This window comes from Shewanella benthica KT99 (assembly GCF_000172075.1).
In the GTDB taxonomy this organism is placed as follows: Bacteria; Pseudomonadota; Gammaproteobacteria; order Enterobacterales; family Shewanellaceae; genus Shewanella; species Shewanella benthica_A.
Genome location: NZ_ABIC01000010.1, coordinates 1 through 115343, shown reverse-complemented (window position 1 = coordinate 115343; position 115343 = coordinate 1). Strand labels below are relative to the sequence as shown.

At 46.6% G+C, this 115343-nt stretch carries 93 protein-coding genes, 1 tRNA gene, 3 rRNA genes, 10 pseudogenes and 2 riboswitches (1 of these 109 running past the window's edge); of the genes and pseudogenes, 37 read left to right on the top strand and 70 right to left on the bottom strand.

The features are described 5' to 3' along the window. Nucleotides 1-194: the 3' portion of a phosphoenolpyruvate carboxykinase gene (locus tag KT99_RS06930; RefSeq protein WP_005498352.1), read on the top strand. Its footprint begins 1348 nt before the window's first position; 194 of the gene's 1542 nt are visible here — the last part of the coding sequence; the start codon falls outside the window, past its left edge; the stop codon is at nucleotides 192-194. Nucleotides 195-599: 405 nt separating this feature from the next. On the opposite strand, the gene KT99_RS06925 is transcribed toward KT99_RS06930, so the two are convergent. The 3 genes and pseudogenes from KT99_RS06925 to KT99_RS20620 form a co-directional block, all read right to left on the bottom strand. Beyond that, the gene (locus tag KT99_RS06925; RefSeq protein WP_005498351.1) at nucleotides 600-1256 is read right to left on the bottom strand and encodes a DUF4937 domain-containing protein; all 657 of its coding nucleotides are present in this window, start codon (nucleotides 1254-1256) and stop codon (nucleotides 600-602) included. A gap of 46 nt (nucleotides 1257-1302) precedes the next feature. Continuing rightward, on the bottom strand, nucleotides 1303-1641 hold the full coding sequence (locus KT99_RS06920) for a hypothetical protein (RefSeq protein ID WP_005498349.1): 339 nt from the start codon (nucleotides 1639-1641) through the stop codon (nucleotides 1303-1305). A 460-nt stretch (nucleotides 1642-2101) separates the two neighbouring features. Beyond that, nucleotides 2102-3222 (bottom strand): annotated as a pseudogene (locus tag KT99_RS20620) (ISAs1 family transposase). A gap of 804 nt (nucleotides 3223-4026) precedes the next feature. Here KT99_RS20620 and KT99_RS06900 point away from each other — a divergent pair. Beyond that, on the top strand, nucleotides 4027-5874 hold the full coding sequence (locus KT99_RS06900; protein WP_005498343.1) for a M14 family metallopeptidase: 1848 nt from the start codon (nucleotides 4027-4029) through the stop codon (nucleotides 5872-5874). A gap of 110 nt (nucleotides 5875-5984) precedes the next feature. On the opposite strand, the gene KT99_RS06895 is transcribed toward KT99_RS06900, so the two are convergent. Continuing rightward, nucleotides 5985-7295: a TonB-dependent receptor domain-containing protein gene (locus tag KT99_RS06895; protein ID WP_269764044.1), complete on the bottom strand. Its 1311-nt coding sequence runs from the start codon at nucleotides 7293-7295 to the stop codon at nucleotides 5985-5987. Nucleotides 7296-7367: 72 nt separating this feature from the next. Beyond that, nucleotides 7368-7874 (bottom strand): annotated as a pseudogene (locus KT99_RS20615) (IS1595-like element ISSbe1 family transposase); the annotation flags it as partial. Nucleotides 7875-7951: 77 nt separating this feature from the next. Between KT99_RS20615 and KT99_RS23530 the strand changes: the two are divergent. Together KT99_RS23530 and KT99_RS06880 are read left to right on the top strand one after the other, a co-directional pair. Next, a pseudogene (locus KT99_RS23530) lies at nucleotides 7952-8721 on the top strand (ISAs1 family transposase). Nucleotides 8722-8766: 45 nt separating this feature from the next. Further along, nucleotides 8767-8949, top strand: a complete 183-nt coding sequence (locus tag KT99_RS06880; protein ID WP_005498335.1) for a hypothetical protein — start codon at nucleotides 8767-8769, stop codon at nucleotides 8947-8949. On the opposite strand, the gene KT99_RS06875 is transcribed toward KT99_RS06880, so the two are convergent. From KT99_RS06875 to KT99_RS21940, 4 genes are all read right to left on the bottom strand, one after another. Then, nucleotides 8933-9745, bottom strand: coding sequence for a phosphatase PAP2 family protein (locus KT99_RS06875; RefSeq protein ID WP_050774322.1), 813 nt, complete (start codon nucleotides 9743-9745; stop codon nucleotides 8933-8935). The two genes, KT99_RS06880 and KT99_RS06875, sit on opposite strands and share 17 nt — an antisense overlap. Before the next feature lie 233 nt (nucleotides 9746-9978). Then, complete coding sequence (locus KT99_RS06870) at nucleotides 9979-10245, bottom strand: GIY-YIG nuclease family protein (RefSeq protein WP_232504261.1); 267 nt, start codon at nucleotides 10243-10245, stop codon at nucleotides 9979-9981. An 80-nt stretch (nucleotides 10246-10325) separates the two neighbouring features. Further along, complete coding sequence (locus KT99_RS06865; RefSeq protein WP_005498330.1) at nucleotides 10326-12458, bottom strand: S9 family peptidase; 2133 nt, start codon at nucleotides 12456-12458, stop codon at nucleotides 10326-10328. Between the two features lie 313 nt (nucleotides 12459-12771). Further along, nucleotides 12772-13022: riboswitch (FMN riboswitch) on the top strand. Beyond that, on the bottom strand, nucleotides 12984-13124 hold the full coding sequence (locus KT99_RS21940) for a hypothetical protein (protein WP_157752186.1): 141 nt from the start codon (nucleotides 13122-13124) through the stop codon (nucleotides 12984-12986). Its footprint overlaps the riboswitch before it by 39 nt. Nucleotides 13125-13179: 55 nt before the next feature. Between KT99_RS21940 and ribB the strand changes: the two genes are divergently transcribed. Beyond that, nucleotides 13180-13833, top strand: a complete 654-nt coding sequence (gene ribB, locus KT99_RS06860) for a 3,4-dihydroxy-2-butanone-4-phosphate synthase (protein ID WP_005498329.1) — start codon at nucleotides 13180-13182, stop codon at nucleotides 13831-13833. A gap of 392 nt (nucleotides 13834-14225) precedes the next feature. Continuing rightward, nucleotides 14226-17426, top strand: coding sequence for an EAL domain-containing protein (locus tag KT99_RS06855; protein WP_005498327.1), 3201 nt, complete (start codon nucleotides 14226-14228; stop codon nucleotides 17424-17426). Nucleotides 17427-17473: 47 nt separating this feature from the next. Here KT99_RS06855 and ftnA read toward each other — a convergent pair whose 3' ends face one another. After that, nucleotides 17474-17992, bottom strand: coding sequence for a non-heme ferritin (gene ftnA / locus KT99_RS06850; protein ID WP_005498325.1), 519 nt, complete (start codon nucleotides 17990-17992; stop codon nucleotides 17474-17476). 376 nt (nucleotides 17993-18368) lie between these two features. Between ftnA and moeA the strand changes: the two genes are divergently transcribed. After that, nucleotides 18369-19613 (top strand): molybdopterin molybdotransferase MoeA, encoded by a 1245-nt coding sequence (moeA, locus tag KT99_RS06845; protein ID WP_005498323.1) that lies wholly within the window; start codon nucleotides 18369-18371, stop codon nucleotides 19611-19613. Nucleotides 19614-19716: 103 nt separating this feature from the next. Further along, entirely contained in the window at nucleotides 19717-20484 is a 768-nt protein-coding gene (gene moeB, locus KT99_RS06840) for a molybdopterin-synthase adenylyltransferase MoeB (protein ID WP_005498321.1), read from the top strand. Between the two features lie 275 nt (nucleotides 20485-20759). Here the strand turns inward: moeB and tnpA are convergent, their stop codons facing one another. Beyond that, nucleotides 20760-21203 carry an IS200/IS605 family transposase gene (gene tnpA, locus KT99_RS06835; protein ID WP_157752185.1) on the bottom strand — a complete coding sequence of 148 codons (444 nt, stop codon included), beginning with the start codon at nucleotides 21201-21203 and terminating at the stop codon, nucleotides 20760-20762. A gap of 504 nt (nucleotides 21204-21707) precedes the next feature. Between tnpA and KT99_RS22745 the strand changes: the two genes are divergently transcribed. Together KT99_RS22745 and KT99_RS20605 are read left to right on the top strand one after the other, a co-directional pair. Then, a complete protein-coding gene (locus tag KT99_RS22745; RefSeq protein ID WP_005498317.1) occupies nucleotides 21708-21905 on the top strand; it encodes a hypothetical protein in 198 nt (65 codons plus the stop codon). A 149-nt stretch (nucleotides 21906-22054) separates the two neighbouring features. Beyond that, entirely contained in the window at nucleotides 22055-22702 is a 648-nt protein-coding gene (locus KT99_RS20605; protein ID WP_005498315.1) for a phosphotransferase family protein, read from the top strand. Nucleotides 22703-22910: 208 nt separating this feature from the next. Here the strand turns inward: KT99_RS20605 and gltS are convergent, their stop codons facing one another. Together gltS and KT99_RS20600 are read right to left on the bottom strand one after the other, a co-directional pair. Continuing rightward, entirely contained in the window at nucleotides 22911-24134 is a 1224-nt protein-coding gene (gene gltS / locus KT99_RS06820; RefSeq protein ID WP_005498312.1) for a sodium/glutamate symporter, read from the bottom strand. A 331-nt stretch (nucleotides 24135-24465) separates the two neighbouring features. Further along, nucleotides 24466-24627 carry a DUF2986 domain-containing protein gene (locus KT99_RS20600; RefSeq protein ID WP_005498310.1) on the bottom strand — a complete coding sequence of 54 codons (162 nt, stop codon included), beginning with the start codon at nucleotides 24625-24627 and terminating at the stop codon, nucleotides 24466-24468. A 195-nt stretch (nucleotides 24628-24822) separates the two neighbouring features. Between KT99_RS20600 and KT99_RS06815 the strand changes: the two are divergent. Next, nucleotides 24823-25026 (top strand): annotated as a pseudogene (locus KT99_RS06815) (hypothetical protein); the annotation flags it as partial. 62 nt (nucleotides 25027-25088) lie between these two features. Here the strand turns inward: KT99_RS06815 and KT99_RS06810 are convergent. From KT99_RS06810 to moaA, 11 genes are all read right to left on the bottom strand, one after another. After that, nucleotides 25089-25763, bottom strand: a complete 675-nt coding sequence (locus tag KT99_RS06810; protein WP_005498306.1) for a TIGR01621 family pseudouridine synthase — start codon at nucleotides 25761-25763, stop codon at nucleotides 25089-25091. 95 nt (nucleotides 25764-25858) lie between these two features. Further along, the gene (locus KT99_RS06805; protein WP_198402000.1) at nucleotides 25859-27115 is read right to left on the bottom strand and encodes a sensor histidine kinase; all 1257 of its coding nucleotides are present in this window, start codon (nucleotides 27113-27115) and stop codon (nucleotides 25859-25861) included. 49 nt (nucleotides 27116-27164) lie between these two features. Beyond that, nucleotides 27165-27842: a response regulator transcription factor gene (locus KT99_RS06800; protein ID WP_005498302.1), complete on the bottom strand. Its 678-nt coding sequence runs from the start codon at nucleotides 27840-27842 to the stop codon at nucleotides 27165-27167. 9 nt (nucleotides 27843-27851) lie between these two features. Then, nucleotides 27852-28388 carry a PepSY domain-containing protein gene (locus KT99_RS06795; protein WP_005498300.1) on the bottom strand — a complete coding sequence of 179 codons (537 nt, stop codon included), beginning with the start codon at nucleotides 28386-28388 and terminating at the stop codon, nucleotides 27852-27854. 201 nt (nucleotides 28389-28589) lie between these two features. Further along, on the bottom strand, nucleotides 28590-29699 hold the full coding sequence (locus KT99_RS06790) for an ABC transporter ATP-binding protein (protein ID WP_040571700.1): 1110 nt from the start codon (nucleotides 29697-29699) through the stop codon (nucleotides 28590-28592). 69 nt (nucleotides 29700-29768) lie between these two features. Further along, a complete protein-coding gene (gene modB / locus KT99_RS06785) occupies nucleotides 29769-30449 on the bottom strand; it encodes a molybdate ABC transporter permease subunit (RefSeq protein WP_005498296.1) in 681 nt (226 codons plus the stop codon). A gap of 3 nt (nucleotides 30450-30452) precedes the next feature. Beyond that, nucleotides 30453-31316 carry a molybdate ABC transporter substrate-binding protein gene (gene modA, locus KT99_RS06780; protein ID WP_005498295.1) on the bottom strand — a complete coding sequence of 288 codons (864 nt, stop codon included), beginning with the start codon at nucleotides 31314-31316 and terminating at the stop codon, nucleotides 30453-30455. A 59-nt stretch (nucleotides 31317-31375) separates the two neighbouring features. After that, nucleotides 31376-31843 (bottom strand): molybdopterin synthase catalytic subunit MoaE, encoded by a 468-nt coding sequence (gene moaE, locus KT99_RS06775; RefSeq protein ID WP_005498293.1) that lies wholly within the window; start codon nucleotides 31841-31843, stop codon nucleotides 31376-31378. A gap of 1 nt (nucleotide 31844) precedes the next feature. Further along, complete coding sequence (gene moaD, locus KT99_RS06770) at nucleotides 31845-32096, bottom strand: molybdopterin synthase sulfur carrier subunit (protein WP_005498291.1); 252 nt, start codon at nucleotides 32094-32096, stop codon at nucleotides 31845-31847. A gap of 29 nt (nucleotides 32097-32125) precedes the next feature. Then, the gene (moaC, locus tag KT99_RS06765) at nucleotides 32126-32602 is read right to left on the bottom strand and encodes a cyclic pyranopterin monophosphate synthase MoaC (RefSeq protein ID WP_005498290.1); all 477 of its coding nucleotides are present in this window, start codon (nucleotides 32600-32602) and stop codon (nucleotides 32126-32128) included. Between the two features lie 209 nt (nucleotides 32603-32811). Continuing rightward, nucleotides 32812-33792 carry a GTP 3',8-cyclase MoaA gene (moaA, locus tag KT99_RS06760; RefSeq protein ID WP_040571684.1) on the bottom strand — a complete coding sequence of 327 codons (981 nt, stop codon included), beginning with the start codon at nucleotides 33790-33792 and terminating at the stop codon, nucleotides 32812-32814. After that, a riboswitch (molybdenum cofactor riboswitch) is annotated at nucleotides 33780-33913 on the bottom strand. (Overlaps the previous gene by 13 nt.) A 133-nt stretch (nucleotides 33914-34046) precedes the next feature. Between moaA and KT99_RS23525 the strand changes: the two are divergent. From KT99_RS23525 to KT99_RS06740, 4 genes and pseudogenes are all read left to right on the top strand, one after another. Beyond that, nucleotides 34047-34283 (top strand): annotated as a pseudogene (locus tag KT99_RS23525) (transposase family protein); the annotation flags it as partial. Nucleotides 34284-34408: 125 nt separating this feature from the next. Continuing rightward, nucleotides 34409-34603, top strand: coding sequence for a hypothetical protein (locus tag KT99_RS23520; protein WP_040571683.1), 195 nt, complete (start codon nucleotides 34409-34411; stop codon nucleotides 34601-34603). Nucleotides 34604-34721: 118 nt separating this feature from the next. Then, a complete protein-coding gene (locus tag KT99_RS06745; RefSeq protein ID WP_005498283.1) occupies nucleotides 34722-36371 on the top strand; it encodes an electron transfer flavoprotein-ubiquinone oxidoreductase in 1650 nt (549 codons plus the stop codon). A gap of 306 nt (nucleotides 36372-36677) precedes the next feature. Further along, nucleotides 36678-38576, top strand: coding sequence for a methyl-accepting chemotaxis protein (locus KT99_RS06740; RefSeq protein WP_005498282.1), 1899 nt, complete (start codon nucleotides 36678-36680; stop codon nucleotides 38574-38576). Nucleotides 38577-38636: 60 nt separating this feature from the next. Here the strand turns inward: KT99_RS06740 and KT99_RS20590 are convergent, their stop codons facing one another. From KT99_RS20590 to KT99_RS06715, 5 genes and pseudogenes are all read right to left on the bottom strand, one after another. Beyond that, nucleotides 38637-38780 carry a DUF4870 domain-containing protein gene (locus tag KT99_RS20590; RefSeq protein ID WP_005498280.1) on the bottom strand — a complete coding sequence of 48 codons (144 nt, stop codon included), beginning with the start codon at nucleotides 38778-38780 and terminating at the stop codon, nucleotides 38637-38639. A gap of 62 nt (nucleotides 38781-38842) precedes the next feature. Next, nucleotides 38843-39332, bottom strand: a pseudogene (locus KT99_RS06730) (3-alpha domain-containing protein). A 332-nt stretch (nucleotides 39333-39664) separates the two neighbouring features. Next, nucleotides 39665-40510 (bottom strand): PfkB family carbohydrate kinase, encoded by an 846-nt coding sequence (locus tag KT99_RS06725; RefSeq protein WP_040571682.1) that lies wholly within the window; start codon nucleotides 40508-40510, stop codon nucleotides 39665-39667. 111 nt (nucleotides 40511-40621) lie between these two features. Further along, nucleotides 40622-40813: a hypothetical protein gene (locus KT99_RS06720; protein WP_232504260.1), complete on the bottom strand. Its 192-nt coding sequence runs from the start codon at nucleotides 40811-40813 to the stop codon at nucleotides 40622-40624. 5 nt (nucleotides 40814-40818) lie between these two features. Continuing rightward, nucleotides 40819-41379 carry a GNAT family N-acetyltransferase gene (locus tag KT99_RS06715; RefSeq protein ID WP_005498272.1) on the bottom strand — a complete coding sequence of 187 codons (561 nt, stop codon included), beginning with the start codon at nucleotides 41377-41379 and terminating at the stop codon, nucleotides 40819-40821. An 895-nt stretch (nucleotides 41380-42274) separates the two neighbouring features. On the opposite strand from KT99_RS06715, the gene KT99_RS06710 reads away from it, so the two are divergent. Next, a complete protein-coding gene (locus KT99_RS06710) occupies nucleotides 42275-42460 on the top strand; it encodes a hypothetical protein (protein ID WP_005498270.1) in 186 nt (61 codons plus the stop codon). Between the two features lie 78 nt (nucleotides 42461-42538). Here KT99_RS06710 and KT99_RS06705 read toward each other — a convergent pair whose 3' ends face one another. The 13 genes from KT99_RS06705 to KT99_RS06645 form a co-directional block, all read right to left on the bottom strand. Then, the gene (locus KT99_RS06705) at nucleotides 42539-43876 is read right to left on the bottom strand and encodes a coproporphyrinogen III oxidase family protein (protein ID WP_005498269.1); all 1338 of its coding nucleotides are present in this window, start codon (nucleotides 43874-43876) and stop codon (nucleotides 42539-42541) included. Between the two features lie 427 nt (nucleotides 43877-44303). After that, nucleotides 44304-45290, bottom strand: coding sequence for a formate dehydrogenase subunit gamma (locus KT99_RS06700; protein ID WP_005498267.1), 987 nt, complete (start codon nucleotides 45288-45290; stop codon nucleotides 44304-44306). A 202-nt stretch (nucleotides 45291-45492) separates the two neighbouring features. Beyond that, nucleotides 45493-46062 carry a formate dehydrogenase FDH3 subunit beta gene (fdh3B, locus tag KT99_RS06695; RefSeq protein WP_040571680.1) on the bottom strand — a complete coding sequence of 190 codons (570 nt, stop codon included), beginning with the start codon at nucleotides 46060-46062 and terminating at the stop codon, nucleotides 45493-45495. 18 nt (nucleotides 46063-46080) lie between these two features. Then, on the bottom strand, nucleotides 46081-48936 hold the full coding sequence (locus KT99_RS06690) for a molybdopterin-dependent oxidoreductase (RefSeq protein WP_005498259.1): 2856 nt from the start codon (nucleotides 48934-48936) through the stop codon (nucleotides 46081-46083). Between the two features lie 17 nt (nucleotides 48937-48953). Then, nucleotides 48954-49151 carry a hypothetical protein gene (locus KT99_RS06685; RefSeq protein WP_005498258.1) on the bottom strand — a complete coding sequence of 66 codons (198 nt, stop codon included), beginning with the start codon at nucleotides 49149-49151 and terminating at the stop codon, nucleotides 48954-48956. Nucleotides 49152-49948: 797 nt separating this feature from the next. Then, nucleotides 49949-50974, bottom strand: a complete 1026-nt coding sequence (locus KT99_RS06680; protein WP_005498257.1) for a formate dehydrogenase subunit gamma — start codon at nucleotides 50972-50974, stop codon at nucleotides 49949-49951. A 60-nt stretch (nucleotides 50975-51034) separates the two neighbouring features. Then, a complete protein-coding gene (fdh3B, locus tag KT99_RS06675) occupies nucleotides 51035-51625 on the bottom strand; it encodes a formate dehydrogenase FDH3 subunit beta (RefSeq protein WP_005498256.1) in 591 nt (196 codons plus the stop codon). A gap of 26 nt (nucleotides 51626-51651) precedes the next feature. Further along, entirely contained in the window at nucleotides 51652-54501 is a 2850-nt protein-coding gene (locus tag KT99_RS06670; RefSeq protein WP_005498255.1) for a formate dehydrogenase subunit alpha, read from the bottom strand. A 62-nt stretch (nucleotides 54502-54563) separates the two neighbouring features. After that, complete coding sequence (locus tag KT99_RS06665; protein ID WP_005498254.1) at nucleotides 54564-54764, bottom strand: twin-arginine translocation signal domain-containing protein; 201 nt, start codon at nucleotides 54762-54764, stop codon at nucleotides 54564-54566. A gap of 420 nt (nucleotides 54765-55184) precedes the next feature. Beyond that, on the bottom strand, nucleotides 55185-55868 hold the full coding sequence (locus KT99_RS06660; RefSeq protein WP_005498251.1) for a TorD/DmsD family molecular chaperone: 684 nt from the start codon (nucleotides 55866-55868) through the stop codon (nucleotides 55185-55187). 10 nt (nucleotides 55869-55878) lie between these two features. Then, on the bottom strand, nucleotides 55879-57552 hold the full coding sequence (locus tag KT99_RS06655) for a 4Fe-4S binding protein (protein WP_040571697.1): 1674 nt from the start codon (nucleotides 57550-57552) through the stop codon (nucleotides 55879-55881). 218 nt (nucleotides 57553-57770) lie between these two features. Beyond that, entirely contained in the window at nucleotides 57771-58406 is a 636-nt protein-coding gene (locus KT99_RS06650; protein WP_005498247.1) for a DUF3306 domain-containing protein, read from the bottom strand. Further along, nucleotides 58403-58876, bottom strand: a complete 474-nt coding sequence (locus KT99_RS06645) for a DUF3305 domain-containing protein (RefSeq protein WP_005498245.1) — start codon at nucleotides 58874-58876, stop codon at nucleotides 58403-58405. The genes KT99_RS06650 and KT99_RS06645 overlap by 4 nt, the downstream gene beginning before the upstream one ends. Nucleotides 58877-59189: 313 nt before the next feature. Between KT99_RS06645 and KT99_RS06640 the strand changes: the two genes are divergently transcribed. The 3 genes from KT99_RS06640 (at nucleotide 59190) to KT99_RS06630 (ending at nucleotide 64110) form a co-directional block, all read left to right on the top strand. After that, nucleotides 59190-60035 (top strand): formate dehydrogenase accessory sulfurtransferase FdhD, encoded by an 846-nt coding sequence (locus KT99_RS06640; protein ID WP_005498243.1) that lies wholly within the window; start codon nucleotides 59190-59192, stop codon nucleotides 60033-60035. A gap of 34 nt (nucleotides 60036-60069) precedes the next feature. Next, nucleotides 60070-60975, top strand: coding sequence for a helix-turn-helix transcriptional regulator (locus KT99_RS06635; RefSeq protein ID WP_005498241.1), 906 nt, complete (start codon nucleotides 60070-60072; stop codon nucleotides 60973-60975). 1602 nt (nucleotides 60976-62577) lie between these two features. Continuing rightward, the gene (locus KT99_RS06630) at nucleotides 62578-64110 is read left to right on the top strand and encodes a phospholipase D family protein (RefSeq protein WP_005498239.1); all 1533 of its coding nucleotides are present in this window, start codon (nucleotides 62578-62580) and stop codon (nucleotides 64108-64110) included. Between the two features lie 99 nt (nucleotides 64111-64209). Here the strand turns inward: KT99_RS06630 and KT99_RS06625 are convergent, their stop codons facing one another. From KT99_RS06625 to KT99_RS06615, 3 genes are all read right to left on the bottom strand, one after another. Beyond that, nucleotides 64210-64578 (bottom strand): hypothetical protein, encoded by a 369-nt coding sequence (locus tag KT99_RS06625; protein ID WP_005498238.1) that lies wholly within the window; start codon nucleotides 64576-64578, stop codon nucleotides 64210-64212. 157 nt (nucleotides 64579-64735) lie between these two features. Beyond that, nucleotides 64736-65983 carry a 23S rRNA (adenine(1618)-N(6))-methyltransferase RlmF gene (rlmF, locus tag KT99_RS06620; RefSeq protein ID WP_005498236.1) on the bottom strand — a complete coding sequence of 416 codons (1248 nt, stop codon included), beginning with the start codon at nucleotides 65981-65983 and terminating at the stop codon, nucleotides 64736-64738. A 66-nt stretch (nucleotides 65984-66049) separates the two neighbouring features. Beyond that, nucleotides 66050-66469 carry a flagellar basal body-associated protein FliL gene (locus KT99_RS06615; RefSeq protein ID WP_040571696.1) on the bottom strand — a complete coding sequence of 140 codons (420 nt, stop codon included), beginning with the start codon at nucleotides 66467-66469 and terminating at the stop codon, nucleotides 66050-66052. Nucleotides 66470-66580: 111 nt separating this feature from the next. Between KT99_RS06615 and KT99_RS06610 the strand changes: the two genes are divergently transcribed. Next, nucleotides 66581-67144, top strand: a complete 564-nt coding sequence (locus tag KT99_RS06610) for a chorismate--pyruvate lyase family protein (protein WP_005498233.1) — start codon at nucleotides 66581-66583, stop codon at nucleotides 67142-67144. Between the two features lie 83 nt (nucleotides 67145-67227). On the opposite strand, the gene KT99_RS06605 is transcribed toward KT99_RS06610, so the two are convergent. Then, complete coding sequence (locus KT99_RS06605) at nucleotides 67228-70146, bottom strand: immune inhibitor A domain-containing protein (protein ID WP_040571679.1); 2919 nt, start codon at nucleotides 70144-70146, stop codon at nucleotides 67228-67230. A 613-nt stretch (nucleotides 70147-70759) separates the two neighbouring features. On the opposite strand from KT99_RS06605, the gene KT99_RS06600 reads away from it, so the two are divergent. Together KT99_RS06600 and KT99_RS06595 are read left to right on the top strand one after the other, a co-directional pair. Further along, a complete protein-coding gene (locus KT99_RS06600; protein WP_005498229.1) occupies nucleotides 70760-72307 on the top strand; it encodes a hypothetical protein in 1548 nt (515 codons plus the stop codon). A 197-nt stretch (nucleotides 72308-72504) separates the two neighbouring features. Next, nucleotides 72505-73267 (top strand): annotated as a pseudogene (locus KT99_RS06595) (NRDE family protein). Between the two features lie 30 nt (nucleotides 73268-73297). Here KT99_RS06595 and KT99_RS06590 read toward each other — a convergent pair. Then, nucleotides 73298-73720 carry a YybH family protein gene (locus tag KT99_RS06590; protein ID WP_040571678.1) on the bottom strand — a complete coding sequence of 141 codons (423 nt, stop codon included), beginning with the start codon at nucleotides 73718-73720 and terminating at the stop codon, nucleotides 73298-73300. 121 nt (nucleotides 73721-73841) lie between these two features. Between KT99_RS06590 and KT99_RS06585 the strand changes: the two genes are divergently transcribed. Both KT99_RS06585 and KT99_RS06580 read left to right on the top strand, forming a co-directional pair. Further along, entirely contained in the window at nucleotides 73842-74393 is a 552-nt protein-coding gene (locus tag KT99_RS06585; protein WP_005498222.1) for a lysophospholipid acyltransferase family protein, read from the top strand. Nucleotides 74394-74480: 87 nt separating this feature from the next. Then, nucleotides 74481-75107 (top strand): LysE family translocator, encoded by a 627-nt coding sequence (locus tag KT99_RS06580; RefSeq protein WP_005498221.1) that lies wholly within the window; start codon nucleotides 74481-74483, stop codon nucleotides 75105-75107. 275 nt (nucleotides 75108-75382) lie between these two features. Here the strand turns inward: KT99_RS06580 and KT99_RS06575 are convergent, their stop codons facing one another. Beyond that, nucleotides 75383-76642, bottom strand: coding sequence for a mechanosensitive ion channel family protein (locus tag KT99_RS06575; RefSeq protein WP_005498220.1), 1260 nt, complete (start codon nucleotides 76640-76642; stop codon nucleotides 75383-75385). Between the two features lie 354 nt (nucleotides 76643-76996). Here KT99_RS06575 and KT99_RS06570 point away from each other — a divergent pair, with 354 nt between their 5' ends. Continuing rightward, entirely contained in the window at nucleotides 76997-77662 is a 666-nt protein-coding gene (locus tag KT99_RS06570; RefSeq protein WP_005498219.1) for a DUF3157 family protein, read from the top strand. Between the two features lie 141 nt (nucleotides 77663-77803). Here the strand turns inward: KT99_RS06570 and hutH are convergent, their stop codons facing one another. From hutH to hutC, 3 genes are all read right to left on the bottom strand, one after another. Beyond that, on the bottom strand, nucleotides 77804-79336 hold the full coding sequence (gene hutH, locus KT99_RS06565) for a histidine ammonia-lyase (RefSeq protein WP_005498218.1): 1533 nt from the start codon (nucleotides 79334-79336) through the stop codon (nucleotides 77804-77806). A 2-nt stretch (nucleotides 79337-79338) separates the two neighbouring features. After that, entirely contained in the window at nucleotides 79339-81039 is a 1701-nt protein-coding gene (gene hutU, locus KT99_RS06560; RefSeq protein WP_005498217.1) for a urocanate hydratase, read from the bottom strand. 327 nt (nucleotides 81040-81366) lie between these two features. After that, complete coding sequence (hutC, locus tag KT99_RS06555; RefSeq protein WP_005498216.1) at nucleotides 81367-82068, bottom strand: histidine utilization repressor; 702 nt, start codon at nucleotides 82066-82068, stop codon at nucleotides 81367-81369. Nucleotides 82069-82262: 194 nt separating this feature from the next. Between hutC and hutI the strand changes: the two genes are divergently transcribed. The 3 genes and pseudogenes from hutI to KT99_RS22740 all read left to right on the top strand — a co-directional run. Then, a complete protein-coding gene (gene hutI / locus KT99_RS06550; protein ID WP_005498215.1) occupies nucleotides 82263-83489 on the top strand; it encodes an imidazolonepropionase in 1227 nt (408 codons plus the stop codon). A 713-nt stretch (nucleotides 83490-84202) separates the two neighbouring features. Beyond that, on the top strand, nucleotides 84203-84514 hold the full coding sequence (locus tag KT99_RS06545) for a DUF134 domain-containing protein (protein ID WP_040571677.1): 312 nt from the start codon (nucleotides 84203-84205) through the stop codon (nucleotides 84512-84514). A gap of 27 nt (nucleotides 84515-84541) precedes the next feature. After that, a pseudogene (locus KT99_RS22740) lies at nucleotides 84542-84976 on the top strand (NifB/NifX family molybdenum-iron cluster-binding protein); the annotation flags it as partial. Between the two features lie 480 nt (nucleotides 84977-85456). Here KT99_RS22740 and KT99_RS06535 read toward each other — a convergent pair. After that, nucleotides 85457-86008, bottom strand: coding sequence for a porin family protein (locus KT99_RS06535; RefSeq protein ID WP_005498212.1), 552 nt, complete (start codon nucleotides 86006-86008; stop codon nucleotides 85457-85459). 99 nt (nucleotides 86009-86107) lie between these two features. After that, nucleotides 86108-86356: pseudogene (locus KT99_RS06530) on the bottom strand (alpha/beta hydrolase-fold protein); the annotation flags it as partial. A gap of 258 nt (nucleotides 86357-86614) precedes the next feature. On the opposite strand from KT99_RS06530, the gene mtnC reads away from it, so the two are divergent. Both mtnC and KT99_RS06520 read left to right on the top strand, forming a co-directional pair. Then, the gene (gene mtnC / locus KT99_RS06525) at nucleotides 86615-87292 is read left to right on the top strand and encodes an acireductone synthase (protein WP_005498209.1); all 678 of its coding nucleotides are present in this window, start codon (nucleotides 86615-86617) and stop codon (nucleotides 87290-87292) included. 119 nt (nucleotides 87293-87411) lie between these two features. Further along, nucleotides 87412-87744: an acyl-CoA thioesterase gene (locus tag KT99_RS06520; protein ID WP_005498208.1), complete on the top strand. Its 333-nt coding sequence runs from the start codon at nucleotides 87412-87414 to the stop codon at nucleotides 87742-87744. Nucleotides 87745-87843: 99 nt separating this feature from the next. Here the strand turns inward: KT99_RS06520 and KT99_RS06515 are convergent, their stop codons facing one another. The 3 genes from KT99_RS06515 to KT99_RS06505 all read right to left on the bottom strand — a co-directional run bounded on the left by KT99_RS06515 (nucleotide 87844) and on the right by KT99_RS06505 (nucleotide 90820). Further along, nucleotides 87844-88248, bottom strand: a complete 405-nt coding sequence (locus tag KT99_RS06515; RefSeq protein ID WP_005498207.1) for an acyl-CoA thioesterase — start codon at nucleotides 88246-88248, stop codon at nucleotides 87844-87846. Between the two features lie 71 nt (nucleotides 88249-88319). Beyond that, a complete protein-coding gene (locus tag KT99_RS06510) occupies nucleotides 88320-90116 on the bottom strand; it encodes an AMP-dependent synthetase/ligase (RefSeq protein WP_005498206.1) in 1797 nt (598 codons plus the stop codon). Between the two features lie 335 nt (nucleotides 90117-90451). Continuing rightward, on the bottom strand, nucleotides 90452-90820 hold the full coding sequence (locus tag KT99_RS06505) for a GntR family transcriptional regulator (RefSeq protein ID WP_005498204.1): 369 nt from the start codon (nucleotides 90818-90820) through the stop codon (nucleotides 90452-90454). Between the two features lie 87 nt (nucleotides 90821-90907). Here KT99_RS06505 and KT99_RS06500 point away from each other — a divergent pair, with 87 nt between their 5' ends. The 3 genes from KT99_RS06500 to KT99_RS06490 all read left to right on the top strand — a co-directional run bounded on the left by KT99_RS06500 (nucleotide 90908) and on the right by KT99_RS06490 (nucleotide 94494). After that, on the top strand, nucleotides 90908-92527 hold the full coding sequence (locus tag KT99_RS06500) for an alpha/beta hydrolase (RefSeq protein WP_040571676.1): 1620 nt from the start codon (nucleotides 90908-90910) through the stop codon (nucleotides 92525-92527). Continuing rightward, nucleotides 92520-93254, top strand: coding sequence for an ABC transporter ATP-binding protein (locus KT99_RS06495; RefSeq protein WP_005498202.1), 735 nt, complete (start codon nucleotides 92520-92522; stop codon nucleotides 93252-93254). Before KT99_RS06500 ends, KT99_RS06495 begins: the two co-directional genes overlap by 8 nt. A gap of 79 nt (nucleotides 93255-93333) precedes the next feature. Further along, nucleotides 93334-94494, top strand: coding sequence for an ABC transporter permease (locus tag KT99_RS06490; protein ID WP_040571694.1), 1161 nt, complete (start codon nucleotides 93334-93336; stop codon nucleotides 94492-94494). Between the two features lie 113 nt (nucleotides 94495-94607). On the opposite strand, the gene KT99_RS06485 is transcribed toward KT99_RS06490, so the two are convergent. The 7 genes and pseudogenes from KT99_RS06485 to KT99_RS06460 form a co-directional block, all read right to left on the bottom strand. Further along, a complete protein-coding gene (locus KT99_RS06485; RefSeq protein ID WP_005498197.1) occupies nucleotides 94608-96176 on the bottom strand; it encodes a hypothetical protein in 1569 nt (522 codons plus the stop codon). Nucleotides 96177-96287: 111 nt separating this feature from the next. After that, nucleotides 96288-96821, bottom strand: coding sequence for a molybdopterin adenylyltransferase (gene mog / locus KT99_RS06480; protein WP_005498195.1), 534 nt, complete (start codon nucleotides 96819-96821; stop codon nucleotides 96288-96290). A gap of 234 nt (nucleotides 96822-97055) precedes the next feature. Next, nucleotides 97056-97184 (bottom strand): annotated as a pseudogene (locus KT99_RS20580) (NlpC/P60 family protein); the annotation flags it as partial. A gap of 149 nt (nucleotides 97185-97333) precedes the next feature. Next, nucleotides 97334-98518: an NAD(P)/FAD-dependent oxidoreductase gene (locus tag KT99_RS06475; RefSeq protein ID WP_005498193.1), complete on the bottom strand. Its 1185-nt coding sequence runs from the start codon at nucleotides 98516-98518 to the stop codon at nucleotides 97334-97336. Between the two features lie 176 nt (nucleotides 98519-98694). Then, entirely contained in the window at nucleotides 98695-99714 is a 1020-nt protein-coding gene (gpsA, locus tag KT99_RS06470) for an NAD(P)H-dependent glycerol-3-phosphate dehydrogenase (protein WP_005498192.1), read from the bottom strand. Nucleotides 99715-99820: 106 nt separating this feature from the next. Further along, on the bottom strand, nucleotides 99821-100336 hold the full coding sequence (secB, locus tag KT99_RS06465) for a protein-export chaperone SecB (protein ID WP_005498190.1): 516 nt from the start codon (nucleotides 100334-100336) through the stop codon (nucleotides 99821-99823). A 104-nt stretch (nucleotides 100337-100440) separates the two neighbouring features. After that, nucleotides 100441-100875, bottom strand: a complete 435-nt coding sequence (locus tag KT99_RS06460) for a rhodanese-like domain-containing protein (protein WP_005498188.1) — start codon at nucleotides 100873-100875, stop codon at nucleotides 100441-100443. Between the two features lie 241 nt (nucleotides 100876-101116). Here KT99_RS06460 and gpmM point away from each other — a divergent pair, with 241 nt between their 5' ends. From gpmM to KT99_RS06440, 4 genes are read left to right on the top strand one after another with little or no spacing between them, the layout of a single operon-like run. After that, nucleotides 101117-102661 (top strand): 2,3-bisphosphoglycerate-independent phosphoglycerate mutase, encoded by a 1545-nt coding sequence (gene gpmM / locus KT99_RS06455; RefSeq protein ID WP_005498186.1) that lies wholly within the window; start codon nucleotides 101117-101119, stop codon nucleotides 102659-102661. A gap of 58 nt (nucleotides 102662-102719) precedes the next feature. Next, the gene (locus KT99_RS06450) at nucleotides 102720-103805 is read left to right on the top strand and encodes a murein hydrolase activator EnvC family protein (protein ID WP_100067628.1); all 1086 of its coding nucleotides are present in this window, start codon (nucleotides 102720-102722) and stop codon (nucleotides 103803-103805) included. Between the two features lie 32 nt (nucleotides 103806-103837). Further along, complete coding sequence (locus tag KT99_RS06445) at nucleotides 103838-105058, top strand: S41 family peptidase (protein ID WP_005498184.1); 1221 nt, start codon at nucleotides 103838-103840, stop codon at nucleotides 105056-105058. A gap of 45 nt (nucleotides 105059-105103) precedes the next feature. Continuing rightward, on the top strand, nucleotides 105104-105874 hold the full coding sequence (locus KT99_RS06440; protein ID WP_005498183.1) for a divergent polysaccharide deacetylase family protein: 771 nt from the start codon (nucleotides 105104-105106) through the stop codon (nucleotides 105872-105874). 27 nt (nucleotides 105875-105901) lie between these two features. Here the strand turns inward: KT99_RS06440 and KT99_RS06435 are convergent, their stop codons facing one another. The 7 genes from KT99_RS06435 to KT99_RS06405 form a co-directional block, all read right to left on the bottom strand. Beyond that, nucleotides 105902-106360, bottom strand: coding sequence for an Rrf2 family transcriptional regulator (locus KT99_RS06435; protein WP_005498182.1), 459 nt, complete (start codon nucleotides 106358-106360; stop codon nucleotides 105902-105904). A 21-nt stretch (nucleotides 106361-106381) separates the two neighbouring features. Next, nucleotides 106382-106633, bottom strand: a complete 252-nt coding sequence (locus tag KT99_RS20575; protein WP_005498181.1) for a YkgJ family cysteine cluster protein — start codon at nucleotides 106631-106633, stop codon at nucleotides 106382-106384. Nucleotides 106634-107141: 508 nt separating this feature from the next. Further along, entirely contained in the window at nucleotides 107142-108842 is a 1701-nt protein-coding gene (istB, locus tag KT99_RS23255) for an IS21-like element helper ATPase IstB (protein ID WP_005498180.1), read from the bottom strand. Between the two features lie 700 nt (nucleotides 108843-109542). Next, nucleotides 109543-109619: transfer RNA gene (locus tag KT99_RS06420), tRNA-Asp, on the bottom strand. A 105-nt stretch (nucleotides 109620-109724) separates the two neighbouring features. Next, nucleotides 109725-109840: ribosomal RNA gene (gene rrf / locus KT99_RS06415) — 5S ribosomal RNA — on the bottom strand. A gap of 207 nt (nucleotides 109841-110047) precedes the next feature. After that, nucleotides 110048-112978 (bottom strand): 23S ribosomal RNA (locus KT99_RS06410). 525 nt (nucleotides 112979-113503) lie between these two features. Continuing rightward, nucleotides 113504-115058 (bottom strand): 16S ribosomal RNA (locus KT99_RS06405). Together the 16S, 23S and 5S rRNA genes with 1 tRNA gene alongside form the textbook arrangement of a ribosomal RNA operon. Nucleotides 115059-115343: the final 285 nt, after the last annotated feature.

The following is a 115343-nucleotide window of genomic DNA, read 5'->3' as shown; positions in this document are numbered from 1 at the left end:
ACTTAGAAAAGCTAAACCTGAAAATTCCTGTCGCCATTCCAGGCGTCGAGACTAAGCTACTCAACCCAGTAAATACCTGGGAAGATAAGGCGCTATATGCCGAATATGCACAGAAACTAGCAGAGAGCTTCACGGCTAACTTCGAGAAGTATCAAGTATCGGATTCGATTAAGCATGCCGGACCTAATGCTTAATACGGTCTTTCTATTAGGTTATTTGTGATCTGATAGCTTTGCCGATTAATCCCAGTTTAGCTTTGGCTGGACTGGGATTTTTTATGTTTGTTGTTTGATATTTAACATTTAGTATTGAGTGTTATTTGATAGGTGGTTTATGGACCATAACTTCACTGTTATCTATCGCTTGCAGACACTTCGGTGAGACGCTGTAAACCCTTCCCTGGGCGCTCTGCGGTTTCCAATAACCTCCCGGTTAAACGGCCAATTCGGCATCCCTGCCTTTCGTTCGAAGAGTATCACTTCGCGATACCTCACCATGTAATCTAAGCTCACAGCCGCGCCTACACTGGATTTAAAAAACAGAGATGCTCTCTTCGAATTGAAGGGATATATATGACAGGCTAAAAACAAATGGAGAAGTTAAGGCGTTATTTGCCAGCTTGGTTCTGTTTGGATGTGGTAGCCTGAGATGGATTGGATTATGTCGGTGGCAGCTTGTTGCTTTAGGGCTGGGAAGTAATGGCTGGCGTAGTGACGATGAGCCGCTTCATTTTCCCAATAGGTAGTCACCAGATAACGCTGGGGTTTATCATTAAACAGCCATACCTGTCCGCCTAACATTCCCTCGACTCGCTGCATGCCCGGATTCCACAGCCTTGCCTGCTCTTTAATAAACTCATTGGCTTTTTCTGGGTCGATATAGCAATCGGCAATGCGAATAAAACCACAACCGACTTGACTATTACAGTGATGATTCTGATGTTGATTTAAAGCTGGAATACTCATCACCAGCCGTAAATAGGAGACAGAGATAGTGCTATAAGTTCCATCCTGATTAGTTTCCTCTGCGATAGGATCATGAGTCACCCTCATAAAATTTTTCACACTCTCCATATCACTCCAGCGAGCCAGAATCATCGCCTTACCGCTTGTCGACTTACCGCTAGATAAGTCCCAGCCACCTAGTTGAGAGATAAACCCCTGGCAGTGCGCCGTTGCTTGCCAGAGACTCTGGCCCTTGGAAAAATCGTCCCTGTTAGCAGCAGGGACTTCACATCGAATATATTTGGCAATCATCTTCGTTCCTTGAAATTGAAATTGAAATGACCATTTAAATGAGAGTTTAAAACAAGAAATCGATTCTTCTATGAACCAGCGAATCGGTAAAGCCTTCTATTTCAACATCATAATCCTGTCCAACTTCGATTCGATTATAGATAGCTTCCGTGGTGATAAAGCTCTCCTCTGGGGTAATAATATAGAAGGTTGGCACGCCCGAGCAGTTACCAGCAGAACAACCTTGGCTCCACTCTAGGTTTTTATTCTCAACTGTAATGTTGAGCACCTGATTACTGAGTTCAAACCAGCTGAATACAATGACCCCGAGCAAGATAAATGTAGGCACCAGAAACTTGGCAATGCGTGTCAGTCGCTTAAAATTTTCATCTTGATCTTGTTGCATATGTTTCCTTTTATTCTCGGCTAAAGCAGATCAACACCTAATAATCCAAATTGAAAATAAAGCTCAAAATGAAGATTCAACTAGCACATAGTTGAACCTACACCGGCAAGTAATGCAAAAGAGTTATCCTTTCGATGTAGCTTGTATCTTGACTGCCTTGCTACTTGATAGCGCCCTTAAAATGGTCAAAAAAACTATCTACTAAATGTTGAGGGACAAGAACTATAAACTATTTCCTGTTCTTATTTATTCGCTTATGAAGCTTCATTACTATCTGTGTTTTCAGAAAAAACCACCTTAAATGAACCAATGACAGCCCTAAAAACGGGATAAGCTAAAATCATCATTCCGAAGGCCACTGCAGGGTAGATTCCAAACATATCAATAGGGTCAGAGAAGCAACCACCTAAAAGGGTATTTAGGCACTCCCCGTAATACCCCAGGGCGACCGCATGAGTGTTTACTTTTTACTCATCTGAGCCAACCCTGCTCGTAACACCTTTTCTAAAAAGGATGTTTTCATCCACGCCCTTTTTTGTTTCGTTGGTATACTCACTTTTGTGGGCTCTGCTCTCAACATGTTTAGTGATGTTTGCCTAAGTATGGCCCAGTTTTCTGCGCCATTATCTTTATAAATCTGACAGTTATCCTCTTTTAAAGAAGCATCTAGTACCCAATGCAAGTTATTCTCAACCGCCCAGTGACTCCTAACGGCTTCACCAAAAGACTTCTCGTCTAACTTGGCAGAGATGATGTAATAGCGATATTCAAGGCTCGGTTCCTTGCCTTTCACCTGCCTATAACTCATTGCCATTCCTAATGTTTTAAGATTTGGCCACTCAGGAAAATTGGCTGAAATTTCTTTAGCACTCAAGACATGGTAGCTACGAGCCTCTAGTCGACCATGTTGCTTATTAAGCAATAGTTTTTTTGTGTCGATTGTCTGCATTTTGAAAAACTTGATTTTATGGCCTCATGCAATAAACCTTGATTCCCTTTAACCGCTAGTACATAGTCTGCTTTTTGCTCAATTATACTCTTCGCAATGCTCTTCTGGCAGCCCATGGCATCAATTGAAACCAGCGCACCTTTTAGTTCCAGTATTTTGATTAACTCAGGGATCGCCGTTATTTCATTCGATTTAGCATCGGTACGCACTTGGCCAATGACCATATTATTCGAGCAAGCAAATGCATTGACCATGTGAATAGTCGATTTACGATCATCACGGTCGTAAGAAGCTCTGAGGGTCTTACCATCAATAGCTATCAATTCACCATTACTTAATTTATTGACTGATTTCATCCAGTTAATAAAACACTGACTGAATTCCTGAGGTTTTATTCGAGCAATGATACGTGAGATAGTGTCATCAACTGGCACTCCTGATAACAGAAATCCATGTTTTTGAAACCAATCAAGGTGACCATCTGCGTACTCTTTAATGTCTTTCCAACCTTCAGCGCCAGCAATAACGGCGCATAGAGTCGCAAACAGAATATCAAACAATGGGTAAGTTATTTTAGCCGACTGGCGAGTATCATCTAACTGGCCAAAGTGCTGTTCAAAAGTGCTGTTCAAAAGTGCTGTTCAAAAGTGTCAATATTCATCATTTACTCTCACAAAAGAGAGTATAAGATCATAAAGTTAAATCAACGTCAAATCAGAGTTGAATTGGTCGAAATTTGTTCGCGATCTCGCCCTGCGTAATACCCCTCTTTCAAAGTACCAAAAAAGTAATCAAAACCAGCGGCGATTAGCCCTAACAATAGGGGAAAAACTAAAGAAACTATCCAATATGCGAAGAATTTTTTCACTGCACTCTCCAAGATCTTTGACATTTATATAATGCGCACTCGCACTTTCCTGTCTTTATTAATCAGTAATTTATCATTGTAAATATTATCTATCTACTTAATTTATAATATAAAATCATCTTTGATATTGAGTTAAAGTGCATTTTGAATTTTAATATATTTAGTTTCAATTACTTATGTAGCCTCTTATGAATACCCTAGTGTAGATGCGGCTGCGAGCTTCCAAAACAGGGTGAGGTATCACGCAGTTATACTCTCCGAACGTGAGGCTGGGATGCCGAACTGGCCGTTAAACATGGACGTTGTTTGAAATCGCATAGCCTACAGGGAGCCTACTCTTATGAAATCAAGAGCCGACGTCTCGCAGAACCTTCTCAAAATAAAGAGCGCACAACCCCCACCGGGCAGGTGATAAATAACCATGAAGGTACGACCTTCAATACACCACCCAATAACAGAAAGAGTGTCCCAACATAAAGTGGCCAAACTTTAAGATCCCCCCTTGTACTCATTACAATTTTAATGAAATATATCAGACTAAGAATAAGATCAATATTGAGTACCTAACATGCGTTTCAAACACTTATCAGCCACCATCTTGGTTAGCCTTGCGAGTTATTCCGCTATAGCTAACGATGAAGCAGCTTCTCAGCTAGCCGAGCCAAAAATCGCTAACACCTATATTAATGATAAAATACTGCCACCAGCTATCGAATGGCATGGCAAGAGTGAAGCCCTGCTTCTCGGTGCCGATGATGAATGGGCTACGCCCTTCGAGAAAAATGGCCTCAAGACTAGCCCAAATTATGCTGAAACTTTTGCCTGGTTGGATAAACTCGTAGCCCAAACAGACAAATTAAACAAGGTTAGCCTAGGTAAGAGCCCACAAGGACGGGATATCTGGATGATCATAGCCTCGAGCGAAGGTGCCGATACTCCAGCAGTATTAGCCGAGAACGGTAAGCCTAGCGTGCTGGTTCAGGCGGGGATTCACTCGGGCGAGATCGACGGTAAAGACGCGGGTATGATGTTACTGCGTGATATCGTTCTGGGTAATAAAGGTGCACTACTCGATAATGCCAACTTGTTGTTTGTACCTATTTTCAGTGTCGATGGCCACGAGCGCTCAAGCCAATACAATCGGGTAAACCAACGCGGCCCGGTAAATATGGGCTGGCGTACAACAGCTAATAACCTCAATTTAAACCGCGATTATGCCAAGGCCGATACATTAGAGATGCAACATATGCTACAAGCCATCAACGAATGGCAACCCGATCTCTATATCGATATACACGTCACCGATGGCATCGACTATCAGTATGATGTGACCTTCGGCTATAACCTACCACAGGGACTCAGCCCTGCTAGCTATGCCTGGTTAGAGAAGAGTTACCGTCCCGCCATCGAGTCGGCTCTCACTCGCCAAGGCCATATTCCCGGCCCCTTAGTCTTTGCCATAGATAACACAGATATCACTAAAGGCATGTCGCTGTGGAATCCCAGCCCTCGTTATTCCAATGGCTATGGTGATGCCAGACACCTGCCGACTATCTTGATAGAGAACCACAGCCTCAAACCCTACAAGCAGCGAGTGCTAGGGACCTATGTGATGCTCGAAGCGACACTGAAAATAGTGGGCCAGCAGGCCACTAAACTAAAATCAGCCATCAAGCAGGATAAATTCCGCTATCCGCCCAGAGTGACACTCACCTGGAAACAGGTGCAACAGAAGCAAAGCTGGGACTTTAAGGGCATGGAATACCGCATGGAAGCAAGCCCGATCAGCGGCAACGAGATCGTCAGATGGACCGGAGTTCCCAAGCTTTACCCTAACCTGCCCGTGATAGCTAATACAGTTCCGGACATCAGCGTGACTCGGCCAAGTGCTTACTATATTCCGCCACAGTGGACCGAAGTGATTGAGCGTTTGCAAATTCACGGCATCCGCATGACCAGGTTACACCAGCCGACAAAGATGAAACTGCAGCAATATGAACTGAGCTCCCCTAAGTTCAGCAGCAAGGATTATGAAGGCAGACAGACGGTGAAAGCCGAGGCAAGACTCGAGTCAATTGAGACCAAGCTGCCTAGCGGCACGGTAAGAATCGATACCCAGCAACCCTTGGGCGATCTGGCTATCTTACTACTCGAGCCGCAGTCGCCGGATTCACTGCTGCAGTGGGGATTTTTTAATCCGATATTCACCCGCACCGAATATATCGAAAATTATGCCGTAGAGCCTCTGGCGGCTCAGATGCTCAAGGATGACCCTAAGCTAAAGTTGGCATTCGACATAGCCCTGAAAGATGAAGAGTTTGCGGCAGACCCTAAGGCACGCCTGCGCTGGTTCTATGAGAGAAGCCCTTACTATGATAACCAGTACCAGAAGTACCCGGTATTAAGAGAAAAGTAACTCAGATCAAAGTAACTCAGAGCCTTATGCTACTCGGTATTACAGACAAAGAAAGACTCGCAATCAATGCGAGTCTTTTTTCCGGGATTTATCGGTTCGGATGTGAGGTATTAGTAATCCACACTGTATTCGAGCGCTAAACGTCGACCATAACCAGAAAACTGATTACGATATTTTTCCCAAACAACTTCTTTATTCATCTGCGACACCAGAGGCTGATAGTCTGCATTGAGCAAGTTATCTATGCCTAAGGTGATACGTCCATAGCCACCCGTATCGAAGGTAGAGATGAGATCCACTAAGGTATAGCCATCATAGGGCGACTCATAGTAGCTATAACCAGCCTCGCTTTCTGGGGCGTTCTTATCTCGATCACCTACATAGTTAACTTGCATGCGTACCGAAGCCATATCGTTAAATCGATAATCGGCATAGGCCGAGGCCTTGATTGGGGTGATTTTAGTGCCGTTCATCCAATAATCTACACCTGTCTCACTGTTGGTGCGTTTACCTTCAGATTGAGATACTGAAGTACCAATCTTTATCGCCTCGTTGATGCGATAATCCAGAGTAGCCTCGAAGCCCCAGACTTTCTCATCGGCAACCACCACGGCGGCAACACGTTTCGAAATTTGAGCATCGACATTGTAGTCATAGGCATAACCGTCTGTGATGTCGGAATAGAAGAAAGAGAGGCTCCCTTGCAGATCCTGATTATTGAAGCGTAGACCAGTTTCATAGTAGTTTGTTTGTGTAGCCGGGATGTCAGCAGAAAACTCGGCAACACTGTCTACCGGCATGTCTCTCAACATACGCATATCCGCATGAGAATAGCCTTGGGAGAAACTGGCAAAAACATCAGTAGAGTCATTCAAGCTATATACCAGACCTAAATTAACCAGAGGCTTATGGTACTTTAAGGTATCGCCTTGCTTCTCGCTGAGGATCCCCCTGCTGTATCTTTGATAATCAGGAACTTCTATCTCAAAGTTCTCATGGCGCAGACCAATTTGCAGAGTCAGATCATCGGTGATCTGATTCCAGTATTGAGCGAATGGACTCAACTTAGTCTCGGTAAGATCGCACACAGAGCAGATATATTGAGATTCAGTTATGGGAACCCCATTTGCGTCTAAGCTGAGAATGACATCACGATCTCTGCCTTGCTCGGTATTATCCTTACCGTATTCGAATCCATAGACTAAACGGCTACGGTTATCTATGGTCCACTGCATGGCAGCCTTAAAACCACTCCTGTCGGAGACAATCTCGGAGCCCGACTCATAGCCAACGTTTACCTTGCTCATATAAACCGAAAGACTTAATTGCTGGCCAAATATATCGTCATGATCATAGGTGACTTGTACTGTGCTTAGTTCTGTCGTCGGATTCGGTCCACTGTAGGGCTTAGTCTTATCGATTTCGACCAGGCCGTTTTCATCGTTGACACTACGTTTATAATGCAGCTTGTTCTCTATCTTGTAGTGACCTGATTACCCATGAGGCTCAGCCATCTTTAACAGTCTATATGGCATAGGTGGCGTTCTAACTGCCACACTCATAAATCGTGGCAATAATTCAGTTAGATTAAAACGCCGATTGAACCGATAACAAAACTCGCCAAGATATCGCGGTAGATACTCGGCGCTAATCGAGTGGTAAGCACCGTGCAAGGATATTTTAACATTACCTATCATTGTATTGACCCAACGAAAAGCTTCAATCTCTACACAACTCGCCCCTCCTCCAGTAACAAGACTAACGTGAGCACAGTGGGACTGTGTCACTGCTCGAAAACACGCCAATCCGTCCGATACTACAGTGCACCCATCTGATAGATGCATATCTGCCCAGTTCTTTATTTCTTGGGTCTTAAAACCATTCACAACATTCATATTCATGTGTAATGGCTGGCCATCATCGGTCAACGATATGGCTACTACGAAAGGTGTTTTGTTGCTGGAACCTCTTCCCGGTTTACCTCCATGCTGTTCGCCACCACGGCAAGATCATTATAAATTGAACTTTATGCTCAAGTAGCGATCAGATCACCAAATACTCTTTTTTGGTGATGTTAATGACTGCTACTTTTTTAAAACTTTTTGATTCGATTGCGGATCCCCGTATTGAGCGTTGTAAAAAACATAACTTATTAGATATTGTTTTACTCGCTATAAGTGCGGTTATGTCAGGCTCTGAAGGATGGGAAGACATTGAAAACTTTGGACATCTAAAGCTTGATTGGCTTCGTCAGTATCGTCCTTTTAAAGCAGGTATTCCTCGGCATGACACTATTGCCCGTGTTATCTGCCGATTAAAAGCGGATGAAAAAGAGATAGCAAAGCTAATCGTTAAGCAAAAGGCTGATTATATTCTAGCGCTTAAAGGTCATCATTCTGGTCTACAGGGTGAATTAAAACAAGACGTTGTCAGCAAGTGCTGGTTAATAAAAGTTGGTTAAATAATAAATATCAGTGGGTTGGCTTAAAAAGCATTATCAAAGTGACATCAGACGTACATGAAAAAACGACAGGTAAAGAAACCACTGAAACACGTTGGTACATTAGCTCATTAGATTTAAATGCAGAGCAGGCGTTATCTTCTGTGCGAAATCACTGGCAAGTAGAAAGTATGCATTGGGTGTTAGAGATGACATTCAGAGAAGATGAATCACGGATCCGTAAAGGCCGAGGTCCGCTTGCTTTTAATGTGATGAGAAAAATAGCAATGACCTTGTTCAAGCAAGACCAGACAAAACGCGCGAGTATAGTGGCCAAAAAGAAGATGGCAGGGTTGGACGACGAGTATCGCTCAACCCTGTTAGAGTCAGGGGTTAAAATGCGCTAGCCGTGCGCCCTATCCGGATGCATTATTAACGTTAATGGCGCCAGCATGGAGCCTCTGGAACACTGTCTACAGGTGATGCAACTCGATGCTAACGGGCTCAACGCTATGGTCGCCAATACGGGAGCAGGCTCACTGGAGATAATTGGGGTCGGTGGGCTTACAAATATCATACTCGATTCCAAGTCAGTTCAAAATTTTCACTTAGCTCAGATTATCCCTCTAGCTTAGCGGCTCTATGAGTTCGCTTCCAAAACTGCCAAATCAATCCTGCGCATACACTAAACCAGATCCACCTCAGCATGATCACTTGCCAAAATGCATCGGCATCATAACCTTTATCCAGTTCACAGAGCAGGATAACCACCAAGAGCACCAGGTAACTTCGCAACCTCAGTGTATCTGTGAGCTTCACTAGAGGAGCAAGTAATAGCGCACCATAAGCACACAAAGCACCGACGATAGCTCCCATGACAACATCCGCAGGCCAATGAGCCCCGACCATGATGCGTGAAGCACCCACAATTGCAGCGACGGCGATCAAACCCAACTTAACTTTATTGCACTTACTCACCAGGAAAATAGTTACCGCAAACAGAAAATCCGTCGCGGTATGGCCCGAGGGAAAGCTATTCGTATGCCGGGTCTCGCCTATAATATTTAAATATTCCAAGATCGCTGCGGGCCTGGGGGCCGCGAAATAATCTTTAATCAGAGGCACCATCAACAAAGAAAGTATGGCTGCAACCACCACTCTCAACGTGAGTTCGGGACGCTTGACCAGATAGCAGAGCACAATTACGCCTAGAGTAGTCCCATTACCTAGATCGGTAATAGCGCTGACCAACCAAGCGGGTAATCTAGCCCCCATAGCATTAATGCTCTGAAATAGAGATAAATTGGTCGCATCATTTAATGTAAGTACATGCACCACAAACAGTGCCAGTAGCAGAAATTGAAATCCATACCCTGTCATTTCACGAGATTGTAAGCTCCAAGTGCCTCGTGAAGAAATTCTGTTGTTCATAACGGACTCCGAATTTTTCATCGATGCCATTATATGAATCGAACGTGAAAATTCCGTGAATATGCTTGTAAAGCTTCAATTTATTACATACGCACATCTATGCTCTGCTACCCAGATCACATTTTGCACTATGTAAATATCAGAAAAGTCGTAGCCAGTATGCAACTCACTCGATACCAGAACCAGGACTAAGAGCAGATGGGCCATTAGGCGCTTTCTAAATGAGAGTCGAGTCAGGCATTAGCCTCAACAATCATGAGTAGTTTCTTCTGTCTGGACAATTTCTTAACGCTAATCTCTCGCTTTAATGCCTCTGAACGGTTGCCGACATTTTCACAATACGCCAAAGCGAGCGGCCCCTTGCCTCGAAGGAATTTAGCCGCCTTAATCCCCCCCGCCTGATGTTCCTTTAAGCGGCGCTCTATATCTGTAGTCACACCAGTATAGAGGTGGCCATTGCCGCAGCGGATCATGTATAACTTCCAATTAGACTCGACCACAATAACTCCATAACAATTAAATCAAGATGTGAGACCCAGTGTCCACTTTACCTGGATCATATCAAGCTAGGTGCTAGCACCTAATTTAGGCCTAATAAACCAAGAAAGAAGGCATATTCCTGTGCCGTATCTTGATAACGACGATAACGACCACTCTTGCCCCCATGTCCCGCTTCCATGTCGATATGAAACAGCAACTTATTATCATCTGTCTTATAATCCCTCAACTTAGCCACCCATTTCGCAGGCTCAAAATATTGCACCTGAGAATCATGTAATCCCGTGGTCACCAATAGGTGGGGATAGGCCTGCCTGGTCATTTGATCATAGGGTGAATAACTCAGCATATAATCGAAATAGACCTTGTCATTGGGGTTGCCCCACTCATCATATTCATTGGTGGTTAGTGGGATAGTCTCATCGAGCATAGTCGTGACAATATCCACGAAAGGCACATGGGCAGCCACGGCAAAATACAGTTCGGGCGCCTGATTTATCACGCCCCCCATCAATAAACCACCGGCACTACCACCAGCGGCGAGCACCTTGTTGCTATCGCCATATCCCTGAGCGACTAACGCCTTAGTCACATCGACAAAATCATCGAAGCTGTGTTGCTTATTTAGCATGCGACCCGAGTCATACCATGGGCGACCCAGCATCTCTCCCCCTCTGACATGGGCGATGGCATATACCACGCCACGATCCAACAAGCTTATCGCCGAGCTATCGAAGTCGGGTTCTACCGTATGACCATAAGCGCCATAGCCATATTGATACAGAGGGTTTGACCCATCCTTAGTGAACTTATCTTTGCGATATACCAGAGTCACCGGCACTTTAGCTCCGTCTCGAGCCGTAATGAACAGTCTCTCTGCTTGATAACGTTCGCTATCGAAATCTCCCAGCACTTTCTCCTGCTTCAACAGGCGTCTATTCATCGGCTGACTCAAGTCGTATTCATAGACAGACTCAGGCGTAGTCGGGCTAGAATAATAGATACGCAACTTGTCACTTGGCTGACTGGCGTTCACATCCAAGCCTACGACATAGGCAGGATCATTAAACGTCAACTGATAGGATGCTTGCTCATTGAAGGGACGCACTTCTATCTGACTTACACCTTGGGTGCGGGTTTGCACGATCAGATAGTCTTTTAATAGCAAAATATCTTCGATACGCGTATCTGCGGCAGCGGCTATGACCTCTTGCCACTGACTCTTATCTGAAATCTGGCTTTCACTGGCTTTCATCAGCCTGAAATTTTCGGCCTGCCAATTAGTTAAGATGTAATACTCATCACCTAACTTAGATACTGAGTATTCATGACCCTCTTCTCTGGGCAATAATGGCTCGAACTGAGTTAACGGCTGGTCAGCATCAAGCACAGACACCTGACTGGTGATGGTACTCTCATGAAACAGTACAATACGAGTTTCATCTAAGCTTTTCCCCAGTGATATATAATAGGTATCGTCTTGCTCTTCGTACACCAGCACATCCTGAGACTGCTCGGTACCCAGCCGATGACGAAACACTTGATTCCCTAGTAAAGTTTGCGGATCTTTCTTGATATAGAACACATGTTGATTGTCATTCGCCCACACAGAACCACCATCTGTGCCATCCAAGACATCATCGAGCAAGGCTCCGCTGTCAATGTCTTTGAAATATATCTTGTACATGCGCCTGCTGAGGGTATCTTCGCCAAACGCCAGCTTAGACTCGTCATGACTGATGGACACACCACCTAAACCATAGAAATCGTGGCCACTGGCCCGCACATTCACATCGAGTAATACCTGTTCATTATTATGTTTTTGAGACGCTAGCTGAGCGTCTTCTGACAATATCGCCGCCGATGCCTGACTCACTCGCATATCACTATCACTACGGATCATCACTGGATACTCGAACCCAAGCTGATAACGCCGCGAATACCAATGGCTATGCCACTTATAAGGCACACTCGACTCGTCTTTATCCAGCCGGCCAATCAATTCGTCGAAGAGGGTCTGCTGTAGTGCCTCATAGGGAGCAAACTGAGCCGTTTTGTAGCGATTCTCGGCCTCTAAATGTGCCAGTATCTGAGAATCTTTTCTCTCATCATCCCTGAGCCAATAATAGTCATCGATCCGCTTCACTCCATGGAGATTTAGCTCAAATGGCACTTTCTTGGCGACCGGAGGAAGAAGATTATCGGCTTGTTTCATAGGTATTTCTCTCAAGGTATCTGTACACCCAAGCGATAGGCTTAGTATCAAGGGCACAAATAGTAAATTTAATCTGCAATCCGCAAAGGATCGACGGTATCTAGGCATCTTACACATCCTTGGTAATTGATGACTCATTTGGCACTTTCGAAATAAGATTCTAAAGAGGATGCCGTCTCAGGTAAAGGGCAAGCCCCCTATTCCTTACTCTTGTCATTTGTTTAAAACAAGTGCACCATACTGGCGCTCGACAGCTAAATCTTACTGGTATAGGACTAGATAACTCAGGCCTGACACCTAAGATGATGTACGAGTAAATTCTCAGGGCGGGGTGTAACTCCCCACCGGCGGTGATAGTACTCGATTCGATTTAATCATCTCACTCGAGTCTTAAGCCCGCGAGCGCCCAAGCAAGCTCATATTGATAAATATAAGCAGCCTGGGGTCAGCAGATCTGGTGCCTTTTACCCTAAGTAAAACATTCCAGAGTCGACGGTAATGAACTTTCTACTCACAGCCTTAAGCTTAAGTAGCGAGTCTGAGTCCGGATGAGAGAGAATGTAAAGATGCAACGAGAAGCCCCACAGACATACCTTCATCGGTATCTGTCACTGTGCTTACTCGCTTCAGCTTAAGCACCCCATTGCTTGTCAATGTCGGTGTCATTTTCTGCACGCCCTGATTCTGGAAAAAACAATGTTGTTTATTAAGGATTTAACCCATGAATCAGTCACTACTCTCCCCTTTCGGCACCGCAATTGAGCGCGTCGAAGTCGCACTAGAAGCACTTAAACAAGGCCTAGGCGTTCTCGTCGTCGATGATGAAGACAGAGAAAACGAAGGCGACCTGATCTATTCGGCAGAAATGCTAACCAATGAACAGATGGCACTGCTTATTCGTGAAGGTAGCGGCATAGTCTGCCTATGTTTAACCGACGAGCGGGTCAAGCATCTGGACTTGCCACCTATGGTCGAAGACAACTCCAGCCAATACGGTACCGCATTCACCATCAGTATCGAGGCTAAGGTAGGCGTTACCACAGGTGTTTCAGCCGCGGATCGCGTCACCACCATCAAGGCAGCCACAGCCGATAACGCAGTCGCAGGTGATTTAGCACGCCCTGGACATGTATATCCGCTACGCGCTCAGCCAGGGGGGGTAATGACCCGTCGCGGCCATACCGAAGGCACCATAGATCTCATGCAATTGGCAGGATTGAAGCCCGCCGGTGTACTGTGTGAAATAACCAACCCGGATGGCACCATGGCGAGACTGCCTGAGATCATTCAATTTGGCGCGAAGCACGATCTGCCAGTACTCACCATCGAAGATATTATTGAATTCCGTCATGCGCTGATGGCGAAGGCAAGCTAGATTCAACTCAGTATCATTTGCTTATCAGGCTAAACAAAAATCTATTATTCTTATTTTTGTTTAGCTATTGAGGACATTAACTAAACTCCCTTTAGTGAACACGTTAACCTTATGATTTATAAGGTTAAGTTACTTCCTCCACATTTTCACCAGACAAAACTCCTCATTAAAAACTTTGGCCAATTCAGCAAAAACATAACCCCAACAAAAATAGTACGTTAGTCGACTTTTTGACGCTATTATTTTATTTAGTGACCTAGATTAGACTTTGATGAAATATGTGTGACAGTCCTACTTGGCTATGATACTTATTCTCACCTCTTTTCGAATCAACAGCTTTCAGCGGCGCTCATATAGAGATCAATGCTGAGAATTTTGCATGGAGCAGACACATGCCATCGGTATTAAACAGGCTGAGCCTGAAACAAAAACTCATCTTGTTTGCCACTATGCCTATGCTGCTACTCGCCCTATTGGGTTCGATAGGCATGTTGCACCTGTTTGACCAATATCAGCAGGCTCAAAGAAATACACTCTCCATCGAGGTCAGTCGTGAAGTCAGTCAACTCATCTTCGAATTACAGAAAGAAAGAGGCCTTTCTGCCGGTTATGTCAGTAGCCATGGAGGTAAGTATCTAACTGATTTAAATCGGCAAAGGAAGCGGACCGACGCTCAGCGGCATAAATTATTCCAGAGTCCGGCTCTGGAAGCCTTCGTACAAACTCTGAAAACCGACCACAGCCAAATATTAAGAGCAAATCTGCAAGTCATCGAGACTAGTGGTCATAAGATGGCCACAATACGTTTGGGCGTCGATCGACAACAAAAGAATGAGGCCTTTCGATTTTACTCAGAATACAACCACCAACTATTAGTACTACTTTCTCAGCTAGAGATACAAACAGAGGATGCCCAGCAGACAAAGGCATACGAGGATCTGCTCAACGTGCTTACCATTCAGGAAACAGCTGCAAAAGAGCGTGGCTTGATGAACGGCATGCTATCGGCTCAATATCTGGACACTAAAGCCTTTATCATGATCAAGAGTATCCAGCATCTGCAGGCTCAAGCCATCACAAAAACCCTGTTAACTGCCGACACCCCAAACAGACGACAGATCAGAGAAATTCTCGACAGCAGTTCCAGCCAACAAGTCCTGCGAGTCAGAACTCCGTTAGAGTCTCAGATCCATATTATCGAACAGGCCTATAAGATCAGTAGACTATTGGGTTATGGCGGTTTGATACATGATTTTAAGAATTACCTGTTAAGGGGAGAGCAGAGATACTTAGCCAGTTTTAATCGCAATATTAATCAGCTAAAATTTAAACTCAACGAGTTAAAAAAATCAGATGGTCTGTCTCCGGTAAAGCTAGCAGCCATCATGCACATAGATGAAACCATAGATAACTATCATCAGCAGATAAATAAGCTGCAGCGACTCAAGCTGCAAGGCTTGAGCATCGAGGAACAAGACAGCTTAGTTCACGTAGATGATAAACTTATGCTCGAATCACTGGCGAGTCTCCAATATCAAGCCCCCGAAATCGACAGCAAATTTTGGTGGGAAATGACCAGCTCCCCAATAGAGAAGCTCCACAGTCTCACTAATAAGCTGACAGATAAGATAGCCAGACTCGGTTATCGACAGCAAACGGCATCCCTCAGCTATTTAGCACTAGGAATCGTAGCGGCGCTGATAAACTTGATCTTACTCTGTATCATAGGGCGAAGCATGATCAGCAACCTCGTCGATAGCATATCCTTAATTGCTAAGGATATGCAGAAGATGACCCTGGACCCTAGCCTCGAACTTAAAGTTCCCGTGAGAGGTAAGGATGAGATAGCCCAACTGTCTCACTCGCTTAATTTGATGCTGGAAGAGAGATCCAAGGCCAATCGACAACTCAAATTGGCCGCCGCCGTATTCGAGAGTTCCTCCGAGGGAATCTTAGTCACAGATGCAGACAACCATATCGAGCTGGTTAATCCTGCCTTTACTCAAATCACCGGTTATAGCTTAGAAGATGTCAAAGGCAGGAGTCCATCCGTATTAAATTCGCAGCAGCAAACCAGGCATTTCTATGACGAGATGTGGCAGTCGCTACAGACTGAAGGGAAATGGCAAGGTGAGATTTGGAACAAACGCAAGAATGGACAAGTCTATCCGGAATATTTAGCCATTACAGTGGTTAAGGATGATGCGGGACAGATCATTCAACATATCGGACTCTTCCTCGATATCAGTAATCGTAAACAGTATGAACAAAATATCTGGTATAAAACCCATTACGACCTGCTCACCAAGCTGCCTAATCGCTCTCTTTACACGATCAAAGTACAGCAAGAGATGACAATGGCCCAAGAGAATAATCGCCAAGTGGCGATCCTGTTTATCAATCTCGACCGTTTCAAATATACCAATGATATTTACGGTCATGAGGTCGGTAACAAACTATTGAGACAAGTGGCTTCCAGACTCAAATCCCTGGTGAATAAACATGATTTTGTTGCACGCCTCGGTGGCGATGAGTTCATCATCATCTTGCCGCGGATCCGACGTCAGCATCAGGTTCAGGCAATCGCCGACAAGGTGAACGCTCGCCTCGCATCTCCGTTTGGAGTCGATGGAGATGACTTAATGATCTCCGCCAGTATCGGCATCAGCCTGTTTCCGGAAAATGGTAGCAGTGAAGAGTTACTGACACGGAATGCCGAAACAGCCATGTATCAGGCAAAAAATGATGGCCGCAATAACTATCGATATTACTCGTCTGAGATGAATGAGCATATACTCGAACGCATCCAACTCGAACAACGTCTCAGACAAGCCGTCATTCGACAAGAGTTCTGCTTGCATTATCAACCCATAGTGAATCTGGACGATCGTACTATCACCGGGGTCGAAGCGCTCATTCGTTGGCAAGACCCCAAATTCGGCATGATTGCTCCTGATATGTTTATCCCAATCGCCGAAGAAACCGGATTGATAGAACCTATAGGAGAGTGGGTATTACAGCAGGCATTAACCGATCTTGCCCATTGGCACAGATTAGGATTCAAGATAAGTATGGCGATAAATGTGTCTGGCAGACAACTGCTCGGCCAGAATAAAACCAGTTTTAAATGTCTCCTCAAAGCCCTGCTAAAGAAAAATGATATCGAGCCCCAATATCTCCACATAGAGATAACCGAGTCAATGTTGATGGATGATACCGAACAGTGCATGACAGTGTTGGAGTCGATCCGCTCCCTAGGCCTGGATATCTATATCGATGACTTCGGCACTGGCTACTCCTCCCTCAGCTACCTGAAACGATTCCCCATTGCCGTCATTAAGATAGACAAAAGTTTTATCGACAACATGTTGGAGAGTGAGTCTGATGCCAAGCTGATTAAGGCCATTGTTATGATGGGCCAGAGTCTGGAGCTCAAGCTAGTCGCCGAGGGGATAGAAACTCATGCTCAGTGGCAGATGTTACAAGCTCTGGGTTGTGATTTCGGCCAAGGTTATCTATTTTCCCATCCTTTACCGGCGCAAGAACTAGCATCATTTCTCCACCAGCAGGCCCAAGCTATAGTCGCTCCATAATCCTGCAACAATAAAGGAGCCACCAAGGCTCCTTGTTTTTTACTGGCTTACCCCGCCATCACGCTAGTCGACTCTTGGGCAGCCATTTGGGCGAGATCTTTATCGACAAAGAACAGCGCCTTGCCATCCTCCCCCACTAGACGGATCTTATCGACGATAGATTTAAATAACTTCTCCTCTTCATGCTGCTCAGAGACATACCACTGCAGAAAGTTGAACGTCGAATAATCTTGATTAGTAAATGCGGCATGAGCCAATGCATTGATTTTAGATGTGATCATCTGCTCATGCTCGTAGGTGTATTCGAATAAGGCCAACAGCGAAGTAAAATCAGACTGAGGCGCCTCTATCGATCCAAGCAGAGGTAAACCACCGGTTTCACTCACATAAGTAAATAGACGATGCATATGCTGCATCTCCTCATTGGCATGAGCACGCATAAACTTAGCCGCCCCTTCGAAGCCTTTATCATCACACCATGCACTCATTTGCAGGTATAAATTAGAAGAGAAAAACTCGACATTTATCTGAGCGTTCAGTTGATCAATCATTGTTTTTTCCAGCATTTTATTCCTCTCGACGCATATCTGCTTAGCTATCTTATATAGCTAAGCATTATCGTGAAAAAAATAAAAAACTGCAATTAAATTTACTTAAGCCATTGTTTGCCAAATGCAAATGGTTATTGTTAAGCTACTCATACAACTATTGCCGGATATTCAATGCCTTGTTTACCCTGATACTCATACCTAGCATCTTGAGGTTCAGCCCCCCCCTACACAGCAAGCTCAAGCCACGGACTCATTTTCACTCGTTACAGAAACTAACGTGGAGATCATAGTCTTCTGATATCAGCGTGGCATAATGTCCGCTCACTTTCGCTTTTACTAATGTCACGTATATTCACGTGAGATTATAAATTCCTTATTAAAAGGTAGCCAGATGCCCACTAAAGCCGATCCATGCTCTCAACCTAGCCTCATGCATCCAGATGAAGCGATTGCACTACTACTCAAACAAGTGAATCCGCTAGAAGACTCAGAAGTCGTGCCGCTTTCCCAAGGGCTAGGACGAGTATTGGCCGAAGACTTAGCATCCAGCATAGACCTGCCCCCATTCAATAACTCGTCCATGGACGGTTACGCCTTTCGCTTCGAAGATCTTGCCCACAATGAGAGCCTACAGTTAATTGGCCAATCCTTCGCAGGCCATCCGTTCGAGGGCGAAGCGAAACCTGATACCTGCATTCGCATCATGACAGGTGCACCTCTGCCCGATGGCTACGATACCGTGCAGATGCATGAGAGGGTCGAAGCGAAGGAAGCGGCTATTTTTATCCAATCCCCTAAAGCCATAGGAGCCAACGTGCGCTATCGTGGCGAAGAGGTTAAAACAGGTGGCAAGGTATTAGTCAGCGGCACTCAGATTGGCGCCGCCGAACTCGGCGTGCTAGCCACCATAGGCACCAGCCAAATACGTGTGACACGTCAGGTAAAAGTCGCCTTCTTCTCTACCGGAGATGAACTTAGACCCGTAGGAACAGAGTTAGCATCTGGCCAGATCTATGACTCTAACCGATACAGCATTCGCGGCCTACTCAGCCGAGCCAATGTCGAGTGGATCGATATGGGCGTGGTTGAAGATGATCCTGAGGCGATACGTGAAGCATTCAAAAATGCCGCAGCCAATGCAGATATGGTGCTCACCTCGGGCGGAGTCTCCGTAGGAGATGCCGATTACACTAAACAAGTACTCGATGAAGTGGGTGAAATCACGTTTTGGAAGCTGGCCATTAAACCTGGTAAGCCCTTCGCCTTCGGTAAGCTAGGTAAAGCCATCTTCTGTGGCCTGCCAGGTAATCCTGTGTCCTCCATGGTGACCTTCTACAAGCTAGTATTGCCTCTGATCATTAAGATGCAGGGGCTTCCCCAGGTCAAGCCACTACAGCTAAAGGCCACATTGAAGGGAGATCTGCGTAAATATCCGGGACGTGTAGAATATCAGCGCGGCATCTTAAGCCAAGATGATAAGGGTGAATTCGAAGTCACTTTAACCGGGGGCCAAGGCTCTGGCATGCTCACCTCGATGAGCTTAGCGAACTGCTTCGTCATACTTAGCCAAGAGCAAGGCGATACCTCAGACGGTACGCTCGTTACGGTTGAGCCTTTCAACTCAGTCCTTTGCTAAATTAAGTATTTGCTAGCAGTTAGCTTAAGCGATGGCATCGCGAGCTGATTGCTAGCCAATTTATAGCCAATTACTAGCCAAGACAAGCATCAGGAAAACAGATATGAGTTCGACACCCAATAACGATGAGATCTTGTCTGACAGCGAGATGCTCAGATACAGTCGCCAGATCTCTATCAAGGCGATGGATTTCGAAGGCCAGGAGAAGCTCAAACTCGCTAAGGTGCTGATTATCGGTGCCGGAGGCCTGGGCTGCGCCGCCAGCCAATATCTTGCGGTAGCGGGTGTGGGTCACATGACTTTAGTCGATTTCGATACCGTCGAGTTATCCAACCTGCAGAGGCAAGTGCTACATCAAGACAAGAATATCGGTCAAGCTAAGGTCGAGTCAGCCAGAGAAACCCTGAGTGGACTCAACCCTCATATTCAGATAGATGTCATCGATGCTGTGCTGGACGATGCCGAGATAGATAAACTAGTTGCTCAACATGGCTTGGTATTGGACTGCACAGATAACGTGGCGGTACGTGAGCAGCTCAATAGCAGCTGCTTCAGGCATAAGGTGCCTCTCGTTTCCGCCGCCGCTATTCGCATGGAAGGCACAGTGACTGTATTCGATTATCAGGATGAGCATCCCTGCTATCACTGCTATAGCAAGCTCTTCGGTGAGCAGCATCTCACCTGTGTCGAATCTGGCATACTCGCGCCTGTCGTCGGCATGATAGGTTGCCTACAGGCAGTCGAGGCCATCAAGGTGATCACTAAGATGGGTAAGCCTCTGCTGGGACGCATCTTGATGATAGATGCCATGACCATGGAGTTCCGCGAGATGAAACTGGCTAAACAGGTAAACTGTGAAGTCTGCGGCTAGAGCTTGGATGGTTTTAGCAGGCATTAAAAATTTAATTTTAAAAAAGTGAAAAACTCTTTAACCCTCCCCTAGTGGGAGACATTATTCTGCTTTCAACGGGTTAACAACCCAATATCTACTCACTGAAAGCTGACGAATAATACCTGGAGTTAACGATGAACTTACTGACTAAAACTCAGATATATCGAAGACTTCGCCTTCAACGCCGACGACTCGGGTGCACTCATCAAATCTCAGCCATTATTTATTAAAGAATCGGCCGCAAGCGACCGAGTTTAGAAGAGCCCTAGCTGCTCTGAATTTTTCTCTTTCCTATCTAATTCAATCAACTGGTTTTGAACATACTCACGAATAGCCTCTTCATTTGCGTTACCAATAGTTTCAACAAAGTAGCTTTGAGTCCAAAGCTTACCACCCCAGAAATACCGCCTTTTGATATCTGGGTAGCATTTGAAAAATTCTCGGGCTGAAATGCTTTTTATCACATACATAATATGACTTGGTGATATCTTCGGCTCACTTCTCACAACCATATGAATGTGATCTTCAGGGATTTCTAATTCAACGATATCAATATCGTAATCGAAGCCCGCTTTATGAATAATGGCTTTCATCGTTTCACGATAAGGGTCTGAGAACACTTTTCTGCGATACTTAGGTATCCACACAAAGTGATACATTAACCTGAAAATATGATGTGAATTTCGCTGATGTTCCATGTATTGAATAATATAGACTGAGACAAGCCCAGTCTATATTATCCAGCACGGGGGCAAGCCCCCGAGATTTTCGCTCCGCGCGTTAAATATATCGGCACAGGAAGGAGTAAGGTACACAGTGACACTACCCGAACTGATGACACAGAATAAAGCGCGAGATTTTATTAAAAACCCTGCGATTCAGCTGAGCTGATGATAATGGACTGACCCGTACTGACAGCCTATCTAGCCAGTATCAATTGCTGGCTATTTTCCGTATTAGATGAATTAATCTCCAAAAACACACAGAAAATTAACCCTTTTATGGACATGACTCGTTACTAATGGCATAAATTAGATCTTCCTACCTAGGTCTGTACCTTGCCAAGCGGCGAAGCTCTGGATCAGTGGGAGCTGTTCAAGCGTGATCATAAGAGTGTAGAATCAAGCTCTGACGTGACAAAACCGACGAGTTAATACTACTCGGTATAATACTCACTCGAATAAAAAGGACCATCAGAGCAGATGTCGAGATTACCCACAGATCCCTCCTATGAGCTGGCTTGTGATATCAGCGATAACTGGGTTTTAGATGATTGGCGCCCCATCCTCGACACTATCTGTATCAGGCATGGTATAAATGCTATCCATATGAGCCAGAACTTCGAAGGCACTAACCCTGTCTTCGAGTTGACTCAAGCTTCGAGTGCCAGAGGCTTATAAATCCTTTATCGTTAAACTTTTAGCGCCTAACTTTCATGTACAGTATCAGAGCGAATACCTGAGCCTCAAGTTACTCAACCACCACAGATTGGGGGTCAAGGGTACCTAAGCTGTTTTACTGCGGGGATGTCGACAACTGGCCCTACCTGGTGATAGAGAAGCTAGATGGCGTCATGCTCTCTTCTGTACTCACAGAGCTTACTGTCGAAGAAAGATGCGATATCACACTGGAACTGGGTCAGTTCAGTAAACAGTTACATCGGCTCCCCGAGCAAAACATCGAAGGCTTAAGACTGGATTGGCCAGACTTTATCCGATTACAAACCGATAAATGCCATGAGAAGCGTAAGAGACAAGGCCTGCCAGAGCCTCTACTTGAAGAGTTAAATGCCTATCTTGCCCAGCATACCGATAAATTACTTCCTTACCTTAATCAATCAAATGCACACCTGATACATACAGATCTGCATCTGGGTAACTTATTGGTTAAAAAACACGAGGGGCGGTATCGATTCACCGGGATCATAGATTTTGGCGATGCCCTGGCCTGCCCCGATCCTGTATTTGAATTTACCTCACCGGCATTACTGCTCGCCCTGGGTGAGCCCAGCATATTCCACGCCTATCTCGATGGTTATGGTTATCAAGGCAAACGAGATACCGGCTTACAGCAACACATGATGATGCTCAGCCTGTTGAGACACACGGGTGACATGAACTACATGCTGCAACATGTTCCAGGCTGTAGCGAAGAGAACAGCTGGCAGGCACTGGAAGCTAAGTTTTTCCCGCTTTAATCCAGGCTGCTGACTTCGGCCATCAGCAAGCCTTTCTCGACCCGAAGTGAGACTCTACCCTTATGGATCTGCACCGCCGTAACCCCTTGAATCGAGCCGTAGCGCCCACCTAACATGGTGTGACTTTGCTTAGTAAACAGAAAGTGCAAAGAGAGACAGATTTGAAAAGATAAACTCCCTCAAGCGAGAGAGTTTGGTATTGATAGGCTTAAACGATGAAGCTTAGGTAGCCCTGCAAGATGATCGCATTAACGATGTCGATAAAGAAGGCACCAACAATTGGCACCACCATAAAGGCTTGAGGTGATGGACCCGTTCTGGTCACTAAGGCTCCCATATTCATCACGGCAGTAGGCGTCGCGCCCATGCCGAAGCCACAATGACCACCCGCCATCACAGCGGCGTCGTAATTGCTGCCCATCACGCGGAAAGTCACGAAATAGGCAAACAGAGCTAAGATCACAGTCTGTGTCACTAGGATGACCAACAGGGGAATAGCAAGATCGAATATCTCCCATAGCTTAAGATTCATCAGCGCCATAGCCAAAAACAGTGACAGAGAGACCGTACCTAAAATATCGATGCACTCACTGTTAATCTTATAGCCACGCGAGACCTCGGTGATGTTAGTGATCACCACACCGATAAACAGGGCGTAGACAAAATCAGGCATTTTTAGCCAGCTGATGCCCATTGTCGCCACCAGAGTGCCAATCCATTTAGCGCCGGCCACACAAAACAGCAGGATAAACAGCACCTCAAGAATACTCTTAGCGGTAACCCTATCCTCTTCTAGCTGATCGTAAGTCACCAGATCAGGATGATCTTTATGGTGATTGCCACCGACACCATAGGAGGACACCAGATTATTTTTATTAATCAGCCTCTGGGCCACAGGACCGCCTATGATCCCGCCCATGACCAAACCAAAAGTCGCAGCAGCCATAGCAAACTCTAGCGTATTAATGCCATAGTCTTCAGAGAATGTTTGCGCCCAGGCAGCACCGGTACCATGGCCACCCGAAAGTGTAATAGAACCGGCAATCAAGCCCATCAAGGGCTCTAAGCCCAAGGCCGTAGCCATACTCACCCCGACGGCATTCTGAATAACAATATAGAGAGAGGCGATCCCTAAGAAGATAAACACCTTGCTGCCGCCTTTGAGCAGCAATTTATAACTCGCTGCCAGTCCAACGGTACTGAAAAACATCAGCATCAAGGTGTTTTGCATCGACAGGGTAAACTCTAACGAGATATTGTTGAAATGTAACACTGTGATGATCGCCGCGACAATAAGACCGCCGACAATAGGCTCAGGAATATTGTACTTTCTAAAAAAAGCGACATGGCGGTTAACTGAGTGCCCGATAAAAAGCACTAAAATCGCCACTAAAAACGACTCTAGTTCGCCTATTGAATAAACTGTATTCATGAAACTCCTTTTTGAATGAACAAAGCTTTCATTACGACCTCAATGCAAAACTGGGCAGTGATGCAAATTAGGAGTATAGGTAATGAAAACTATGCCCACTATTCTGTCTGCGATGAATAATCAGCTGAATTCCCGCAGATGAGATTAGAAGCGGCACATTGTGCCACAGTTCACCTTATATGGAACATTATTGAAAGGTAAAAAAGAGAAGTATATTGAGGGGAAATGTAAAAATCATACAGTTTTAGTATGATTTCCCTTCAAATGTTAATGGTAGTGAGGGAATGTTATGCCTAATTTGAACATTTTAAACACCATTGAACAAAAAGTCTTAAGGTTTCTGAGCGGGCATTGAGCTCAAAAGAGCAATCTCAGCTAAACGCTCACGCTCGGCTTTGGATATATATTTCGGCTTATTGCTTGAGTGCGATTTAGCATTGGCCTTTTTCGCTTTTTTCTTGAAATTCAGGGTTATCTTTTTTGTCCGGTTCATCTTTTTACAGCCTAGCCATTATCAATGACATGATTATACCAATAAACCAATTCAAACCAACAACTCCGCCCGCGAAGAAAGCGCTCACAAAACCGCTACAACTAGCCACTTAAATCAACATCATCAGAGAGGTAAATCACAACTCTCACCTTTTTAGATTAATAATCCGCACACGGATAGACAGCAGAAGAGTCCGATATAAAAGTCATTACAGTGACTTCCAGCCGTATGGGCAAGCCAGTCAGTGCCATTCCCAATACGGTCACCATTATCGACAGAGAGCAGCTGTTCAGAACCACTAAATATCTATCGACAATTATCGGTAACTTGGCACCTAGCTTCTCTCCCAGTCGTCAGAAAATGAGTAATACAGGTGAAACACTGAGGGGGCGCCCACCATAATGCATGCAGCAAACCTAGAATGAAGAAGAGTATCCATGAAAAAATCTCCCTTAATAACATCATTTTCGTTTAGGCCAGCCTAACTTCTCAGGCTCAGACCATATTTGCAACTGCTTTATGGTATCCGCAGCGGTAAATTCCTCTCCTTGGGATGGATAATTCAAGTATCGATAGTCCTTAGCGCGAAAACTAAAACTTAAACTAAAAGCATGCAGATAACCTCTATCTGATTCTGCGCCGCCATAGAGTTTATCTCCTAAGATAGGGACTCCTATGCTGGCCAAGGCGACTCTAAGCTGGTGAGTTTTACCGCTTAGAGGCTTTAGCAGATACAAGCGTAGGCCTTCGGCCACAGACTGAGAGAAAAATTGCGTTAATGCCGGATTTTTTGTGGTGCGCAGCAGCTTGTACATGCTACGTCTGGATTTGGCCATATCGCCAACCACCCAGCCCTGTTTCTTCTTCGGTTTGCCTTTAGCTAAGGCAACATAGTATTTTTGTACCTTATGCTGGGTAAATAACTCGGTGAACTCGGCCGCAGCGCGACTGCTCTTAGCAAACAGGAGTAATCCCGAAGTCAGACTATCTAGCCTATGCACAGAGTAGAGCTTGATTGTCAGATCTTGCTCCAATCTTGCCATCACCCCGGCAGAGCCATCTTGGCTATGAAAATGAACATTGGCAGACTTAGTGATCACTAAGAAATCATCTTCATCGGCGACTATTTGATACATTGACTCGCACCCATTATTCTTTTCCATTACCTATCATTACCTTACTTCTAAACCAACCAGACTTAAGAGGCTTGTAGCTGTCACACGACTGGCACTTAAAAATTAATCCGCACCACTAGACCAGGCTGGTTATCGCTGAGCGTCACTTTCGCATTATGTCTGACGAGTATCGCTTTCACCAACGACAGACCTAGACCCGTGCCCTTATTATGTCGACTCGGATCGAGCCGCACCAAGCGTTCGAATACTTTGTCTTTTGCCTCGTCAGGAATTCCAGGACCATTATCACGGATCTGGATCTCTCTACCCGCTTGCACTATCTCTATGGTCGCACCATCGCCGGCATACTTGATCGCGTTATCCACCAGATTAAATAGTGCCTGAAACAGCAGATACTTATCCCCCGTCACCTTAATATCTTCACCCGTGGAGAGTAATAGCTTCTGTTGATTCAATTCGGCCATCGCCTCCGCCATCTCGAATAGGTCTTCACACATATCCTTGATACTCAGATCCTGTAGTTCCAAGGTCTGCTGGCCCTCTTCTATCCGTGTCAGAGATAACATTGCATCAAACGTCGCCAGACAGTGATCTAGCTCTTCGGTCAAGATGGCGCAGGCTTCGGGTAACTCCTGTGAGGTCTTGTCCGGAAGTTGTTCCAAACCTATCCTAAGATGAGAAAGTGGCGTCCTGAGATCGTGAGCTATGTTGTCAGTCGCGCCTCGAACTGCAGTGAGATTATTCTCCAGCGTATCGAGTACACCGTTAAATTTTCGTGCCAGCATATCGAACTCATCCTGGCGCCAACTCACAGGTAGACGTGTAGAGTACTCGCCTTTCTCAATCAAGCGACTCAGTCGGTTGTATTGCACTAACCTACGTAAAATAGCCTTAGAAAACAGATAACCTAGCGCTAAAGTAAGCACTATTGTCAACGTCAAGGCCGTGATAGCTGCATTGACGAAGCGCTCAATAAGAGTACCTAATTGGTCTGTTCGAGTCGCAATCAATACCGGTCCATAGCGAGTGATCACCAGGCCACCGGTCAAAATATGTAACTTATCCGGGCCACCGGTCAGTATGGGAAATTCACGGGTCTGAGGCAACAGCGGCATATCGTCGGGAATTAAGCTTAATGCACCCACGAGATCGAATGAGTTACGCCATACCACTAAGGCGGTATCGGGATCGGCAGTTTTAACTTGAATGCCGAAACTTCGGCGGTCTAGCGTCAGCGCCATCTGCTGATAACGCGCCTTTTCAGAGGCTAGATGTTGATCTGTTTGCAACTCCTGCTCATTCATTAATTGACGGTACATGCCAAATAGCAAGGTACCGATAATCAGAGTCACCAGAGCCGAAAAAATAATGGTAATGCGCCATGCACTACTCTGGTATGGCTTAATGCCCTTCACGGAGGCGATAACCGGCACCTCTGACGGTCTCGATCAATTCACCGAAACCCAGTTCTTCAAACTTACGTCTGAGCTTAGCGATGTGTACATCGATAACATTGGTGCGAGGATCGAAATGATAATCCCATACTGCTTCAAACAGTAAAGTACGGCTGACCACCTGGTTTGGGTGCTCCATCAAGTATTTGAGTAGCTGAAACTCCTTGGGTTGTAACATCAGCTCGCTACCATCTAGCGTCACCTTACGAGTTAGCAATTCCATCACCAGATTACCTACCGATAATTCGGTCTCGGCAGGCTGAGATAAGCCTCGCTGCATTAACTTCTCGGCTCGTACCAATAGCTCTGAGAAGGCAAACGGCTTAGTCATATAATCATCGCCACCGGCACGTAAACCTTTGACTCTCTCATCCACATGGCTGAGTGCAGACAGGATTAACACCGGAGTCTGGCTCCCAGTCGCCCTTAAGGCGGCCAGTAACTTGAGTCCATCGAGCTGGGGCAACATGCGATCCAAGATCACCAGATCATAATTCATGCTAGTGGCGAGCAGCAGACCTTGATGGCCATCACTGGCCGTTTCTATGTTGTGCCCCTGCTCAATAAATCCTTTAACCACATATTCGATTGTGGTCGTATCATCTTCAACGAGTAAAATTTTCATGGTAGTAACTTAGTTCCATTTAAGCAGAGGTAGGGGGCGTAGGGTCTTAATATCGAAGGCTAATTTACTCTTGCCATCGACATTGATAAGTTTCAACTCCAGATAACTGATGCCGAGATCATGATCCAGTTGTGCTTCGAGTATAAATGCTTGCTTGTCTTTCATGGCCTTAACCACCAAGGTGTAGAAAGTCAGTGATTTATCTTCCATCAAGTTAACGGCGATGAGTTCGTCACGATCGTCGGCCTCTAACCTTGCGACTTCCTGTGTCACCAGCCGTCCGTCCTTAGCCCTGAATTCAAATTCGGTGATGGTCTCGGCACTGGTCTCTATCATACTCAGCTCATAGATCAGCTCACCATTTACCACATCTATCTCAAACTCTGAGATGATGCCGGGATAATCTTGCTCAACTTGTAATAAAAATGCCTGCGGAGTGAGGTTCCCTTCATCGGAAAGTAGTTCAATAATCGACGCTTCTGCCCAAGCTGCTGCCGAAAAACCTGATGATGAAATGAGCACTAAACCAACTAACCAACGAGCCATGGCTCCTCCAGTAAAATCTACGATATTACTATCTTATCGTATTAAATCAAAAACAGTTAATTTCTTATACATGACTCGATCCCCTTTGAGTTAATGCCAATTTTAGGCGCATGACTATAAAGCCCAGATGGAATCAAGATTAATGTTTGATCATAAAGATAGGCGCTGGAACCTGTTTAGCTGTTATGAAAGATAACGAGCCTAAGCTGGCGCTAAGATATGAATGAGTTCTGACCTGAGTGCCACTGTGGTTTCTACGCCTTTAGCCAACTTAAGTTTCTGCGCAAGATAGAGAGGTACCTCGGCGTTGATCTGGTGGCGAACTCCTCTCACACTGGCGATGATCCTGACACTCTCCCCCATGGTCAACATAGACTCTATGGTGATATCCAGCTTATTGAAACTTTTGCACAGTCGGCCTTGCTTGATCGAATTGAATCTGACCCCCTGATTGGGAATGACCCAGCGCACCTTAGTGCCGATATCCAGATGTTCGAAATAGGTGCTGGCAATCAGATGCTCACCAAATTTAAGCCAAGTGATCTGTCGCTGCTCCTCTTGAGCAATAACACGGGCATCGAAGATATTACGTAGCCCCATCTGCTTGGCCACGGCTTCGTTGTGAGGGCGCACCAATACATCATGGGGCCGACCTTGTTGCAGCATCTTTCCCTGACTGATGAGGATCATCTTATCAGCCAACAACAGAGCCTCGTTAAGATCGTGAGTCACCATGATCACAGGAATAGCCAACTGCTCTTTTAATCTGGCCAGCTCTAAATAGAGGCGTTCACGGGTTTCCCTATCGACTGCAGAGAAAGGCTCATCGAGTAATAATACCGAAGGTTCACGGGCTAAAGCCCTCGCCAGAGCGACCCTCTGACGCTGACCACCCGATAGATTTGCTGGTAAACGATCCGGCAAACCATGCAAATTCACTCGTTCGAGCCATTTTTTAGCCCTGGGCTTACGTTCCGACTTGGGAATATGGTCCAGTGCGGCCACCACATTTTCCATAGCCGTTAAATTAGGAAACAGACCAAAATGCTGGGGCACATAGCCTAAATGACGCTGCTGTGGGGATAGACTTAGCTTTTTATCACTGTCATACCAGACTCGGTTTCCATAAAGTATCTCACCCGATTCAGGCTGATTGAGACCGGCAATCATACGTAGCAAGGTAGACTTGCCGCCGCCGGAAGGGCCGACAACCGCCAACATTTCACCCGCCTTACAGGTAAATTCAGCATCTAGCTTGATATGTTTTTCTTGCTTGATACGACAATAAAGGTCGGCAATATCTTGCACTATACCCGCTCCCTTATCTGCTCGAGCACACATAAGATCAATTCAGTATCTAGGATGATATGACGATATAGATCAACTATGTCTTGAGCCATGTGCTCTCCCCAACCTTCTCGACATGCTTGTCGTCAGCGCAAGCACTGTGATGGCAAATAGCAGCAGCACTAAGGACATCTGCCCGGCGCTGGCAAAGTCGAATGCCTGCACACTGTCGTAAATAGAGATAGCCACGGTCTTCGTCTCACCAGCAATATTACCGCCCATCATCAAGACCACACCAAATTCACCCAAGACATGGGAGAAACACAGCACCAGTGCAGTCAATACTCCTGGCCACACCAGAGGCAGTTCTATTTTGAAGAGTATTTTTAAGGGACTCATGCCACAACAGGCCGCGGCATCGCGAACCTCTTGGGGGACTGATTCGAAGGCGCGTTGGATCGGCTGAATGGCGAAGGGGATATTGACGATAATCGAGGCAACCACCAGACCAGAAAAGTGGAATACCAGTTGTTGACCTAAAACCTGCTCCAGGAAACGCCCAAGCCAGGACTGGCTGCCCAAGCCCACCAGCAGGTAATAACCTATCACAGTCGGTGGCAACACCAGGGGCACCATGATCAAGGCTTCGACCCAAGATTTACCAATAAAGTGATGATAGGCCAGAAAACGACTCGCCAAGATAGCAAAGGGGATCAAGATAATAACGGTAACGCAGCTTAGTTTTATCGATAACCAGAGGGCTTGCCAATCCATAGACTAGTTACCTGTCTCTGGTTGAAACGGTTCTGCTTCAACTGGCTTAGATTCAACTGGCTTAGATTCAGCAGACTCAGATGCATCCAGAACTGGCAAACCGAATCCAAAGTCACTGAATATCTGCCGGGCACTGTCAGACTGAAGGTACAGATAAAATGCTTTAGCGGTGTCTCCCGCTTTCTTGGTCAATATCATGCGCTGAGTAAGGGGAGTGTGTAACTCTTCGGGGATAACTCTATAGTGTCCCATGGCCTGAAACTGCGGGGCGATAGCCAGAGACAAGGCGATAAGTCCCCCTTGAGTTGAGCCACTCACGGTAAACAGTGCAGCCTGGGAGGCATTCTCCCCGTAGATAAGCTTAGACTTAAGGCTATCCCATAGCCCTAGTCTCTGGAGAACTTCTCGGGCACGCTCGCCGTAGGGAGCATGATCCGGATTTGCGATGACAAATCTCTGCAACTTACCGGCTTTTAGCAGGGATTTTAATCCCTCTAATTCAGGGTCGAGTTCCAGTGGGGAGTATTTAGGTGCGGCGATAGCGAGTCGGCCCACCGCATAGAGGGTGCCTTCACCTAAACTGGCATCGTACTTCTGTAGCTGATGAATATACTTCTCATCGGCAGAGAGGAATAATTGGAAAGGGGCACCGTGCCTGATCTGGGCGACGAAATTTCCCGAAGAACCGTAGGAAACATTGACCTTACGACCCGTATCTTGGGTAAACTGGTTAGCTATCTCATCGAGGGCAAACTTGATATTCGATGCCGCGGCGATCGGCGGGACATCGTCACTCCTGGCCGGTACAGATACCAAACTAGACGCTAACACCACACATACAGATACTAGCTTAAACCAGTGCTTCATTGCCTTTCCTTACTTTGGTTGACTACAAGTGAGGGTCAAATTATTCTTTATCCCTTAAGTTACTGTTTTTCCCACATATTGGCAGCTTGATCGTCGGCATCTTTAGCCTCGACCCAGTTTGCGCCCTTGTCGCCCGCCTCAAGCTTCCAGAAAGGCGCCTTAGTCTTAAGGAAATCGATCAGAAATTCGCAGGCGGCAAACGCCGCTTTTCGGTGCGCACTGGTGACACCAATAAAGACTATCTGCTCACCCAAGGCCATAGTGCCGACGCGGTGAATGATGGTGACATTATTCAGCGGCCAACGCTCACGAGCCTCTAGAGCTATTTGATTAAGCACCGCTTCGGTCATGCCAGGATAGTGTTCTAAGGTCAGGTCGCTCACCGTGCTGCCATCGTTAAAGTCACGCACCTTACCGACGAAAGTCACTACGGCGCCATCACTATTATCACCTGCGATCAGCGCATATTCATCGGACACACTAAAATCTTCGGTCTGAACTCTGACTGCGTTTAACTCAGTTGCCACATTAACCTCCGGTCACAGGAGGAAAGAAGGCAACCTCATCGCCGTCTTCAACTGGCGTATCCCAGCTACTGATAGTCTGATTGACCGCGACCAATAACTTATCTGCGGCTAATACTTTAGCCCATTTATCGTCTTTTTCGGCAAGCTGTGCACGCAGGCCTGCGGCAGTCACAGTCGACTCACTGGCTTCGACGGCAAGTTTACTCTGACCTAATAGCTCACGAACCTGAGCAAAAAAAAGTACGTTTATCATCTTTAATATACCTTCAAAAACTGAGCGACTTAAACCTTAAAATGACCCGACTTACCGCCACGCTTTTCTAGCAAACGTGTCTGGGATATCACCATATCTTTCTGTACTGCTTTGCACATATCATAGATGGTCAGAGCCGCCACAGATACCGCCGTTAAGGCCTCCATCTCGACACCGGTTTTACCCGATAACTTACAAAGACTGGTAATACGTACCCGGCTAAATTCTGGCTGAGCCTCGAGTTCTACTTCCACTTTGGTCAACATCAGCGGATGACAAAGAGGAATAAGATCCGCTGTCTTCTTCGCCGCCTGAATGCCTGCAATACGTGCGGTGGCGAACACATCACCCTTGTGATGACTGCCGCTTATGATCATCTCCAGCGTCTCGGGCGCCATCTCTATATAGGCCTCGGCTCTCGCTTCTCTTTCAGTGACCGCTTTATCTGTCACATCAACCATATGGGCATTGCCATCGGCATTGATATGGGTAAATTCACTGCTCATTAGATTTAACCTTAATTTATTCGGCAATTACTTTTCATATGCATCACAGAATTAATACCATTCCATGCCTTGCCTTGCCTTGCCTTGCATATGACTATTATTTGATAATCACTTAAAAAATGAATGTGGAAATTATATTTGAGGCCTGACACTCAGTATTACCGGACATGATACGTCAGCTAATACCCCAGCCAGGCTGCAACAGAGGATTAGCCACCTATGGAGGCTAAGTGTTGAGTCACACCGGTAATGCCATCGTGAAGGGAATGAGTCTCCTTCTTAGCGGCTAGCTGGCCATGGAGTCGCTCGACCAGCTCAGCCCTTTGATCTTGATGCTGTAACAGGTCTCTAAGATCGACACCGTTTTCGGTAAACAGACATAAGTGCAGCTTACCTTTTGCCGATACTCTCAAACGATTACAGCTGGCGCAGAAGTGATTATCGTAGGGCATGATCAAGCCGATGCGTCCCTTATGGTCGTCACGACTGAAGTTTTGCGCGGGGCCATCATCTACCGCCGGTGTATCTAAGCTCCAGCCATCTTCAACCAAAGAGGCTCTGATATCGGCTCCGGCAAGATGGTGTGCCTTGAAATAATCACGACCTAAACCTGTCTCCATCAATTCGATGAAACGCAGATCTATGGGCGTGTTTTTAATCCAATGCAGAAACCTCGGCAGATCTTTATCGTTTAATCCCTTGAGTAATACCGCATTGATTTTTACCCGTTCGAAACCGGCTTCGAGAGCCGCATCGACACCTCGCATCACCTCATCAAACTTATTTTGACCCGTGATCTGATAAAACATACGGGGATCTAGGCTGTCTATCGACACATTGATGCGTCTTAAACCGGCGTCATACCACTCTTTGGCATTCTTTTCCAAACGATAGCCATTGGTTGTGGTTGCGATTGTCTTTATCTTGTCGTTATCGGCAACCACGCGAATGATATCGGTGAAGTCTTTACGCATAGTGGGCTCACCACCTGTGATGCGGATCTTTTGCGTGCCGACTTCAGAGAATGCGCCGACCAGATTTTCTATTTCATTGAGTCCAAGAAACTGAGCACGACCGTCGGGACGGTAGCCATCGGGGAGGCAATATGTGCATTTGAAATTGCAAACGTCGGTCACCGACAGCCGCAAATAGTGAAACCTTCGACCAAATTTGTCTTGTAGTTGAGACATGATCACCTTTCCTAGTTGGGGAGGTGTGATCATTTCTTTTCACACCCCGGTGGCGTTATTGCCACGGCTTAGCGTCCGTATCTGATGACGTAGGACAAGAAGCTCGGAGAACCGTCAGTGCATAATTATAGGCTTGTTTGTCTTCATTCCCTAGTTTTTAAAGTGCATTTCTTGCTCAGGATCACGGCAAGATCATTATAAATTGAACTTTATGCTCAAGTAGCGATCAGATCACCAAATACTCTTTTTTGGTGATGTTAATGACTGCTACTTTTTTAAAACATTTTGATTCGATTGCGGATCCCCGTATTGAGCGTTGTAAAAAACATAACTTATTAGAGATTATTTTACTCGCTATAAGTGCGGTTATGTCAGGCTCTGAAGGATGGGAAGACATTGAAAACTTTGGACATCTAAAGCTTGATTGGCTTCGTCAGTATCGTCCTTTTAAAGCAGGTATTCCTCGGCATGACACTATTGCCCGTGTTATCTGCCGATTAAAAGCGGATGAAATAGAGATAGCAAAGCTAATCGTTAAGCAAAAGGCTGATTATATTCTAGCGCTTAAAGGTCATCATTCTGGTCTACAGGGTGAATTAGAAGCTTGGTGGCACAAGTGCTGGTTAATAAAAGTTGGTTAAATAATAAATATCAGTGGGTTGGCTTAAAAAGCATTATCAAAGTGACATCAGACGTACATGAAAAAACGACAGGTAAAGCGACCACTGAAACACGTTGGTACATTAGCTCATTAGATTTAAATGCAGAGCAGGCGCTAACAATCTGTGACAGTGCTCACGCCTCTCATTGAATCCGAGTAGACTTAAATCACTGTTTATTCCCTGTGCCATTAGGTGAATTTAATGTAAGGTGGAGTTAACGATTAAAACACCCGTTTAACGGGGAAAAGTGACCTATGAGGTGAAGTGATGGAACGCGAATCGATGGAATTCGATGTCGTCATTGTTGGAGCCGGCCCGGCCGGTTTAGCTACGGCATGTCGACTGATGCAGATATCCCATGACAGTGGCAACGAGCTTACTGTTTGTGTTGTAGAGAAAGGCTCCGAAGTCGGTGCTCATATTCTTTCGGGAGCGGTATTCGAACCCAAGGTTCTTGGGGAACTATTCAGTGACTGGAAGGAAAAAGACGCGCCACTCCATACCCAGGTCACTGACGACGAAATCTACCTGTTGAGTTCAGATCAGCACGCTCGTCTGGTGCCTAACTCCCTCGTACCTAAAACCATGCACAACGATGGCAACTACATCATTAGTGTCGGCAACCTCTCCCGCTGGCTAGCCGAACGCGCCGAAGAGTTAGGCGTCGAGATATTTCCAGGCTTCCCCGCCAGTGAACTCCTGTTCAATGAAGACAGCAGTGTCAAAGGCATCATAATCGGCGACATGGGCGTCGGCGCCGATGGTAAACCCAAAGACAGTTATGAGCCTGGCATGGAGTTACATGCTAAATACACCATATTCAGCGAAGGTTGCCATGGTCACTTAGGTAAGCAATTGATCGAAAAGTATCATCTGGATAATGGTAAGACACCACAGCACTACGGACTGGGCTTCAAGGAGATCTGGAAGGTACCCAGTGAACAACATGAGCTAGGAAAAGTGGTTCATACCGGTGGCTGGCCTCTCACCGAAGGCGCATCCGGCGGTGGCTTCCTCTACCATTTAGAGGATAACCAAGTTGCCGTGGGCCTGATCGTTGACCTCAACTATAAAAATCCGCACCTGAGTCCTTTCGATGAGTTTCAGCGTTATAAGAAACATCCTGTGATAGCCAAGTATCTTCAAGGCGGTGAGCGCATATCTTATGGCGCTCGAGCCATCACTAAGGGCGGGTTAAACTCACTGCCTAAGATGACCTTCCCCGGTGGCCTCATCATAGGCTGTAACGCTGGAACCCTGAACTTCGCCAAGATTAAGGGCACCCACACGGCGATGAAGAGCGGCATGCTAGCGGCCGAAACTATAGCCCATGCCTTACAAGCTGGCGTCGAAGGCGGTAAAGATCTCGATTGTTATAACGAACGTTTCAACAAGAGCTGGCTGCAGGCCGAACTATACAGCTCCCGCAATTTCGGCCCAGCTATGCACAAGTTCGGTACTTATCTAGGGGGGGCGTTTAACTTTATCGACCAAAACTGGTTTGGCGGTAAGTTCCCTATCACTTTAAGAGATGAGCAACCCGACTACGCACAGATGGCGGAAGTTGGTGCCTATAAGAAGATAGATTATCCTAAGCCAGATGGAAAACTCAGCTTCGATAAGCTGTCATCGGTTTACCTGTCTAATACCTTCCATGAGGAAGATCAGCTGTGTCATCTTCGTCTCAAAGATGAACGAATTCCTGTAGACATCAACCTGGTGAAATACGACGAACCAGCCCAGCGCTACTGCCCCGCTGGCGTCTATGAGATCGTCGAGGAGGAAGGTGAGAGCAAGTTCGTCATCAACGGACAAAACTGCATTCATTGCAAGACCTGTGATATCAAGGATCCAAGCCAGAATATCACTTGGGTTACCCCTGAGGGCGGTGGTGGTCCGAACTACCCTAATATGTAGTCCCGCTTAAACAAGCGACTCAAAAACGCGCCCATTAATGGCGCGTTTTTGGTAAAGATTGTAAAAAACAGGTTGCATAGAAGCTAAAAATAACCATAATATCAATTCCTAATAAAAGCGTTATCTAAATAGTCAAACGCTAAGTTTCTATCTTAAACTCATATCCTACAAAACAAATCTAATCTAATCTAATCTAATCGAGCAAGCTTATGCTCAGTTTTAGGTCCTCGGGTCACAAACCTAATGGGATTGATGCGATAGCTTTCGCTTCAATCTCAGACTAGTTGCGAAAAAAAGAAACTAAATATGCTTACTATCAAACAGAAGATATTACTGACGGTCACGTTAGCCGTGCTGTTATCCACCATACTCGTTGGTGTGCTGAGTCAACGCAGCGCTAAACAAGTCATAGAACAACGCATGTTGACCTCCGAACTGCCAAACATGATGCTGCAGATCCGCAATAAGGTTGAGCTGGATATCTCCACCTTGATGAATGCCGCCGAGCAGCTAGCCAACAGCCCTATGCTGATTCAATGGCTGGAAAATGATAGACCCGAGGCAGAAGAGGCTCTAGTAGTCAATCAGCTGAAGCAGATCACCCGCCAGTATGATCTCGCACAGGCCTCCTTCGCCGACAGGGATACAGGCGCCTACTACACCCAAGACGGTTTCCTGAGAGAGCTAACTCCAGGTCAAGACGCCTGGTTCTTCGATTATAAGAACAGCGGTCAAGAGCGTATGCTCAACGTGTTCACCGAAGCCAATGGCGAGGTAAAGCTATTTATTAATTACCAGCAGCCTTACGGACGTAGTTTAGTCGGACTGGCCAAATCACTGGACGATATGGTTAGCCTGCTCAGTTCATTCAAGATTGAAAAGAGCGGCTTCGTCTATCTGGTCGACGCTAAGGGCGAGGTGAAACTGCATCCGAATACTCGCCATATCGGTAAAAAAATGAGTGGCATATACAATAATCAAGCGAACAAGCTACTCAACCGCGATGAATTTAGTCTGACTAAAATTGAGCAAGATGGTCAAACCATCTTGGTCGCCAGCAGCTATATCCCCTCAATGGACTGGTATTTGATTGCCCAGGTGCCACAAGACGAAGTCTTCGCCATGCTCGAAGAGTCAGCCTACCAGATCCTGATCTGGAGCCTGCTCATCTCTATCATACTCATCTCTCTGGCAGCCTTAGTCGCTAGCTCAATAAGCCAGCCAATAGCTAAAGTCGCTAGCATGCTACAGGATATCGGTGAAGGTGAAGGCGATCTGCGCCAGCGCCTCCCCGTTAAGGGTAATGATGAACTGGCTCAATTAGCCATAGGCTTCAACAGCTTCATCAGCAAAATTCAAGCATCGATTATCGAAGTCGGGGAAACCAGCGAGCAGCTGAGTCAATCGGCAAAAGATGTCGCCAATCAGGCACAGCAAACTCTGACCGATAGCCAGCTGCAAAAAGATCAGACCATGATGGTGGTTACCGCCATCAACGAGATGGGTGCCACAGTCAATGAGATCGCCGGCAATGCGGCCCTGGCCGCCGATACTGCCAGGAATGCCGACGCTCAGTCTAATACAGGCCAAGAAGTGGTGACCCGCGCTCGTGATACCATCAATCTTCTTTCAGATGACGTTGAACAAGTTGGTGAAGTCATCGAGTCCCTGGCCACACACACTAAGTCTATCGAAAGTATTCTAGATGTTATCCGTGCTGTTTCCGAGCAAACCAACTTGTTGGCACTCAATGCAGCCATCGAGGCCGCAAGGGCCGGTGAAGCGGGTCGAGGTTTTGCCGTTGTAGCCGATGAGGTAAGAAATCTCGCTTCCCGCACGGCAACTTCGACGAATGAGGTGCAGATCATGATTGATACATTACAGACAGAAGCGACTCGTGCTGTTGATGCCATGACCCAGAGCCGAGCTCGCTCCATAGAAGGTGTCGCCGCCGTCGACGAGGCCAGCCAGTCACTGACAGGCATAAGCGAGCAGATAGGGCATATTACCGATATGAATATTCAAGTGGCGGCGGCAACGGAAGAGCAATCTACGGTAGTGGAAGATATCAATCGTAATGTCACCGAGATCAACGAGATCACTCAGAGAACATCCGATACCGCCCATGCGGCGGCACAAGCGAGCCAATCTTTGAATCAGTTGGCGAGCCGATTAGATACGTTAGTGGCTGGATTTAAGGTTTAGGAAGACTTGAGTTCCTAGGTTCTAGAACCTAGGAACTTGGCTTTTAATAGTTGAACTCACTTATATTCGTGGTTTTATGAAGGTGATCGACAAGGGATACTTATAACTGATCCCTTCACTGGCCTTCATGGCCGCAATAATCGTTAGCACGATATCCACTATCGCCAGCAGTCCAATCAGAATGAAACCAATACCGACAAACATCACATTAATAACACGTTTCTGACTGACATAATGAGTCTAACTACTTACACTAGTCTCATAGACTACACAGGGCCGAAGAGACGCATCTGCCAATTTTCAATTTTTTGCTTGTCTAATCGTCTATGTAAGCTATTAACCCAAGTAGCGGCAAGACCTTCACAGCTGGCCAGACGATCATAGCTTTGGGCATCGAATTCACTAGCAAAATAGATTTTCATCGCATCTCGCACACTGATATCGGTGCGGCGCTCTTGCAAATAGACACTGGCATCTTGGGTGATCTCGCCGGCGTTAACGACACGATAAAACCAGCCATCATGTCCCAGCGACGATACTGACCATAATGCCCCGGGGAAAATGATGCAGTACCCTGTCTAAGCCGCCATGATGCTTAGGATCGGCCTGAGCATCACCTATGATGCGATCGATTTCGACCCATAGCGAGGCTGAAGACTTTTTATGGGATATGCCACTGAAGACCCCCGTGGCATCACTCACCTCTTCACCCAGATAGAGACCAGACAAACGTTTAACCAGCAATTTTGCCGACATCCAAGTGATCCTTTATATCGAATAGTAAATTCAGTAGGCTAATACAAATCTGAACCAGAGGCTATCGACATCTTGCCCAGCTACCGAGATAACACCACGCGATCCCTGCCACACCCTTTGGCCTGATAGAGGGCCAAGCAGATGGAAGATAAAAAAATGCCCTGCTGGGGAGCAGGGCAAAGCACATAATAAAAACGAATAACAAGTGGAAGAGTCACTCTATGGGCTTAGGATATAACGACAAGGTTACAGGCAGATGGCGAAGAGATGAGAGATTTATGACAAGCTCCTAGGACCTAGATGCTAGTTCCTAGGAAAAATATAGGTCACATTCAAGCATTCAATTCAAGATATGCCTTTAATGTTTCCCCAGGGATTGAACTTTGCGTCGCCACGGCAAATGCCGCCCACTGAGCTCCCTCTTTCATGGCATCTATGATGGTGAGTCCAGTTGTCATGCCATGAATCAGACCCGATGCATAGGCATCACCTGCTCCTGTAGTATCGACAACGTTAGAGGTCATCGCTGCTACATGCGTGCTGTCATTTCCTGAGTAAAGTATTGCCCCATCCCCACCGTCGGTAACGATAAAATATTTTAGGGAGTCTCCAGCTATGCTCAAGCCATATTTCCAGGGAGTGAGGTCACTTCGCTCTGCCATATCTGTCTTAGAGGCGATCAAGATATGACAAGGCCTGAGCCGGTCATCTTTCGCCAGCTGGGCAAAGACTAAACTATGGTTCAAGGCAGTTTTAGCCCAACTCACCACGCCTTCGGCAGATGAGTTAAAATACACAGCATCCCACTGTGACCATACAGGTGGTGCGGGTAATTCGAAAATGGGTCTCTGTGGTCTGATGATGGTGCGCTCGCCATCCGGCGTCATCACCAATAACATCTCATTGCTGGCTTCATCGTGTCTTTGGATAAGATGACAGTCGATGCCTTGAGTACTCGCCTCCGCCAGTAACCAATCGCCAATTTTATCTCGTCCCACCTGACTAACCAGGGCGACTCTATGGTGCGCCCAGACTAAGCCTAAGCCAGTATTGGCACCTCCTCCTCCCAGTCTTTGCCCCCCATCCTGATAATGAAAACGCCCACCAGTCTGTAGAGGCTTATCCAGCTGTAGGATACGGTCACAGTTCAAATTCGCAATTAGAAGAATATTGGCCATTAACAGGCTCGCAATAGAGATGTCATAAAATGATGGTAAGGGATTTTTCCGATCTAGCCAACTCTGATTCAATTAACTTATACCGATTGGTATTAGGTTATAGATCAAAATCTATTTAATAATATACATGCCTTCACTCTCACCACTCAGGTAAATATGAACGCCATACAGGCTGCGAGGCAGACCTTTCACCACGGCCTCTTTCGGCCTGGGTGTCAGCCCTGAGATGAGCCTTAACCTGATAAAATCATCTACGGGTGCGACTTCTTCAATAGTGGATAAATTAGCAACTAGCTCAGGCATAGGCATTAACCAACAAGGGATCTCCATTCTGAAGCTAGCATGGCATATTGAAATTCACTGCCCCAAGCCCCCTTAAAAAACACATTCTCGATAAAATGGGCTTCTCGTCTAAAGCCCACTATCTCTAACAGCAACCAGGATGGGACATTTTCGACATCGGTAGTCGCTATAACTCTATGGAACTTCAGCTGAGTAAACAGATATGTTAGCAGACCAAGTACAGCTTCAGATGCAAACCCTTGTCCCTGAAAATCAGGCGCAAAGGTAAAGCCTATCTCTATCTGATTATCATCGATAAAATGGACCGCTAGATCGCCCAACAACTGGTTTTCATCAAGGTTTTGGGGCATTTTTGTAGTGATAGCCAACTGAAACCAGTGGCCTACCTCACCAAATGGCACCCTTTGCATTTTTTCGAACAGAGACAGAGCATCCTGGTAGCTATATTCACTCCAACTCTGATACTTAGCCACATCGGGCAAGGCTCTGTAGCCGGCGAAAGATTGCAGATCATTTAGCTCAAACTCACGGCAGATAATACGCTCAGTCTGAAATAGAATTTTCATATTTATCATCTCCAAAGATTTACCGGAAAGAGATTAATCATGACTGGCAATCACTCCCTTTAGGAGCCTCGCCAAAGAGTGGCATCATTAGTACATGCCAAACTACCTGAAACTAAGATATTTTCAACAGTTCCCAGAGCTTTTCACCGACTAATACCATTCCATATAAGTATCTGGTCAGTTCAGAGGCTCTCAGTTTTTTTAATTCAAGGCACATTGATGAGGAAATGGTTATTCCCTTTTAAGTCAATGTAACGCAGAAGTGGAAACACTGAGAGCCTCACGCAGTGCGGCTGATGTTTAAAGTAAAGGGCAAAGCCCTTTATGCTACGTTGAATGTTTTCGATATACGACTGCATGGTCTATTTTGTTCCATACAAAATAAGACATTTCCCTGACCCATAGGGATATGGGAAATGTCTTGAAAGCGTATGGAACGCTTAAGACCATGGAGGTCAGATGCAGGAGGTACGAGCCCATGGACGGGTGAAGGTAGAATAATGCAGGAGCAATTATCGAGAGCAACGCAGGAGCTTGTTGCCGAGAATAACTATTAGCTTCAAAGATTCGCCTTGCCTACAGTGCTTTGAACTCCCGCTGAATGATCAGATACTTACTCGGAATGGTATAATACCAATCGATATAAAACCATCATATATATTAGCAATGACTTTAATTAGCTTGTCTCGATGTAAGAGATCTCTCAAACCCATGTCAGAGATAGCTAATAAATCAGGGCAGCAAAAACCAGAAACCTAACTAACACATTGTTTTATCTAATTAAAAACAATATTTCATCTGTGTTAAATGAAAATAGTTATCTCATCCCGCATTTACCAAAGAAGTAATTTCGTAAAATAGATTCAGACCATGGATAGAATTTTAGGATTATTGAATGGAATCAATAATTAATTTTGAAGAGATCTTAGATCTTGTCGGTAGCCCCGAAAATAGGCTTAAACGTTATCGAGCCTGCCTCTATGAGTTCGACCAGCTCCAATATGATGACCCCTTCATCAAACAGATCCGCTTAGAGCTAGCTCATCTTGAAGAGCAGGTCAAAACACTTGCCAAAATATAAAGGCACTGGGCAGTGCTCAAAACAAAAAAAGGCTGAAGTAAAACTTCAACCTTTGAATGCATCTTCATGTGGCACAAATTACATATCACATGCCTTGAGCGGCTTACGTAGTTGAGCGCGCACATTGTCCATACCCGAATAAAACTCTTTCATCATCAACAGGCCCATCATCTTGCCGTTATCCGTAATAATTAGGTTATCCGGATCATTGGGATCATTCTTGATTGCGCCGATCATTTTCATCGAGGTCATCTCTTTAAACAGCGCGGTATCAAGATTTACCCCAAAAGTCTCACGGAAATATTTACGCGATAAACGACCAGAGAACATGCCTAATAAGAAGCGATATTGCATCACGTCTTTCTTGCTGTAGTTCTTTTGCTGCTCGACGCTCATGCGCCCAGCGGCAATATTTTCATGATATTTACGCAATGAGAAGTTATTCACATACAAGGTATCATCTAAGAAACTAAACGATCCTGAGCCAACACCTAAGTACTCATCATAATCTATGACATATTCATCGAAACCTTCGTCGTTAGCCTTACCGAAGGCCCATGAAGAGAGCTGAGTATATTGTCCATTTAGACTATTTAAGATCTGACGATATTGACGTGCCATATCTCCCTGAGATGCAGCCAGTTTACCTTTGACACTCTTGCGGGTCTGGTGCGTGATCATCAAGGGGTAAGTGGTGATCTGACGGGGATCCAATTTAGCGGCCATATCCAGATCATACTGGATAATTTCATCGGTCTGGCCTCTAAAACCAAAAATAAGGTCGACGTTAATAATGGGGAACAGCTCTTTAGCCGCCATGATCTTATCGAACGTCTGCTGACCTGAGCCAAACTTCTCGATGCGGTCAGTCATAGTAAGAATATCATCGTTAAAACTCTGCACCCCGATGGACATACGATCCACCAGCCCCTCTAATTGCTTAAAGCCAGGGCTATCTAGATGCTGAGGATCGGACTCACAAGAGACCTCCTTGATACTCGGAAACAGCTTCTTAGCATGTTCGATAGTACGGGCAAGCTCGTCTTCAAGCACAGTTGTCGTGCCGCCACCGATATACATGGACTCGAAATCATAGCCAAGCGCCTTAACCATATCCATCTCTTTACGCAGGGAGATAAAGTAAGCGCGAGCCTTATCTTCCTTAAACAGGAAACGATGGAAGGTGCAAAATGAGCAGAGCGTATGACAGAAAGGAATATGGGCATAGAGCATGTATTTCTTGCCCTCTATCGGAGCAGGCATCATGTCGGCAGAATGAGTATCGAGTCTCAGATTTTTATCCACATAGAACTGCATCACTCGCTCCATAGCACCGAGCATCCAATTGGGGACGGTAATATCGGCCTGGTAAGGCTTAATAATTTCACTGTGACTTGGCTGAATAATTGAAGACATAAAATTCCTAACTGCTAGATCTCAAAGAACAAGGTCCGTGATGAATCGAGGCGAAAAAGAGGCACGCATGCTATTTACTCGCACAAAAGTACCACTTAAGTTATAGGGAAAACGTGAACTGGTTATAAGTTATGGCAGCAAAGGATACAATCAGTTGGCTTTTGTTAAGCCAGTCATGTTTTAGCCCTTACTCAATAAAGCACTAGTAGTTAATAGGGAAGTTAATCAGCTCTAATAGCATCGGGGTCAAAACACTGCAATTTAGCTTCAAGTCATGAGCCAGTTATACTCGTAGCTCGCAGCTTACCAGCACACATAAAAAAACACCCCACCAGCTACCTGACGGGGTGTTTTTAATAAGTTCCTAAGACCTAGAGCCTAGGAACTCGTAGCTCGTAGCTCGACACTCGCGTCTCTTAGCTAAAGCTTAATCCTTATACTTCAGCGTGCCATTTTCTTTAATCTCATCGAACCAAAGATTATGGTGCTGTGTCGCCCAAGTCTCGTCACAATAGCCGGACTTCATACACTCCATACCACCTTCAGACATAACGGTAGCCATAAAGATATGCACGATAGAGAAAGCCGTGATAATAATGGCGCTGACCGAGTGCAGTACCAATGCAATCAGACTCAGGTTACGGCTAGGCTCGAACAAGTTCGGGAATAGCATTAACATGCCAGAAGCCGAGATCAGCAGTCCAAATAAAGCAAAAGCCCAGAACCACAGCTTCTCACCGGCATTAGCAAAGCCAGCATCCGGGTGCTTGCCCTTGAATGGACCGAAGTTGATATATCCACCCACCACCAGCATCCACTTGATGTCATACATCTTAGGCAGCTGATTCTTAGCCCATAATGTGATCATCAACGCCCAGCCTAGCATGAAAGGAATCGCCATAAAGTCATGTATTTGCTTGGCAGCATAAACAAAACCAGACCACATACTCTCAGGCATATAAGGTTGGAAGAAGAAACGACCCGCCAGTAACGACAGACCCGTCAAAATCAGTAGCAGACATGGAATAGCGCCAAGCCAATGAATGGATACATCCAATTTAGACCAGCGGTAAACCAACTTACCAGAGAATCCACCGTGAAGCTTAGAGATGCCGTTCACCTTGATAAACAAGATAAAAACGATGATCATGCCAAATAGCGCCGCCATCAAAGCTGGCGCAAGAAGATCACTACGTAGCTCTAACACGCGTAGATCATAGGTATTGATAGCTTGATTGTGAAACTGACCCTGTGAGGTTGTCTCACCAGTTGCCCCAGCCTTCAATTGAGACCAAATCTGGCCCTCTGTCGCAACAGGCTGCTGAGCGGCCTGTGAAGAACCAGCTTGAGCTAAACCGATAGCACTAAACATAAGTACCAAGCTTAAGCCTATCTGTTTGAACAATTTGTTCATATTACATCCTTATCTTCCACACCAAAGCCAAAAAACGGCTTTGATTTGAAGTGGTGCTACAAGCAATATTCTTATCTATCCTCCCCACTATGAAGCAGCTAGACAGATAAACTTGAAAGTTAATGACTAGCCACCAAAAACTGTGGATAGTCATTAAATCGCACCACGCAGTGGCACCTAATATATCGGCGTAGCCGAGATATTAGCCCCAGATTGCATTTTTAGAGCCACGGTATGCAACACGCTCACGGAAGATAGATGAGATAATCTCAGCATCACCCGCCAGTAACGACTTAGTCGCACATAGCTCGGCACACATAGGTAGTTTGCCTTCAGCAATACGGTTTGAGCCGTACTTCTGACGCTCTGCATCTGAATGGTTCTCTTCAGGACCACCGGCACAGAAAGTACACTTATCCATCTTGCCACGAGTACCAAAGGCGCCCTTCTTAGGGAACTGAGGTGCACCGAATGGACAAGCATAGAGGCAGTAACCACAACCGATACAAGTATCCTTGTTGTGCAGCGTTAAACCATCTTCAGTCTGGTAGAAGCAGTTTGCCGGGCAAACAGCCATACAAGGCGCATCTGTACAATGCATACATGCTACCGAGATAGAGGCTTCACCAGGCATACCATCATTGATGGTAATAACACGACGACGTTGAATACCCCATTCTAGAGCCGAGTCGTTTTCGTTCTTACAAGCTGTGACACAACCGTTACACTCGATGCAGCGCTTGGTATCACACAAAAATTTCATTGTAGCCATAATGGCAATTCTCCTAGCTTACGCTTTCACAATCTGGCAAAGCGATGCCTTGGTTTCCTGCATCTGAGTCACAGGGTCATAACCATAAGTCAGTGCAGTGTTCGCAGACTCACCAATAACATAAGGAACCGTTCCTTCCGGGTAGTTAGCTGCCAGGCTTTCACCGTGCATCACACCCGCGAAGTGGTAAGGCATCCAAGTCACACCCGGCATAATACGAGGCGTTACCATAGCTTGGATCTTAATGCGACCCCCCTCGGCACCCTCTAACCAGACGGTATCACCGTTACGGATACCACGATCGGCAGCGTCGGCAGGACTTATCTCAACAAACATCTCCTGCTGAAGCTCGGCAAGCCATGGATTACAACGAGACTCTTCACCACCGCCTTCATACTCAACCAGACGACCCGAGGTCAATGCTAGTGGGTACTTAGCCGCAGAATCTTTCTCTTGGATAGACTTATACAGAGTCGGCAGACGATGAACCTGCATATCATCATAAGTAGGATATTTAGACACAAGATCACGACGCGGCGTATAAAGCGGCTCACGGTGAACCGGCGCCTGATCAGGGAAGGTCCAGACGATACAACGCGCCTTCGCATTACCGTAAGGAATACAACCATGCTTCATTGCCACACGTTGAATACCACCGGAAATATCAGTCTTCCAGTTCTTGCCATCGGCTTCGGCTTTCTCGGTCGCCGTTAGATCATTCCACCAGCCCAACTGCTTAAGCATCTGGGAGGTAAACTCTGGGTAACCATCGGTGAGCTCACTACCTTTAGAGAAACTGCCTTCGGCAAGTAGGTTCTTACCCTTGTACTCAACACCGAAGCGGGCGCGGAAGTTACCGCCGCCATCGAGCACATGCTTGTTTGTGTTATACAGGATCTGAGTACCTGGGTGCTTCTGCTCAGGTGTGCCCCAACATGGCCAAGGTAGGCCGTAGGTCTCACCCTTAGCCGGTCCACCAACCGCTTCAAGTGTCTTGTTGCTGAAGGTACCCCAGTTTTGGGTGTGTAACTTCAGACGCTCAGGGCTCTGACCCGTCATACCGATAGTCCACATACCGCGGTTAATTTCGCGAGTAATGTCTTCGATCACCAAAACATCATTGGCATCTTTGGCGATACGTTTAGTGAACTGTTCGGCGAAGCCTAGCTTCTGAGACAGGCGATACATGATCTCAAGATCGGTTTTAGACTCGAACAAGGGATCAATAACTTTTTCACGCCACTGCTGGCTACGACTCGAGTTAGACACTGAACCTTCAGTCTCAAACTGAGTACATGCAGGTAGCAGGTAAACGCCATTCTTACGACGGTGCATAACACCAGCCATAGTCGGGAACGGATCCACAACGACAACGGTGTCCATCTTGTCCAATGCATCACGAACATCACGCTGACGGGTCTCGGTGTTAACCGATTGCCCCCAGAAGAAGGCCATGCGAATGCGATCTTTCTGCGCTAATGCTTCTGGCGTCTCGAGGACACCGTCATGCCAACGAGAACAAGGAATACCCGGCGTATTCATCGGCACGCGACCTAGATATTCGTTCTGATCGAAACGAGACTTAACCCAATCGAAGTCAAGGTCCCATACATGAGACCAGTGCTTCCATGAGCCCGTCTTAAGACCGTAGTAACCAGGTAGCGTATCGAACAACAGACCTAAATCGGTCGCGCCCTGTACGTTATCGTGACCACGGAAGATGTTAGTACCGCCACCCTTAACGCCCATGTTACCTAGGGCAAGTTGCAGGATACAGTAAGCACGAGTGTTAGCATTACCCACGTGATGCTGAGTACCACCCATACACCAGATAACGGTGCCAGGACGGTTATCAGCCATAAGCTTAGCCGCTTGATACACATCTGCTTCGCTTACACCTGTGACGTGTTCAACTTCTTTAGGTGGGAATTTCTTCGCTTCTTTGCGAATCGTTTCCATCTCGAAAACACGCTGTTCGATAAAGGTCTTATCTTCCCAGCCATTTTCAAAGATATGCCAAAGCATACCGTAGATGAAGGGAATATCGGTACCAGGACGAAGTGCACAGTGCAGATCGGCGTGAGCCGCGGTACGTGAGAAACGTGGATCGACAACAATAAGCTTTGCGTTGTTCTTCTCTTTCGCGATCAGGATATGCTGCATGGCAACGGGATGCGCTTCGGCCGGGTTAGCCCCGATGAAGAAGATGGCGTTGGCATTCTGAATGTCGTTGAAAGAGTTAGTTTGCGCACCGTAGCCCCAAGTGTTTGCAACACCGGCTACCGTGGTAGAGTGACAGATTCGAGCCGAGTGATCGACGTTGTTGGTGCCCCACATAGCCGCAAATTTACGGTACATGTAGCAGCCTTCATTAGAGAACTTAGCACTACCCATGAAATAAAGTGAATCAGGACCTGACTCTTTACGAATCTCCAGCATCTTGTCACCAACTTCATTAAAAGCTTGATCCCAAGAGATTTTCTTCCACTTGCCATCGACAAGCTTCATCGGGTATTTGAGACGCTTCTCACCATGACCGTGTTCACGCAGCGCAGCACCTTTAGCACAATGGCCACCGGCGTTGAATGGATGATCGAACGCAGGTTCTTGACCTGTCCAGACACCATTTTGAACTTCAGCATATAGACCACAACCTACCGCACAAGCAGTACATATAGTGCGCTTGATCTCGATTGGTGCATCATGTGGGACATCTTTGGCTTCTGCACGACGCATCATGCCAGTGCCCAAAAGTGAAGCCGCTGCAATACCACCAGAGGTGATACCTGCATGCTTCATAAACTGACGACGGCTAATGCCTAGAGTCTTCTTCTCGACTTTAGCTGCCTCGTTAGATTTGCGAGTTAACTGCATACCTAAAACTCTCCTAATTAGCTTCTCAAGCTATTGTAATAACTACGAATGTGCGTAGTTTCATGATAGCCATTCGCACTTTTTGTGCCTAGATTACTCTCTGTTGCTTGAGCGGCACTTATACCTGTGGCGGCAAGGGCGACCGTCGCCGTACCACCCACTGTGAGTGCTTTCAGCAAAGATCTGCGGTTCAGATCAGGCTGTTGCTTGTTCATTGTTACTCCTGGAAAGGAATCGTTAAGTATTAAGAATGCTTATCCTCATATTTAATGCCGAGCGAATATTAACCACTCGTTAGTTAAGCGGTCTTTCTCAGCACGATTTTTATTGTAAAAAGCATTCAATAAATTTCATGGACAATATAAGCAAGTTTTACCGAGAGAATATTGATCTGAAGCTGATAAGGATCGCTATTAAGCCCAGCCATTTTCTAAAGTGTTAACTCAATCATGTTTTGCAATTTATTTTAATTTTATTACGTCAATCTATGGCAATGAGCGAAATAAAATTATTACTTGTATGTACAAGCAATAGACTGATACTTAAGGGGAATTATAATTGGGAATGGTTTTCATTTAGACTTAAAAAGTTCCTAGGACCTAGGTTCTAGTTCCTAGGAACATCGACCTTAGAAGGTGTATTCTAACGTACCGTTTTCTTTAATCTCGTCGTACCAAAAATTGTGGTGTCGTCACCTCTTAAGAGTGCCCAATTCTCATTGATGCGTCAGCATCACCAGCCAAAAACCAAATAAAAACGCCTCGACTGGGGCTTTTTATAAAGTTCCTAGGGCCTAGGTTCAGTTCCTAGGATCTTTGACCTTAATCTTTATATTCTAAAGTACCGTTTTCTTTGATCTCGTCGTACCAAAGATTGTGGTGTCGTCACTTGTTAATAGTGCCCAGTTCTCATTGATGCGTCAGCATCACCAGCCTAAAACTAAATAAAAACGCCCCGACTGTAACCAGTCGAGACGCTTGCTCTTTTAAGACTTATAACTTACAGCTTAAAACTAGTCTTTGTACTCTAACGTACCATTCTCTTTGATCTCGTCGTACCAAAGATTGTGGTGTTGCACTGCCCAATTCTCATCACAGTAACCAGACTTCATACAATCGATGCCACCTTCACTCAATACCGTCGCCATCCAGATATGCACGATAGTAAAGGCGATGATGATGATCGCGCTGCTTGCATGTATCAGTAATGCCGCCATAGAGGCTTCGCGGGGAAGCTCAAGACCTGGCAGGACTAACATGATGCCAGACACACAGATGAACAGACCGAATATAGTCAATGTCCAAAACCACATCTTCTCACCGGCGTTGGCAAAGCCACTGTCAGGGTGCTTGCCCTTGAATGGCCCGAAGTTGATGTAACCACCAACAACCAGGAACCATTTAAGGTCGTACATCTTAAATGTCTGCATCGGCATCCATTTTACGACGCACAAGACCCAAGCGGCCATGAAAATCGGACCCACCCAATCATGTATCGTCTTGCCGACCAAGATAACCGCGGCCCATATTCCATCGCTCACATATGGCTGCAGAAAATGTTTACCCAACATGATGATAAGACCGGTTAAGATCAATCCTAAACATGAGATCGCCATCATCCAGTGTAATATCAGATCTGCTTTAGACCAACGCAGTACCATCTTGCCAGAGAAGCCATTGCTTAATTTAGAAGGCCCATTAACAAAATAAAATACCAAGAAGGCAGCAAAAACGCCTAATACTGCCACAGCCATCGCAGGTGTCAGGTACTCATTCTTAATGATCGTACCTTGATTACCGACGACATTAATCAACACATTCGCTTCGACACCTTGCGCCGTGGTAAAACCTGAATCACCAGCTTTAACCGCGCGCCATAGATCCGCATCACTGGTTTTAGCGTTAGCCATCTGTTGACTTGTTTGACCGTCGGCTGCAGATACAGTCGCGCTCATACCTAAACCCGTCACTAACACACTCGTTAATACCAGAGGAAAAACCAGTACAGAAAATAACCTACCTAGTGATTTAAAATTCATAGTCACTCCTTTATAGGACTAATAATTGGGCTGTGAAAATCACTCACAGCCCAATTGGTCCTACGCGCCAGTCTGAGGGGTATAGCCCCAGATTGCACCAGGATTACCACGTGCAGCGATACGATCTCTATAGATACTCGATACGATTCCAGCATCACCGGCAAGCAGAGCCTTAGTCGCACAAAGCTCGGCACACATAGGTAACTTGCCTTCGGCGATACGGTTTGAACCATACTTCTGACGCTCCGCATCTGAATGAGTCTCTTCCGGGCCACCGGCGCAGAATGTACACTTATCCATCTTGCCACGACTACCAAATGCCGTCTTTTGAGGGAACTGAGGCGCCCCAAATGGACATGCATACAAGCAATAGCCACAACCGATACAAGTATCCTTGTTATGCAGCACTATGCCGTCTTCGGTACGGTAGAAACAATCGGCCGGACAGACTGCCTGACAAGGCGCATCGGTACAGTGCATACATGCCACCGAGATCGAAGCTTCACCCGGCTCACCATCGTTAATTGTCACTACACGGCGACGTTGAATTCCCCACTCGAGAGCGGAATCGTTTTCGTTCTTACAAGCTGTGACGCAACCGTTACACTCGATGCAGCGTTTGGTGTCACACAAAAATTTCATGACTGCCATGTTGGCTATCTCCTCATCAAGTTCAGTTAGGCTTTAGTGATCTGACACAAGCTAGACTTAGTCTCTTGCATCTGAGTAACCACGTCATAGCCATAGGTCAATATGGTATTAGCCGATTCGCCAACAACATAAGGCACAGTGCCTTCAGGGTAATTCTTCTCTAGGCTCTCACCTTCGAATATACCCGCGAAGTGGTATGGCATAAAACACTCACCTGCGATAACGCGAGGCGTTACCATGGCCTTAACCTTGATTTTTGCACCTTCCGGACTGTGAACCCAAACATCATCACCATCACGAAGCGCGCGATCTGCGGCATCTGCCGGACTGATCTCGATAAACATCTCTTGCTGAAGCTCGGCGAGCCAAGGGTTACAACGGCTCTCTTCACCACCACCTTCATATTCCACTAAACGACCCGAGGTCAATGCAATGGGGAAGTCTTTAGCAAAGTCCTGATCCTGAATGGTTTTATACAGGGTAGGAAGACGGGCAACCATACGGTCATCATAGGTCGGGTACTTAGCGACCAGATCACGACGCGGCGTATAAAGCGGCTCACGGTGCAGGGGAATATCATCGGGGAAGTTCCACACGATACAACGGGCTTTCGCATTACCGTAAGGAATACAACCGTGCTTAATGGCCACACGCTGGATACCACCGGAGATATCAGTCTTCCAGTTTTTACCTTCAGCATGTTGCTTTTCTTCAGCAGTCAGGTCATCCCACCAACCAAGCTGTTTAAGCATGTCAGCGGTAAACTCAGGGTAACCATCCTGGATTTCAGAGCCTTTAGAGTAAGAACCTTCGGCAAGTATGTTATTGCCGTCGTGTTCAACACCGTAACGGGCACGGAAGTTACCACCACCGTCTTTCACTTCACGACCGGTGCGATACAAGATCTGTGTACCCGGATGCTTCATCTCAGGCGTGCCCCAACATGGCCAAGGTAGACCATAGGTCTCACCCTTGGCTGGTCCACCTGGCGCTTCGAGGGATTTAATATCAAAAGTACCCCAGTTTTCCTGGTGCATCTTCAAACGCTCAGGGCTTTGGCCTGTGTAACCTATGGTCCACATGCCCTTGTTGAATTCACGCGTTATGTCTTCGATTAATGGCTCATCACCATTGACCTTAATATGCTTACAGAATTCTTTCTCTATGCCCCACTTCTTCGCCAATTTGTACATGATCACATGATCTGGCTTAGACTCGAACAAGGGCTCGATAACCTGCGTGCGCCACTGTAGTGAACGGTTAGAGGCTGAAACAGAACCATAAGTTTCAAACTGAGTACATGCAGGAAGTAGATACACACCATCGGTACGATTGTGCATAACACCCGCCATGGTTGGAAACGGATCGACGACCACGACAGTGTCCATCTTATCCAGTGCTTCACGCACTTCACGCCCACGAGTTTCGGTGTTAACCGACTGCCCCCAGAAGAATGCCATACGAATATTGTCTTTCTGAGCAATCTGAGACTTGTCTTCCAATACTCCATCATGCCAGCGAGAACACGGGATACCAGTAGAATTCATCGGCTTTTGGCCTAAGTATTCATTCTGGTCGAAACGGGCTTTAACCCACTCGTAATCCAGATCCCACACGTTACACCAGTGCTTCCATGAACCTGTCTTAAGGCCATAATAGCCAGGCAGTGTATCGAACAGCAGACCGAAATCTGTCGCGCCCTGTACGTTATCGTGACCACGGAAGATGTTAGTACCGCCACCGGCAACACCCATGTTTCCAAGCGCTAGCTGAAGAATACAGTAGGCGCGAGTGTTAGCGTTACCTATGTGATGCTGAGTACCACCCATACACCAGACAATGGTACCAGGCTTAGTCGTAGCCATCATCTTAGCCACACGGCGCATCTGCACTTCAGGTACACCTGCTACGAGTTCAACTTCGGCAGGATTCCACTTAGCCGCTTCCTCGCGAATACGTTCCATGCCGTATACACGTTGGTCGATGAAGGTCTGATCTTCCCACTTATTCTTGAAAATATGCCAAAGCAGACCATAGATATAAGGGATATCGGTACCTGGGCGAATATGTACATATTCATCAGACTTGGCTGCAGTTCGGCTAAATCTTGGGTCGACGACGATGATTTTCGCACCACGTTCTTTACCTTCGAGGATGTGCTGCATGGCAACCGGATGCGCTTCACATGGGTTAGACCCAATAAACATCATCACTTTTGCATTACGGATATCGTTGAAAGAGTTGGTTTGCGCACCATAGCCCCAAGTGTTTGCAACACCGGCTACCGTGGTAGAGTGACAAATACGTGCAGAGTGATCGATATTGTTGGTGCCCCACACAGCTGCTAATTTGCGGTACATATAGGCTTGTTCGTTAGAGAACTTAGCCGAACCCATGAAGAATACAGAATCAGGACCAGATTCCTTACGGATCTCTAATGCCCTACCACCCACTTCTTCTATGGCTTGATCCCAAGAGATCTTCTTCCACTTTCCTCCTTCCAGCTTCATTGGATACTTGAGACGCTTCTCACCATGACCATGCTCACGCAGTGCCGCACCTTTTGCACAGTGACCACCGGCATTAAATGGATGATCGAATGCAGGCTCCTGGCCTGTCCATACCCCGTTTTGTACTTCAGCATAGACACCACAACCCACAGCGCAGTGAGAACATATGGTACGTTTTATTTCAATCGGTGCATTATGTGGCACCTCTTTAGCTTCGACTTTGCGCATCATACCTGCGCCAAGCATAGACGCCGCAGCAATACCACCAGTTGCAAGACCTGCAGACTGAAGGAACTGACGACGGTTTAGACCTAAGGCAGGCTTGCTAGCCCTTTTTGCCTGATCTGTTTTGCGAGTTAGTCGCATCACACACTCCTAATCTTATTGATTTAATATAAATATTTACTAATCAGATCAAAAAGCCACTGTTACTTATTACGTAAAGATGCGTAATAACTGCGAACATGATCAGTCTCTCGGTAGCCGTCACCTTTCTCTGTAGTCGTTGCTACAGCTGGTGATGCAGCAAGAGCTTGGCCACTAATAGTTGCAACTGCACCAGCCGCGCTGCCTACTGCTATAGCTTTTAACAGTTGACGACGACCCATGTCGGAAGCTTGCTTCTTCATAGTCTCTCCTGAATTTCCATTTGATGTTTAACATTGGGTTATGTAATACCATTCCATATAAGTATCTGGTCAGTTCAGAGACTCTCAGTTTTTTCAATTCAAGGCACATTGATGAGGAAATGGTTATTCCCTTTTAAGTCAATGAAACGCAGAAGTGGAAACACTGAGAGCCTCACGTAGTGCGGGGTTCAAAGCCCTTTATGCTACGTTGAATGTTCTCGATATAGAGTAACTATTAGCTTCAAACATCCGCCTTGCCTACAGCGCTTTGAACTCCCGCTGAATGATCAGATACTTACTCGGAGTGGTATACTAACCCGACTCTTGTTGAAGGTTGCCCTTCGGTTTTCTTGACTGTCAGCCCGGTACATTGACGCCCGAGCTGATAGTCATGATTCGGCTAGCCAAGCGTGCTGTTTACTAGGCTAATTCTTGCTTGCTAGATTCAAGGCTTGCGTCTGCGGCTGAAGATTTTTCGGCCTCAGATCCAGGGCAGTTCAGCGGAATATTCAGCTGTAATTGCTCAAATTCATTGGCTTCTATTTCGAAAAACGCCTTAGCTAACTGAGCGACAGTGGCATAGAAAGCTGCGCTGGGCGTTGCTGCTAACGAGGTACAAAAACGCTCTATCCAGCTACTGATATGACGCTGATAGAAACCCAGTTGACGATAGCCAGGTGCTTCAAGCAATAAAACCCCCATCACCTCACACAGGGCTGCAACATGATCTTCCGGCTCTTTGACGTTTTCTTCACGCTCGAAGCCAAGCTGTATCAGGTCCTGGCGTAATATGGCTAATGGCTTGTCCATCAAGGAACCCGTCATAAACCAGCTGGCATAAGGCATGATTTCACCACTACCTACACCATAGAAAATATTGAAATACTCTTCTTCCAGCTGTTCACTGGAAAATTGATTCGCGGCTAACTTGAGCGCCGACCAAGCCTTGGTCATCTCACTAGGGTCATCGACATCCAGTTCGAGGTTGGCAAGGAACTGCAATAGCTCTGCACTCGGCTGGCTGCGTAATAGCGCGGCTAATAGCTGATAGATGTCGGCTCTTAACTGATCGTTTTCTGATATTTCTCTGACTAATTCGGTCATAGCTACACTCTTATCGCAGTTGCTTTTCTGGGTCTTGAAGGAAGTCTTCAAACATATCTTTCACGCGGCAGTCACTACACATCTGCAAACGCTCTGTGTTGGCACTGAACGCACTGTGCCCGCCAATCACTTCTTGCATGCGTTTGATCATCGACTTGGTGGCGAAGGGTGTACCACAACGAATACACTCGAAGGGGTCCTCCTGTTTCAATGTCTTGATAGTTTGGCGTGCTTGTTTATCTAAGTTCATCTGCGAGGTCAGGCTGATGGCGTTCTCAGGACAGGCCTTCTCACACAAGCCACATTGCACACAATCTTGCTCGAGGAAGTTCAATGCTGGCTTATCGCCACCATCGGTTAGAGCTTGTGTCGGACAGGTAGACACACAAGAGAGACATAAGGTACAGCTATCTGTGTTTACGCTGACGATGCCGTAAGGAAGGTTGCTCTGAGTCAGGCAAGAATCCACCGAGTCCGCTTGCTCATTGAGATGATCTATCGCCGCATACAAAGTATTGCGCTTAGTGGTAGCAGCAAACTCACCCGGCACGATCACCGGCCAGTCGGAGCTAGTTGCTACCAAGTCGGCAAGACTGGCTATACTCGACTCATCGATAAGGGATATACGCTGTGGCTGACCCATCTCATTAAGAATATCGTTCGCCAGCTGAAGTTCACCCTTGAGCATCTGGGTCAAGGTCGGCGCAGTGGCGGCGGTGTTAAGCACTAAAATCTGACGCGCACCCCAAGCCAGAGACGACATCCAATGATCTATGCTAGCAACGGTGATCTCTTCCATGGCAACCGGAATAATAGCGCCAGGTAAATCATCACCTATCAGCGCTGCACCATTGGCTTCATCATGAAACAAGATCACCGGAGCAACTTGAGCCTGCTCGCTGAAGCGAGTGACCAGTTTATGCAGATAAGAGTGCAGGGCTTGTGGTGTTGGCAGGTCGTAGCTAATCGCACCGGTTGGGCAGGCATTAGTGCAACTGCCGGCACCGTGACAGAGGTAGGGATCTATCTCTATCATTTTATTTATGCTTTGGATGGCATCGGCAGGACAGAAGTTCAGACAACGATTACAGCCATCGATACCGTTACGGTTATGGGCACAGATCTCGCTGTTCACCTTAACGTAGCGCGGCTTATCGAATTCACCAATCAACTCTGGAAGCTGGTTAATGGCATCGTCTAATTTAGCTTCATCCTGACCCACGTAAAAATAGCCAGGTGGTAACATCTCTAAGTTGATACAGGGGGACTGGCTCAAATCTAAGATAAGATCGAAGTGCGCCTTACGAATAGCCGCCAGGCTCAAGTCAGTCGTGGTAGCACTTTGCTCATTGCCAGATTCGACTTTAACCTGGAACTGTCCGAGGAAACCTTTGATCTCGATAAGCTTGTTATAGAAGCTCTCGACATCTTCGGCGGCAGACATCACCCTCTCAAGATGCTCTTCATCTTGGCTGGTAATCGATTCATTGGCTAAAATGGCAATTTTACCCATATTAGACAATCTCGCTGCCGCTAAGCGAGCCAGATCTTCCGGCCCGATAACGAGCACATTGCCCTCAGTGGTATAGCTGACGGTTGGCGGGATCAGGTTTTGAATGACCTTAGTATTCGCCAACACTTGCTGCCGAACCCCTTGGAGTTCAACTTGGGTATCATTATTCAAATTTATGCTCACGTTGCGTTCCTGAACAGTTTGGCTGTTGCCATCGGCTGATCGCTATACTCTTATCACTCTTCAGTTAGCGTTTCATTGTTCAACACTTTGGCTTCATCAGGGCCAAGGCTTCATGCCGATTCTTGCTAAGTTCTTTCTCTTTCTGCTAAAAGTAACTAGCAATTCACATACCAAAACTGTGGTTATTAAACTTATGTAAAATGACGTTAAACGACCACTTCCTTTGTATCACCAGCAGAATCTGGTGCATTTTGGGACAAGTCATCACTGTCGATGTCCAAAATGTCCTCAGGTGCTTCACTGTCTAAATGTGCGTCATCACTTCGAGAAGCTGTCGTGCTTTCATCAGCACTCTCTGTAGCATGCTCTTCAGCTGCTTGAGCAAGCGCTTGTTGCTCTTCGACTTCATCCTCTTTCTTAGTCACATAGCGAAAAATCTTCTTGGCAATTTTTGCCGACTGCTCAGCACTCAGCTTAGGCTGATTACTGTAATCTAAGGCATACTCGAGCAAGCCATCGATTTCGTTATATTGAGGCTGCTTCCATAATGCTTTTAACGCGGCAGCCTTAGCCGTTGGATCGACATTTGCTCCCATAAAGCTAGCAAAGCTGCCACCGACTTCGATTTTGTCTGGATCGGGAAGGTCTTCGGCCGTTAGCACCTTAGCTTCACCGTCTGCCTCTTGATCTAAAGCTTGCTCAGACTCTTGATCTAGCAAAACTTCGTCGGCTAAAGCTTCTTGCTCAGTTGCAATGGCAGCCTCTTCAGCCAACCTTTCCTCTTCGACTTGCTGACGGCGTTGAGTCCAGCGAGAGAATAATCCGCTTGGTTTATCGCTCATCGGCTGCCCTGCTCACGGAAGTGATCGGTACTCGGACCTTGATTCTTACGGCGATTAACATGTTTACGACGATGAGCTGATATCTCAACTTCACCATGGCGGGTAATGAAGGCTTCCATCCAACAAGCGATAGCTTGTGGCATAGGAAGATTCAACACAGGAGTATCACCTTCGAGACACCCAGCTGCGACATTTTGGTCTGCAGAGATCATCGCGGGGATCCAGGTACCGTCCTCGAGTTCGTCGCAGACGATGAACAACATGGTGTTGTCCATATCCAAATTAATACGGTAGCTACCGCGCTCATCTTTATGTAATTCAAGCTGGATAAGGTGTGAATTCTCAGGGGCGTCATGAGTGGCTGGTAATATCTGATCTAACTCCCAGGTCACTGAGGTCCAGCGCCCGACTAACTTTTCGATTCTCTTGAGAGAAACATGCATGGGCCATTGGCTTTCGGTATGTTGCATTCAGTCTTCACCTTACTTGTAGCGGGTTTATCATTCAGATAACACCCGGCCCGATAATGAGGTTAATATTTTCTACTATATCCATTACTAAGCAATATATGTGCCATTCAATTAATAGAGGAAAGTTGCGCTAGATCATCAATTCCACACTAATAGTAGGACAATTTGTCCTAGCTGCTATTTTTTATAGGACATTAATGGGCGTTTTAACGGAGGGTAATGAGAGAGATCACGCATTAACTCAAGGATTCAACGTCTGGGTACAATAATTGCTATGCTGAATTAGCCAATTTCTAATGATGAGTGATGAACCTTGAGCAAGCACTATCCAACCTTGATAAAAACAGCGACCGATGTGCCGTTAACTATTGCTGTTAAGGCTATCGACGAAAACGGTGAGCAGGTAGATAAGCATATCGCCTGCGAACGCCCCCTCACCGTCTATCTGAACTGGCGACCGATTGTGACCTTGATGACCTTAGGGGCCAGACCCGAATCGCTGGCCTTAGGCTACCTGAAGAACCAAGGTTTTATCTCAGATCTGCAGCAGCTGGAATCGATTATCGTCGATTGGGAGGTCAGCTCGGCGGCCATCATCACCACAGAAAGCATCCAAGACTTAGAAGAGAAGCTCGCGGAAAAAACGGTAACCTCAGGCTGTGGTCAGGGAACCGTATATGGTGGGTTTATGGATGGTTTGGATGAGATAAACCTGCCACAACGCCGAATTAAGCAGAGCATGATCTATAGCCTGCTGAAGAATATCGGCGAATACAACGAAACCTATAAGAATGCAGGTGCGGTACACGGTTGTGGCCTGTGCCTCGACGACCAGATCGTCGATTTCGTCGAAGATGTGGGCCGCCATAACGCGGTAGATACCTTAGCCGGCGAGATGTGGTTAAAAGAGACCCCAGGTGAAGACAAAATCTTCTACACCACGGGACGCCTGACCTCTGAAATGGTGATAAAAGTCGCCAAAATGGGTATACCCATACTCCTGTCACGTAGCGGTGCGACTCAGATGGGACTAGAGCTGGCGCAACAGATGGGGATAACCATGATAGCCCGTGCCAAGGGAAAACACTTCCTTATCTACAATGGTGCCGACAACATAGAATTCGACGCCATACCAGCTAAGCGCCCCTCAAAAAAATAGACCGAAACAAGGGACTACTTAATGGAAACAAGTCATGACAGAGCCGAGTAAACTCGTCTATATGAGCGCCAAACAGGTCGCCAAATACCTAGATCTGAATGAGAAGAAGGTCTATGCGATGGCGAACGATCGCATTCTTCCCGCGACTAAGGTAACCGGTAAGTGGCTCTTCCCTAAGATCTTGATCGATCGCTGGGTGATGGATTCATGCCATAGCGGTATGCTGTCGGACAGAATGCACATCACCGGCAGTGATGATCCCCTACTGTCTATGCTGGTCGCTCGATTGATGACTCAGATAGGCAAGAGCGATCTCATCAGCTACAGCTCCACCGGCTCACGCCTCGGCCTGGATCTCCTCTCTCGCGGCTACGCCGATGTGTGCACCTTACACTGGGGCAGCGTAGATGAACGCAATATCCGTCACCCGGCGCTGCTAAAGGGTTACCCGAACCATCAGCAGTGGGTGATGGTCCACGGCTACACACGCCAACAAGGCCTGATGATGCGTACCGAGATGCATCATAGGTGTCAGCAAGAAGACCAGATAGTCTCCCTCCCCTGGCGCTGGGTAGACAGACAAGCCGGTGCTGGCAGCCAGCAACATCTGGAACATTGGCTCATGAAGCAAGGCGCCGCCCTGAGTCATATCAATGCCAACGTCACCGCCTACAGCGAGCGTGAACTCGCCGGTTTTATTGCCCGCGGCGATGCCGACATAGGCTTTGGCTGTCAATCGGTCGCCATGGAAAGCGGCCTAAGCTTCGTGCCGCTGATCACTGAATCATTCGACTTCGTCATGCCACAGGGTATCTACTTCAGACGCCAGTTACAGCATCTGTTCGACATGATATCCAGCTCGCAAACGAGACAGTTGGCCGCCTCACTGGGTGGATATGATTTGACTGACTGTGGCAAGTTGCTGTGGAATCCTTCATAACCGAAGGCTCGAGGTTTTAGACTCTAGGAACGAGGAGCGAGGCTGGTAAAGCTAAGACGACGCTTCGCTGGTAGACGGCCTTCGGCCTATTCGACGCTAACGCTAATTGAGATTGTCAGTTAACAATTGTTGAAATAACTTTTTTGGTTTCATCTAGCTTCATTGGTATTTAATTGGGTCGATTTGAGCATTGACCCTTTTTGTAATCTATCACCTGCCGTGGGTGCCGTGCATGGATGCGCCAATGTCGTGATCACATGGATGTGAATGAACGACCTTAAGTGCAGATACTTCTGCAAGACGCCGTAAATATATCCCTATAGGCTCTGCCAAAACGTCCCTGTTTTGGAAGCTCACAGCCGCATCTACACCGGTTGTTTATTTCTGCGGGTTGGCTTAATTCAAAAAAACATGCCTGTCCAGCCTCTTTTGTAGGTGGCCTGATTTATCCGCTGAGCTATCTTAATCCGAAGAAAGCCCACTATATAGTGGGCTTTGTATGACTTAAATGAAGCCGTATAATGCAACAAGTATCTGCACTAAACTGACTATGCTTATATCGCTTGGTAACAGTCGATATTCATGTACATGAGTAACACGAACGTCAATTGTGACTTTGCGATCGATGGGTGGCTGCATGGCAGTCCCTCCAATCTTGCAGCGCATTTTTTCTCAAAAGGCTTGCCAATTGATCAATTCATACTTATATTTGTCTTAACGGTTTTCCGTTACTTATCTAGTAGTATATAAGTAAGTCGCCTTAGGTGAATTACTGACAGTGACTAGAACTCCATTTCATGAATCTATCCCATCTAACATAACTCATTAAACACATCATATAGTGTTGCTTTCAGCGAGTAGGTACAAGATATTGTTATTTCAGTGATTTAGCAAGTCCCAATTATCCCAATAAACTGTGGTCATCTTGTGGACAACTTGAGGGTAATATTTAGGGTTAGTATTGGCTAACTTTTAAGGTCGGAATTCATTGGCTTTATCCCATTCAGGTGGAATATTGAACGGACGACATATGATGAAAATATCACCTGAACGATTGGCGATCTTTTCGATCTCATCAGCTTTATATAAGCAGAATTGTATTTGTGGTAGGCCTTTCGTTAACTGAGAAGCTAGAGTTTATTCTGAATAACCCACTTTTTTACCTTCTTTATTATCAAAATTATTGCTGTTTGGTTATCAAAGTCTGAATTTAAAATCAAGAAAAAGAGGTCGTAGCGAATTAAATGATTTTCAAAATGAAGGCTAACGCTACAACCCGTCCCCGTTGGAAGGCGAATAATCCCCTTAGGTGGTTGAGCTTATGAGCGAGAGCCAAGGATAGCGAACTGGCTAAGTAAATGGATTTACTTGCCCAAGGGGGCGTTGGTATAAATCTCGTGAGGGCTACATGGGTGTAGGGCTAGTTTTCGGACTCTTGCTTAGTGAGTTGAGAGGTCTGGATTCCGGTTAAATGCTAATGTAGCTAACTTGCCTGAAAATATTGGCAGCAGTATTATGAAACTCTTGAATAAAATAATTGAATGAAATAATGAGCAGATAAGATCAGAATTAGTCATTCAAGTTAACAAGGAAATGTAATAAATGTCTGTGCTCCAACGTATTAATGTCATCATGCTCTTAATCGCTACTCTCACAGGATGCTCGTCACTTCCTGAGGAAATACAACATACTAGTGAGCCATTTGTCACCAAAACAAGCAGTACATTATCCAGATTGACTGACAATTATCGGCCTGAACAGTCTACACAAGGACAGAGTGCGGTTCTATTGCAAGATACCGGCTGGGATGCATTGGCTCAACGGTTGGCACTCATAGAAACAGCTGAACACAGCATAGATATTCAGTATTACATTTGGAACTCAGATGCTTCAGGACACTACTTGGCAAGTCGCTTATTGGCTGCTGCAGAACGTGGTGTTCGAGTTCGTGTAATGCTTGATGATATCAATCTAAATGAACGGGAGAAGTTGCTAGCAGCACTAAATCTTCATCCTCAAATAGAGATCCGCATATTTAACCCTATCCCAAGTCGCCGCGGGTTTGTAAAGTGGCTAAACTTACTGAGTGATTTTTCTCGTTTAAACCGTCGTATGCACAATAAATCATTTACCGTCGACGGTGTCCTGTCGATTGTTGGAGGTCGTAATATCGGCGATGAATATTTTGATCTTTCTGATGAAGTCAATTTTCGTGACCGCGATGTACTGGTTATGGGCACTGTGGTAACCGCTATCCAAGCTAGCTTTGGACAGTATTGGAACAGTCGCTGGTCTTACCCTGTTAGCTTGTTTACCGATAAAGTCTCAGCAGATCTGCCGCTGTCAGATAAAGTGGCCGCTCCCCATTACAAAAACTTTCCCCCTTTGCCAGAAGGAAATAAGATAGCACATCGATTCTTAAAGGATTTGCTGGCAGAGATGAGCTGGGTTCAAGCATATTTTGTTGCTGACCGACCAGTACCTATCGATGAGGATAATACCAGCGAGCCTAAGGCTACAGCTAGATTATTGGCCGAGTTGGCTGACCAGTCTAACCAAGAAATCTTATTGGAATCCGCCTATCTGATATTTGATGATCGCCAACTCGAAGCGCTACAGAGGTTAACCAGCAATGGCATTGAGGTTAAAGCACTGACAAACTCTATGGCCTCTAATGACCTAGTCACTAATCATTCTGGCTACGCGGGTCGACGTCAGGATATGCTCAACCACGGCATACAATTGTTCGAGTTAAAACCTGATACAAAGCTGTGTGAAGAGTCAACTCGAGACCTGTCCAAATGTGCACCGACAACGGCCTACGGCCTTCATGCAAAGGCAGTTGTTTTTGACCGGCAAGTGGCAGTGGTCGGCTCTTTTAATTTCAACTTACGTTCAACCTACCTCAATACCGAGTCCCTACTCGTTATTGAAAATAAACATATTGCTGAGACCCTTGCTGATGATATAGAGCAGGCGATGAGCGAAGATAATAGCTGGCGTCTGAACTTACATGAAGACAAACTCCGCTGGTATTCCGGCTCAAAAATCTGGGAAGTCGAGCCCGAAACCGACCTGTCGGAACGAATCAAATCATATTTATTACAATTATTACCGATAGAGAAATACTTGTGATATGAGTTATAAGGGTTGGATTTAAGCTAGCTAACCCATTTTGACAAGACGTCAATACGGCTAGAATGGTGAATAAATGCTGAGATAGGAGATTAGACATTAAGGTTCTGACAACCAAAGCTCGGCGGCTTTGATTCGATTAAACTCAGCTAATCTGTAACCATTGTTGAACGCACAGGTATCTATAAATAGATTTGGATTATAGTCAGGCTCATGAACCACTGCGACTTTAGCGTTCGATAATCTAGGATGATTTGCCAAAAACTCACCAAATGAACGTTGCTCACCCAGAGTTAATATCATCTGCAGATCGCACACATTGACCAATATTTTTAATGGGGCCAACTTGTCTGCATAATCAAGGACTATGTCTTCCACCGCCTGTATCCTTTGCTCTAAAGTTACAATGCCATGGTAAATGACATGCACCTGCCATAATTCTTCTATCAACTTGATTTTGTAACTCAAAACAGTCTCCTTACCGTATGAATTTAAGTATGCTTTATAAGGGACAAATGACAAAACTCCAGCACTCTAGACAAGCTTTACCTATGATACTCCTTACTTTAAATCTCAACTTTTATCCCAATATCCTTAGCCCCCGACACTCTTATTCTCGCTACTTCTAACGACGGTATTTAGCCCATAGCGCTTGTTGCTTGGGCGTGAGGAAGCTCCAGGCGAGTACGCGAGTGAGTTTGTTACCTTGGGCCATATCTATGGTTTTTATGCTAACGGCGCCCGCCTTTTTGAGGGCGGCGTAACTAGGTTTGAGGTTTTCTTGCTTCGATACTAGGCTGGTAAACCACAGGCATTGGGTCTTAAAGTCGGCGCTCTCGCGGATCATATTAAGCAGGAACTGCTTCTCGCCACCTTCACACCAAAGCTCGGCCTTCTGACCGCCGAAGTTGAGATCTACATTTGCACCCTTAACCTTAGCGGGTTCACTCTTATGCCCTTTTGCCACGCGGTTAGCCGCGAGGTTCTTTAGCTTACGCTGACTCCCCTCACTCGCCTCGGCCAGCGACGAATGAAACGGTGGATTACATAAGGTCACATCGAAGCGGTCATCGACATTGATGATGCCATGAAATACTTTTTGATGATCGGTTTGTAACCGAGTTTTAAATTTACCTTGTAGGCAAAGGTTAGCCTGGATAATCGACTCAACATTAACGATAGAAAGCGGGTCGACATCGCTGGCGGTAAACTGCCAACCATAAGATTGAATACCTAAAATGGCATAGATACCGTTGGCTCCGGTGCCTATATCCAACGCCTTTATCTTAGAGCCAGTCGGGATTCTATTGGTTTTAGTGGCCGCTTTAGCTAAACCATTCGTTACACTATTTATTAAAGCTGGGACATTTTGTCCATCAACACTTCCCGCTGATGGCTCTTGGCTTACTTGTTGTGGAATATTTCCAGCCAGTAGATCGGCAACATAGTGTAAGTAATCAACCCTACCCGGAATTGGCGGGCACAGAAATCCCTGAGGAATGTCCCACGACTCGATTCGATAATGAGCTTTTAACAGGGCTAGGTTAAGTGCCTTTACAGCCTGAGGATCGGAAAAATCGATAGAAAGGTTGCCATAAGGATTTGGCCTAACGAATGGCTTTAGCTCTGGGCTCGCCTCGGTAAGCGTGTCAAAATCATAGCCATCCTTATGCAGGTTTCTCTGGTGGAACCCCTTTTTGTCGGCAGATTTCACCGACTTTGACTTACGATCTGCTGGCTTGCTCTTATGCTTCTGTTTATTAGAATGTTGCTTATGAAAAGTAGATTTGGGCTGATATTGGTTTTGCTTATTCTTAACCGTTTCGGTTCCGAAATTCGATTTAGATGTCTGTTTTGGAGCTGATTTTGTCATAGGTATCTTAGCCGCTGCTCGATTAACAACGGCTCATAAATAAAAGCTAAATTTTATATGGCTTAACTAATCGTATAGATATTTAGTGAACAACAAATTAACCACAATAGGCCGGCCGACTTCTTGTTCCATGAGTCGATTGACTGTGTCATAACACTCACGGCGGATCTCCTCACGCCCCGTTAAGGATTTAACCTTATAGGCAGTTTGGCTACCCATGATCTCCAATATCGCCGCTCGTAGGAGAGGATCGTGATGCTCCAGGGCAATAAGATCTTCCGGGTCTTTCACCATCAACTCGATACTTATGCGTACGAAGCCGAGTTTTTTACCGCTGGAGATATAGTTAGTGATGAGATCGGGCTCGAACCCGTAGTAGGCATAGTTATCTATTATCTCGTCTTCCGCATAAACACCAACACTAAAGATGCTCACGGCAAAAATAACCAAGAGGGATGCGAGTTTTCTAAGATAACCTGATCTCATATCGAACCTTTCCATATTAAACTGTATCTCCTTTGTGCTCATGAATCTTTCTGACTAACCTATGACGGCATGCTAGACTGCTGCTGTAAGCCCTATTGTACCGAGAAATAGATGAGTGTGACTAGGTTAAGCTTTCCCTATGGTGAATCAATTCAATGGTTTTCGCCAGAACAAATCTCTGAACTCCCAGATTCCCCGCTAAGTGAATGGCTACTTTCATCAGGAAGTCTAACCCAAAAATTACGTTCTCACTGTACCAAGTTCGAAGTAAAAGTACTCGGAGAGGGAACTATAACACCTTTCAGTGGCGAGTTTCCCGCTCAGAGACAAGCCTGGGTGCGTGAAGTATTACTCTGCCTCGACGGCGTGCCTTGGATATTTGCCCGCACCTTGATCCCGGCAAACTTACTCGATAAGAAGGAAACCGAATTCCTCACTCTTGGCACACGCCCCTTAGGGGAACTACTTTTTTCCAACGATGACTTCACTCCTGGCAAGATAGAAATAGCTCACTTTACTCCCTGCCATCGGCTAGCCCAATTGACCGAATCAATTAAGCAGCCAGTCACTCAGGAGCTATGGGGACGTCGCCGTTACTTTTCCTATGATGATGAGCAGCTTATCATCAGTGAAACCTTTTTGCCCGCAGCCCGAAAAATCATCGAACAGATGTAACCTTTTTCTTTTTTTAATGAAAAAATTCATGACAACAAAAACGCCCACATGAGCGTTTTTTAGTTTAATCAGCTAGCACTCGCTTAATGACGACTTCTTCTGAATCCTATCAGAGCCAGTAACCCTAAGCTTAACCAACCAAGACTACCACCGCCAGAATCACCAGAAGGTGTAGTCACAGAAAGCGTCACCACAGCAGCGGTCACAGTTACTAACATACTTCTGCTACTCACCACGGCTAAACTATCAGTCACTGTCATCATCACAGTATAAATTCCGGCTGAAGCATAAGTATGACTGGGCGATTGTGCCGTACTCGTCTGACTATCACCGAAGTCCCACGAGTAAGTCATAGCGCCTTCACCACCTGTACTGGTATCGGTGAAAGTCACGCTGAGATCGCTGCTCGAAAAGGTAAACCCAGCGACAGGAGACACAGGTAAAACAACCGTAATAGTCTGAGCACTCATTACGCTCGAACCTAGTCCATCGGTCACAGTTAAATTAACAGTGTAGCTTCCTGACACTTGATAGACATAGGTTGGCATCTCCTCGGCACTGGTGGCTCCGGTGACACCAAAGCTCCACAAGTAAGCGTAATTTCCATCACCGCCTGTCACTTCCGCGATAAACACCACCGAACCAGTGATGTCATTTTGAATCCTACCGAAATTAGCTACTAGCTCTTCAACCTGAGGAGGTGGAGTCGTTTCGCCGCCATAGTTAAATCTAACCGTCGCCGTGGATGAATCGGCACTCTGGGCTATCACTTCCATGGTCAAGCCAAGCTCTGGCAAGATAATGCCAGACTGAGGCTGAGTCGGTGCGCTGTAATCTTGGCGATCATCAAACATAGAGACAGATGACAGATGATTATCGCCAAAGTAGTAAGACTGAACAAACATGCTAAAGGTCGCATCTCTAACCTGAGTATCAGAAGCATTAGTACCTATAAGATTCTGATCCGCATCGATAACGCCAATCAAGCCAGCGCCGGGGTGAGTGCTAGAGTTATTATCGGTATAACTAAAGTTTTCCAACCAAATGAGTACTCCAGGCTCGTAAGAATGACTATCTAGTCCGGCATCGACGCCATTGTGGCTTCGAAGTTGCAGTATATAACGGCGAGCAGCACCTCCTGGACGCTCATCATCGATCCGTGAGAAACCATTTAGCATCATGGTATTTGGCGTCTCGGCATCATCGGTATAAATTACCGATGCGCCATTGCTGATCTGCAGATCATCGAAAACGAAACCATAATCCCCTACCGCCTGATCGGTTTTATAAATAATACTGATCTGAGTATTCGCTCGGCCAGCATAGGCGCTCAAATCATATTCAAGATCGACCCAATTGTTGGGACCTTCGGCAGCAAGTATATCGCCAGAATTTCCGCTGATGATGTCTCGAGCCGTATTAATCGTGTTGCTAGCCTTGGTATAGTTACCGGCAATCACCACACTATCGACCATGACCTGAGCATAGTCATAGTCCTCTTCGATATTCCAATGGGCTTTCATTATCAGGGTGAGTGGCGTCGAGCTTGGCAAGTCAATTTCGAATGACAGGGCATTGTTAATCAGATGCCCCTGGCCAGAGTAGTATTGGTAGCTACCGCCATAAGGCTGCTTGAAAGGAATCGTCGCCGCTGGCAGTGGAATAGAGATCTGATTCACCAATGAGTGATTTATCGCCTCATTAATGACCACATCCAATCCCGATGTGCCTATGCTGCTAAGCAAGACTTCCAGCTCGTTGATCCAACGTCCCTTATATCTGTCCTGCAGATAAGAGCGTGCATAGGGGCTAAAACCTATTGGCTCAGTTCCCGCAATACTACCTGTCCAGCTACCGCCGGACATCACAGACCAAGAGCCGACCGGAGAGCCATCACCTGTATTACTGGTATCATATTCATCGGGTAACCCCAGATCGTGGCCAAACTCGTGTACCACCACACCCGCTGCGGCATCAATCGGCTGCACCGTATAACCAAACACCTTCTTACCCGTACCAGGAATGGTGTATCCAGGCGTATTACCGGTATAAACAAAGAATCTATGTGACCAGATGGCGTCATCGCCGAGCACGCCACCGCCGGCTTCTTCACCTATGCTGGAATGAAACAGCATCACATGATCGATATCGCCATCCGGTTCATCGAAGTTGCCGTCGCCATCGACATCGAATGGATCTTCCACATCATAGCTGGCTAATTCGGCAGCTGACATGTTAGTCAGGGCCAGAGTCACGGCTTCTTTTACCAGTTCAGGCACAGCCATATCATCATCGTTATTATCGGCATCGTTACCACCATAGAAGGCGGCATTATTTTCAGCGGTGAACCAGCCTTTAACATTACCGGTAAAATTGAAACGCTCACCGGATTCTGCCTGATAATATTGATACCCAGTCATCAAGCTCTGCCCTTGAGGACCGATAAATCCTGTGGTAGAAAACATCATGCTCTGATAATGAGACACTGGATAATTAGGATAAAACATCGAGGTATCGCTGGCTGACAACCGATTATTATCGAATGGCAGATCTGGGAAATCGATTAAAACGCCTAATACTTTTACTGTCTTAGTGGTATCTGCATCGGCTAAGGTGCCGAGCATATTATCCATCTTGGCAATCGAATTGCGCTTAAGTGTCTTACTCTGAGCCAGAGACTTGAGTCTGGCCTTGTCAAACTGAGCCTCAACCAAGCGCCCCTTACTCTGAAAGCTGATGGCTCTATGAGTGAATTTATCGACGGCGGCACGCTTGTCAGCTTCGCTGGCGTCGGCAGAAACCTCTCCCCGCTTGATGAGCCAATATAATATCCGCTCTTTGTTGATCGTCCCGGCATCGGCCAATGTAGCCGAAGCTAATTCAGCAGACGCAAGTGCGCTGTTAGTATCTAACTCTTTCGCAAATAGAGATGTCGAAGCCGTAGCACTTAACACCAAGGATAAAGACAAGATAAAACGGGTTAAGGAGAGAAGTCTTCTCATAAATCACCAAAACAACATAAAAAGTACAAAATATTAACAGTACTCTCGTCTGAATTACAGTGAAAATACAATATTTACTCTATTAACCTAGCTTGGGGTATAGGGCAAATGAAAGCCATGCCAAGCACCTTTATCTACATAGGTTGAAGCAATCTTTAAATTACCTTGCTCATCGCGCTCCTCCATGGAGACTGGCGTACCTTGATTAAGGTAGAAGATCACGATATTCGGCCGAATCGAGCGCCGCTAGACTGAATACACATAAGAGAAGAGCAGAAAGCATGAAAACCTATCCCAAATTAAACAGCTTGATAAAGCCATTAACAATTGAATACAATATATGCAGCATGTGACTGACAAGGTCTTATTGCAAGTTCAAAAGATAGGAAGCTATAAGTCGTCGAGGAACATCTGCAATCATCACCAGTACCGACGTTCAACCTCAGTCAGGCCTGACGAAAACTTTAATAGAACTTGTACTTTGAAGCGTGCAAAAATCAGCTTCAGTCTGAAAGATGGTCACACTCGATGTAAATAATGCTGGCTTGTCTGCTTATTTTCCAGAAACTGGTATACTATCTCGTCGTTTTCTCAGGTCCCAGCTAAACAAATCATGCTCTATCTAATAGCCAGCTGTATCGCACTACTACTAGGTCCTATCTTCTATCGGTTCTTTTCGGCAGAACACGGACTACAAAAAGGCCTGGACGGATTTATATTCGTTTCCCTGGGCGGACTTGTGCTGCTACATATTTTACCTGAGCTACTGGAGCACGGCGGCTTCCTGGCGATAATTTTCGTCATCATTGGAATGTGGGGGCCGACAGCCAGTGAGAAGCTATTTCATCGTTACTCTGAGGTTACCCATAACCTCACCCTCATCTTAGGCGTAGGCGGATTACTGCTGCACACCATTACAGATGGCGGTGCCATGGTGCTTGCCCAGCAGGACGATGTCTCTATTTTACTCGCCTTGGGCATCATATTACATCGCCTGCCTGTGGGCCTTGCCATCTGGTGGCTGGTAAAACCTCAAATAGGCAGTCGTTGGGCCATGGTAGTTTTAGCCGGTATGATGCTGCTAACTGGCGTAGGTTATTTCGCCGGAGAACAGATGCTGACTCACCTCAGCCTGGATAATACCGTATATCTACAGGCCTTCGTGACAGGCTCTATTCTGCACGTAGTTTTACATCAGCCCCATGGCCATCATTCACCAGATGAAGCCAGTAACGGCAATCAGCAAAAATATGAGTATCATGCGGGTATAGGTAGCTTACTCGGCATAGGATTACTGTTTATACTCTTGATGATGGACTCTGGTGGACACGAGCACCACCAACATGACCATAGTACCGAACAACTCGTCGACTGGATGATGACTCTGGGGCCTGTGCTCTTACTCAGTTATGCCGTCGCAGGACTCAGGTTTAAGCTAGGTTTGTCGCCTCAGAGTAGCCATTTGGGCAAACGTTGGTTGCAACGACTCGCGGGGCCAGAGGCCCTGATCATCACGGCTTTCCTGCTAGGCCCCCTGATCGCATTATTCCAGTTAATCAGCTTATTGGTGATCGGAGCCTTGCTTACATTTAGCCGGGTAGAGCCGACGGATCCCCATCTTTCGGTTCCCGAATCTCCTCTGCGTTTTGGCTTCGCCCATATAGTAGACAGAAGCGCGCCTTGGGTCTTACTCAGCTTAGTCTTAGCTAACCTGATTGGTCATCCTTCGGTGCCATTAGAGGATCCGATTATTCAGGTGGCAGTGCTTATGGTGCTCTTCCTGCCGATGCGATTCTGTAACTTAGGCGGTGCGGTTTTAGCACTGTCTTTGGCTTACAGTGGCTGGAGTATCCCAGCCGTTATGTTGGCCTTGGTGGCTGCACCTATCTTCAACTTAGCCCAACTCAAGTTGATGAGTTGGACACAGAGATCTGCGGTCATAGGACTCATCACAGTCATCTTAGCCATAACGTCACTGATCCAGCCTCAATGGGGCATGATGATGACAATGCCTGAGTCGTTAAGCATGATATCTCTGATAGTGCTAGCCTGCTTATTTGCCGCTAGCCTGCTACGTTTGGGTCCGAGAAAGTTTATGGCCCGCATCATGCTCTTAAAATCAAAGGCTCATAGCCATGATCATGGCGGACATAAGCATTAAATTAGAAAGCCTAGGTCCTAGGACCTAGGCTAATCCTCGAGACTCGCCACCTTCTTTGCTCTTCCCTCGCCAAAATCTGCAAATAAATGTGTTTCATCATCTTTCAAGCAGATAACTTCTATCATCTGATATAGATGAATACCTCTTCTGTAAAAAATAGATTAACTTGTAACAACTGCCATCTAGAGTCGAAACCTATGTGCATATTGTTTATAGCGCTGAATAAGCACACTAAGTATCCGCTGATTGTCTGTGCTAATCGCGATGAATTTCATCACAGTCCCACAGAGCAGGTACACTTCTGGCCGCCAGAAAATGAGATCTTAGCCGGCAAAGATCTGGAGGCGGGGGGGCACTTGGCTTGGCATCAATAAACGAGGCGAATTCGCGGCATTAACTAACTTAAGAGACCCCTTGAGACAACAGAGTGATATGAGAAGCCGCGGCGAGTTAGTACTCAAGGCTCTCGGATCTCAAGGTCCCATCACCACCAGTTGGTTGCGTGATCACAGTAGCCACTACAACCCTTTCAATCTGATCTTTGGTGATGTCAGCGAACTCTACTGCTTTAACAGCAGCGCCAATTCTCTCACCCAGCTAGATTCTGGGTTCCACTCCATAAGCAATGGAGCATTAGATGACATCTGGCCCAAGATGGCTCGCGGGACACTGGCACTACAAGAGTCGATTTCAAGTGGTGAGGAACCCGATATAGACGCTTTGCTAACAATAATGAAGGATGAAACTCGCGCCCAAGATTCTGAGCTGCCAGAGACAGGCATAGGCTTGGAGTGGGAAAGACTACTCTCATCTATCTATATTAAGCATGAGGAATACGGCACCCGCTCGACCAGCATTTTACTGCAGGATAACTCGGGTAATACTCGCTTCGTCGAAGTGAGGTATGACGGCAAAGGCCGCAACTTAGGACGGCAGCAATTCCATATCATAAGCAAATAGTTGAGACTCTGGCCCTAAGTAAGGGTAAGGCTAATCTGAAGTGTGGTCGTGGGTGATAACCCAGCGGTCATCTATTTTCTCAACCAGCAGAGTGAACACACCGTTAGGCTTATCTTTAGCTCGGGTTAGCTCCCAACGTCCCACCACTATGGCGGCATAGTTACTCAACATCTTGGTATCCATGATGCTGAATTTCAATTGGCCTAAGGTCGCTTTATCAGGATAATTTTTCTTATAAGCCGCCAGTGTTTCAGCCCAGCCATAGCGAAACTTCTTGCCTGAAACGAAACGCATCTTGTCGTTATTCCAATAGCCTTGCATGTAGCCATCGAGATCACCTCGGTTCCATGCAGCCTCCTGCTCAGACAATATATGCGCAATATCATCCGTTGGCACGGCTGAGGCACTAAATGCCAATAGTATTAATAGAGTGGTAAGTCCTTTTTTAAACATGGTTTTCTCCATAAAGACGAGATAGGCTATAGTATATATTAACTCAATGAGTTAAGTCTTAAAGTCAGTGGCTAATTTGTTGAGGGCTTCGATTGATTAACAGGATTATTTGTCTTTAGTTATGTTTCAGTATTTTTGTAAGTTCATCTTAAAATTATCGGGCTGGAAAATTTCTGGCTCACTGCCTATGGACCACCAATTTATCGCTATCCTTGGCCCTCACACCAGTAATTTGGACTTCATCGTCGGCTTATTAGCCCGCGGAGCATTGGGTGCTAAGGTTAATTTTCTCGGAAAAAATCAGCTTTTTATTCCTCCATGGGGCTGGTTCTTTAAGGCCATCGGCGGAACACCGGTAGATAGAAGTAAATCCAATAACTTGGTAGACGCAGTGGTCCAACTCTACCAATCAAATCCTAATTTCTCACTGGCATTGGCGCCGGAAGGGACTCGCAGCCCGGTAAAACGCTGGAAGACAGGGTTTTACCATATTGCCCGTAAAGCCGGCGTTCCCATAGTTACCATAGGATTAGACTTTGGCATTAAGACTGTGATTATCCCAGAGGGTGTACCGACCACGGATGATATGCAACAGGACATGGATAAAATTATCAGCTTCTACCGTTCCATCAATGGACGCCACCCTAAGGTGATTCCAGATTTTACTCGCTAAATAAACACTAGTGAAACCTTAATCGCTTGTCGTTTGACCAAGTGGCGGCTATAGTGCCGCCACTTGGTTTCTATCAGAGTTATTTCAATGAGTTTTGATACCTGGTTACTCTATTTTTTCGCCGTACTACTCATCGCCATATCTCCAGGCACCATGGCCGTACTGTCCATGAGCCATGGCATGCATTATGGTAAGACTCGGTGCTTGGCAACTGCTTTCGGTAGTGTGACTTCGGCATTGATCTTGATGATGGCATCTGCGGCAGGCCTGGGCGCACTGCTGAGTGCCACCGAATATGGTTTTAGCATATTAAAATACTGTGGCGCCGCCTATCTGATATTTTTGGGGATAAAGCTACTGCTTACCAAAGCCAGTGGCCAAGGCCTCGACCTGCAACATATCAAGAGCAAGGGCACGCCTAAGCAGATGTTCAAACAGGCCTTTATGGTGGGAATAAGCAACCCAAAAGATCTGCTGTTTTTCGCTGCCCTGTTCCCGCAGTTTATCGACATGTCGGCGCCACAAGGGCCTCAATTGGCGATTTTAGCCACAACTTGGGCCGTGGTAGATTTCAGCTTTGTGATGCTCTACGCCAGCATGGCCAATGTACTGGCTCCAACGCTCAGAACCAGTAATAAGCTACACTGGTTCGACAGAACCAGCGGCGGCGTGTTTATCACACTCGCAGCGATATTAGTTACCAGGGAAAACTAGCCTTAACAGAAAAGTTGTAAGTCTTAAGCGGTAAGCTCAGGACAAAGCTAAGAAAGTTGCAAGTTTCGCGCAAAATTATCTGAATGACCGAGATTATCTACTTAGTAAAAATAGTGTGTCATCCCGGCAATGCTGTTAGCCGGGATCCAGAGTTACGATTTGAAACCAATCTTAACTCTGGAAAATTCAAACGACCATCAATCCCCTAGCTCGTAGCTCGTAGCTTAAAACTTACGGCTTGCAACTCTTAGCTGTCAACTTAACGCTCGCATCTGTTAACTTTGTCCTTGCAAACTTCTAATATCCGATCCTGTGGGAGCCTGGAATGCTTGCAGGCCAAATTCCGGCAAGATGGCTAACACATGATCGAAGATGTCTCCCTGAATATCCTCATAAACCGTCCAGCGAGTGTCATTAGTGAAGACATAGATCTCGATGGGCACCCCCTCTTTTGTCGAGGCTAGTTGACGAATCAGCAAGGTCATGTCTTGGCGTATTCTGTCGTGATTAGCGACGAACGCCTTCAAATATGCCCTAAAAGTACCGATATTGGTCAATTTACGGCTGTTGACTGGCATATCCGCATCTTGGACATGACCATTAAACTCATTGAGTTCCTGAGATTTTTCCGCCAGGTAATTTTTCAATAGATTAATCTTACCGAGTCTCGCTTGATCCTCCTCGGTGAGGAAGCGAATCGAATGAATATCTATGAGTATCGAGCGCTTGATCCGGCGGCCACCAGACTCAGACATACCGCGCCAGTTCTTGAAGGAATCGGAAACCAGTGCATAGGCGGGGATCATGGTTATGGTCTGGTCCCAGTTTCGTACCTTGACCGTAGTCAAAGAAACCTCTTCCACCGAGCCGTCGGCGCCATACTTATCCATCTGAATCCAATCACCCGGACTGACCATACGGTTAGCGGCCAGCTGAATTCCGGCTACGAAGCCGAGAATGGTATCTCTGAACACCAACATAACCAAACCCGTCATCACGCCTAAGCCACTGAGGAAATAGACTGGAGACTGATTAGCCAGTATCGATATAGACACTATGATCGCGACAAAGAAGAGGAACAGTTTAAACAGTTGCACGAAGCTCTTTATGGGAAGGCGGCGGCTCACCAGATTAACATCTGCAATTTCATTGGCTGCATCTAATGAGCTATACACTGCACGTATCAGGAGAACCAATATCGTTACACTCAAGACGCGATGAATCATGCTGCTCATGAATGCATACTGAATCAATGCCAAAGGGATCAATATGCTGAGTACCAGAGCGGGAATTATAATAGCAAAATTCTCCAACACCTTATGGCGCATGAAGATATCGTCCCAACTCACTTTTGACCTCTGTATGATAATATTCATCGCCCGCACTACGCCACGCTTAACGAACAGATAAGCCAGCATAGCAATAACGAGACTGACAATGACCATCAAAGACGTAGATACGCTGTCTGATGGCGTAGTATTAATGCCCCAGTTAGATAACCACTGAGAAATCTGTAACCTGATTTCTTGATCCACGATTCACTTCCCTTAGAAATACCGATATCGACAAGGTCTCTCTTACATTTAACAAACACAAATATGGTTTTCGATATAAAAACACAACAATAAAACCACAAATATTTCTTTTATAAGAATTTATTCAAAGCCAACATTGACTGTTGTACAAAGTTTAACAACAATCGACAGTTAAAGTCAGAGATAGGATGATGTAGATGACAAAATATTTAATCATGCTGGTTCTTATAACTGCCAGCATACAGGCTCATGCCTATTAGGCACGAGAATTGACCTATCCCATATAAAACTAGCTCACACCTTTATAATCGATTGATATAGACTAGAGCTATCCACTTTATTAGGTTCATTCCCATGCATAAACGTCTAGGGCTCTTAAGCTCACTCGCCCTGCTAGTATTTCTATTCCCCGGCTTAGCTATAGCGGCCACCGAGACACTAGCCACTGTCACCTTAGAGAATGGTGCCAAGGTCCGCCTTAACGACGACTTCACCTGGGAATACGTTATTCTCGAAACCCTGCCGGCCATAACCAGCGAAACAAGCACCCAGGCTGCCACAGCCGTGACAAGTATTGCGCTAAATACAACAAGCACTATCAATATGGCGAGTACATCGGGGAGCAAAGCCACTCAAGCTGACAGTCAAACCATGACAGCCAGCGCTATGTCTCAGGCCGAATTACTTAAATCGACAGCCAAATCAGGCGTAAAAGTGACCCTTGCTAACAGCGAATGGGACGACGATGGTCGCCTAGGCCTCACCTTCGACTTAGCCAGCACCAGCTCTGAACACTATGTGATGGTAGAGATAGATATCACCTTCTACGATGACTCAGGCAGAAAACTCAAGACAGAAACGATCAAGGTATGGAAAGCCATCTTCAGATCACCAGATACTTACCTGCGTAAAGGCGAGCAGCGACAGAGCAGAACCTTCTGGATCCAGGGCATAGATGCCAGCCAATGGACTAAACAACTAATGAGCCTCAAGATAGGCGAGATGAATTCGAGAATGTGATCTTAGAGAAGGTGCGAGGAACGAGGAAAGCAGTTCCTAGGCCTCTAATAAAAGATGCAGAAAAATAAAAAGCCGGAGCATAAATGCGCCGGCTTTGATATTTCTAGGGCCTAGGAACTAGAATCTAGGCACCCAATTTAATTAGAAACTGGGCAAAACACCTGCTGGTAAGTAAGTATTAAAGCTCGCTGTCATTAGCAGATCTATCGATGCTTGAATATCCGGGGCGAAGAACCTGTCCTTATCGTAATAGGTCACCAGCTCACGTATTTCTGCTTTGGCCTTAGCCACTGCAGCACTAGGCTGTAGCGGTGCACGAAAATCCAGCCCCTGTGCCGCAGCCAATAGTTCGATGGCGAGTACACCACGTGTATTCTCTGACATATAGCGCAAACGACGCGCCGCAAAGGTCGCCATGGAGACGTGATCTTCCTGATTAGCCGATGTCGGCAAGCTGTCTACCGATGCAGGATGGGCATAGGTCTTGTTCTCTGAGGCCAATGCGGCGGCGGTCACCTGAGCGATCATAAAGCCTGAGTTAACCCCGCCATTTTCCACTAAGAAAGGCGGCAGCTTAGACAAGTTAGGATCGATAAGTAGAGCGATACGACGCTCGGCGATAGAACCTAGTTCGGCAAGGGCAAGCGCCAGATTATCCGCCGCCATGGCAACTGGCTCGGCGTGGAAGTTACCACCCGAAATAATCTCACCCGTATCCTGGAATACTAACGGATTATCTGTCACGCCGTTCGCTTCGACTTCAAGCACACCCGCCGCATGACGAATTTGACTCAGACAAGCACCCAGCACCTGAGGCTGACAACGCAGTGAGTATGGGTCTTGCACCTTCTCACAGTTGGCGTGATCTAAGCTAATCTCAGACTCTTCACCGAGCAGATGACGGAACACACCGGCAGAATCTATCTGGCCCAGTTGGCCACGAGCCGCATGAATGCGCTGATCGAATGGACTACGGCTAGCCATAGCCGCTTCGACGCTCATGGCACCGATAACTGAACTTGCCGCGAACAGATCTTCGGCATTGAACAGGCCTTCCAGCGCCATAGCCGTCGATGCCTGAGTCCCGTTAAGTAGTGCCAGCCCCTCTTTAGCGGCGAGTTCGATTGGCTTGAGGCCAGCAATTTTTAGACCTTCTTTAGCCGTGATAATCTCCCCTTTATGGCTCATCTCACCTTCACCGAGTATCGACAGACTCATATGTGATAGCGGCGCCAAATCACCCGATGCCCCCACGGAACCTTTCTCAGGTACACATGGGTAAACTTCGGCGTTAACCAAGGCGATAAGGAAGTTGATCACCTCGAGTCGAATGCCAGAGAAGCCACGACTTAGGGAGTTAATCTTAAGCACCATCATCAGGCGCACAGTGGCGTCCTGCATGTACTTGCCCACACCTGCGGCGTGTGACAATACGATAGAACGTTGCAGTAACTGCAGGTCTTCGGCGGCAATTTTGGTATTAGCCAACAGGCCAAAACCTGTGTTGATACCGTAAACGGTGCGATCTTCATCTAAGATCTGCTGCACTATGCCTGAGCTGATATTGATACCGGCAATGGCGCTCTGTGCCAGTTCGAGGGTGACCTTGCCACGACTGATGTCACGAATTTGAGCAAGGGTCAGGGTTCCTGGGGTTAATACTAAATGGCTCATTTCTACTTACCTTCTTCAGCTGTTTTTTTCGAGCGAGTGTCTAGCATTGGCAGGTCAAGGCCTTGCTCTTTGGCACAATTCTTAGCGAGATCATATCCGGCGTCAGCATGACGCATAACGCCAGTCGCAGGATCATTCCATAATACGCGTTCGAGACGCACGGCAGCATCATCACTGCCGTCGGCAACGATAACCACACCCGAGTGCTGGCTGAAGCCCATGCCCACACCACCACCGTGATGCAGAGATACCCAAGTCGCGCCGCTTGCAGTGTTCAATAACGCATTCATCAAGGGCCAATCGGAAACCGCATCCGAGCCATCGAGCATAGATTCAGTTTCACGGTTAGGGCTGGCTACTGAGCCGGAATCTAAATGATCACGGCCGATAACGATGGGCGCTGACAGCTCACCACTCTTAACCATCTCGTTGAATGCCAGTGCCAGACGGGCACGATCTTTCAGACCCACCCAACAGATACGCGCCGGCAGGCCCTGAAACGCGATACGCTCGCGGGCCATGTCTAACCAGTTATGCAGTTGCGGGTTATCCGGGATCAGCTCCTTCACCTTGGCATCTGTCTTATAGATGTCTTCAGGATCACCGGATAGGGCCACCCAACGGAAAGGACCTATGCCTTCGCAGAACAGGGGACGTACATAGGCTGGCACGAAGCCCGGGAAGTCGAATGCGTTCTCAACCCCTTCTTCGAATGCCATCTGACGTATGTTGTTGCCGTAATCGGTCGTCGCGGCACCGGCCGCCTGCAGGGCAAGCATGGCTCGAACCTGAACGGCCATAGACTGCTTAGCCGCCTTAACCACAGCCGCTTCATCTTTGTTACGCATATCGGCCGCATGCTCCAGGGTCCACCCCTGTGGCAAGTAACCGTTTAATGGATCATGTGCAGAGGTTTGGTCGGTAACCACATCCGGGGTAACCCCACGTTCCACCAACTCGGCGAACACATCTGCCGCATTAGCGAGAAGACCAACTGAGACCGGCTTACCGCTCGCATTGGCCGCATCGATCATAGCGAGTGCTTCATCGAGAGAGGTGGCTTTCTTATCGACATATTTAGTACGCATACGGAAATCGATACGGGTCTCGTCGACTTCACAGATCAATACAGAATACCCTGCCATAGTGCCGGCTAGCGGTTGAGCGCCGCCCATGCCCCCTAGGCCACCGGTCAAGATCCACTTACCCGCCGATGAACCACCGAAGTGTTGCTTAGCCATGGCGACGAACGTCTCGTAGGTGCCCTGAATTATGCCCTGAGAGCCGATATAGATCCAAGAACCCGCCGTCATCTGGCCGTACATCGCCAAGCCTTTCTTATCCAGCTCGTTGAAATGTTCCCAGTTTGCCCAGTGTGGTACCAGGTTAGAGTTAGCAATGATCACCCGTGGTGCATTGCTGTGAGTCTTGAACACGCCAACTGGCTTGCCAGACTGCACCATCAGGGTCTCGTCATCTTCCAGACGCTGCAGAACTTCGATGATCTTGTCATAGCACTGCCAATCACGGGCAGCTCGGCCGATACCGCCATAGACCACGAGATCTTCCGGGCGCTCGGCAACATCCGGGTGCAGGTTGTTCATCAACATACGCATAGGCGCTTCTGTCATCCAGCTCTTACAACTTAGTTTGCTGCCGTGTGGTGCGATTATGCGACGGCTTGGATCGTGTCTCTTATCCATTTCGAAAAACCTCTTTTCAATTTGCTTGTTCTTAATTGCTCTTATAGAGAGCTTTGCTTATATTTGATTCCGTTTATTTTTTCTTTTACTTGTATATACATCTTCATTTCACTTTAAGTCAGCTAATCAATCTTGCCCTATCCACTTTATTGTTAACGCTCTTACCCAGTTAACTTATTCACCACTACTCAGCCCCACCAAATAGCATTAATCGAATATACCGGCTTTAATCTTGCTGTATCCAGCTTAATTGTGAACGCTCTTACCCAGTTAATTTTTCCCTTCGCCACGCAGTGGCATTCATCGACATGCGCAGCAGATCGATTTTTAGAACGTCAGATGACCACCTAATCTAAATCTGCTGCCCGGATGAATTAATCTGGCGTAACTCACCACACCTTTGCGTGACCAGGTACGACGCAGGATCTGCAAGCAAGGTTCACTCGCCTCAATCTGCAGCTGTTGTTGATTATACTTATTGGCCACCACGGCCTCTAATGTGTGTCTCGCCTCGGTGAGAGGCGCCACCAGAGACAGGTATTCGTGGGGTGTCTGCACAGAAAAATCCTGCAGCAGATAATCTGGAATAAGCTTAGGGTTAACGAAACGCTCCTCAAGCTGTAGGGGAATACCCTGCTCGCAATGCACTAATACCGAGTAGTAGACAGGACTGCCGGTCTCTAATCCTAGGGCAATGGCAATAGGCGCGATGGCTTCAATCTCGGTGAGCTCAAGCTGCTTGACGCTATAACCATGGCCCCTGTCTTTGATCTCATCGGCAATGTTACGAATCGCCATCATGGAAGACTGGGACTTGAACTCGGCAACAAAGGTGCCTAAGCCTTGAGAGCGCTCGAGTACGCCATCGTCGGTGAGTTCAGTCAATGCACGGCGGGCCGTCATACGGCTGCATTCAAACAGCTCAGCCATCTGGTTCTCCGAAGGAACACGACTATGCTCCTCCCACTCACCAGATTCGATACGGGCTAAAATATACTGTTTAATCTCTGCAAACTTGGGCGTCGCCATACCTATCCTTAAATCTGAATGTTGCGATATTAGCACCTAGGTTCTAGAATCTAGGAACTTGTCTTCGATCAATAATGCTTTTCAAACGATTAAAATTACCGCTATAATCCTAGCTTGTATATACAAGTAAATACAAGCTGGATCACACTTTTATTTCAGCAAGAATAACAACACTGCAAAAGTGAGGAAAAATTATGTCTTGGGATCATGTCTGGATTGACGTCAATGTAGCGACTATGTCTCCTTCTGTTTCAGCGCCTTATGGAGCAATAACAGATGCAGCCATAGCAGTAAAAGAGGGCAAGATCGTCTGGGTTGGGCCACGTTCTGAGCTGCCTGAGTTTGATGTTTTGTCAACGCCGGTTTACAGAGGCAAGGGCGGCTGGATAACCCCGGGTCTTATCGACGCCCACACTCATCTAGTATTTGCCGGTAGCCGAGCCAACGAATTTGAGCTCCGCCTCCAGGGTGCCAGCTATGAAGAGATAGCCCGTAGCGGCGGTGGTATAATCTCGACAGTTAAGGCCTGCCGCGAAGCCAGTGAGGCCGAGTTGTTCGAGCTAGGCCGCAAGCGCCTCAACGCCCTGGCCAAAGAGGGTGTCACCACGGTCGAGATAAAATCTGGCTATGGCCTGGATACCGCAACGGAACTCAAATTACTGCGTGTGGCCCGTGAACTCGGCAAGCATCATCACGTAGACGTGAAAACCACCTTCCTCGGCGCACACGCCATCCCGCCTAAATATAAAGATGATGTTGAGGGCTATGTTGATCTGGTCATCAATGAGATGTTACCCGCGGTCATCGAAGCTGGATTGGCCGACGCCGTCGATGTGTTCTGTGAAAATATCGCCTTCAGCGTCGAACAGACTGAGCGGGTGCTGAGCGCCGCGAAAAAAGCCGGCCTGGATATCAAGCTCCACGCCGAGCAGCTATCAAACTTAGGCGGCTCAGCCATGGCGGCCAAGCTGGGCGCCAAGTCGGTGGATCATATCGAGTATCTGGACGAAGATGGCATTATCGCCCTGAGTAAGAGCGGCACCTGCGCCACCTTGCTACCCGGCGCCTTCTACTTCCTGCGTGAAACCCAGATGCCACCTATCGAGCTGCTGCGCAAACATAAAGTCCCTATGGTATTGGCCAGCGATTATAACCCGGGGTCCTCTCCACTTTGCTCTAGCCTGTTGATGCTCAACATGGGTTGTACCTTGTTCCGCTTAACACCGGAAGAAGCGCTTGCGGGCATGACGCGCAATGCTGCCAAAGCCTTAGGTATTGAGGATAAGGTAGGTGTGTTAGAAATCGGTATGCAGGCAGATTTCTGTCTATGGGATATTACCACACCGGCAGAGCTGTCCTATACCTATGGGGCGGGGGCTTGCCTTGAGGTAGTGAAGGCAGGACATCTGATTCATCAGTAAGTTGATGAAGTTAACTTTCAATGAACTCTCATAGTTCATTGGTATTTAGCCAGCTTGATTGATAACCATAGCGTCATGGTTATCAATTGCTTGCCGCAGGCTTATGTGCAGATACTTCTGCGAGACGCTATAAAGCCATCCCTGGCCACTTTACGGTTTCGTCCCTGAAACCGAAACTCGCAGCCGCATCTACACCAGATTATCTATCTCTTCGATTAGGCTTCAAAGGGTATAGCTAACTTATTCATCTGGCGATATGGGTACTTGGTGGTTTTATGGTGCCCATAGCTTTGTTGGAGTTTATAACCTGCGGTGGTGCTGCATAGGGGTATGCGAATGTCGTGATCATATGGTTGTGAATGAACGACCTTATGTGCACTCTACTGTAACAAGAGTCTGCGAGACGCCGGCTCTTGATTTCATAAGAAGTATTCCCTGTAGGCTCTGCGATGAAAAACAATTTCCATGTTTAACCGCTAGATCGGAAAATATATCAATATATAACAGCCAGTTAAGATTACATACTTCTCGTTCTAAGAGCTTCACTAAGTGAAGCCCCCTCTTCCAGCATCAGCTTATTTAGCCAATACGCATCCACCTAAGAGTGACATAGTGCACAGTTTGTTCTGTTATTTTATATAATAATCTTTAGTTATTGGCGTAGGCCAATAACTAATTGGTTTTTTTACTCTCAAATCAAGAGACGATTCATCATGCCCAGACCTAGAAAGTGTCGCCGTATATCGGCCTGTGTGCCCTGTAGCATGTTTAAGCCCAATGGGATCCCTGCGGTTGAATTAACCAAGATTCAGCTAGAAGCCGATGAATTTGAAGCGCTGAACTTAGGCGATGTAGAGAGGATGAGTCAGCTCGATGCCGCCGCCAAAATGGGGATCTCCAGACAAACATTCGGCAACCTGCTGGCCAGCGCACGAAAGAAAGTAGCCACTGCTATCACCCGCGGACATGCGCTTGTGCTTCCTCAAGAGAGCCAAGAGAGCCAAATCGATACTAATCCAACATAAGCCATTAATAATGGCTCAGGAATAACTATGATTATTGCAATGCCAATGAGCCGAGACAGGCTCGCAAGCCACTTTACCAAAGCCCAACAGATCGGCTTCTTCAACGAACAGCATCAGTTAATCGCCAGCTTCGCCAACCCAGCACTACTGGCTGCAGGGTGCAGCGCCAAGAAGGCAATGTTAGAGCTGATAATCAATAACAAGACCAACATCATAATCGTGCAGCACATAGGCGAGCGTATGCTCGGCAAGCTGCTCGATGCTGGGATCAGCGTCAGTAAGGGCGATAGCTCTCTTTGTCTCGAAGAGCTACTAAAAACCACTCGAAACCTGAACTTGCGTCTTCTCGATGCATCACAAGGCAGAGTCTCACTCAACCATGAGAAGAAAGGTGGCTGTTGTGGTGGCAATGCAGGAGATGGAAAGTCTGGCGGCTGTGGTTGTGGCTCTCATTCACATAGCGGTGATACGGATGTTCACTGCGATGCTCAAGGCTCTGGCTCTATAGGAAAGAGGTCCGGTGGATGCTGCGGTGGCCACGCTGCTCATGAACACTCAGGTAATAAAAAGTCCGGTGGATGTGGTTGTGGTGGTAAAGCCAAGGGCAGAACTGAGTCGGTCATGAGCCACCTAACAAAGCAGGAAAATACCGCATCAGTACAAGAGAGAGAGGTCAGTTACGCAGGATTTCGGAAACAGTAAGCTCTTTCTCTTACTGCCCTTAGCCTGATTAACGCTAGCAGGTAAACTAACTTACCCTCGCATCAAATGGGGACTCAGCCACGATTGAGACTGAGTCCGACACCGTCAATTTTGGTTATCGATGAGACGCTAGCAAACAGCCAATTGCAACATTCCTACATGTAACCTAGAGGATTTCTCGTTAGAAAGCGAAAGTCATGCTAATAACTTCTCTACGCGAGAGGCATGGATACCAAGCTGTTAGAATCGATAATGTAAACCGACTCCATATTGAACAAGGCTAATGTCGGCAAAGTCATCATCACGTTCATCGGATTCAGGAGCTGTTTCACTGATCTCATAAAACACTCGCAACGCCAAAGACTGAGTTAAAGTCACATCCACACCAGCACCAAATAACCAACCAGTGCCTTGATAACTCTCATCAACATCGTCATCGTCGCTATAAGTCCTATTAACCACCAGTCCAGCCTTCAAATAAGCCGTGACACTGTCAGTAAAGGCATGTCGCACCACAGGCGAGATTGTCATCGCCGCCATCCTAAAATCCATTTCATCGACAAAGCTATCTGTCGCAAAAATGCTCGCTTCAATACCAAAGCTGTCATTAAAGTTATAACCACCATAAACACCGAACCCAATGGCAGACTCATCAAACGTACCAATATTGTCTTCTATGGCCGTGTTATTGACTTGGCCACCCAGGTAAAAACCCAGATCTTTAGCGGCAAAAGCAGGTGTTGTCGCCGCAGCCAGTAATATGCCAGCGGTTAACAGAGAGTTGAGTTTCATTGCTATCCCTATATTTGTCTATTTACTGCATCCGATGTACCCACTACATTTATATAACAGTAAACAGTCTTAAAAACGGCTGCATTTTAACTTCTTACAAACATAAAAACCATACTTCTCTTCTGAGAGATATTGGTAATGATCGAGTATCGCCTGGGGGCCTTGACGTGAAATCTCTGAATCTGGTTTTAGCACTTGGTGATAATCATTGAATAACAACTCGATACCGTAGGCAGTCGCCAAAATCGGCTGGGTCATGTAATAAGTGCCGTCGAAGCGTTTGATACGATAATCCAAGGTTGGCGTGGCATTGGCTTTGATGATGTCTTCCATCTCGGCAAAGCTAGCACTATTGTTTAGCTTTGACTAATCCTTGTCCAATCCATGCAAAATCCCTCCCAGTTCAATCCTGCTTGGTAAAGGGCAAGATAACTTATAGATCACTATCTAGCTTCATATAAGCATTTATCTGGCATATTCAGTAAATTTAATACATCTTGTTCACAGATTAGGCTAGTAATAGTGGAGATTTCAGCTTAGGATCGACATTGAAAATAACGTTATCAGTTACTGGAACATCGATTCCAGGCACATTGTGGAGTAATCATGGGTATCAGAGCCATAGTTGTAGATACAGCAGGTACAACAACCGAACTTAGCTTTATTAAGGACACGCTTTTTGCTTACTCAGCCAAGGCACTACCCGATTTTCTTAAAGAAAATGAGCACAATGTATTAGTGGAAAACTGCATCTGTGATGTGAGAGATATCGCCCTAGAGCCAGATGCCTCACTCGAGCGTGTTACTGAGATCCTGCAGCAGTGGGTAGCCGAAGACAGAAAAGCCACGCCGCTTAAGACATTACAAGGCTTAATCTGGAAGCAAGGTTACTCCAAAGGTGAGTTCACCGGTCATATCTTCCCTGACTTTATCCAGGCTATCGAAGGGATTAAGCAGCAAAATATGCGTTTATATAGCTTTTCATCAGGCTCAGCAGAAGCGCAGAAACTATTGTTTGCCCACAGTGATGGCGGTGACTTAACCCCACATTTCGATGGCCATTTCGATACCCGTACCGGTAACAAGCTGTTTAAACAGGCGTACCTCAACATCATCAACACCATCAGCTTAGCCCCTAAGCAGGTGTTGTTTATCTCAGATGTGGTCGAAGAGCTAAAAGCCGCCGAAGAAGCCGGCATGCGTACCTTGCAGATGGTTCGCTCAGACGACCAGCGCACAGGCAGCCATAAGCAGATCACTAGCTTTGCCGAACTGACGTTCTAATTAACAGCATAAACTTGAAAAAGGGTACTCAGCATTGAGTGCCCTTTTTTACATCTGTTGTTCGCTCTCTGCTATGCTGACCCTCAAGTTAAACAAGCGTTTCAATAACGAGAGGCATCATGTTAGAACAGTTTATCGCACAAAACCCTGTCCACACAGAGATCACCGTAGCCTGGGGAGAGATGGATGCCCTGCAGCACGTAAATAACGTGGTCTATTTCAAATATTTCGAGACGGCGCGGATCGATTTCTTTAGCCAGGTAAACCTGCTCGGCGATATCAAAGCCGACCGTTTCATGATGAATTATACGGTTTTCAGCAAGGCTCAAGCAGCTGTCACCACCTTAGGTAGTTCACAAGTGGTGATGTTTAACTTCAACACAGGCAAGAAAGCGACACTGACCCCAGAACTAGTCGATGCCCTCAGGACCTATGAAGAAGTGAAATCATAAGCCCGTGGTTCAACATCGAGAAAGACTAGGAGGCTAGCTGTTGGTATGTGCAGAAGTTTTTATAGCTTCTTGTTAAGCTTTCATAAAAACAAAAGCTAACTATTCTCCAGTTAGCTTTGCCAGCTGAGATTTAACCTCGGCAGAAATCGGCTGACTCTTATCTATGCCGTAATCGTAATGCACCAGGGTCGTCTTAGCTTCTGCAGTCATCTTACCCTCTTGCCAGCTTTGCTGGGCCACCTCGAAGCTAGAGTTACCCACTCGGCTGATCCAGGTCTTAACGCTGACAGGCTTGCCATAATTAGTCGGCGAAGTATACGCAATGGTAAACCCAGCCACTATCAGGTTCCACTGACTTAGGTCCAGGCTAGGATTGAAGATCTCGAATACTGGCTCACGTGCAGTTTCAAACCACACAGGAAGCACAGTATTATTGATATGGCCCAGACCATCTGTCTCGTTAAATCTTGGCTGAATCTCTAAGCTAAAAAAGGTCTCTGACATATCTCAATATCCTCTTATAATTCTTGTTATTCGGCTTTATCATTGCTTGTGCATAGAGATGCGAAGCAGATCTATCGACCGTACATCGCGCTGATCTCGCGCGCATACTTATGATAAATCATCTTACGGCGTAACTTCATGGTCGGGGTGATTAGACCCGCTTCCATAGAGAAGGCTTCCGGTAGCAGAGTAAACTTCTTAATCTTCTCGAAACCAGCCAGATCAATCTGCAATGTCTTGAGGCGTTGCTCGAAATGCTCGATGACATGGCTGTGACGTAACAGCTCAATGGGCGATTCATAATGCAGCCCCTTCTCTTTAGCCCAGATCTCTAATAACTCGAATGCTGGTACGATCAAGGCGGTGACATAGTTCTTAGCATCGGCCACTATGGCAACTTGCTCGATGAAAGGACAACATCCCACCTTACCCTCGACGCGTTGAGGGGCGATATACTTACCGTTAGAGGTCTTCATCAGCTCTTTGATACGGTCGGTGATAAACAGGTTACCTTGCTCATCGATACGACCCGCATCACCAGTCTTCAACCAACCATTTTCGAAGGTATCGGCGGTTTCTTGTGGACGGTTATAGTAACCACGCATCACGGTATCGCCGCGAACAAGGATCTCGTTATTTTTACCTAATTTGATCTCGACTTCGGGTATGGCATTGCCATTAGAGCCGGGAACGCGATTAGCCAGAGTATTACAGGTGGCTGTGGCAGTCGTTTCTGTCATGCCGTAGCCACACAACACAGGTACGTCGATACTCTGGAAGAAGGCGCTCACGGTAGGATCCAGCGCAGCACCACCAACAGGCATAAACTTGAGGCGTCCGCCCAGTACCTGTTTTAGCTTGCTAAACACCAGTTTATCGGCCAATTTCCATTGCAGGCTCAAAGCCAGTGATGCCTTCTTACGGCCCTGACCCACCTCAGATTGACGATGACCCACATCCATGGCCCAGACGAACAACTTCTGACGGCTACTCGGTGCCTTAGAGACTTTATCCTGTACCGCGCTATACACCTTCTCTAAAAATCTTGGTACCACACAAAGCGTGTGTGGACGTACCTGGACTATGGCTTCTTTGACCGCCATAGGGTTTTGCAAATAGACGTTATGGCCACCACTGCTAAGCACGTAGAAGCTCCAGCCACGTTCGAACACATGACTCAGGGGCAGAAAGGCCAGAGACACGTCACCGGGAGTAAATGGCAGGAAACTATCGTGCTGACGCACCATAGAGGCAAAATTACGGTGGTCCAACATCACGCCTTTTGGCTCACCAGTAGTACCTGAGGTGTATATCAGGGTCAGCAAGTCATCCAAGTTTGCCGCTTCGAGTCGTTTGTCCAACTCGATGAGCGTCTTTGCCGGATAGCTGTCGGCAATAAGATCGTCGAAGTGATGATGATTGGCATTGTCTTGCAGGGTGACGCTCTTATCGAACACCACCACCTGTACCAGACTGTTACAAACTTCGGTGAGTTTACAGGCCATCTCATAATGAGTTTGATCGCCGGCGAAGATGAGTTTCGCCTCGGCATCATCGATAATATAACTCGCCTGGCCGAAGGTGCCGGTCGGATAGATAGGCACGACAACGGCGCGAGTCTTGAGACAACCAATATCGGCACAAGTCCACTGTGGGCTGTTCTGTGCAAGGATGGCCACACGGTCTTGAGCCTCGAAGCCAAAATGAATCAAGGCTTGAGCGACCTGAGTGCTGATGCTATCGAAATCGCTCCAACTCACCTGATGCCATGGAGCCGCCATTTCGTATCCTTCGAGCGCGATAGCATCGCCGAGTTGCAGGCTCTGCTTCTTGATTAATCGTGTTAAATGATACTGCTCGAGTGACATATATTTGGGACCTTTTTAAGCGTACAGGTGTTCCTGTTTGCGAACATTTTACGCCAATGGCTCAAGAAAAATAAGAGCAATTACTCAATTTTCGTTAGTACTGCCACAGTTTTATCAAATTTGTGGCCTTAAACTAGATCGCCTTTCCAAAACTTTTTAATTCCCCAGCATATAGTTAGCATGAATATGCCCCCTAGAGTTAGCTCTCCCGCTAACCATAGCCAAATGTCAGTTTCTTCAGCAAACACATGTAAACTTCCTGATACCCAGGCCGAATGCGCAATAATTATCAGCATACTTGTGGACAGCTGTATTTTGTTTATTCTTTTACCGCTTTACCAACAAGTATCGATGAGCCCCATTAACTCATCACGACTTATGCCTAATTGTTTGGCCTGGGACACGAGTTCATCGACCTCGGGCTTAAGTAACTGGGCACTCGAAGTTATCTCGCTAAGTTCACGTTTAGCCACCCTGGTAGCTTGGCCACGGCGCCTCTCCAGCCATCCCTGCTCGACCAGCTGCTGCACCGCCCTAGAAACTGTCATGGGGTTTACCGACAGGTGCTCGGCCATCTTCCGCACCGAAGGCAGCACTTGTGCTGTTTCTAGTTGACCACCCACAATTAAACGCACAATCTGTTCGCTCAACTGTCGATATATGGGTTCACCACTACTGGGGTTGACATTTATTAGTGCTAACATTAGCCTTTAGATACTGTATTAATGCATTGATACACCGATACATAATCTAGCATAGATTGAGTGATTTTCAACAAAGGAATAGCCCGTATGTTTCATGGAAAGCGAGACAGGTCTGAGACAAGAAAGGCCATAAATAGTGTAAAGGGCAAGCCATTAATGACGCTGATCGGCACACTCCTTATCAGCAGCATGATTCTAAGCCTTCCCGCCTCTGCCTCTGCAGATTCTGAGAACAGCGAGAATAACACCAGGGTTCCAGCTAGCCAGAATGAGCAAACCTGCTATCTGGACGGCCTATCTGAGCAAGTTAGCTGCGGCTTTATCACGGTGCCGGAGAATCCAGCTAAGCCAGATGGAAAGCAGATAGAGATCCACTATGCTGTGCTGGCTGCGATAAAAAACAGTAATTATGCCGAAGCCTTTCTTGCTATCGCCGGCGGCCCGGGTCAATCGGCCATAGATAACGCCGCGGGTTTCAGCCGTATATTCAGCAAGATACGTCAGAGTCGGGATATCTTACTCATAGATCAGCGCGGCACCGGACGATCCAATATCCTAAATTGCTTAGGAGACGGCTTCGAAGATCCATTGGCCATTAACGAAGCAGATTTCGACGTGGCCACTGAGACTCAAGCCTGCCTGGATGAACTCGACGCCGATGTCACTCAATACGGCAGCCTGAATGCACTGGATGATTTCGAAGCCGTGCGCAAGCATCTCGGCTATAAGAAGCTGCATGTATATGGCATCTCCTACGGCACTCGCATGGCACAGCTGTATCTACGTCACTACCCGGAAGTACTATCGACAGTCACCATAGACGGCGTAGTCCCGATGCAACAGAGTGTACTGGCCATCGGCAATTCCATCAGCCGCGCCTTCGATTTGTTAATCAAGGATTGCAACACTAACAAGCTCTGCGGCGCTCAATTCCCCAACCTCAAAGCAGACTTAGCCAGTGTCGATGCTAAGCTAGCCATAGCGCCAATGGTCAGCCAGGTACCAGACCCGTTAACTGGCGAGTCAACTCAGCTCACCATGACGCGGGCCAAATTTATGGGAGCCATCAGAATGGCCCTGTATATGCCTAATGTCCGCGCGCTTATCCCACATGCAATCAATGAGGCCGCTAAAGATAATTTCCAACCTATCTTAGGTATGTATGCTCTCACTATTGATAGCACAGGTATCGCCATGGGCATGCATGTCTCGGTTATTTGTGGCGAAGATTGGCAACGCCTCACAGCTGCCGAGCGAGACGCCGCCAACCAGACCTATTTTGGCCGGGAGATGGTGACCACATTCGAACAATCCTGCGCCATCTGGAATATGCCAGCCGTGGATGCCGACTTTTCTGCGCCCATTAGCAGCGACATTCCCATCTTAGTATTATCGGGAGAGCTAGACCCAGCCACACCGCCGAGCTGGGGTGAATTAGCCATGGAAAAACTCACCAATGCCAAGCACTTTATCGCTCCCTACGCTACCCACGGGGTCGCCCATCAATCTTGCGCTAACGAACTTATCGCAGAGCTAGTCGACAGCGGCAACGTGCAGGAGTTAGACGGTGAATGCCTGAACAAGGATGTGAGGCGTAATTTTTACCTCAATGCCAGTACAGTCGAGGCCATCCCTGCCCAGGAACATAAACAAGAGCCCGTACAAAAGCCAAAGCAAGCACTAGCCCAAGGAGCGAGCCATGATTAAAGTATCTAATCTATCTAAGCGTATCGGCGAGGTTCAGGCACTCGATGATCTGAGCTTCGAGGCCAAAGATGGCCAAATAACCGGACTACTTGGTCCTAACGGTGCGGGCAAGACTACCTGCCTGAGAACCATTTTCGGTCTGCTCCAGCCAGATAAAGGTATCGCCGAGATAGATGGCATCGACGTGTCTAAATATCCTATCGAAGCCAAACAGCAGCTGGGGCTGTTCCCGGATCCTTTCGGACTGTATGAAAGACTGACGCCGAGAGAGTATGTGAGTTATTTTGCCGAGCTCAATGGCTTGTCGAGAGTAGAAGCCAAGGCTGCTACCGCTAAGGTACTCAGCCAACTACATATGGATGATATTGCCGACCGTCGTTGTAAAGGCTTCTCCCAGGGCCAACGCATGAAGACGGCACTGGCCCAGGCCATAGTCCACCAGCCTACCAACATCATACTCGACGAGCCAACCCGAGGCTTAGATGTGATGAGCACCCGAGTGCTGAGAGATCTATTGCGAGGCCTCAAGGAAAATGGACACTGCGTCTTATTTTCTAGTCATGTGATGCAGGAAGTAGCCGCGCTCTGTGATCAGGTGATCGTGATGGCAGACGGGAAAGTCATTGCCATCGGCAGCCCGGATGACCTGTGTCGCCAGACAGGTAAGGATTCTCTGGAGGATGCGTTTATCCAGCTTATAGGCACTGATGAAGGAATCGCAGCATGATGCACTTGATAACACACACTCAGGAGGATGCGCGTTTTCAAAGCCAGCTTATTGGAACAGATGAGGGAATCGCAGCATGATGAATAAGATTATGACCATGGTTCGCAAGGAACTTATCGATGCCGCCAGAGACAAGCGCTCAGTCATGGCCGGACTCTCCTACGCTATCGGTACCCCCTTATTGATGTGTGGCATGTTTATGCTACTCATAGGCCAGATGTCGAGCCCGAAAGACCTCAATATCAAGATAGAGCATGCCAATAACGCCCCAGATCTCATCAAGTACCTATCCAGCCAAGGGATCACCCATGGTGATAGTCGCAGTACTGATGACCAAGGTGAGCCGCTGGATGTGAAAGATATCCGCCTGGTGATCAGTGAAGATTACGCCGCTCAGATGGCTAAAGGCCTCAGCGCCGAAGTCATACTTATCGCCGATAACTCTAACGAGAAGCTGCAAAACTCTATTCGTCGTCTCGAGCGTAACCTGCAGACCTATAGCGCCGAGATGGGCAGCTTACGCTTAATCGCCAGAGGCATAGATCCACGTGTGGTTCAGCCAATTAAGGTGAAGATAGAAGATCAAGCCACGCCGGACTCTAAGGGCGGGATTATCTTAGGTATCGCCACCATGACCATGATCTATGCGGTATTTATCTCAGGCATGAACTTGGCCATAGATACCAGTGCCGGTGAACGAGAGCGAAATTCATTAGCCTTGTTACTCAGTCATCCGGTATCGACCCGTAGCATAGTGCTGGCCAAGGTGTTTGCCGTTACTGTGTTCGCCATGTTGGGTCTGCTGTTAACCCTGATCATCTCCAAAATATCCTATGCCTATGTCCCCTGGCATGAGCTTGGATTTACGGTCAACATAAGCACAGACTTCATCTTGCTTATGCTATTAATTGGACTCCCCATCGCCATGATGGCCGCAAGCCTGCAACTCTTTGTCTCCTTCATGGCCAAGAGCTTTAAAGAGGCTCAATCCTATCTGACCTTAGTACTCATAGTACCCATGATGCTGTCGATGGCCGCCAGCTACAACATAGCCCCGGATACCTTGCAGTGGCTCCCCGTCTCAGGGCAGCAACAGGCACTAATAGCCTTCATCAAGGGACGAGAAATCCCCATGTTACAGCTAGTACTGTCCTCGGTCGTAACCTTAGTTATCACCCTAGCCCTAACTTTCGCCATGGAAAGATCGCTCAAGAGCGAGAAAATAATCTTCGGCTTGTAGGGAATAGCAGCTTCTAGTTCTGACACAAGAAAGAAAGTCGCGAGTTTAAGATATAGCGAAGAAAGGCACTAGTGCCCTTCTTTAAAGCTTAGCTAGGTCTGTTATCAAACACGTTAGCAGCAGGTGTGGGTATTAAACTTCTCTCGATAAGCTCTGGGGCTAAGACTCGTCAGCTTAATAAACAGCTTTCGAAATGAACTCACATCAATCTTGAGCGACATACGCAGGATCCCCAGCTGCTTACGTTTACGACATATAGCTGGCGCGGTATTTCCCAAGAGTTTGGCCAAATCGGGATCTGACATGGTGCCCAACTTGGCTATAGCCTCAGGATCGGCCCAAGTGCCTTTGTGAGGACTCTTCCAAATAGGAATATTGAGCCGTACACGTTTTTTAGATACCACATTCGACGTCACTGTTAATTGATAAGCCAAGCGCTCATCGGCCATGGTACCTAGTAAGGCTAGGCGCCCCTTAGTCCAAATAAACTTCTTGTGACTTATTAACGGCTTGATACTCATTTGAATACGTTTGTTACGCACCGCAGTAGCACTTATTCCAAGTCTACTTGCCGTTTGAGGATCCGATAATGTCCCCAACAGCGCTATCTCACTCTCTAGCCAGACCCTTGCCCCGAGATGCTCAGACAAGCCAAGCTCCTCACGCTTCTCTCTGACCAGACTAACATCACACTGCCAAACCTGGCTCAAGATCTGATCTTTGCTTCTGCCTAACTCAGATATCATCTGTGCGGTCCAAACGAGTAGGCTGCTGCGCATTGCAGGCTCAATACCCAGCTTTCTTCTGCGGTATTGCACCACTTTACCGCTGATCCCCAGATCTTTTCCCACCTCTGAATCAGATTTAAGCCCTAACAAGGAATCCATCTCTGTGGTCCATGAGAATTGCTGTTCATTGGGCACACGACCTAATGGAGCAATACCACGAATTAGACGATTAACCCTGATGTTTAGACGATTTACACAGAACTCCTCGGCAAGTTCTACATCATATTTTTTCCCTAGCAACTTAACAGCCGCTCTTGGAATATTGGGCGGTGATGGGAAATCGAGGCTGTTAAAAGTAGGGATCGAAAGTAATATTCGCTTTATATACACCGACAATTTACAGATGCCAAAGTACTCAGAAAAGTCTCCATCAGATATCTCGCCTAGATTATCTAGCATCTGCTGAGTCCACTGAATGCGGGTACCACGCCGATAGGGGGCGATTCCCAAACGATTCCGCCGGTAGGTAACCTGATCTTTATTAATACCAAGCAGATCAGCAATAACAGTATCGTAATCGGTGCCTAATAACGCCTCTTCCTCTGCCGTCCAGTCATGGGGGTTTTGTATAATCAAAGGGGGGATTTCTACAACTTGTCGCTCAAATGCTAAAATATCGAGCGCCGCTCGACGACCATTCACAATGGCACCGCTGGTATCTAACCTTTTTGCCAATACTGTGTCTGGCATAGACCCCAGCAATCGCTCAGCTTCAGGCGTCCACTGAAAATGATGAACCTCAACAGAAGATGCTACCGCCGGTATCCCCTCCTTCTCACGCAATAACTTTACCTGGAAAGGTCGCACACCAAATGTAGCAGCGACCTTAAAATCACTCATAGCCCCTAAGGCGGCTAACAGTTTTTTAGATGGATTAACTAAATGACGTTGCATATTGACCTAGACTCTCTGCTTCATCCCTTTAACAAAGCTAGTCTAAATTACCCGGGGTGCCAATATTTACTCAAATTAATCAAAAGCTAATAACTACTTTTCAAGATATGCTTACTTGGCCTTTGGACGAAATGGCTTGATCACCGACTCGTCACACTCGAGGAATGGGCCGTTCATTAGATCGATACAATATGGAATTGCGGGGAACACGGCATCGAGACATTCACGAATCGACTTTGGCTTACCTGGTAAGTTAACGATCAAGGTATCACCGCGCAGACCGGCAGTTTGACGTGACAGGATAGCGGTAGGCACAAACTTGAGTGACTCGGCGCGCATGAGCTCACCGAAACCTGGCATCATACGGTCACAAACGGCTTCCGTCGCCTCTGGGGTAACATCACGTTTAGATGGACCGGTACCGCCGGTAGTAACGATCAGGCTACAGTTCTGCTCATCAGCCATCTTGATAAGCGTCGCGGAAATCACATCTTGCTCATCGGGGATAACCTCATAGACAGGCTCCCACTCGGAAGTCAGATACTCGTTTAATACTTCGATAATCGCCTTACCAGAGAGATCTTCATAGACGCCTGCACTGGCTCTATCACTGACAGTTACGATACCGATTTTAGCTTTAGTCATCTTAAGTCCTACTGGTGGTGTTATCTTCGGCAAGCCCTATCGATGGCACCGAAGCTGGAGATATTAGTTGCATCTAAACTAGCATGATTCGCGGCCATTATATCTGGCTTATCGACAAAAATGAGAGCTGATACCTTGTATATTAACAATCAAATGCTAGCTAAGTATTTGATCCTGAACAACAGGGCATGAACGATAAGGTTTGAACTAGCAGACCGACACGAAAAATCAAGGCTACAAGCTTCTGGACAGCCAATACTTATGCTGCCAATAGCTATTATTTAAGCTGGATATCATCACACCTTGGCTCGTCGATGCATGCAAAAACTTCGAGTCACTCAGGTAGATACCCGCATGACGCGTCTGTTTCAATCAGCTCCGGCAACTGACTCGAACACCCGGACATAAACAATATAAGCACGATAACTAAGATGGAAATAGGTCTAAACACATCTGTGCCTCAAAGAAAGTATACTCAGTATGATTCCTTAATATCTTCTTCACTGGGAAGATTAAACCGCTTGTCCTGCCGCGACACCCGATGACCATGCCCATTGAAAGTTGAATCCTCCTAACCAACCACTGACATCCATCACTTCACCAATAAAGAACAGCCCAGGTACTGATTTGGCTTGCATGGTTTTCGACGACAGCTCATCGGTATCGATACCGCCGAGTGTGACTTCGGCGGTGCGGTAGCCCTCGGTGCCATTCATCAGAATTTCCCAGGACTCGAGATCCACAGCAAGCTGATCCAGCTCTTTATGGATCAACTGATTCAGCGCCTTGTTAAGCAGAGCTTCATCGAACAGGGCCTCGACCAGACGTTTAGGTAACCAATGGCTCAGGGTATTTCTCAGGTTCTGCTTCGGATGGTTTGCCAGCACTAAGTCGATGGCGGCTCTGGCATCGATACCGGGAAGCAAGTTAATGCTGATGGTTTCGCCTGGCTTCCAAAAGTTTGATATCTGCAGAATTGCAGGGCCTGATAGGCCGCGGTGAGTGAAGAGTAAGGCTTCACTGAACTGGGTCCCGTCTTTTGCCGTGATGGTACTGGGTACTGCAATGCCTGACAGTGGTTCAAACTTCAGTTTCTGCTCGGGTTGCCAGGTAAAAGGCACCAGACCAGCATAGGTAGGCAGCATCTTTAAACCAAACTGCTCGGCAAGATGATAACCCAGTGGGCTGGCACCTAGCTTAGGCATGGAGAGACCGCCTGTGGCTACCACTAACGAATCACAGCTATAGACCTCTTTGTCGGTCACTATTTCAAATTTTCCAGAATCTGTTTGAGTGATCTTGCCAATCTCGGTGCGGAGTTTTACCTTAGCACCGGCCCACTCACACTCGGTCAGTAGCATGGTGACTATCTCTTTGGCCGAGTCATTACAGAACAGTTGACCGTGATCCCGCTCGTGGTACTCGATGCCATGACGCTCGACCAACTCGATAAAGTCGCTACTAGGATATCTTGCCAGGGCAGACTTTACAAAATGCCCATTGTCACAGATGAAGTTATTTGGCTCAACTTTCTGGTTAGTGAAGTTACATCGTCCACCACCGCTGATGAGGATCTTCTTCCCCGCCTGCTTTGCTGCATCCAGCACTAACACATCACGCCCACGGTAACCCGCTGTAGCGGCGCACATCAGGCCTGCGGCGCCCGCACCGATAATTATGACGTCATGATGTTTCACTTTATTGCCTCAAATTTAAATACAAATACTGAACCAGGAATAATTTTGGCCAGACACAAGATACCTCAGCTACCCATCAATGGGCTGTGGCATAAGTGTTCCAGACACAAAAAGGGTGCTATTTTAGCACCCTTTTTTATCTTTAACATGCCCAGAAGCATCAAGCTAAGGTTTGATTACTCGCTATCTTGGGTCTCAGATTTTATATCTCTGGCTAACAAGGTTACGGCAGCCTCTCGGGGCGTACCGCCCTCATAGAGCACCCGATAAACTTGTTCGGTGATAGGCATCTCTACACCCAGTCGCTTAGCTAGGGCATAAACTTCTTTGGTATTACGATAGCCTTCGACCACCTGACCTATCTCTTTCTGAGCCTCCTCGACACCTTGCCCTCGGCCTAAAGCCAGTCCGAAGCGACGGTTACGAGATTGGTTATCTGTACAGGTAAGTACCAGATCGCCTAAGCCTGCCATGCCCATAAAAGTACTGGTTTTGGCCCCCATAGCCTCACCTAAACGAGACAGTTCAACTAGGCCTCGGGTGATCAATGCGGTTCTGGCATTGGCACCGAAGCCGATACCATCCGACATACCGGCGCTGATGGCGATGACATTTTTAACCGCACCGCCGAGTTGCAGGCCGATAAAATCATCGTTGGCATAAACACGTAGCCGCTTGGGGCTGTGTAATAGCTCGACCAGATCTTGGGTAAATGCAGCATGGGTTCCGGCAACAGAGATAGCCGTCGGCATTCCCGCCGCCAGTTCTTTAGCAAAAGTAGGTCCGGAAAGTACGGCTAAAGGATATTTATCGCCTAACACATCTCCGGCAACTTCTTGTAATAGACGTCCGGTCTCAGGCTCAAGCCCTTTTGTCGCCCAGACTATGCGTGAATCTTCACGTAGCAGAGGCTTAGCTTGACTCAGCACCATGCCAAATACATGGCTGGGAACCACGACTAGGATATTATTCGATGCGGCCAGCGCCGTCGCCAAGTCGGCTTCAGGAATAAGTAGGTCGGGAAGTGTTATCCCTGGGAGAAATGCCTCATTAGCACGGTCACGCTTGAGGTTCTCGATATGCTCAGGGTCATGGCCCCACAGCAGAGTTCGATGGCCATTACTGGCTAAAGAAATAGCAAGGGCGGTGCCATAAGACCCCGCCCCTAATACCGTAATATCGGCAGTATTTTTCATATAACGACTCGCTTAATGCCAATTCATTCGAGTCTAATGCTCGAATGAATCAGCAACTATCTGAGCAGCAACTGAAAAATGCTGAACAGATACGTTCAGTTTTTAATTACGCGCTTGCTTCTTCAGCCTTAGCTTCTTCAGCCTTAGCTTCTTCAGTCTTAGCTTCTTCAGCACCGGCTTGACGCTGGTTAACGTACTGAGCGAAAAGCGCATCGAAGTTAACTGGTGCTAGGTTTAGCTGTGGGAAAGTACCACGAGAAACCAGGCTACCCACTGCTTCACGAGCATATGGGAATAGGATGTTAGGACAATATGCGCCTAGTGAATGAGCAAGTTGCTGCTCAGTCAGACCATTGATTGCGAAGATACCAGCTTGCTGAACTTCACAAAGGAATGCAGTTTCATCACCATTTTTAGCAGTAACAGTCAGAGACAGGACAACTTCAAAAACGTTGTCAGCTAGCTTAGCGCTACGAGTATCAAGATCTAGCTTAACTTCAGGGTTCCAATCTTTCTGGAAAACAGCCGGGCTGTTTGGAGTTTCGAAAGATATATCCTTGGTGTATATACGTTGGATATTGAATTGAGGATCTTGTTTTTCGTTATTTGCTACTTCAGCCATAATATTACCTATCCAATTTATTAGGCTTCAAAATTGAAGCCAATTTAAGGGCTTTTGTTACTTGAGACCTGTAACTCGCTCTCAGACACCATCCCGGGTTATTGTTATTTCTTACTTTTCGTTACTGGCAGATTACTCGACTGCCACTCACCCATACCGCCTTTGAGATTATGTACAGATTCGAAACCTGCTTTAACCATCAACTGCGAGGCTTGTGATGACACCATACCTGCGTTGCATACCATTATAATGGGACTTGCTTTAAACTTTTCAAGGGCTGAAAGTTGATTATTTTTAATTTCAGATAAAGGCACATTGAAAGCATCGACGATATGACCCTTCTTAAACTCCCCTTTTTCCCTTACGTCTATCACTTTAGCGTTTTGCTTATTGATAAGCAGCGTAGCCTGTTGGTGATCGACCGTGGTGACCTTAGAGATACTGGATTTGAACACGCTGACGATAAGACCAATCAAAAGACCTATCCAGGCTAAGCTGAGCATAGGGTTAGCTTTCAAAAATTCGATATATTCTTGCATGGTGAACTGCCTACTTCTTAGGGCTGAAAATACAATTAGGGCACAGAGTATACCACCGCGATAGGAGATTGCAGCATCTTGTTGAAGGACGAAAAACCTGTGAATGAAGCGTCTTGGTAAGATAGATGCAAACTCGATTATCTCAATCTAGGTAAATTCCTTTTTCAATCAGGCCTTCCGTAGTAATATTTATCCAATTTCTATTTTCAACTTTATCTTTCAAACTTAAAAAGGTACTACCATGACGACACGTAAACGCCCTTTGGCATTGCTGATCCTCGATGGCTGGGGTTACCGCGAAAACACGCACAAAAATGCCATTTTCCATGCAAAGACCCCAGTTTTGGATCGACTCAATGCCCAATACCCTAACAATCTAATCTCAGCTTCAGGCTTAGATGTGGGACTACCCGATGGTCAAATGGGTAATTCCGAAGTTGGTCATATCAATATCGGCTCAGGACGCATTGTTTATCAAGAGCTTACCAGAGTTGGCAAGGCAATTGATGACGGTGAGTTTCAGCAAAACCCGGCACTACTCGACGCCATAGATCAGGCTATCGCCAAAGAGGGTGCTGTACACATAATGGGGCTACTGTCTCCAGGTGGTGTACATAGCCATGAGAATCATATCGAGGCCATGTGCCGCCTGGCAGTCGAACGCGGTGCTAAGCAGGTATATCTGCACGCTTTTCTCGATGGTCGCGACACTCCACCACGCAGTGCAAAATCTAGCTTGGCTCATTTTGATGATCTGTTTACTAGATTAGGCACAGGCCGCATCGCTTCAGTGATAGGCCGCTATTACGCAATGGACCGTGATAATCGCTGGGATCGTGTGACCCTAGCCTATGATTTGATCACCCAAGGCGAGTCCCTACATCAATATACCAATGCTGTAGACGCCCTGGAAGCGGCTTATGAACGTGACGAAAACGATGAGTTTGTCGCAAGCTCGGCGATCACCGACAACCAAGGTAATGTCGCTAAGCTCGCCGATAGTGATTCACTTATCTTCATGAATTTCCGCGCCGACCGTGCACGTCAGATCACCCGCAGCTTCGTCGACCCGGATTTCGATGGCTTCGAGCGTAAGGTGACGACAAAAGCACATTTCTTGATGTTGACTCAGTACGCCGCGAATATACCTGCAGCGATAGCCTATCCGTCGACAGAGCTTGTCAACACCTTAGGTGAAGTTCTACAGAGTCGGGATAAGACACAACTGCGTATTTCTGAGACTGAAAAGTATGCCCATGTCACTTTCTTCTTCAACGGCGGTAAAGAGGAAGCATTTAAGGGAGAGGACAGGATTCTGATCCAATCACCTAAGGTAGCAACCTATGATCTACAGCCTGAGATGAGTTCTGCAGAACTGACAGATAAGTTAGTCGCAGCTATAGAGTCTACTGACTATGATGTCATCATCTGTAACTATCCAAACGGAGATATGGTGGGTCATACGGGTAACTTCGAGGCAGCGGTTAAAGCCTGTGAGGCAGTCGATACCAGTATCGGCCGCGTCGTGGAGGCTCTGGCTAAAGTGGGAGGAGAGTGTTTAATCACAGCCGATCACGGTAATGCCGAACAGATGACAGATGAGAAAACTGGCCAGGCACACACGGCTCACACTTGTGAACCTGTACCATTGATCTACGTTGGACGTGATGCGATTATCGAAGATGGCGGTCGCCTGAGCGATCTTGCTCCAACCATGTTAACCTTGATGGGAGAAACGGTGCCATCAGAGATGACCGGGCGTTCCATCATCAAAATCAAAGAGTAACCACTGACACGTGAATATTCGATTTTTCAGTAAAGCCAGCATTTTTGCTGGCTTTATCATGCTTTCAACGCCACTGCCGGCCTCAGACCTACAGCAGCGTCAATCCGATCTTAAAGTACTGCAATCACAGATAAGCAAACAAGCATCGGATCTAAAAAACACCACTAAGCAGCGAGAGAAGTTAATCTCATTGCTGAAAAAAGATGAAAAAGCGATCGCCTCCGCGGCTAGAAAAGTCAATGAAACCAAAAATTCACTTGCTAAAACAGATAAAAAACTCGTTCAATTAGATACACGCCAAAACAGGCTAGATACCCTGAAGAAAACTCAGCAGCAAACATTAGCCAATCAGTTAGCCAGTGCCTATTTAGCGGGTAATCACGACTATAGTAAGATGCTACTTAACCAGCAGAGCCCCGCCAGAATCGAACGTTTACTCGCCTACTACCAATATTTGAATAATGCCCGCATGGCATCGATCAATGAGTTGAAACAGACCATTGAAGAACTTAATGACATTCAAACTGAACAGATAGCCCAGAAGACTCAGCTGAATAAGCTCATTCTCAACCAGCAACAACAGGCGAAACAGCTCAACCTGGAACAGAGCCAGAGACAAAAAACCCTGACACAACTACAGAGAACACTCAATACTAGTGGCGCCAAGCTGGAGCAGTTGCAGATAGAAGAAGCCAGTCTCAAACATGTCGTCGAGCAGGCCATACTTGCCATGAGAAGTAGCCCTAAGATGGAAGGGTTGTCCAGTAGTAGAAAGCTAAAATGGCCGACCAAGGGGCGTATAAAGTCAGGCTTCGGCAGCCCTAGATCGGGTCAAGTAAAATGGAAAGGGGTCACACTCTCTGCTCCGGAAGGGCAAACAATAGCGGCTATCGCAGCGGGGAAGGTCATCTATGCAGACTGGTTACGCGGCTTCGGTATGGTGCTAGTTGTCGATCATGGTAAAGGCTATATGAGCCTTTATGGTCATGCTCAAACCCTATTAAAAAATCCTGGAGACTCTGTAAATAAAGGAGAACCCATCGCATTAGTCGGTCGGTCGGGTGGACAGACTGAGCCTAGCCTATACTTTGAGATAAGGCATAAAGGGCAAGCGGTCGATCCGGCTAGATACTGTAAACGCTAGGAGAGATCTAGCCCTTAAATATAGGGGCTGCTATGTCAAAATATATTCACTACCTTTGTAGTATTCTCGTTGGTGTCGGACTAGGGGTATCCGTTACCCTATCAGGACAAGAAAACGCCGAGCAATATCACCACAATCTTAACTATCCGCTCTTGCTCGACATCATCGACACTGTAGAAACCTACTACGTAACAGAATTGAGCCAAGATGAGCTGATTGCTGCAGCAATCGAAGGTATTTTTGCTAAGTTAGACCCTTATTCCAACTTTCTCAATAAACAAGAATTCTCAAATATCAGAAACGCCAATAAGGGTGAATATTTTGGTTTTGGCATAGAGATAGCCACCGAAGATAACCAAATAACCATAATAACCCCCTTTGCCGGTTCTCCTGCCGAGCGTGCTGGCATAAAAGCAGGCGATAGAATAGTTAAACTCAATAATAATAACGTTGATTACAGCAAGTTAGACGATCTGCTTAAAGAAATCAAAAACCATAGCCAGAATAACCAATCGATTGTGCTCGCACTCACTCACTCTAATATGAATACCGTCTATGAAGTCACCTTAGTGCCGAGTCTCATCTCGGTAAACTCAGTCACAGCCGAATTGCTGGATGGTAATATTGGCTTTATCAAGCTTACCAGCTTTCAGGACAATTCAACCGAGGAGATGGTTAAGCAATTGGCCCAGTGGCAGCCACTAAAATTACAGGGACTCATCTTAGATCTGCGGAATAATCCGGGAGGCTTACTCGATCAAGCCATAAAAATTGCCGACATATTTCTCGAAAAAGGCAGAATAGTCTCAACCGAGGGACGATTCTTCGACGCAAATTCAGACTATTATGCCTCACCTCAGACCATGCTTCACGACGTCCCTATGCTGGTGTTAATCAACAAGGGGTCTGCATCTGCTTCAGAGGTGCTTGCCGCCGCCCTACAGGATAATAAAAGAGCTAAGCTGATAGGTGAGACCAGCTTCGGTAAGGGAACCATACAGAGCCTAATACCGACATTAATGGAAGGGAACGCAATAAAACTTACTATCGCCAAATACACCACCCCAAATGGCCGTGACATTAATAGTAAGGGGATTGAGCCAGATATAAAACTTCAATTAGATGCTGTCACAAATAAGCAAATTGTGCCTATAATCAACGAGACCAATGCCCATGATAAGATTGAATATAATAATATTGAAACCGATCTGATATTGGATTCAGCAATTACATGGATAAAAACTCATTCTTAACGCCTTTTATTCTTAGTGTAAAAGGTATGGAAAATACCTAACACAGTGCGCTTTTTAATATTTTGTTTTGCTTTGATTTTTCCTGGTAGTTATGTAAATGCCGCTCAAGTTGCGATCATCATTGACGATATTGGATATCGTCAATCCGATGAAGCCGTACTGACATTACCCGATAACATTACCCTCTCAATACTTCCCCACACACCTCTGGGCAATTCAGTTGCTCATATTGCACACGAAAGAGGCTACGAAGTAATGCTACACCTACCTATGCAGGCACTCAATGGCAAGAAGCTTGGCCCTGGTGGCATAACCAATGACATGAGTGAAACAGATATTAAGCAGACCATAAGCCAGGCTTTCGAGAATATCCCTTTCGCTAAAGGCGCCAACAATCATATGGGAAGCTTATTGACCCAACTGGATGAGCCAATGCAGTGGGTGATGGAAAGTTTAAAACAACATCACCTCTATTTTGTCGATAGCATGACCACACGTTACACCAAGGCAGGGAGTACAGCTGACAAACTAGGTATACCTCAGTTAAAGCGACAAATATTCTTGGATAATGACGTTTCACCAGCCGGTTTGAACCAACAGTTTGAACGCCTTATCGCCTTGGCACATAGGCAAGGCCAAGTCGTTGCCATAGCTCACCCACATCCTGAAACCATAGAATATTTGAAACTGAATCTACCGCGATTACAGCAAGAAGGTATCAGCCTGGTTAAAACCTCGGAGCTTTTACCTTATAGGATCGCAGTAAATAAAAAACAACAGAAGACTGGAAAAGACGCTAGCATCAGATTGAAGTAGCGATAGGTTTAACTCTATGAGCTGAATCTAGGAACTGAGTTCAAGTACAGGAATAGACAATTCAGGAAGCAGCTTTACCAACTCATGATTATTGCTAACGATATCCGCCAGAGAATACTGGTCTAACACCGTTAAATAAGCGGTAACAGCCTCGGCTAACACCCCCCATAACTGGCAAGAAGGTGTCAGACGACAATATGGTTTACTGCAATCGATAGGTGTCAGAGAGTTTTCTAGCACTCTCACCAGTTGACCTATATTGATCTCTTTCGGTGATTTACCTAAACGAAAACCACCACTCTTACCTCGAATGGTTTTTAAGTAACCAAGCTTACCTAGGTGGTGCACTATCTTAGAGACATGATTAGGCGACAAGTCAAAGACCTGAGTGATCTCCGAAATTCGGAATAGCGTCTCTCTTTCAGGCTGAATAGCCAAATACATTAAGGTACGAATACCATAGTCTGTATAACGAGTTAACTGCATTAGGCACCTTACAAAGTTAGTCTAGCTAGTTTGAGCCTCTAAAAAAGAGATCAAACGAATAGCTTCAGAATTAGTACTACCACAAACATCAATAGTTGCAGAGAAGGAGCTGCAAAATTCCGAGCGTTCTTTCATCCCAAAAATCATACATAAATTGTCATTGGATAGCTGAATACATCGCTCACCCGCTGGTTTACCTTCAGGCATCCCAGGAATGGGGCTAGTGATCGATGGGGCAATACAGCAAGCTCCACATCCAAGCCGACAATTCATAAGATCATTCCTTTCAATATATTATACCTATTATTGAGTAGCATGATAACCGTTATGATCACAGCAGTTTCTAATATAGCGAATTCATTTAGACTAGTTTACCTTTTTGTCCCCTCCCCGTCTTTGATTCACAACAAAGCAGCTCATAGGTAGAAAAAATAAATCGACAACCAATCGGTATATAATACCATTCCATATAAGTATCTGGTCAGTTCAGAGACTCTCAGTTTTTTCAATTCAAGGCGCATTGATGAGGAAATGGTTATTCCCTTTTAAGTCAATGCAACACCGAAGTGGAAACACTGAGAGCCTCACGCAGTGCGGCTGATGTTTAAAGCAAAGGGCAAAGCCCTTTATGCTACGTTACATGTTCTCGATATACGACTGCATGGTCTATTTTGTTCCATACAAAATAAGACATTTCCCTGACCCATAGGGATATGGGAAATGTCTTTAAAGCGTATGGAACGCTTAAATGTTAGACGTCAACTAGCTTGGCCTATAGGCGTCAATTAAGTTGGCCGCTTTTGCCGTTTATTTTCATGGCTTCTTTTCTTCGATAACTCTCTCCTTCAAGTTGATAAATCTCTGCGTGATGCACCAGTCGATCAATCACGGCTACTGTCATCATATTGTCTCCAAATATACTGTCCCACTCACTAAACACCTGGTTCGTTGTGATCACTAGGCTGTTGCGCTCATAACGATGTGCAATGAGCTCAAATAGAACCTGACTTTCACTATCACTCTTTTTGACATAACCGATGTCGTCCAAAATGAGTAGCTCATATTTATCGGGTTTTTTAAGTGCATCTTCCAGACCTAAACCTTCTCGGGCTTTCTGCAAGTGCTGCACCATCGCCGTGCCTGTCGTGAATTTCACACGAACAGATTGCTCAATAAGCGCATAACCCAGCGCGGCTGCTATGTGGGTTTTACCTAGGCCGCTCGCACCGAATAATAAAATATTATGCCCTTGTCTCAACCAGCTCAACTCACTGGCCTTACGTTTAACTTGAACTGCGCTAATGCCGACCACTTCACTGAAACCGTATTGAGACAACTGTTTCCCTATCGGTAACTGGCTTTCTTTGAGTAAGCGTTTTAGGCGTACTTCCTGTCGATGTGTCGCCTCTATTTCACATGATTGAGCGAGAAATAGCTCGGGTTCCCACGGCTCCCTCACCGCTTTCAGGGCAATGTCGGGCCACGCCTTTGCTATCGCTGGCAGTCGTAACTCTTTTAATAATAGGGGTATCATAACTTGAGACGCTATGCTGCTGGATGTCACTTTGACGTATTGCTCACTAAAGTCATGAATTCGACGAGCGGGTAAGGAGGACAAGTAGGCGCACTCCTCTAGATAACCGGTATGACATTGACGGTTAATTTTTGCAACAATGACATTGATGAAGTCTCGGTATTGCTTTAAATCAGTGAAATCACGACTGTCGCGTAATAACAGTTGTTGCTCTATCTTACGCTTTAGATGGCCATTAGGGCCCTCAATTGCGCCATTTTCATGGGCGACACCTTTGTTGTTTCGAGTGGCTTTTACCCCGTAATGTGTGCATAACTTGGTGTAGCGTTCTGTCAGAACTTCAGCTTCGGTGTGGTTTTTAAATGCAGCGCTTAAGCTGTCTGTACGGTGGGTGAGTGGCACGCCACCACTCTGCCAAAAAGCATTTTGAAGCCCTGATGACAGTGACTCAAAACTTTCACCACCGAGTACAACCTCGACATAGGTCCAGCCACTGAACACCAAACGGTAATGATAAAGCTTGTGCTTAAATGTGTTGCCAGCGAGGGTTATATTTAGCTCGTTGGCCCAAGTGTAGTCAGAAATGCCCATTGCCCCCGGCGTATGTTTCTGCCTGAAAATGACGTCTTGCTCAGGCCCGTGTATGACGCGCCATGTCTTAATTCGGCGTTGTAAAGTGCGTAGCTGTGAGCGCTCCAATTGCCCCGGTGCGATTTCCTCTAGTTTTTCGAATAATGTAATGGGCTGCAGTGAGGGTTCTTTTTCAAGCAACGGCACAACATGCTGCTCGAAAAGACCATTAAGAGGATCTTTTCTGGTCGCGTATTGACGTGGTAATTTGCTGGTGTTGTGTTGGCCAGCATCAATTCGTCTAGCTGAACGGGAATAAAACCCCGCCTTTGCCGCAGCAGATGATTGAGTCTGTTTAGGTTTATTACGATAAGACATATATAGGTTAACCTGTAGTTGGTTTATGGGTTTTCCAGGCATATAAATCTCTCAAGAATTATGTATGCCTAAAGATGACCAAAACCGGACAAGCTAATTGTCGCGAACTGGCCAAGTTAATTGTCGCCTAATAACACCCTCTATTAATGAGAAGTGTAGAGGCTTTCGTCTTTGTGTTGGCGGGTGAATATCGCGCAGCGATGTGCTCATGAACGAGAGACATTGACTGTCGAACTGACTTCTGCACACGGATGTATTTAGCCGAACTGGGCTTTAAAGCATGGATGCTGTTGGACGGGACGACCGCGACATCAAAACCTTTAAACTCCAGACACGAAAAAGCCCTAACACTCCTTGTTTATAAGAAGTGTTAGGGCTTATCGTAATGTTTGTGGGCGAGTGTGGCGTCAGGCACAAGCTTTCGAGCGCGTAGCTGGGGCGGACGATTTCTTTTATAAGAGTCCGCGACGCCAAAACGAAAAAAGCCTCTACACCCTCTATTAATGAGAAGTGTAGAGGCTTTCGTCTTTGTGTTAGCGGGTGAATATCACGCAGTGATGAGCTCATGAACGAGAGGCTTGGATGCCGAACTGGGCTTTTAAGCATGGATGCTGTTGGACGGGACGGCCGCGACACATATAAGTACCATAAATCAGACACGAAAAAGCCCTAACATTGCTGTTAGGGCTTATCGTAATGTTGGCGGAGCGGACGGGACTCGAACCCGCGACCCCCGGCGTGACAGGCCGGTATTCTAACCAACTGAACTACCGCTCCTTTAGCAAAGTGCTTACGCATATTGCTAAATTCTTTTTAAGTCGCTGATATGTCACTATCAGTAAACTTTGTCTTCACTTTCTAGAAAGTGGAAACTAAATAGGCGCCTGGAAATGACCTACTCTCACATGGGGAGACCCCACACTACCATCGGCGCAATTGCGTTTCACTTCTGAGTTCGAGATGGATTCAGGTGGGGCCACAATGCTATGGTTTCCAGACTAATTTTGCGATTACTTTCAGCTTTTCAAAAAGCTAAAGGTAAAAGAATTTAGAAAGCTGGCTATTTAAAAAGTCTTTTAAATAGCTTTAAATAAAAGTAATAATTGGTTCAACTTAAATCAAGTCGGTATTCTTTTGTGCTTGTAAAGTAATCACTCATTAACCACATACTTCTCTTTTAACAAGAGTAAACCCATCTGGGTTGTATGGTTAAGCCTCACGAGTCATTAGTACAGGTTAGCTCAATGCCTCACAGCACTTACACACCCTGCCTATCAACGTCCTAGTCTCGAACGGCTCTTTAGAGGAATTAAATCCCTAGGGATGACTCATCTTAGGACTCGCTTCCCGCTTAGATGCTTTCAGCGGTTATCGATTCCGAACGTAGCTACCGGGCAATGCTATTGGCATAACAACCCGAACACCAGCGGTTCGTCCACTCCGGTCCTCTCGTACTAGGAGCAGCTTCCTTCAATCATCCAACGCCCACGGCAGATAGGGACCGAACTGTCTCACGACGTTCTGAACCCAGCTCGCGTACCACTTTAAATGGCGAACAGCCATACCCTTGGGACCGACTTCAGCCCCAGGATGTGATGAGCCGACATCGAGGTGCCAAACACCGCCGTCGATATGAACTCTTGGGCGGTATCAGCCTGTTATCCCCGGCGTACCTTTTATCCGTTGAGCGATGGCCCTTCCATACAGAACCACCGGATCACTATGACCTACTTTCGTACCTGCTCGACGTGTCTGTCTCGCAGTTAAGCTGGCTTATGCCATTGCACTAACCGTACGATGTCCGACCGTACTTAGCCAACCTTCGTGCTCCTCCGTTACTCTTTGGGAGGAGACCGCCCCAGTCAAACTACCCACCAGACACTGTCCTCAACCCCGATCCAGGGGCCTAAGTTAGAACATCAAAACTACAAGGGTGGTATTTCAAGGTCGACTCCATCAGAACTAGCGTCCCAACTTCAATGTCTCCCACCTATCCTACACATGTAGGTTCAATGTTCAGTGCCAAGCTATAGTAAAGGTGCACGGGGTCTTTCCGTCTAGCCGCGGGTATACGGCATCTTCACCGCAATTTCAACTTCACTGAGTCTCGGCTGGAGACAGCGTGGCCATCATTACGCCATTCGTGCAGGTCGGAACTTACCCGACAAGGAATTTCGCTACCTTAGGACCGTTATAGTTACGGCCGCCGTTTACCGGGGCTTCGATCATCAGCTTCGCTTACGCTAACCGAATCAATTAACCTTCCGGCACCGGGCAGGCGTCATACCGTATACTTCCTCTTGCGAGTTTGCACAGTACTGTGTTTTTGATAAACAGTTGCAGCCACCTGGTATCTGCGACTCCCGGCAGCTTAGAGAGCAAGTCTCATCACCGCTAGGAGCGTACCTTCTCCCGAAGTTACGGTACCATTTTGCCTAGTTCCTTCAGCCGAGTTCTCTCAAGCGCCTTGGTATTCTCTACCCAACCACCTGTGTCGGTTTGGGGTACGATTCCTACTAACCTGAAGCTTAGAAGATTTTCCTGGAAGCATGGCATCAACTACTTCAACCCCTTAGGGTCTCGTCATCAGTCCTCAGTCTTGCAATTTAATGCGTATCCCCGGATTTGCCTAAGAATACAACCTACAACCTTAAACGCGGACAACCAACGCCGCGCTAGCCTAGCCTTCTCCGTCTCTCCATCGCAGTTAGCAGAAGTACAGGAATATTAACCTGTTTCCCATCGATTACGCCTTTCGGCCTCACCTTAGGGGTCGACTTACCCTGCCCTGATTAACATTGGACAGGAAACCTTGGTCTTTCGGCGAGGGAGTTTTTCACTCCCTTTATCGTTACTCATGTCAGCATTCGCACTTCTGATACCTCCAGCGTGGGTTACCCCTTCGCCTTCAACGGCTTACAGAACGCTCCTCTACCGCTTGCCAGTAAACTAGCAAACCCATAGCTTCGGTGTATTGCTTAGCCCCGTTAAATCTTCCGCGCAGGCCGACTCGACTAGTGAGCTATTACGCTTTCTTTAAATGATGGCTGCTTCTAAGCCAACATCCTAGCTGTCTAAGCCTTCCCACATCGTTTCCCACTTAGCAATAACTTTGGGACCTTAGCTGATGGTCTGGGTTGTTTCCCTTTCCACGACGGACGTTAGCACCCGCCGTGTGTCTCCCGAGTAGTACTCATTGGTATTCGGAGTTTGCAAAGGGTTGGTAAGTCGGGATGACCCCCTAGCCTTAACAGTGCTCTACCCCCAATGGTATTCGCTCGAGGCGCTACCTAAATAGCTTTCGAGGAGAACCAGATATCTCCCGGTTTGATTGGCCTTTCACCCCCATCCACAAGTCATCCGCTCATTTTTCAACATAAGTCGGTTCGGTCCTCCAGTTGATGTTACTCAACCTTCAACCTGCCCATGGATAGATCACCGGGTTTCGGGTCTACACCTTGCAACTTCTCTAATTAAAGATACGCGCAGTTAACACTCGGTTTCCCTACGGCTCCGCTATTCGCTTAACCTCGCTACAAAATGTAAGTCGCTGACCCATTATACAAAAGGTACGCAGTCACGGTCTCTTATTCCGAAGAATGGAACCGCTCCCACTGCTTGTACGTATACGGTTTCAGGTTCTATTTCACTCCCCTCACAGGGGTTCTTTTCGCCTTTCCCTCACGGTACTGGTTCACTATCGGTCAGTCAGGAGTATTTAGCCTTGGAGGATGGTCCCCCCATGTTCAGACAAGATGTCACGTGTCCCGTCCTACTCGTTTTCATCTATGGTTAGTTTTCATGTACGGGGCTATCACCCTGTGCCGCTGAGCTTTCCAACTCATTCCACTAACACCCCATAGACTTAAGGGCTAATCCCCGTTCGCTCGCCGCTACTAGGGGAATCTCGGTTGATTTCTGTTCCTCCGGGTACTTAGATGTTTCAGTTCCCCGGGTTTGCCTCATATACCTATGTATTCAGTATATGATACTCACTTATGTGAGTGGGTTTCCCCATTCGGACATCGTTAGCTCAAATGCTTGTTACTAGCTCGCCAACGCTTTTCGCAAGTTACTACGTCCTTCATCGCCTCTGACTGCCAAGGCATCCACCGTATACGCTTAGTCACTTAACCATACAACCCACATAGGTCTTTATTCGCTTGCCACTGTACTGTTATGCAGCGTTACTCAAACTCACTTGTCGGTTATGTAGTAAACTACACGCCCTCCTCGTTCGCTTTCGCGCCTTGCATAACAACACATCGACTGCGCTAACAGACTCAATATTCTCTACAAATAGTAGAAAACGAATCGTATCGCAACTAATGGTGTTTACTTTCGCCAAAAGAATACTCTTGAAGCACTTTCCTAACTAAAGGTCTATGCTCCAGCACTTGATTTAAGTGTTTGAGAACTCAATTATTTATTTTTCGCGCTAATGCTATTAATAACAACTTACAAGTAAGTCGCTATCCCTTTCACATTAACACTATCAGCTTTCCAAATTTTTAAAGAACAAACAACACCGTAAAGGTGCGTTTCTCGCTCTAACAAGAACAAGTTATCTGTGTGAACACTCAAGCACACGGATGTGCTGTGTGTAAGAAATGCACGGATGCAATTTCTTACCAAACCAAGTATTGAGTTAGTCGTATAGGTAAGGAGGTGATCCAGCCCCAGGTTCCCCTAGGGCTACCTTGTTACGACTTCACCCCAGTCATGAACCACACCGTGGTAAACGCCCTCCCCGAAGGGTTAAGCTATCTACTTCTGGTGCAGCCCACTCCCATGGTGTGACGGGCGGTGTGTACAAGGCCCGGGAACGTATTCACCGTGACATTCTGATTCACGATTACTAGCGATTCCGACTTCACGGAGTCGAGTTGCAGACTCCGATCCGGACTACGACCGGCTTTGTGGGATTAGCTTGACCTCGCGGCGTTGCAACCCTCTGTACCGACCATTGTAGCACGTGTGTAGCCCTACTCGTAAGGGCCATGATGACTTGACGTCGTCCCCACCTTCCTCCGGTTTATCACCGGCAGTCTCCCTAAAGTTCCCACCATTACGTGCTGGCAAATAAGGATAAGGGTTGCGCTCGTTGCGGGACTTAACCCAACATTTCACAACACGAGCTGACGACAGCCATGCAGCACCTGTCTCACAGTTCCCGAAGGCACTAAGCTATCTCTAGCGAATTCTGTGGATGTCAAGAGTAGGTAAGGTTCTTCGCGTTGCATCGAATTAAACCACATGCTCCACCGCTTGTGCGGGCCCCCGTCAATTCATTTGAGTTTTAACCTTGCGGCCGTACTCCCCAGGCGGTCTACTTAATGCGTTAGCTTGGGAACCCAGTGTTCAAGACACCAAATTCCGAGTAGACATCGTTTACGGCGTGGACTACCAGGGTATCTAATCCTGTTTGCTCCCCACGCTTTCGTACCTCAGCGTCAGTCTTTGTCCAGGGGGCCGCCTTCGCCACCGGTATTCCTTCAGATCTCTACGCATTTCACCGCTACACCTGAAATTCTACCCCCCTCTACAAGACTCTAGTTTGCCAGTTCAAAATGCAATTCCCAGGTTGAGCCCGGGGCTTTCACATCTTGCTTAACAAACCGCCTGCGTACGCTTTACGCCCAGTAATTCCGATTAACGCTTGCACCCCTCGTATTACCGCGGCTGCTGGCACGAAGTTAGCCGGTGCTTCTTCTGCGAGTAACGTCACAGCTGTAGTTTATTAAACTACAACCTTTCCTCCTCGCTGAAAGTGCTTTACAACCCGAAGGCCTTCTTCACACACGCGGCATGGCTGCATCAGGCTTGCGCCCATTGTGCAATATTCCCCACTGCTGCCTCCCGTAGGAGTCTGGACCGTGTCTCAGTTCCAGTGTGGCTGATCATCCTCTCAGACCAGCTAGGGATCGTCGCCTTGGTAAGCCATTACCTTACCAACTAGCTAATCCCACCTAGGTACATCCAATCGCGAAAGGCGCACTTCGAAAAACGCGTCCCCTCCTTTCCCCCGTAGGGCGTATGCGGTATTAGCAGTCGTTTCCAACTGTTATCCCCCTCGACTGGGCAGTTCCCTAGGCATTACTCACCCGTCCGCCGCTCGACAGCAAAGGTGCAAGCACCTTCCTGTTTCCGCTCGACTTGCATGTGTTAGGCCTGCCGCCAGCGTTCAATCTGAGCCATGATCAAACTCTTCAATTAAAGTTCTTTTGATGCATCCTCTTTCGATGATGACATCGGCTCAATGAAACTTTTGCCTTCACTTTTTAAAAAGTGAAAACAAAAAACTGTTTTTCACTAACCCGAAAGTTAATGAAGCTTACATATTTTGCTTCTTTGAATTTACTTTGCTTGCTCGTGAGAGTAAGAAAGTAGACACCAAAGTCGCTATGGTCACTCAGTAGTTCATTGAGTAAATTTTTTGATTACCTCGTGAGAGGTAATTTCGAATAACTCAACACCTGTGAGTGTCCACACAGATTCTGT

What these genes read in the sequence shown, in the direction of transcription:
- KT99_RS06925 (WP_005498351.1), bottom strand. Translation starts at nt 1,256, where the DNA reads ATGATTGCCAAATATATTCGATGTGAAGTCCCTGCTGCTAACAGGGAC.
- KT99_RS06920 (WP_005498349.1), bottom strand. Translation starts at nt 1,641, where the DNA reads ATGCAACAAGATCAAGATGAAAATTTTAAGCGACTGACACGCATTGCC.
- KT99_RS06900 (WP_005498343.1), top strand. Translation starts at nt 4,027, where the DNA reads ATGCGTTTCAAACACTTATCAGCCACCATCTTGGTTAGCCTTGCGAGT.
- KT99_RS06880 (WP_005498335.1), top strand. Translation starts at nt 8,767, where the DNA reads ATGGAGCCTCTGGAACACTGTCTACAGGTGATGCAACTCGATGCTAAC.
- KT99_RS06875 (WP_050774322.1), bottom strand. Translation starts at nt 9,745, where the DNA reads ATGAACAACAGAATTTCTTCACGAGGCACTTGGAGCTTACAATCTCGT.
- KT99_RS06865 (WP_005498330.1), bottom strand. Translation starts at nt 12,458, where the DNA reads ATGAAACAAGCCGATAATCTTCTTCCTCCGGTCGCCAAGAAAGTGCCA.
- KT99_RS21940 (WP_157752186.1), bottom strand. Translation starts at nt 13,124, where the DNA reads ATGACACCGACATTGACAAGCAATGGGGTGCTTAAGCTGAAGCGAGTA.
- ribB (WP_005498329.1), top strand. Translation starts at nt 13,180, where the DNA reads ATGAATCAGTCACTACTCTCCCCTTTCGGCACCGCAATTGAGCGCGTC.
- KT99_RS06855 (WP_005498327.1), top strand. Translation starts at nt 14,226, where the DNA reads ATGCCATCGGTATTAAACAGGCTGAGCCTGAAACAAAAACTCATCTTG.
- ftnA (WP_005498325.1), bottom strand. Translation starts at nt 17,992, where the DNA reads ATGCTGGAAAAAACAATGATTGATCAACTGAACGCTCAGATAAATGTC.
- moeA (WP_005498323.1), top strand. Translation starts at nt 18,369, where the DNA reads ATGCCCACTAAAGCCGATCCATGCTCTCAACCTAGCCTCATGCATCCA.
- moeB (WP_005498321.1), top strand. Translation starts at nt 19,717, where the DNA reads ATGAGTTCGACACCCAATAACGATGAGATCTTGTCTGACAGCGAGATG.
- tnpA (WP_157752185.1), bottom strand. Translation starts at nt 21,203, where the DNA reads ATGGAACATCAGCGAAATTCACATCATATTTTCAGGTTAATGTATCAC.
- KT99_RS22745 (WP_005498317.1), top strand. Translation starts at nt 21,708, where the DNA reads ATGTCGAGATTACCCACAGATCCCTCCTATGAGCTGGCTTGTGATATC.
- gltS (WP_005498312.1), bottom strand. Translation starts at nt 24,134, where the DNA reads ATGAATACAGTTTATTCAATAGGCGAACTAGAGTCGTTTTTAGTGGCG.
- KT99_RS20600 (WP_005498310.1), bottom strand. Translation starts at nt 24,627, where the DNA reads ATGAACCGGACAAAAAAGATAACCCTGAATTTCAAGAAAAAAGCGAAA.
- KT99_RS06810 (WP_005498306.1), bottom strand. Translation starts at nt 25,763, where the DNA reads ATGTATCAAATAGTCGCCGATGAAGATGATTTCTTAGTGATCACTAAG.
- KT99_RS06800 (WP_005498302.1), bottom strand. Translation starts at nt 27,842, where the DNA reads ATGAAAATTTTACTCGTTGAAGATGATACGACCACAATCGAATATGTG.
- KT99_RS06795 (WP_005498300.1), bottom strand. Translation starts at nt 28,388, where the DNA reads ATGGCTCGTTGGTTAGTTGGTTTAGTGCTCATTTCATCATCAGGTTTT.
- modB (WP_005498296.1), bottom strand. Translation starts at nt 30,449, where the DNA reads ATGGATTGGCAAGCCCTCTGGTTATCGATAAAACTAAGCTGCGTTACC.
- modA (WP_005498295.1), bottom strand. Translation starts at nt 31,316, where the DNA reads ATGAAGCACTGGTTTAAGCTAGTATCTGTATGTGTGGTGTTAGCGTCT.
- moaD (WP_005498291.1), bottom strand. Translation starts at nt 32,096, where the DNA reads ATGATAAACGTACTTTTTTTTGCTCAGGTTCGTGAGCTATTAGGTCAG.
- moaC (WP_005498290.1), bottom strand. Translation starts at nt 32,602, where the DNA reads ATGAGCAGTGAATTTACCCATATCAATGCCGATGGCAATGCCCATATG.
- moaA (WP_040571684.1), bottom strand. Translation starts at nt 33,792, where the DNA reads ATGTCTCAACTACAAGACAAATTTGGTCGAAGGTTTCACTATTTGCGG.
- KT99_RS06745 (WP_005498283.1), top strand. Translation starts at nt 34,722, where the DNA reads ATGGAACGCGAATCGATGGAATTCGATGTCGTCATTGTTGGAGCCGGC.
- KT99_RS06740 (WP_005498282.1), top strand. Translation starts at nt 36,678, where the DNA reads ATGCTTACTATCAAACAGAAGATATTACTGACGGTCACGTTAGCCGTG.
- KT99_RS20590 (WP_005498280.1), bottom strand. Translation starts at nt 38,780, where the DNA reads ATGTTTGTCGGTATTGGTTTCATTCTGATTGGACTGCTGGCGATAGTG.
- KT99_RS06725 (WP_040571682.1), bottom strand. Translation starts at nt 40,510, where the DNA reads ATGGCCAATATTCTTCTAATTGCGAATTTGAACTGTGACCGTATCCTA.
- KT99_RS06720 (WP_232504260.1), bottom strand. Translation starts at nt 40,813, where the DNA reads ATGCCTGAGCTAGTTGCTAATTTATCCACTATTGAAGAAGTCGCACCC.
- KT99_RS06715 (WP_005498272.1), bottom strand. Translation starts at nt 41,379, where the DNA reads ATGAAAATTCTATTTCAGACTGAGCGTATTATCTGCCGTGAGTTTGAG.
- KT99_RS06710 (WP_005498270.1), top strand. Translation starts at nt 42,275, where the DNA reads ATGGAATCAATAATTAATTTTGAAGAGATCTTAGATCTTGTCGGTAGC.
- KT99_RS06705 (WP_005498269.1), bottom strand. Translation starts at nt 43,876, where the DNA reads ATGTCTTCAATTATTCAGCCAAGTCACAGTGAAATTATTAAGCCTTAC.
- KT99_RS06700 (WP_005498267.1), bottom strand. Translation starts at nt 45,290, where the DNA reads ATGAACAAATTGTTCAAACAGATAGGCTTAAGCTTGGTACTTATGTTT.
- fdh3B (WP_040571680.1), bottom strand. Translation starts at nt 46,062, where the DNA reads ATGGCTACAATGAAATTTTTGTGTGATACCAAGCGCTGCATCGAGTGT.
- KT99_RS06690 (WP_005498259.1), bottom strand. Translation starts at nt 48,936, where the DNA reads ATGCAGTTAACTCGCAAATCTAACGAGGCAGCTAAAGTCGAGAAGAAG.
- KT99_RS06685 (WP_005498258.1), bottom strand. Translation starts at nt 49,151, where the DNA reads ATGAACAAGCAACAGCCTGATCTGAACCGCAGATCTTTGCTGAAAGCA.
- KT99_RS06680 (WP_005498257.1), bottom strand. Translation starts at nt 50,974, where the DNA reads ATGAATTTTAAATCACTAGGTAGGTTATTTTCTGTACTGGTTTTTCCT.
- fdh3B (WP_005498256.1), bottom strand. Translation starts at nt 51,625, where the DNA reads ATGGCAGTCATGAAATTTTTGTGTGACACCAAACGCTGCATCGAGTGT.
- KT99_RS06670 (WP_005498255.1), bottom strand. Translation starts at nt 54,501, where the DNA reads ATGCGACTAACTCGCAAAACAGATCAGGCAAAAAGGGCTAGCAAGCCT.
- KT99_RS06665 (WP_005498254.1), bottom strand. Translation starts at nt 54,764, where the DNA reads ATGAAGAAGCAAGCTTCCGACATGGGTCGTCGTCAACTGTTAAAAGCT.
- KT99_RS06660 (WP_005498251.1), bottom strand. Translation starts at nt 55,868, where the DNA reads ATGACCGAATTAGTCAGAGAAATATCAGAAAACGATCAGTTAAGAGCC.
- KT99_RS06650 (WP_005498247.1), bottom strand. Translation starts at nt 58,406, where the DNA reads ATGAGCGATAAACCAAGCGGATTATTCTCTCGCTGGACTCAACGCCGT.
- KT99_RS06645 (WP_005498245.1), bottom strand. Translation starts at nt 58,876, where the DNA reads ATGCAACATACCGAAAGCCAATGGCCCATGCATGTTTCTCTCAAGAGA.
- KT99_RS06635 (WP_005498241.1), top strand. Translation starts at nt 60,070, where the DNA reads ATGACAGAGCCGAGTAAACTCGTCTATATGAGCGCCAAACAGGTCGCC.
- KT99_RS06630 (WP_005498239.1), top strand. Translation starts at nt 62,578, where the DNA reads ATGTCTGTGCTCCAACGTATTAATGTCATCATGCTCTTAATCGCTACT.
- rlmF (WP_005498236.1), bottom strand. Translation starts at nt 65,983, where the DNA reads ATGACAAAATCAGCTCCAAAACAGACATCTAAATCGAATTTCGGAACC.
- KT99_RS06615 (WP_040571696.1), bottom strand. Translation starts at nt 66,469, where the DNA reads ATGAGATCAGGTTATCTTAGAAAACTCGCATCCCTCTTGGTTATTTTT.
- KT99_RS06610 (WP_005498233.1), top strand. Translation starts at nt 66,581, where the DNA reads ATGAGTGTGACTAGGTTAAGCTTTCCCTATGGTGAATCAATTCAATGG.
- KT99_RS06605 (WP_040571679.1), bottom strand. Translation starts at nt 70,146, where the DNA reads ATGAGAAGACTTCTCTCCTTAACCCGTTTTATCTTGTCTTTATCCTTG.
- KT99_RS06600 (WP_005498229.1), top strand. Translation starts at nt 70,760, where the DNA reads ATGCTCTATCTAATAGCCAGCTGTATCGCACTACTACTAGGTCCTATC.
- KT99_RS06590 (WP_040571678.1), bottom strand. Translation starts at nt 73,720, where the DNA reads ATGTTTAAAAAAGGACTTACCACTCTATTAATACTATTGGCATTTAGT.
- KT99_RS06585 (WP_005498222.1), top strand. Translation starts at nt 73,842, where the DNA reads ATGTTTCAGTATTTTTGTAAGTTCATCTTAAAATTATCGGGCTGGAAA.
- KT99_RS06580 (WP_005498221.1), top strand. Translation starts at nt 74,481, where the DNA reads ATGAGTTTTGATACCTGGTTACTCTATTTTTTCGCCGTACTACTCATC.
- KT99_RS06570 (WP_005498219.1), top strand. Translation starts at nt 76,997, where the DNA reads ATGCATAAACGTCTAGGGCTCTTAAGCTCACTCGCCCTGCTAGTATTT.
- hutH (WP_005498218.1), bottom strand. Translation starts at nt 79,336, where the DNA reads ATGAGCCATTTAGTATTAACCCCAGGAACCCTGACCCTTGCTCAAATT.
- hutU (WP_005498217.1), bottom strand. Translation starts at nt 81,039, where the DNA reads ATGGATAAGAGACACGATCCAAGCCGTCGCATAATCGCACCACACGGC.
- hutC (WP_005498216.1), bottom strand. Translation starts at nt 82,068, where the DNA reads ATGGCGACGCCCAAGTTTGCAGAGATTAAACAGTATATTTTAGCCCGT.
- hutI (WP_005498215.1), top strand. Translation starts at nt 82,263, where the DNA reads ATGTCTTGGGATCATGTCTGGATTGACGTCAATGTAGCGACTATGTCT.
- KT99_RS06545 (WP_040571677.1), top strand. Translation starts at nt 84,203, where the DNA reads ATGCCCAGACCTAGAAAGTGTCGCCGTATATCGGCCTGTGTGCCCTGT.
- KT99_RS06535 (WP_005498212.1), bottom strand. Translation starts at nt 86,008, where the DNA reads ATGAAACTCAACTCTCTGTTAACCGCTGGCATATTACTGGCTGCGGCG.
- mtnC (WP_005498209.1), top strand. Translation starts at nt 86,615, where the DNA reads ATGGGTATCAGAGCCATAGTTGTAGATACAGCAGGTACAACAACCGAA.
- KT99_RS06520 (WP_005498208.1), top strand. Translation starts at nt 87,412, where the DNA reads ATGTTAGAACAGTTTATCGCACAAAACCCTGTCCACACAGAGATCACC.
- KT99_RS06515 (WP_005498207.1), bottom strand. Translation starts at nt 88,248, where the DNA reads ATGTCAGAGACCTTTTTTAGCTTAGAGATTCAGCCAAGATTTAACGAG.
- KT99_RS06510 (WP_005498206.1), bottom strand. Translation starts at nt 90,116, where the DNA reads ATGTCACTCGAGCAGTATCATTTAACACGATTAATCAAGAAGCAGAGC.
- KT99_RS06505 (WP_005498204.1), bottom strand. Translation starts at nt 90,820, where the DNA reads ATGTTAGCACTAATAAATGTCAACCCCAGTAGTGGTGAACCCATATAT.
- KT99_RS06500 (WP_040571676.1), top strand. Translation starts at nt 90,908, where the DNA reads ATGTTTCATGGAAAGCGAGACAGGTCTGAGACAAGAAAGGCCATAAAT.
- KT99_RS06495 (WP_005498202.1), top strand. Translation starts at nt 92,520, where the DNA reads ATGATTAAAGTATCTAATCTATCTAAGCGTATCGGCGAGGTTCAGGCA.
- KT99_RS06490 (WP_040571694.1), top strand. Translation starts at nt 93,334, where the DNA reads ATGAATAAGATTATGACCATGGTTCGCAAGGAACTTATCGATGCCGCC.
- KT99_RS06485 (WP_005498197.1), bottom strand. Translation starts at nt 96,176, where the DNA reads ATGCAACGTCATTTAGTTAATCCATCTAAAAAACTGTTAGCCGCCTTA.
- mog (WP_005498195.1), bottom strand. Translation starts at nt 96,821, where the DNA reads ATGACTAAAGCTAAAATCGGTATCGTAACTGTCAGTGATAGAGCCAGT.
- gpsA (WP_005498192.1), bottom strand. Translation starts at nt 99,714, where the DNA reads ATGAAAAATACTGCCGATATTACGGTATTAGGGGCGGGGTCTTATGGC.
- secB (WP_005498190.1), bottom strand. Translation starts at nt 100,336, where the DNA reads ATGGCTGAAGTAGCAAATAACGAAAAACAAGATCCTCAATTCAATATC.
- KT99_RS06460 (WP_005498188.1), bottom strand. Translation starts at nt 100,875, where the DNA reads ATGCAAGAATATATCGAATTTTTGAAAGCTAACCCTATGCTCAGCTTA.
- gpmM (WP_005498186.1), top strand. Translation starts at nt 101,117, where the DNA reads ATGACGACACGTAAACGCCCTTTGGCATTGCTGATCCTCGATGGCTGG.
- KT99_RS06450 (WP_100067628.1), top strand. Translation starts at nt 102,720, where the DNA reads ATGCTTTCAACGCCACTGCCGGCCTCAGACCTACAGCAGCGTCAATCC.
- KT99_RS06445 (WP_005498184.1), top strand. Translation starts at nt 103,838, where the DNA reads ATGTCAAAATATATTCACTACCTTTGTAGTATTCTCGTTGGTGTCGGA.
- KT99_RS06435 (WP_005498182.1), bottom strand. Translation starts at nt 106,360, where the DNA reads ATGCAGTTAACTCGTTATACAGACTATGGTATTCGTACCTTAATGTAT.
- KT99_RS20575 (WP_005498181.1), bottom strand. Translation starts at nt 106,633, where the DNA reads ATGAATTGTCGGCTTGGATGTGGAGCTTGCTGTATTGCCCCATCGATC.
- istB (WP_005498180.1), bottom strand. Translation starts at nt 108,842, where the DNA reads ATGTCTTATCGTAATAAACCTAAACAGACTCAATCATCTGCTGCGGCA.